This is a genomic window from Idiomarina sp. UBA3176 (assembly GCF_002364295.1).
Lineage (GTDB): Bacteria > Pseudomonadota > Gammaproteobacteria > Enterobacterales > Alteromonadaceae > Idiomarina > Idiomarina loihiensis.
Map to the genome: position 1 here is coordinate 124,963 of NZ_DEXU01000027.1, position 96,621 is coordinate 221,583.

Here is a 96,621-nt window from a genome sequence, read left to right on the forward strand (position 1 = left end):
ACCAACTGAACTACCACTCCGCATTAGTACTTTGCTTTGAAGTCTCCCTCAACGCGGCGTGCATATTACGAGTGAGGGGCAAATGAGTCAACACTTTTTTTAAAGATTTTAACCGACTGTCTGATTTATATTCAGATCTGCGCTTTTTTAACCACAAAGGTCACTTTTTACTACTTTTCTCTGTTTTTTCAACTACCGCTTCATCGCTCTCAACTGCAACTTTTTTCCGATGAAACTTAAACCACCAGAGCCCGACTAAAGCTAACGCAATGAGAATAATATTAACAACAACGATAATGATCAGGTTCGTCATCGCTTGCTTTTGCTTAGCTTCACGCTCCTGCCTTGCTTGTTCGCGCTGACGCTCCAGTTCTATTTGCTGCCGCTCCGCCAACTCTGCCGCTGTCGGTTCAGGTGGCGGCGGTTCTTTTGCAATAAAACTAAAATCATCAATTCTGGCTTCAAATTCACGGCCACCTTCACTGGTGGCAAAAATATCTAAATCTATAAGATGCTTACCAAAAGCCAGGTTAGCAATATCGACACGGTGTGGAAAACTCTCTATCTGGCTGACCGTAAATTTCCGAACTTCACCGTTCGGAAAGCTGGTTTCACCATTAATCACAAGACTCTGCGGATCTATCCGGTCTTCATCAACACGAATAACAAACTGGTGATTATCGTCCACAGACTCTGACTGAATAACGTCAAATTCAACCGGTAACGGCTCAACCACAACAGGACCGGACTCAAACACTCGTTGGTACAAAGGCGTGGTCATTTCATAAGTGGCCATCCACTCACCCGGTACCACATCTAAATTAAAGAAACCGGTAAATATGCCATCACCCGCTCTCTCATCATGACCACGACCGTCATCTTCAAATTGCGCTACACGTGACGGATTCGAACCAAAGTTATCAAAGTCCGAGTTATTAGTACTGATAAACAGGACATCCAGTAGCACAGTCTGACGAAAACGTGAGGTTTTAACGACTTCGTCACCATTATAGAGCTTCCCTTCCACTTTCAGCTCTTCGTACTGAAATAATGGACTGGGTAAAGGTTCGGCTTCAAAGCGAATATCAGAAATAACTAAAGCTTTATTTTCCTCATCAATACGCCCAGCGGCCTGCCAGGGCCCCGGCTGAGGCTCTTTTATCCGGATGATGTCAAAATTAGGGTCTGTGTACCAGGTTACTTTTTCTGCCGGATAACGGGCGTCGTACCATTTACTCCCGTCAGGCTTGATGAGAACCAAAGGCTTGCTGCCCGGTTCGCGAAAAAACAACAGAGTAATTTCTTCGACGTTCTCATCTATACGGAAGCTTTGCCCTTTAATTGGCAATTTATTGGTAAGATCGCCTTCAATAAGGCTCATAGCACGCTTTTCAACTTCCTCTTTTGAGTCAGAGTCAACCGTGCTAAAACTCTGTACAGCGTAGGCTGATGAGCTACTAATTAAAACCAATAATACTGCTAAGAGTCTTGCCACAGACAATGTCCACCTTCTTCTTTGACTCGCGCCAAACGCTCCTGATGTAATGCTTCTTCATCGGCCGTTGCCCGTAAAACCTTTAATGTAGGACGATTAGTGACTCGCTGATGTTCCACTTTTTGTGAGCCACCCTGATTGTCTTTTCCGTGGCTGGCCAGGTTTAATGCCGTTTGCCCGCCGGTCATCATCAAATAAACATCAGCAAGAATCTCGGCATCCAGTAAGGCGCCGTGTAGTTCACGTGCTGAGTTATCAACGTCGTAGGCGCGGCATAGTGCATCCAGACTGTTTCTTTGCCCTGGCCGCATTTCTCGGGCAAGTTGCAAGGTATCGAGTACAGAGCAAAAATCATTGGTCAGGCCAACAGCCGGGCGAATACGACTAAATTCAGCATCCATAAAGCCCACGTCAAATGGCGCATTATGAATAACTAACTGAGATCCTTTAATAAACTCAATGAAATCGTGAACCACCTGAGCGAATACGGGCTTGTCGGTTAAAAAGTCATTGGTTATACCGTGAACTTCAATCGCTTCCTGCTCGACCACCCGCTCCGGATTAATGTAAACATGGAAATGATTACCGGTTAATTTGCGATTAATAAGCTCCACACAGCCTATTTCAATAATTCTGTGCCCCTTTGCGGGATCAATTCCGGTAGTTTCTGTATCTAATACGACCTGACGCATGGTGAAATCCTGATATACTCGCTGGAAACAAAGGATATAGTAGCAAGTAACATGTCGAACTCAAAAACTGTTCATTTATATACTGATGGTTCTTGTCTGGGAAATCCGGGACCGGGTGGCTATGGCGCTGTACTGGAATACGGCAAACATCACAAAGAATTAAGCCAGGGTTATCGTCTGACCACCAATAATCGCATGGAGATGCTGGCTACTATCGCTGGCCTGCGCGAGTTGAAGCGCCCCTGTCATGTCATTCTGACTACCGACAGCCAGTATGTGAAGCAAGGTGTCGAGCAGTGGATGCATCGCTGGAAGCAAAACGGCTGGCGTACTTCCGCTCGTAAAGCGGTAAAAAATAAAGATTTATGGCAACAATTGGACGAAGAAGTTAATCGCCATAAAGTTGAATGGAAATGGATAAAAGGCCATTCCGGGCATAAACAGAATGAGCGCTGTGATGAACTGGCTCGCGACGCCGCAACGCGCGAGCCTATGCTTGAAGATAAAGGGTTTGGGGGCGAGTAAGTTTACTCGCCTGCAACTACCGGCAGTTTATTCTCCTGCCACGCGCTCATGCCGCCATCTACGCTATAGACATTCTCCAGCCCCATACGTTGCAGGCTCTCCGCGGCCAGGGCTGAACGACCACCGGTTCGGCAAATAAGATACAAAGGCTTTTCGGCGATGCGCTCCAGCGCGTTGTCATATCCGGCCACGTCAGGATGCTGGTTTAGCTGCATTTCCAAAACACCACGGGGCATGTTCACCGCTTGCCGAATGTGTCCCTGTCCATATTCAGCCGGCTCTCTTACATCAATAACGCGCGCGCCCTGCTCTATGGCTTTTTGCAGTTCTTCGGTGTTCACTTCTTTGACATTCGATTTCGCTTTTCCACATAACTCTTGTGCTGTAATCATAATTTACCTCTTATTTGTTTATTAAACTTTGAAAACTGTTTCGTCGTCATGGCTGTTGCTGCCTGCCTTCCGTTAACCGCAAGCTGCTTTCTTTGAGCTGACGGTTTTAATCTGTTAATCAGAGTTTGTTTTCGTGCCACTATGAAATAAGCGGCGCGCAGCCCTGGAATCAGATTGCTCAGCTTCGTTGACCAGTCGCTTCCCCGATGCTCGCTATGGTGCAGAAAATTCGAAACATAAAATTCAGACTCCAGAATTTCGAACCCCAACAACTCCAGCCAGTCTTTAACTCGTACTGGCGTAAAGTACCTTCCTGACCATGGGAAACTCTTTTTATGGCGAATAAAAAAGCCACTTGCCACCGCCGGACTGTAGGGGTTAAACCCCGTAAGTATTAATACGCCATCGTCGTCCAGGACTCGCGTAGCCTCTCTAAGTAACTGGTGCGGATGCCGACAAAATTCAAGGACAAAAGGAGCAATTAGGTTATCAACACTGTCTTCCTTTAGGGCCAGCTCAGTTAATTTGCTGCGAACCGCTACGTCACTGCCTGTACCGACAGTCAGCCACTGAGCCCCATTTTTAAGGCATTCATTAAGCCCCGGACTCAAGGAGCCTATAGCCACAGTTTTACCCGGCTTTAGTCGCCGCTGATGAGCGCGAATTAAATCAGCCGTCTGCTCCATCATATATTGTCCGCAGGCCATTTGCTGCCAGTTCCCGGGAGCCGCTAAATCAATTTTCGAATATGCTGGTTTAATTAACACGGCTAATTCCTGTATTATGAACTTATCTTCAACTTACTCGCTGGGTTTCTCATCCTAGCGTTATAGGGGTTAACATGCGAGTGCACGCAATTGAAGCTTTCGACGACAATTACATATGGGCAATTGAAACCAATAATAATGACAAAGTTATTATTGTAGACCCCGGCGAAGCCAAACCCGTTCAACAATGGCTGGAACAAAATAATAAAAGTATTGAGACTATTTTAGTCACTCACCACCATTACGACCACACTGGTGGCATAGCGGAATTGCTGGAACACACCGCGTGTCCGGTTATAGGCCCGGAAAACCCTGATATAAAAACGCTCACCCGCACAGTTACAGAAGGCGATGAGCTGACCGTTGGAAGTATTCAGTGGCAAGTATTAACCACTCCGGGACACACCCTGGATCACATCAGCTTTTATACTCCCGGCTTTTTATTTTGCGGTGACACGCTGTTTTCCTGTGGTTGTGGCCGTATGTTTGAAGGCACACCGGAACAATTTACGCAGTCCTTGCTAAAGCTGCGTAAGCTGCCGGGCGAAACTCGGGTCTTTTGTGCCCACGAATATACTCAGGCAAATGTAAATTTCGCATTAAAAGTTGAGCCAGAGAACGCTGTGCTGCAAAGTTACGCTGAAAAGGTCAGAATGTTACGTGAACAAGAGCAGATCACTCTGCCAAGCACGCTGCAACTGGAGTTAGCCATTAATCCCTTTCTCCGGTTTGACCAAAAAAGTGTTATTGAAGCAGCAAATAAGCATGCCGGAAGTGTAAAAAACAGCCCTGAGGATGTTTTTTATACAATTAGGCAGTGGAAAGATAATGCGTGATTCTTTAAACTCCTCAAGATTTTAATAATTATCGGAAGTAAATTACGCATGATAAACAGCAAGCGAAAGAACGCATGGTTAAAGTATTGTATGGTGGCCAGTGGCCTGGCATTGAGTGGCTGCCAGAGCACAACGCTGTTTAGTCATAATGATCCGGTAAAAACGAAAAACGAACCTACTGAACTTAAACTGACAGTCATTCCGGAAGAAGTGATCAGTCAGCACGCCGAAGAAGAAATCAAAGTCAGTGAGCCCGTAAAGCTTACCCCGCAAGAACAGGAAGATTTGTGGGTGCGTATTCGCCAGCAATTGAGCTTTCATGTGCCTGATGTACCCAGAGTACAAAGCCAGCGAAATTGGTATGCCAGCCATCCGGAGTATTTAGACCGTGTTGCTAAGCGTGCCGAACCTTATCTTCACCTTATTGTTGAAGAGCTGGAAAAGCGTAACATGCCAGTTGACCTGGCCTTATTGCCGATAGTGGAAAGTGCCTTTGACCCCTTTGCCTATTCGCACGGCAGTGCCTCCGGTGTCTGGCAGTTTATTCCGGGCACCGCGCGCCAATATGGTCTGGATATCAACTGGTGGTACGACGGTCGTCGTGATGTTTTTGCCGCAACGCACGCTGCACTTGACTATTTGCAGGCGCTTCATCGTTACTTTGACGGTAACTGGATGCACGCGCTGGCAGCCTATAATTCAGGTGAAGGCCGGGTTGCTGCCGCAATTCGCAAAAATGAACGTCTGAACAAGCCAACCGACTTCTGGAATCTGTCATTACCGCGCGAGACTCGTGCGTACGTGCCCAAATTGTTAGCCTTAGCGGAAATACTCGCCAATAGTGAAGAGTATGGTGTGGCCTGGTATCCAATCGAAAATCAGCCAAAGCTTGAGGTTGTTGAAACACCAGCACAAATTGACCTGGCATTAGCCGCCGACATGGCTGACATGCCACTGGATTTACTGCATCAGTACAACTCTGGTTATAACCGCTGGGCAACGGCACCGAACGGGCCTCACCGTTTACTTCTTCCGAATCAAAATGCGGAAAAGTTTAAACAGGCCTTAAACGAAACTGAGCCAAAAGACTGGCTGAGCTGGACCCGCCACGAAGTTAAATCGGGTGAGAGCCTGCTCGTTATTTCCAAAAAATACAATACGTCTGTTGACGTGATACAGCAGGTAAATGACATCAGCAGTGATATCATTCGCGCAGGCGACCATCTGTTAGTTCCGGTTGCGACACTCAATATCGATAATTACAAGTTATCGCAGGATCAGCGCCGTGAAAATCGTCAAGATCAAAAACGCTCCGGTAAGCGTATAGAGCACGTAGTACAATCTGGCGATACGCTCTGGGATCTAAGTCGCGCCTATCAGGTAAACTTGCGCGATTTAGCCCGCTGGAACTCGATGGCTCCGGGCGATTATTTAAGACCTGGGCAAGAGTTAGTGGTTTGGACGGAAGCCAAGCCATCGTCAACGGTACAAAGCAGTATTAACAGTATTATGCGTAATATCAGCTACCGTGTGCGTAGCGGTGACTCACTAGCCAGGATTGCTGATAAATTTAATGTCACCATTCGCCAAATTGAGCAATGGAATAACATTCAACGCAATCGTTATCTACAACCCGGACAAATGCTTAAGTTAAAAGTTGATGTCACCGAGGTCAGTAGTTGAGGCAACCTATGAACAACGTAAAGTACTTTTTTGTCTTTGCAGCGCTGCTATTTAGCGCTCAAACTTTAGCCGACTGGAAAGCCGAAGGTAATGGTAAAGTCATCTACCCGTCAGGCCGTACGGAACCTTTAACCTTTGGTTTTGAGTATAAAAAGGTTTATGACACCATTATTTTTACTGCCGGCAAATCGCAAATGCGTACGTCCGAAATGCCGCCAAATTACATTCTTAATCTGTTTGTAAATAAGCAAGGACAGGTTTACGTAGCAGAATTTGCTAACGGTTTTTTCAAAGGTTTCGAGCTCAATATTGGTGACCATAAAGTCAGCATTAATCATCGCCAAGAGTTTGACGAAGATGAGCCCTTAAAGCACTTGCGTGTGCAAATCGATGATCGCAGTTTTCTGTTGGAAACCACTCACCCGACTATCCGGTTCGAGTTTGACGAAGAAAAAGGCATTGTCGATATCAATGGCTCAGGCCTTCTGAAAGACCTGAGCGCAAAAGGACGTTAGTCGCGAAGCAGCTCAGCTAACCCATTCTCGTCTAGTATATCAAGCCCAAGGGATTGGGCTTTGGTCAGTTTTGAACCGGCATTTTCCCCGGCAACCAGTGCCGTTGTCTTTTTAGAGACACTGGAAGCTACTTTCGCCCCTAAAGCTTCTAAAGCAGACTTAGCCTCGTCACGAGTCATGGTCGACAAGGTACCGGTAATAACATAGGTATTTCCCGATAAACGGTCACTTTGCACGGAGCTTGCCTCTTCACCCTCAGGCCAGGAAATAAACTCACGCAATTCCTTAACCACCTGCTGGTTATGGGGTTCATGGAAAAAAGACACAATATGCTTAGCGACAACAGCACCAACATCAGGAACTTCCTGTAGCTGTTCACTTTCAGCGGCAATTAAAGCATCCAGGTTTTTGAAATGATTCGCCAGCGCGTTTGCCGTCGCTTCCCCTACTTCCCGAATACCTAACGCATAGATAAAGCGGGCTAAAGTTGTTTCCTGTGTCGCTTTAATAGCATTTCGTAGATTTTCAGCAGACTTAGCACCCATTCGTGGCAAAGTTGCTAATTCAGCTTTGGACAGACGATAAAGATCGGCCGGTGATTTTATCCAGTCCCGTTCCACCAGTTGCTCGACAATTTTATCGCCTAGCCCGTCAATATCCATGGCTTTACGGGAAGCAAAGTGTTTAATCGCTTCCTTTCGCTGAGCTGCACAGTACAAACCACCGGTACAGCGGGCAACGGCCTCTCCCTCAACGCGTTCAATTTCGGATTCACAAATTGGGCAGTGCTGAGGAAATTCAATTGCCTCAGTGTTATCAGGACGCTTATCTTTTATGACACTGACCACTTGCGGAATCACGTCAGAGTGTCACTTTCAACTTTCAACGAACTACGCCTTATCGCCCAGTAGCTATTGTAATTTTTCAAATTATTCCTAGGTTATCTCTAGTTGATACGTTCAAATAGGACTTTTAGTATGTCAAATTCCGAGAACTTGGATGGAATCTATGCGGATTTAAGCAAGGAATGTTTAGCTTTTATCGAGCATCATTCTAATAACCTTCCACCCAAGAGGCGTGCCGAACTTGCGATACCCCTTAATCACTACATCCGAGTGCTTTCGACTCCTTTAAATAACGATGACGGCCCAGCTCTTTCAAAAGCCCTGACATTTGTCCGAAACCACCTGTGTTCAAAATACAAACGTCTTGTAGCAGCGAAAAAATTATATGACATTAAAGTGCTGCTGGACGAACTTGTTAAGAACGAGATTATTTCAAGCAACTTCATCTTTCCATCCGCCCCTCGAAATGCCGAAGAATACAACGTCTATAAGTTACAAAAACTACCAAAGACGTACCTGAGTCAAATAAAAGCTGAACCACTGTCAGCGGACGAAGAGTTTGAACAAACCCTATCGGAGACCTGCACAACGGAGATTGCCAAACGCCTCAAAGAGCATGTCTATAATTTTAAGCACGCTAAACACCACAGAAGTCCTTTATCCAAATTCCTTAGACAACTCAGCAAAACCCATTTGTCCTGGAATCAACAACCAAGGGTTATTGAAGGTGAACTTCTTAAATTCAGGAATTCAGAACTGAGTAAATACAGCCGGGCTACAACCTACAGCAGATTTCAGAACGTCAAGAATGCATTCATTGTTTTAAAAGATCATGGACTCATACCAAATGAAACAGAGCTTCCAGGCAATCTTCGTCGAGACACCAACACCGAGAGAGTCAGAACGAACAACCCGTTGTTGAGTTCAACGTATATTTACGATGAACGTAAGATAGAGACTTTCCGCAATACCGATGATTTCATTAACAGACTAGCGGTTCAGCTCAGAAGTAATTTGGATATTCTGCTTCAAGAAGCTCGCAGAACAGTTTGGCAGGCGTATCAGAAATTCGCTAACAAAGATGTGCTTATCGCTAACAGCCAACGACCTGAGTTTTTAAAAACCAGAGATTTCAAAGTTCCTTCATTAACTAAAGTCGGAGTTCGTCTAAATCCATTTTACAAATTATCCCCTCTACGGCATGAAAATCTACTTGCCTACTTCGATCACTTTTTTGACCAGTTCACAGGGCAACAGCCAAGGCCAAAGATTTTCGATCTGCACCTTACAGACGAAGTTAGAGCTCATCTGGCACTAACTGTTGCAGTTGCCTCGGCGATGCAGGTCATTATCATCGAGGAACTGGGAATAAATCCTTACTCACTTTACAAAGTTAAAGTTTCTACAGATGGCCGTGGGCATGAGTTCGTTCAGGTAACCGATAATGGATCAGTAAGAATAAAGGCTTCAAAACCTCGGGCTCGCCGGTCGAGATCGGCTCACGCATCAGGGACTCTGAAGGAGCTCAGCTCGATCGAGGAACATAAGATTAATGCTGCCGTCTGCTTGCAAATGGCCCTCAACATGACAGAGCGATGCAGAGCGAGCACTCAGCAGAACGACCTCTGGCTCTGTAAAACCACACAATCGTTAGTAAGACCAAAGCCCGAAAGCTTTCAGAATGAATTTAATCAGATGAGAGATCATGTTGCTTTAAAGTACCCTGGTCTGAAGTTCGCTTCACTCAAGAAAATTAGAACAAGCAAAGGTGTGTGGATTTATCTGACCTCTAACGGTAACGCTTTAAAAACGGCAGCCTACCTTGGAAACACTGTTAAAACGACTCTCCATCGGTACATACCTCCCTACCTCTCGGAACTAGTTTATCGTTCAAAAATACGATCTTTTCAGAACATATTATTGTTCATGAGCGTTGCGAACGAACAGGTACCAGAAAAAGGCTTCAGGAAAGCCTCTTCTGACCGCGAATTAGATCTTAAAACAGCATTTTCCTACCCTCATATGGGAGGGAGACTCCATCAAGCACTAACCTCATTTGACGAAAGCGCAACGGAAGAGCCCCCAATATATTTCTGCGTTTCGCTCAGAAATATCAAGCTTGCACTTAAATATCTAAACCACGGAAACGACGAAGCACTTAAACATCATTGTCGAGCTGCAATCCAAAAAATCGCTGAAGGTCCAGTAATAATGAAACAGCTCTTGAGGCAGGCGGAAAAACAATTAAAAGAAGCAGGAGACATTTGAAATGGAAAGAACCGGAATCAACCCCTTAAAAGAAATTAATGACTCAAACGAAATCATTGAAAATCCGTCTGAGTTTCACTACGCCAAGCCATCCTGGATGATCAATAACGACGTATACGACACAATATGGAAGGTCGCAGTCGTCGGTATCGAAGTAGATTACAGTAGTGACCTAAATCTGGCTCGAACAATAACATTCTCAAAGCCCGTTTCAGAAAATTCGTTATTAACTGACCCAGCAAATAAGCACCTTTTAAAGGATATTCAGAATAGCTTGCTTTACCTGGATACGAAAGGAAAAATAACAAGACCGAAACGAATTGCAAGTGTCCTTAATTCTATATGTCATCTCATTAGGCATGCTAACGAAGTAAATTCAAAACTCAATAAGCCAAAGATAAAGCTGCTTTCCCAAATTCGCTTTGATCACCTAAAGGGTTACTTATTAGATTTTCAAGTCGGAGAACAAGTGTTTAGCCAAGCTCTTGAACATATATTGGGTCGATACAAATCTAGAAGCCAAATTGATTGGGATGAGGTTAAGTTTAAATTCAACCTCAGCTCAAGAGGTTTTCTATCTCTGAAAGGAAAATTAATCGGATTTTTAGAAGATAGTCACCAAGACTTTCAGGCAATGCAAAAATATAAAAAACAGCATCAAGACGCGCATAGAAATTCATTTGATGTAGAAGAGCACTTATTGCCAACTGAAAAAACGATTTCTAACGAAATCTCCAAACTAGAAGCGCTTTTTACAGCTCGGCCGGGCCAGGTGTATAAATTCCCCCACTCTTCAATGAACCTTTTTGCAGGAGGTGAATTAATTTTTGAAAACATGCTTAGAACTCAAAAAACTGCACTCATTCCAGCTCATGTTTGTTTCCACGCCATCTCTTCCTCACTAACCTTTTGTCGAAAATATGGAGAAGCACTGCGGGAGTATTTTGCAAATTTCACCAGAGCCGAAAAGACTCTCTTGGGTTTTATTGGGGTTAACGAATACCAGAAATCATTTTCAAGTATCCAAAAAGAACTTTTCGAAAAAACCGTCCTTCCTGATGCACTCAATGAATTGAAAGTCTCCTGTTTTCCTTTCATAGAGCCAGACGAGCATGGAGAGGTGGATAACAAGCTCTTTTTTTATAAGGCGACACGTTTATACACTGCTGCGGTTTTTACGCTCTTAGCCACGTTCACCAGCGCGAGGATAAGCTCACTTTTAGGTTTATCCAGAGACTGCTTTGTACAATCGCCAATGGACGGATTATTCGATATCGTGCTACGAATTCCAAAAAGCTCCGAACGATGGCAACTTGAGCAGGTTCACCGCCCGATTCCAGATCTCATCTATGATTATGGGCTTGAATTCGCTTCGTTTTCCAGTGAGATCGAAGACAGAAGAGGTCTCTTTGCAGAAGATTCTGAGTCATTTTTATTCAGCAGAAGCATTACCCCACGCTCACTCACTACTTCCCTATTATTTAAGGGAACTAATGACGCAAAAGTCCACTTACAACCCATTTCTGGCGACACAATATATGCCTACTTGTCAGAGTTCACGGACTGGAGTCAGTCGCCTCTAATCGGGCGAAGGAGATGGTATCCAAGACCTCACCAATTTCGCCGCTTCTTTGCTGTTTTATATTTCAAATTCACCCAGGACTCAGGTTTAGAAGAGCTATCTTGGTTTATGGGGCATGCTGGCTTAGACCAAACATTTCACTACGCTGAGGTTTCCCCCACCGACGAATGGATTGACGAAGCAGAATCGACAATTGCAAAGATTGCCTCTTCAGTCCATAAACCAATAAACGCAGATGAAGAAATCCAGAAAATTGTTAGGAAAGCGAGGCAATCTTCCAGCGTTACCACTGTTATCGAACCTTTGGTTCGCGAACTCATTGAAAAGCATAAAGCTAAGACCAAACAACAAGTGCGCTTCCACAAGATCGATGGTGATGACGTCTTCTTTTACTTTACTCAATCCGAGGAAAGCCATTAATGTCCAAGTTCAAACCTGGTCAAACGTCTGATCGAATTCGGAAAAGGAAAAGTGATATAACAAGGTCCATGCTCGCTAAGGCTGAGGCAATTAATTTGGTAAAAACCATTGATGAAGTTCCGTCAAGCCTCGAATTGAAGGGCAACTATATTTCTGAAGCTTCAGTGTACAAATGGAGCGACGATAAACTAAGCAATATCCTATCATTCTCTCGAAATACAGCCTTCGCAGAGCATAATGCGCAGGCACTCAAGGTTCTCCGAAAGTCGTTGAAGAGAGCAAATAACAACCTTGCCGTCAAACAAAACTCTAAGAGCTCTAAATACCTTCATAATCATGACGATGACGCTCTTTCCATGCTCCGCAAAGAGAATGAAGATTTAAAGATTGCCTTGGCCGAAGTCTACCGCGCATATCTTCAAGTCATCGATAATTACCAAGAGGATAAGCAAGCGGACGAATCATTCCGGTCATTAATTTTAGAACAGGCACGAGTGCTTGGAAAAAAACGACTCTGGCAAGTTAAATAATGTCAAAAGTCGCAATCGCTAAAGCACCAGATTTGAGCTTCCTTGTAACGAACAAGAGACTAGCAGATCGTGGTGCGTGCGAACTTCCCCTCATCTTGATGAAAGGAGGCCAGTTTAACTGGACTGCCAACGCTTTTTTAACCGAAATCGGGGGTGGTCCTAAGGTCTATAACATCAAACCTCTTGCTCCCACGGTCGTAAAAAAAGCTTATAGCTTAAACATATTCTGCTCATTTCTGGAGGATGAAAACCTTACTGTTCGAGAGGTGGATGATAGCGCCCTCTACGAATTCGTTGACTGCCTCAAAGATAGGGGCATAACAGACTCGACAATCATCTCTCATGTCAGACTTGCTCTTCAGTACATATCTTTCGTTTCTGACCTCCATCCAGAAGCTATTTTGGCGACACTTGAGAGCGACGCGACGTCTGATTACAAAGTACACATGGGAGAAAAGAAGTTTAAGAAAGGAAACCGCGAGATAACATATCTGACACATCATTGCCTTGAAGGGCTTATTCATAACGATGCAGGGATAGAATACATCCGAGATTATGAATTAGAAAAATGGCTAGATGCGATCAATTGTACGACTTTTCACCCTGAGATCGATGAGTTCTTGCTTAGTCGATGGCAGGCGTTCACAACACTGCTGGAGATTACTGGGTCTAGAATTACTGAAGTTCATAAAATAAGTCGGTCATCGATAAAAAAAGCCGCCGAATCCCTTTTGGATCCTAATAAGGCCCCTGTCATTAGAGATATCCCAATTATGAAGGGCAAATACCGAGGGAGAACACGCGAAGTCAGAGTGTCGCAGGATGATCTCCAAATTATACTTTGGCACATAAACCTCATAGAGCGAACTTTCCCGAATATTACTCACGATTCCATTTTCGTGGACTCAAGAAGCGGAGCAGAACTGAAAGCTTCCTACCTAAAAAACTACGCAAAAAAAGTTATCAACGGGAGTAAATACTGTCGGGACTTGAGACATATCACGAATCACTCTTTCCGCCACAGGTTCATAACATTGACTGTGGCCAAGGAGCTACGAAAACTGTCAGCTGCTGGCAGTTTCCAGAACATTTTAACAGTAGCTGCTACCGCTTGCCGTAAAATTACCATGCACGCGTCGAATGACACATTGTCGAGATATGTTCACTTGGCAAGTGAAATCAATTCCCCAGACTCATCTGAACAAAGCGATAACTGCAAGGAGTCAACACCAGTTAAAATTAGACTTCAGAAAATATTTAAAATAGCTGACTGCTATAAGTTGAAGGAAATGAATGACAAAGAAACGCTCGCTTCACTTCTGGAAACGATTTCGGAGCTTCAAAAGCTCCCCTCGCTTAAGTCGCGGGGACCCAAGGAGGAACATCACTAGTCCTGAGAATATATTTATAGCATTATGCGATTGAATAGAAGCCCTGATATCATTTGAAATTCGAATAAATAGAGCGATGCAATTCCAACAGAGACTCTAAAGATTGCCGCAAACCCCCGTAGAGCTATCCCCAAATTCGACTACCTACCACCACATGACGCTGGAGTTAAAATGCCTCAATATAGGATCCAAAGCTATACAACAGTGGCCTGTCCAGAGCTTCCACGTTAAGCGTACTCTTAAAATCTTCAATCTCTGTCTCGTCGCCCAGAGATTACGCTTAGAACATTAACAACGGCATTCGTGGCTTCCGCACACAACGCCGCTAACCTAAAATCGGCCGTACGCCGGTGCGTAAGATCGTTAGCTAGATCCAGTGAAGCTCTAGCATGACGCCGTATATTTTCATTCGACTTACCAGGGATTATTGCAGATACATAAGCATCGATCATTCGCTTTGCATCAGTTTTAGACGGAGAGATTTCTTCTTTGCTGGAATGTAGCTCTGGGTCGTAAACAGCTTGAGCAACAGAAATCAAAGTTTCACGGGCAAGTAACCCAACGCCTTGATACTGCTCTTCTGTTGAGGCCTGCGCCAATCGGATTTTTATCTCGCCCATACTACGATCTACTCGCACCCAACCTGTCGGATCATCGAAAACAGGATTAATTATTTGAGACTTCATCCCCTTAACCGTCTCGATTAGAGGATCGAACATTTTTCCTAAGTATTCTCTTCTAGACTGATATGTTGGAAGTGAGCCTTCGCTCCATTTCCCGTACCACTGCCACAAGTCAGGAAAAGAAATTGGGTTTGCTAAGTTTCTCTCTCGTAAACCTTCTGCTATTTCAGAATATCTTGACTGATACTCCATGTTTACACTCTGAATTCTGGCTCCACCGGTTGAAACGGAAACCATCAGATTTTTCTGAAGCTCAAGTTTACTCAGCAGCTCCTCGTGAATTACTTTGTAGGCTTTACCTTGAATATCCTCAGTCAGCTCTGGTGAAACAACCACTTCGTCAATCCGTGCTTGGCTGTAAGATCGAAACAAAATCTCTGCCTTGTTTCTTATACTTTGCTCGACCCCTTCTATCACTAGCTCAATATTGGAATATAAATCGATAGGAACGCGGCAATATAAGCCGTAGATGCTCGTTCCTCCATCCCAGTTGTCATAACCACTAATTTCAATAATACAGTTACCTTGGGACAAAACTTGGAATTCAGCGGCTAGCTTTTCCCGTCGAAAAAGATTCGCAAGGGTGGCAACTATGCGTCTAGTATCGTCAATGACCGGATCCATATTCCTCCTGATTTGAGCGCCTAAATAATCGACTCCGGCTTACTGTATTCGACACTGGAAACGCGAAGTTGGCTGACTTGCTGCCTGGTTTACCGCATGACTATCGCTGTAATAACTCAAGGCAACTTGCTCTCACAGTATGTCTGATAACCTTGACGATGTTTTCTTATCCTACTGACCTTACAAGCTTTAATTTATCCGAGCAACCATAAACGCGAACAATTCCCTAAGCCACTTTGCGAGGTGTTTTCTTCAGCAATATTTGGCCAGATTAGATAATCCATGAGAAAAAGCCTCTTGCGCTTACACATAGCTTTAAGTGTTTCACTACAAAGTAAAAATACCAGTTCTGATTACGTACACCGAAAAAACGCCCATACCTAAAGCTTTAAGCCCTTCATGCAAATCACTCAAAGTAATTCCAATGCTTTGAGCCACCAATTATTGTAGGAAGTACATAAGCCGAAAAAATTGATTGTCACTGCATTCAACCGATAACTTGTTGGTTGCTAATAAATATATCTTTCCAAGATGGAACGCTGTTCCTCATTAAGCTCGCTCAAATCATCAACAAAGATAATCCCGTTCTCGTCAATATGATGAACGTACTTGCTGATCCACTCTGTATCCTCTGGGTCAAAGCCATATTTTAACAGCCAAATTTCAACTTCATCGTTTGTACCGTAACGAATAAAGTTTTTAAATACCTTAGCTCGTTCATCTTGAGTTTTCTCGTAATAAATGGTCAAAGCCGCACATAGAGGATCTGCTAACGACAAACTAATAACTTTATCTAAATAATCGTATGTATCATAAACTAACAAGTCATAATCAAATTCTTTTACCGATGTACCACGCCCAAATAAAGGAAAAGCTCTGGCATCTATGTTTGGTAAACTCTCTGCTCTAGCTGAGTATTTTATTTTTATTTTATTAAACTCAACGTTATATTCTTCTTGTGTAATCAGTTTTTTTCTCAACTTCCGCTGTAGAGCCCGCCTTTCGTCCCGATTTGTTAAGTATGAATGCCTCAGCGATAAAGTTTCGCTAAACGATTTTCCCTGAACTCTCCAAAGCAAAAGGGGGATTGATGCGCTCAAAATTGTTTGTTCAGCTTGAGTTAAAGACGTTCGTCTAAGGTGGGTGATATAAACGTTTTTAAGTTTATCTTTTATTTTCTTACGATCGTAATCCTCAATTTCATAATATTGATGACCACCTATTGTCTTATCGCCATCTATTAACTTATCCAATATAAATTGTAAGTCAGCTTCTAAATTTGACTCTGTCAATCGCTGCACTTGGGAGTCAGTAAGGTGTAGCTCATCATCAAACGTATCAGTTTTTATAGCCGTTACTAGGTCAGAGAAATCCTCTGGTATATTTTTCGAGTCATCATCTAACTTCGATTCTTGCTTTAGTGTTGTGGGCGAATTAACTCTTTCAATGAAAGTTGCCACATTCTTACTATTAATTATTGTATAACCATAATCAAAGTAGCCTTTCCGTAAGGTGGTTCTTCCTGCTCGGCCAATTAAATTTTTAAGTGTTAAATCTCGCATATTGTGGAAATTGTCTATCCACACGCAGTCAAAAGGCATGTTTATACCTTGTACCAAGGTGGCCGTTGCAAAACAAATCTTTGCATGCCCGTCACGAACGAATTGTTCAATCAAAAGTCTTGCTTTGAGCGGCATAGACCCATGATGCACGACAACACCCCGCTCCATTAGGGTTAGGAAAGAGGATTGTTTTCCAAATTGCCCGTCTGACGCTCCAATGTATTTCTTTAATAGTTCGATTATTACCAGTGCATTATTGCTTTTTACGAATGGGCATAGCTCAATATATTCACCAAAGCCCTCAATGTGACCGCCATTGAAAATTTTGCTCTTTGAAATGTAAATAAGAGCAGTGCCTCCATTAATTAGTGTTTCTCGAACAACATCGGTTTCACATGCGACTATGTCTGATTCGAAGTTTGGGGAAAAGTAATCGAGGGTTCCATCTTCGTTCCTAGATAAATTGACTTTCCCAACATTACTTTGTTTAAAGTTTTTTGAATCCGAATCCTTGATAAAATTATGTTTTAACAATTGAGCTTCTGGATTGGCAATAAATGGATGCGCAAATACCTTCTTTGCTTCAGGAAAAGCTTTTTCTGTTCTTCTGACAAAAGCATCAAATGATATGCCTCTTATTGGCTCCTCAGAGATTTGGGCTTCATCAAATAAGAAAAGTCCAACATCAAATACATCAACGTATTTAAATAGCTCCACGCCTCGCTCCGGAGTTATAATAAAAATCCGCCTTTCGGTGTGGTGTTGGTTTATGTTTTCAACAAACTGTAGGACTAAAACTTCTTTGCTTACTAGGTCGGTCACTGAAGAGTAAAACTCGGCAATCAATGCACGAGACGGCACCACGATAACAATATCGAACTCTTCTTCTTGAATTAAATCTCGGAATAAGTGCGACTTACCCGTACTTGTAGGAGCTGAAAAAGAGTAAAATCGTTTCGAGGATATAGATTGAAAAGCGCTAGCCTGCATGGGTGTGTACTGCTTACCAAACTTGTCCTCAATCGTACCTCCCAAATTTTGGTAGATAGACTCAAGGAATGATTTAGGCTCATCCAGTTTATAAAACAACCCCATAACACTTAAAATTTTTGACTCGTATTCAGCGAAAATATCTGGATGAAAAATTTTTATTAAGCTCAGCTTTTCCAAAATGCCCAAATCAACTGGGCCATTTTCATGAAACTCTCCAATTGATCTTTCTAAGATTTTTCGTATACCAACTCCTTGAATGATATTGTTAAGCACTTACCTTAACTCCTATCAAATATATTGCCTCATATTGCAATAATGACTTTATATGTTGTGACTTAAGTGCATTGTCCATTATCTCAACTAAGTCGTCAGAAGTGATGGAAAACGCCGCGCTGTATGACTTATAGCCAGCAGCTGCATTTTGTATAGCGGCTTCCGTGACAAAATTTCTTAGGTCAGGGAGTTCCTGAATGTCTTTTTCTTCGGCAATAAAATCTCTGATCTGACTAAGAGCTCTGCCATGAGCGTTTTTCACCCCACTATATTTCGCTTCACCAAAAGCAATCAATGCCGCAGGGGATTCAGTATGGAAATCAAAGCCTGGATTACCTGAAATTTTCTCTTTAATGAATTCAGCTAGAGGCAGTCGAATGTGAGCTAAGTGCAGCTTTAGTGAGGTCTGTGCAACATCAGAAACCAGATACTCACCGAAATCTTCGGAAATTTCGGATTCTACATTGTTCAATATTTCATTAGTGATCTTATCTCTAGTTCTTCTAGAGCGTGCTTCATAACCCATTCGGTCAATTACATCGAGCTCATCAAGCCAGCTAGTATCAAGGGCTACAGCCATCATTTCTTTAACACGCTGTTCTAAGTTAGAAATTTCAATGGCTATTGAGAAAATTTTGCCTTTAGCGGATGGGTCAAAATCTGACATATCCGTCTCTGTAAGATGTAATAACTTCAAAATTACACCCCACCATAAGACGTAATCACCAAACCTTCCAATTCCCCGATAGGTTTTGATGTTACTTTCTTGCGCTGTAATACGCTGGAGGATTTTTCCGTTGTCGCAACTATGTCTTCACACAGCTTTTTCTGTTCGCGAACCTGATCTAACTCAAGCCCTAAATACTTTTTCTTCCAGGTACACAAAGTACCCTGAGCTACGCCCATTCTAAGGGCAAATCTGGCTATCGACAGTCCGACTTCACGCTGAATAATTACGGAAGCGGCCTGTTCGACAAAAAAATATTTTGATTTCATGGCATGTCCCTCTTAAGGGCTTTATCATGCCCAAAATCATCATCCTTGTGGATTTTTTATTGGAGAACCGTCACTTAGCATAACATTATCTAATTAAGTTAAGGTATTCTTGTTCAGTCAGCACGGTAACACCTTTGTCACGCGCTGCATTAATTTTTGTTTCACCAACTTTGTCACCTGCCACTAAGTATTTAGTATTTCCAGTGACTGATTTTGCAACTTTAGCCCCGAGTGATTTTGCGTGCTTTTCCATGTCATTACGAGAGCCTTGTTGCATGGAACCGGTAAAAACAACAACTGCCCCAGCAATAGGTGAATCTGAATTTTCTCTTTCAGACAGCTTTGGTGTAATGCTTAAGTTAAATCCAAGCTGATAGACCTTAAAAAATTCTTCTTTAACGTTTGCTAGGCCTTCGACAATAGCCTCAGCACTCAGTTGTGCGAAGCCATCAATTTTAACCATTTCCTCAACCGATACTTCGAAGAGCTCTACTATGGAATGATGCTGAAGCAATTTTTCGCAATTACCTTCAGCAAGACGACTTACTCCGAAAGCAGCAAGAAACCTCCAATCCTCAATTTCAATTTCTCTGCTTGCTTTAAGTTGATCTACGAGGTTCTGCGAGGTCTTATCCCCAAATCCGAACGCAACAAATTCATGTTTGGGTATCTGGTAAATTTCATGGATATGCTTAATACCGTAATTGGTGATTCTTTTAACTACCTTAGGCCCAAAACCATCTACATTACCTAGGGTCTTAAAAAAATGAATCAAAGTATTTTCTGTTTGAGCAGGGCAATCTGATTTATTTGGGCAAATTAGGTGGTCACCTTCCCAAATAAGACGGGCATTGCAACTTGGGCAACTCTTAGGCAATTCAGGCTCGGTAGGATGAATAACCGCTTCAATTTTTGGAATGACCAAACCACTTCTAACTAGCTTAATGACTGCGCCAGGCCCTACTCCGTTTGTCTTCACCATCATATAATGATGAACCGTCGCTCTACTTAAAGTAGCTCCACTAAGTTTAGTCGGGAGTAATTCGGCAACAGGTGTAACTCGTCCTGTTCTCGAAGTTTGAGGAACGACTTTTAATACTTCCACTTCTGCTGATTCAGTATTCACTTTAAATGCGATTTGCCACCTATGGAACTTTCTCGTAGCACCCATGTACTCTTTGAGCAGCGAATTCGTTGACTCCAAAATTAATCCATCGATATCAAAATCAACTGCATTCCAGATTTTTTCAAAAATACTCTCGAAGTCTGACAATAACTTATCAATACTACCTACCCACTTGGTTAATTCAGAAAATGGGTAGAAAACACAAGCACCATCATCAATTGCCTTTTGAACATCTTCATCGACTTTCTTTTCAGAAATAATCGCTGCCTGGATATTTCGAGAGTTCTCAAACTTGTCACTCAACACTTTGTCGAAATAACTCTTTTTGATTACGATTTCGCCAGGGCCTAAACCTCTTCCCGCATTATTTGCAACTTTTAATCCTCGCTTAAATGCACGAGTAATATCTTGACCTCTTGTTCCATCCCCACGGGTATAAAGTCTCGTGCCATCATCATATGCAGCATAACCATCCAGCTTTGGGGTAACCTTTATCTCTATTGACTCTTGGTCAAAATCGATTTCCGAAGCAGCCTTCTTAATTCTTTCAGTCCATTTTTTTATTTCTTCGAAAGAATAAGCCTTATCAGTCGACAGCATTTTCTTCGGTAAGCGAACTGTCTTGCTATCTATTAAAACTTCGGGTTCTACATTTGATAGGAATGGGTTGTCAGGATCTAAAGTTTTGAAATCATCCAAATAATCGTCGTAAACCTTGTCCTCAATAATAGGATGACCAGATCTGTAAAGAGCGTTAGCGACTTTAAGCAGTGTTTCCAACTGTTCAGCGCTAGGATGGTTTATAGAGAAGAGCTTCTCTATGTCAGATAAATCTGAATTAAGTTCCAGTTTCTCAATAATGGCGATTTGGTTATCGTTAAATTTATAATTAGACATTACTGCTACACCTATGCTGCCATTTGAAAGTCTGATTGAGCTCTATTTGAAACAGTTAAATTCAGGGTGACACTCACATCGCCCGCGCGGCGAATACTGACACAGTCGCCAATACGTACGCCCAGTCGTTCAATTTCATCGGCATTATGTAAAGTGGCATTAGATACTGTAACGCCGCCCACATTAACCGGCTCTAGACGCGCTACTGGCGTTATCGCGCCGGTACGGCCAACCTGAAAGTCAACTCCGGTAATGGTTGTCAGTTGCTCCTGCGCGGGAAACTTACGCGCAATAGCCCAGCGCGGCGCCCGTGCGACAAAGCCTAAGTCCTGTTGCAGACGAATAGAGTCCACTTTAAAAACTACGCCATCAATATCGTAGTTTAAGGTATCCCGACGGGCTAAAATAGCTTCATAGTAATCGTCACAACCCTGCACGGAGTCTACCGTCTTTATTTCAATATTCACCGGTAACCCCCAGTCTTTCAGTTGCAGCAAGCGCTGGTGGTGACTGTCGGGAAGTTGTGTGGTTTCTGATATTAACCCCAGACTGTAAGCATAAAAGTGCAAAGGACGTTTTGCGGTAATTCTGGAGTCTAACTGGCGTAAACTGCCTGCCGCCGCATTCCGCGGATTAGCAAAGACCTTTTCATCGCGCAGCCGGGCCTGCTCATTAAAGCGCTCAAATGCCCCCAATGGCATAACCACTTCACCCCGTACTTCCAGTCGCTCTGGGACGTTACCAGAGAGCTTTAACGGCACATTGCGTATGGTCTTAACGTTCTCGGTGATATCTTCACCGCTTTGTCCATCGCCACGGGTTGCGCCACGCACTAACAGGCCATTTTCATACAGTAAACTGACCGCAGCACCATCAAGCTTAGGCTCACAACAAAAAGTTACGGTTTGATTGGTATCCAGCCGCTGTTCAACGCGCTTGCTAAAAGCTTCAAACTCATCGACAGAAAAAGCGTTATCCAGTGACAACATGGGAACTTCGTGCTGAACACTTCTGAATTGACCTAAGGGCTTACCACCTACTTTCATAGTAGGAGACTGGGCGTTTTTTAAATCCGGATGCTCAGTTTCCAGAGTTTTCAGTTCCCGAAAAAGACGATCATATTCAGCGTCCGGCACTGACGGTTCGTCATTCTCATAATATTCCCGGTTGTAACGATTAAGTAATTGCTCCAGCTCTTGCATGCGCTGGTGAACAGACTGATTCATAAGGACCTGTAATTAAGCTGAGTGTTTACGTTCAAATTCTCGAATACGCTGGCGTGCTTCGTGAATCGACTGGCGGGTCAATAATTGACGCTGGCCGTCCAGAACCTGTCCCTGAGGAATTTCGGTAGCGAGTTTTTTAGCCGCATTCAACATCATATTAAAGGCCTGCTGACCGTCAAATTTCATGGGTAAGGCCATAAAAAACGCCACGCCGTCGGTTTCAAAGTTTTCCATGTTATCCAAATCAAACGTGCCTGGGTTGAACATGTTGGCGACACTAAAAATCATTGGTCCTGTGCCTGCGGTATTTTCATAGCGGTGGAAAATACCTAGTTCTCCAAATTTACAGCCCAGCTCGGTCATCATTTGCAGCAATACGGCGCCCTGTACAGGCCCTTTAACATGTAACGCAATAACTTCTTCCGGAGCTGACTCAAAATCATCATTCGTATCTGCACTGACTTCTGGTTCGGGTTCTGCCTCAAGCGCTGACTCATGCACAGAGCTCTGTTCGGCTGCACTTTTATAAGAGTCATCCGGCTCTGAGGCAACATCCCCATCAAACTTAAGCTCAGTTTGCTCTACTTCAACGGTTTCATCATTGCTGACTCGCATAGAGGGTAATGAATCGGACATATCGTCATCATTGCTAAGGTCCATCGACATTTGCTCGACAGCGTCGGCATCATTGTCCTGTGTTCTCACATTACTGTGCGACGATGTTTTTGCTTTTGGTTCAACGGCTTGGTCATGGATGTAGCCGTCATCTGAACTCTCTTTCTTTAAAATCCGAACTTCGCCAATGCCATCGTCATCAAAACCGGACGATTGCTGCTGACGATTCTCTGCAACCCGTTGTTCACGCTGCCGTTGTTGCTGGTTACCTTTACGTATCTTCCATACGCCATGCGCAACAATACCTGCGATTGCCAGGATCCCAAGAATACTGAGGGTTATTTGTAAACTGCCCATTTTTGCTCCATCAAGCTTATTTTGTTATCCGGCGTCTGTCATCGCCACAGCCTGTTCAACATCAACCGCTACCAATCTCGAAACGCCCGCTTCCTGCATTGTTACCCCTGCCAGATGGGTAGCCATTTCCATTGCCACTTTATTGTGGCTGATATAAATAAATTGCACCGATTCCGACATTTCACTCACCAAACGGCAGAAACGTCCTACGTTGGCATCATCTAATGGCGCATCAACCTCATCTAACAGGCAAAAAGGTGCCGGATTCAAGCGAAATATCGCGAATACCAATGATAATGCGGTCAGTGCCTTTTCTCCACCGCTAAGCAAATGAATTGTACTGTTTTTCTTGCCCGGTGGCCTTGCCATGATGGTAACCCCTGTTTCCAGTAAGTCATCATCGGTAAGTTCGAGCGTGGCACTGCCACCACCAAAAACTTTCGGAAACAGAATTTGTAAATCATGGTTTATCGCGTCAAAAGTGGTTTTAAACCGATGTCGCGTTTCCTTATCAATCTTACGAATCGCCGCTTCTAAAGTGTCTAACGCCGATGATAGATCATCCACTTGCTGGTCGAGGTACTGTTTACGTTCTCTTTGCGCTTCGGCTTCATCAATTGCCGCCAGGTTAATTGCCCCTAAGCGTTTTATTTTATTTTGTATTGACTCCAGCTCTTGCTGCCACTGCTTTTCGTCAGCGTCGGAGGAGAGTTCCTCCAGTATATGTTTCAATTTAAGGCCTGTTTCAGCCAGCGTTTCCAACACTGCCTGACTGCGTTCCTGCAATTTAACCTGCTCAATTTCAGTGCTCTGCATTGCCTCTTTGGCCTGCCCTATTTTGACCTGAATTGCAGATTGTCCCTGAGTTATTTGCTGTAAGTCGTGCTCTAACCGCGACAATTGCTGGCGTTGCTCCTGCAATTGTTCCGCAACTTCACCACGCTTATCCAGCAGCTCGGTTAACTGTTCATCGAGTGCACTTTCATTTTCATCCGTGTCTACAGTCTGCTGCTCATTTCGTTCCTGCAAAAGTTGCTGGTAGCGTTGTTCACTGCGTTGCAGTAATTTCTGCAACTGTGCGGCCTGAGCCTGCAAATTCTGCTGTTGCAGCGTCATCTGCTGCTGTTGACTGCGCAACTGCTGTAACTGCTCATCTTCGGCACGAACTTTAGACTCCAGTTGTTCACCGTAGTCTTCATCAACCTGCTCCGTTTGCTCCAATAACAGTTCAAACTCTTCCAACTGCATTTCAATTTGCTGTTGCTGCTCAGAGGCATTTTCTGCATGCAGTCGTTGCTCTTGCTGCTTATCTTGCAGGCTCGTTAACTGCTGCTTTATTTGCTCGGCCTGCTGTAAGTTCCACTGCAGCCGCTCTTCAACTTTACCCTGCTCGTTACGAACCTGCTGGACCTGCAGCTGAACCTGCTCCAACTGCTCTTGCGCCTGTTCAACCTGCGTCTGAGTTTGCTCCAGCTGCGCTTCACTCTCAGACAACCTGGAAGCCAGCACCTCCAGTTGTTCTAGTAAGTTTTGGCGCTGCGTCTGCAGATGAAGAACACTGTTATCCTCATCAACACGAGCCGCGATAAAACCGTCCTGCCAATACCAGTTGCCTGCTTTCGATACCGCAAAACTGGCGTTGCTTTTTTGCAATTGCTGCTCCGCATTAGCATCCTGTTCAATAGCCAGACACTGCTGCAACGGCGCCCAATAACGTAGCGGACCATTGACTTTACTGGCCAGAGACCAGCTTTCAGGTTCTTGCCCACTTACAGGCCACACCAGCTTCACCCCAGAAACCGCTTCTAATTCTTCCGGCGCTTGTTCCAGAACCACGGCATCCAGCCAGTCATAAGCTAGCTGTTCAACCGCCATTTCCCAGCCACTTTCAGCCTGAAGTAATTCCCTGACCTTCAGGCTGTCTGGATAGTTTTCCTGTAACCATTTTTCACTGCGGCTGTCGTTATTTTGCTTCCCTTCCAGCAGTTGCTCAATGGCGGTTAACTGAGCCTGAGCTTTATCTTGTTGCTGCTGATTCTGTCGGTGCTGTTGCTGCTGATCTTTAAATGCTTGTTGCAGAGTCTGCAGTTGCAGCTTACTCTGCTGATACCGAGTTTCTTCCTGCTCCAACTGACGTTTTAGTTCCACCAGAGCCTGTTCGTTCTCGTCAACAGATAATGCTTGCTCCTGTTGCTGCAACTCTTGTTGCTGGCTGTGAAATTGCTCCACTTGTTGCAAAGCATACTGTTGGCTCTGTTTCAGCTCCTGCAGCTTAAGTTGCGCCTGCTGTTGCTGTTTTTCGACATCGCGTTGCTGTTGTTGCTGCTGTCTTTGTTGCTGCTGCCACTGACGCCATTGCTCATTGGCTTGCTGAGACTGTTCTGAAACCCTTTCAAGCTGTTCTTCAACCTGCTCCAGCTGTGGCTCCAGCATCAATTGCTGTTCTTCCAGTTGTTCTCTTTGCAGGCGATCATCCGCCAACTGCTCATTAAGCTGCTCTATTTCTTCGTTTAACTGCTGCTGTCGCTGGCTGCGCTGCTCTTTTAGTTCCTGCTGATGTTTCAGAGTTTGCTCAATACGGGTAATTTCATTGCCCACTGAAAACATTTGTTCCTGCGACTGTTCGACCTTATCGCGCGCTTCTTCTGCCTGCTCTTTCAGCTCAATGGCGCCGCGCTCATCACCACTTTGCTGTGCCTGCCAGCGTTCAAGTTCGGTTTGCTGTTCGGCGTATTGCGCCTGCAACTGCTGTCGTTGATTATCCAGTTTCAGCCAACGCAGAGCTTGCAGTTCACCTTTAAATTTACGCTCACTAGCTTTTAATTCCTTGTAACGGATGGCAGCCGCGGCCTGACGCTCCAGCTTCTCCAACTGTTGACCCAGCTCTTCGCGAACGTCACTCAAGCGCTCAAGGTTCTCGCGCGTATGCAGCATCCGGTTTTCAGTTTCTTTGCGACGTTCTTTGTATTTTGAAATGCCTGCGGCTTCTTCAATAAAAACGCGCAGTTCCTGCGGACGTGATTCAATCAGGCGGGAAATCATGCCCTGCTCAATAATAGCGTAACTGCGCGGACCCAGACCGGTTCCCAGAAATAAATCGGTAATATCACGGCGACGACAACGACTGCCGTTCAAAAAGTAATTAGACTGGCCGTCACGGGTCACCAGGCGCTTAACAGAAATTTCATTGAATGCCGCGTACTCGCCCTGAATGCGCCCCGAACTGTTATCAAAGACCAGTTCAACACTGGCCTGAGAAACCGGTTTACGGGCGCTGGAGCCATTAAAAATCACGTCGCTCATGGCATCGCCACGCAGGTTTTTTGCTGAACTTTCACCCAGCACCCAGCGCACGGCATCAATCACATTGGATTTGCCACAGCCGTTCGGACCGACGACGCAGGTCATTTGGTCAGGAAAGGGAACTTTGGTTGGATCCACAAAGGATTTGAAGCCAACTAATTTGATGTGTTTTAGGCGCATTCAGTTGTTTTTATTATCAATTTAATACGACGGTTTATTATCACAAGACTCTAGCAGATCCGGTAGCCATTTGTAACAATTTAGCCCGCACATTGCCATTGTATTGCCTTATTATACTAAGCAAATTAAAAGCTCTGGAGTTTTCATGCAAAAAGCAGCCTACAGCAACTCGGGATTAGCTTACATAGGACGCGGTTTACAACTTATTCGAACCAAAGGTCTGCGGCGCTATGTTGTGGTGCCTATTCTGACCAACCTTATCCTGTTCTCGCTTGCTTTCAGTTGGCTATATGCCGAAGTCGACTATTGGCTGAACCGCTTTATGAGCTGGCTGCCCGACTTTTTCCAATGGCTGGAGTTTATTTTATGGCCATTGGCGGTTATTACCATTATTGCGCTCTTCTCGTTTATTTTTAGTACCATCATGCATTTAATTGCAGCCCCTTTTAACGGACTCTTGGCGGAAAAAGTGGAACGCTATGAAAGCGGCGAGAGCTTAGGCGACGAGGGTTTCCTGGGTCTGTTTAAAGATATTCCGCGTACGCTAAAACGCGAAATGCAAAAACTTATGTACTACATTCCGCGGGCGCTCGGTTTCTTTCTGTTGTCGCTGGTTATTCCGGTTATTGGACAGGTACTTTGGTATGTCTTTGTCTGCTGGATGATGTCGATACAATACTTAGATTACCCATTCGACAATCATAAGCTGTCGTTTCCGCGTATGCGTTCTGAATTACACCGACAACGCGGTAAAACGCTGGGCTTTGGATTCGGGGTAACCGTGCTGACTATGATACCGCTGATTAACCTGATTATTATGCCGCTGGCGGTTTGTGGAGCAACTTCGTTATGGGTCGACCATTATCGTCGCAGCGCATTAAGTTAATGAAAATAAACGACTGAGCGTTGGCTCAGTCGTCTTTCTTATCTGTACCACCAGCCTCAATGCCTTCTTGACTTGTTTCGTCGGAGTCGAGGTAATCCGGATTTAACCGCTTATTGGTTTGCACACCCATCTGACGGAACTTATCAACCCGACCAATTAAATTACCGCGCCCGGTACTCAGCTTCTTCATGGCTTCCTGATAACGGTTATCCAAAGTTTGTAAGCCGTTACCAATTTTCTCCAGGTCTTCCACAAAGCCGACGAACTTGTCGTACAAACGTGCTGCATCAGTCGCTATTTTTTCAGCGTTCTGATTCTGATACTCATACTGCCAGATGTTATGCACCGTACGCAGAGCAACGAGCAAATTAGTTGGGCTGACCAGCATAATCTGGTTGTCCAGCGCCAGCCGGATAAGCTCCGGGTCACGATCAACAGCCAGCAAAAATGCCGGCTCAATCGGAATAAACATCAATACATAATCCAGCGTACGCAACCCTTCCAGTTGATGGTAGCTCTTTTTACCCAACTGTTTTATGTGTTGCTTCAGCGACTGAACGTGCTCATTTAACGCCCGTTCACGTTCTGTATCGTCATCAGAGTTGAAGTACCGCTCGTAGGCCGACAAGCTGACTTTCGAGTCGATAATCACGTCTTTTTTATTCGGCAAATGCACAATCACATCCGGCTTGAACGACTTACCGTCTTCATCGCGGTGATGCTCCTGTGTCTGATACTCGTGCCCTTCACGTAACCCGGACTGCTCCAGAATACGCTCCAGTACCACTTCGCCCCAGTTGCCCTGTTGCTTGGTGTCGCCTTTTAATGCCCGGGTTAATGCCTCAGCTTCAGACGCCATTTGGCGGTTCAGGTCCTTAAGCGACATCACTTCATTTTTTAAGGCAGAACGCTCTTTGGTTTCATCCGTGTATTGCTGGGTGATTTGCTTTTTAAACGCATCAATTTGCTGTTTGAACGGCTCTAATGTTGCCTGCAAAGACTGCTGATGATGTTGCTGCAGCCCTTTAGACTTCTCATCAAAAATACGGTTGGCTAAATTTTCAAACTGCTGGGTCAGCCGTTCTTCGCTAACCTTCAGTAGGTTCAGCTTTTCTTCTGCGGTTTTCTGCTCATGCTCAGATCTAGCCAGAGTTTCACGCAGACGGCTGTCTTTTTCATAGACTTCGAGCTGAAGTTCATCGACGCGCTCACGAAGAATGTCCGCGTCTTGCTCCAGTGCCGCATTTTGTTGTTCTGCCTGTAAACGCAAACGGCGCTGCTGTTGCCAAAGCAACAACAACGCCGCAATTACAGTCACAACCGGCACTCCAATTATTGCCATCCATTGCCACAGTGCCAGCGACATAATTAAGCTCCTAATTTTTCATTGAGGTCGGCAATTTTCGCTTTCCAAATTGCAGGGCCTTGAGTATGTGCGTTTTGACCGTCGCTATCCACAGCAACGGTGACCGGCATGTCTTCCACTTCAAATTCGTAAATAGCTTCCATACCCAAGTCTTCAAAAGCCACCACACGGGACTTTTTAATGGCTTTAGCTACCAGATAGGCAGCGCCGCCAACAGCCATCAGGTAAACGGCTTTGTGCTTACGAATACTCTCCACAGCTTCGGGGCCACGCTCTGCTTTACCGACCATGCCAATAATACCGGCTTCCTCCAACATTTGGTCAGTGAATTTATCCATACGCGTAGAGGTTGTAGGACCTGCCGGGCCTACAACTTCATCACCCACCGGGTCGACAGGTCCCACGTAATAAATAAAGCGGTTATTAAAGTCGACCGGAAGCTCTTCGCCGTTATCCAGCATGCCTTTAATGCGCTTGTGAGCCGCGTCTCGACCGGTTAACAACTTACCGGACAACAACACAGTTTCGCCCATTTTCCAGTCTTGAATATCTTCTTTCGTCACTTCATCAAGGTTCACACGACGAGCGTCGTCACCCAGCTCAAAAGTGACATCGGGCCAATCTTCCAGCTTCGGTGGCGCTAAGTCTGCGGCACCACTGCCGTCTAACGTAAAGTGAACGTGACGAGTCGCCGCACAGTTTGGAATTAAGGTCACAGGCTTTGAGGCCGCGTGCGTCGGTAGTGACTTAATTTTCACATCCAGCACCGTTGTTAAACCACCTAAACCCTGTGCACCAATTCCTAAAGCGTTAACGCGGTTGAAAATTTCTAAACGCAGCTCTTCTTCTGCATTTTGCGGGCCACGCTCAATCAACTCATGGATATCGACAGACTCCATTAACGACTCTTTTGCCAATACCGCAGATTTTTCTGCTGTACCGCCAATACCAATACCCAGCATACCCGGCGGACACCAGCCAGCGCCCATTTTCGGGAGGGTTTCAACAATCCAGTCAGCAATCGAGTCACTAGGGTTTAACATAGCCATCTTCGATTTATTCTCAGAACCACCACCTTTTGCGGCAATCATTACTTCAATTTCATTGCCCGCCACCATATCAATATGCACCACAGCCGGGGTGTTATCGCCGGTGTTTTTACGGGCTCCCGCAGGGTCTGCCACTATAGAAGCACGCAGTGGGTTGTCCGGGTTGTTATAAGCACGACGAGTACCTTCATCCACCATTTGCTGAACGGTCAGGTCGGTTTTATCCCATTGCACGCCCATGCCCACTTTCACAAAGCAGGTGACAATACCGGTGTCCTGGCAAATTGGACGGTGCCCTTGCGCAGACATACGCGAGTTAGTCAGCACCTGAGCAATAGCGTTTTTCGCCGCTTCGCTCTCTTCACGCTGGTATGCCTCGTCCAGTGCTTTAATAAAGTCTAGTGGGTGATAATAAGAAATGTACTGCAACGCATCGGCAATACTATCAATAAAATCGGCCTGACGAATGGTGGTCATGGAACTGCCTCTTGGTTAACTTTTGCGTGGCGCTATAATAGCGTTTTCGCTAACAACTGACCAGTGCCACTGACCGGCGAATATTTGCTGTGGTAGTATATTGGTAATGAATAACCAGCCTGAATTGCGAGCATGATGTGAGTGTTTTTCCGGATCTCTGTGCGATAAAACTTGATTGCGAGGCCTCAGCTATTGAGTTGTTTCAGCGTTGTCAGCATGAAAGCTACGCACTGTTACTGGACTCTGCCGCACAAAGTCACCAGAACTGTGCCTACGATATTATCTTCCGACAGCCAGAGCTGGTTTTAAGCTGCAAAGCAGGCAAGTTAAATGTAGCAACAGATGCCACGTTAGAACTGCCGCCTGCCCCCGAAAATGCAGCCGAGCTTTGCCGTTATGCCGAGCAATTGAATCAATTATCAGGTCATTATTCAGGCCCTGCTGAACTACCTTTTCAGGGCGGTTTTGCCGGCGCGGTGGGTTATGATCATGGCCGTTCACTGGAAATCATCCCTGAGTTTAATGCAGACACCTATCAGTCTCCCGATGCGGTACTGGCCTATTACAGCCAGGCACTGATTATCGACCGGCAGACCAACACGGTCTGGCTAGTTGCGCCAGTAGATAAGTCAGAAGAGCTTCGCGACTTCTGGAGTCAGCCCATGGCAAGAAAAAAACCGCCAGCTTTTCAATTATTAAGCGACTGGCAAAGCAATATGAACGAGCGTCAGTACACCGACAAATTTAAGGCAGTGCAAAACTACCTGCTGGCCGGAGATGCCTACCAAATTAATTTAGCACAACGATATTCAGCCCGTTATCAAGGCAGTGAATGGTCGGCTTACCTTAAATTACGACAAGCTAATTCAGCACCCTTTTCTGCCTTTATGCGTCTTCCCGGTAGCGCTATTCTGAGCCTGTCACCGGAACGCTTTTTACTAACCGATGCAGAAGGTCAGGTAGAAACTAAACCCATTAAAGGTACACGTCCGCGGTTTGACGATACGCGCAAGGATCAGGCCAGTCAGCAGGCCCTGCTAACGTCAGAAAAAGACCGGGCGGAAAACCTGATGATTGTTGATTTGCTGCGTAATGACCTGAGTAAAAACTGTGAGCCGGGCAGCATCAAAACCCCAAGCCTGTTTGCCATAGAGAGCTTTCCGGCGGTCCATCACCTGGTTTCTACAGTAGTCGGTAAATTACAGCCCGGTCGCACCGCATTAAGTTTGTTTAACGGCGCTTTCCCGGGCGGTTCTATTACCGGCGCACCGAAAATTCGGGCCATGCAGATTATTGAAGAGCTGGAACCGCATCGCCGTAATATTTACTGCGGTAGTATTGGCTATTTTTCTCAGCACGGTCGTAGCGACACCAGTATTACCATTCGTACGCTGCTCGCCGAAAATGAGCACTTATATTGCTGGGCCGGTGGCGGTCTGGTCGCTGACTCAACAGCAGCGGATGAATACCAGGAAACCAAAGACAAAGTGTCACGCATACTGCCGGTGTTAACTTCATGACAATTAATACTCGCGCAGACTTTATTCGTCGCTTTAGTCTTTATCCTTCACCGCCGGTTGAGCGCAGAATTGATGAACCTCTGCGTAAACGATTGCGCCCGGCAGCGGTGTTACTCCCAATTATTGAGCGTCCGCATGGGTTGTCGCTCATACTCACCCGACGCTCCAGCAAATTGCGCAAGCACGCGGGTCAAATCAGTTTTCCCGGAGGTCGCTTTGATGAAACCGATAACGACTTACTGGACACGGCATTGCGGGAAACCGAAGAGGAAATTGGCCTGCCCCGCAGTCAGGTCGAAGTCATAGGACGTTTACACGACTACCCTGTCTTATCGTATTTTATGATTCGCCCTTATGTGGCTTTTGTCTCACCCCAACAGCCTCTGGTTGCCGAGGAAAGTGAAGTCGCTGAGATTTTTGAAGTACCGCTGGCTGATATTCTCGATCATGGGAACCACTACGTGTATCGTATTCGTAAGTTTATCTACGACCGCGTGTATTTCATCCCCTGGCAGCACCGGAATATCTGGGGCGCAACCGCCGGTATCTTGCGTGAATTATCAGAGCAGTTACAACCCGACGGCAAAAATCACTTCAGACCACTGAACTGACCACTTATTTTTGCTTAAAACTTGCTTCCCCCCACATGAATCATGCGACAATACTATAATAAACAGAATACGCATGCGCGACAGGTAAGGATAAATATGATCAGCGTTTTTGATATCTATAAAATTGGTATTGGTCCTTCCAGTTCTCATACTGTGGGGCCGATGAAAGCAGCCTATGAATTTTTGCATGCCGCAAAAAAATCAGAGCATTTAAATAACGCGGACGGAATAAAAGTCGAACTGTTCGGTTCACTTGGCCAAACGGGTAAAGGTCATGGCACCGGCAAAGCCGTTATTCTTGGACTGGTCGGTGAGACTCCCGAAACAGTAGATACTGACACCGTTGAAGATTTTCTGGAGCAAACTCGTAAGACTGAAAAGCTGAACTTGCTTGGTGAAAAAGAAGTCTCCTTTCCCAGCGAGGGCGCAATTACTTTTCACCGCCGCAAAACCATGCCCAAGCACGCCAACGCCATGGAACTGAAACTCTTGAAAGACGGTGAGATCATCTATAACGACTTGTATTACTCCATAGGCGGTGGCTTCATTGTCCGCGATGAGGATTTTGATGAGACGCTGGAAGAAGCGATAGAACAGTCGTCGAAACCTATTCCATACCCGTTTGACAGTGCTGCGGACCTTCTGGCGCATTGCAAAGAGCACGGCATGCGCATGAGTTCATTAATGATGGCTAACGAGAAAGTCTTCCGCAGTGAAGAGGATATTCGGGCCGGATTAATGAAGATTTGGCGCACCATGCAAGAAAGCATCAAAAACGGTATTACTACCGAAGGCATTCTGCCGGGTGGACTTAAAGTACGTCGCCGCGCATCGTCTTTATATCAGCGACTGAAGAAAGAAAAATCCAGCGACGCCATGCAGGTTATGGATTGGGTCGATTTATACGCTTTAGCCGTTAACGAAGAAAATGCCGCAGGCGGGCGCATAGTAACAGCCCCAACTAACGGAGCCGCGGGCATTATTCCTGCAGTAATGAGCTACGCTGACAGATTCATTGAAACTCTGGACGAAGATGCAGTCGTCCGCTTTTTACTGACCTCAGCTGCAATCGGTATTCTTTATAAGAAAAATGCTTCCATTTCAGGTGCTGAAGTCGGTTGTCAGGGTGAAGTGGGTGTTGCCTGTTCAATGGCCGCTGGTGCCCTGGCCGAATTTATGGGCGGTGACCCGTCAAGAGTCGAGAATGCGGCAGAGATCGGTATGGAACACAATCTGGGCTTAACCTGCGACCCTGTGGGCGGTTTAGTACAAGTGCCGTGTATTGAACGAAACGCCATGGGCTCGGTTAAAGCCATTAATGCCGCCCGCTTAGCCATGCGTGGTGAAGGCGATCATAAAGTGTCTCTGGATAAAGTGATTAAAACCATGTGGGACACCGGCAACGACATGAAAACCAAGTACAAAGAAACCGCACGCGGCGGTTTGGCAGTCAATATTATTGAATGTTAACCGGTTGGTACTACTGCCGGTGCTTAGCGCATCGGCAGTGAACAACTATCAAAAAGTTTATCAATCTCATCCTGACTTTTTAGCTGAGTAGCTTTTTGCACCCTATCGCGCGTTAAGTGCGGTGCAAAATTCTCAATAAAGTCGTACATATAAGTACGTAAAAATGTTCCGCGCCGGAAACCTATCTTAGTCGTACTATGAGCAAACATATGCTCCGCAGGTATCGCCACTAAATCGGTATCTTCTTTCGGATCGTAAGCCATACTCGCCAGAACCCCAATACCCAATCCCATTCTGACGTAGGTTTTTATCACATCAGCATCGGTTGCTGTAAAGACAATTTTTGGCTCATGTCCGGCATCGGCAAAAGCTTTATCCAACTCGGAACGTCCGGTAAAACCATGCACATAAGTGACCAAAGGAAACTGAGCAATATCATCAATAGTTAGCTTACTCAGTTGCGTCAGCGGGTGTGATTTAGGCACAACAATAGACCGGTTCCAGTGATAGCAGGGCAACATAATGAGGTCGTGATATAAATGCAGCGCCTCGGTCGCAATAGCAAAATCTGCCCGCCCTTTCGCAGCCGCTTCACTAATTTGCTCCGGAGAGCCCTGGTGCATATGCAATGAGACTTTTGGATATTGCTGAATAAACCGTTGAATAACGGACGGCAACGCATAACGAGCCTGAGTATGGGTCGTCGCAATGTTGAGTTTGCCCTGGTTTGGCAAGGTGTGTTCAGCAGCAACCGTCTTAATCGACTGGACGTTATCCAGAACCTGCTGAGCAACCGCTATGATGTCTTTACCCGCGGGCGTTATGTGAGTCAGATGTTTGCCTGTCCGGCCAAATATCTGCACGCCCAGCTCGTCTTCCAGCATTCTGACTTGTTTACTAATGCCCGGCTGCGAGGTGAATAAGCTTTCAGCCGTAGCAGAAACATTCAGGTTATGATTTGTTACTTCAACAATGTAACGTAACTGCTGTAATTTCATTGAGGAACGTGCCACTCTAGTTTGCTAAATGTGATATAAGAAAATACTATAATAATCTTGATAACTATGACAAATATAAAAGCTATCGCAACAGTATTTTGTCGAAGCTTGCATTTGGACTACAGGAACTGTCATCTATGACCCAATCCACATTTGATTTTTCAACTGTCCTGGCGTCTTCTGTGCACGACATGAAAAATTCACTGTGCTTACTCATTCAAATGATAGAAGAAGTATCAGAACAGGTCACTGACAGCAGTGCAACAGAAAAAATGGCGAAAGTCCATTATGAGGCTCAGCGTATCAACTCAAGTTTGATGCAAATGCTCACGCTTTACCGCAACGACAATAACGCTTTACCACTCAATAGCGACCAGCACCACGTCGACGAACTTGTAGAAGAGCTGTTGCTAAACAATGAGCTTTACCTTGAGCAACGGAACATTACTGTTAGCACCGACATTGATGAGACAGCAACAGGCTGGTTCGACAGAGATCTGATCTTTCATCTACTCAATGACATCATCATTAATGCAATGCGCTACACAGCCGATAAGCTCTTTATAAAAGTAGAGATAGCCGAAGATGGTGAATGTCGTATTATGGTTCACGATAATGGCGACGGTTTTCCTGCTAGTATGTTGGAAAACGCGGCTATGCCGATACAACAATTGAATATTCAGCAATCCCGGACAGGGTTAGGTCTATACTTTGCTCAGATGATTGCAAGCGCGCATGAGCGAAATAATAAAAAAGGTTTTATCGAACTACAAAATAATGGACACTTAGGTGGTGGTGTTTTCTCTTTAACATTACCCTGAAAAAATAATTATAACTTAACGAGCGTAATATGATTTACACCATTGTCATCGCATTGATTATATTACTAATAATAATGGCAATCATAGTTGGTGCGGTACAACAGAACAGACAGCGTTTAGAACTAGAGCGGCGCAAAAAGTTGGCGCGCTTTCGCAGTTCGCTTGAACAGATCGAAGATCTCATTCATATGTCGAGCTTCTTCCCTATTGGTAAATCCATGCTGGTGGTTCTTAATAGCCGTGCGTTGGAAATACTTAAAGGTATGAATGCAGCGTCGCCGTCAAAAGACTATAAATCACGAATACAGGATTACGAAGAACGCATACAAAGTGTAGACCGTAACGACACGTCGTTAATCAGTGAAGACTTTGAGATCCCGGAAAACAACAAACAAATCATAGCAATGATCAATGGGCTCAAGCGGTTACGTTCTACGTTACGAAATGAACATTCCCGCGGCCGGGTCGATAGCAATGTTTTTAGTGTAGAAGATCAGCGTTTGACCAAGTTGCAACTGAAAATTAGTATTGAAACCTTAATACGCCGGGGCCGTCATGCTTACGAAAGCCAGATGTTAGGTTCCGCCAGACAGTATTATGAAAAAGCATTACGCACTATAGAAGACCAGAGCTTTAGCGACGACTACACTACGTCGCGCCAGCAATCAATTAAGAAAGCGCTGGAACAAATTGCACAAGAGCTAAAAGATGCTCATGCGCGTGACAAAGCAAAAGATAAAAAAGAAGACGATTTAGAAGAGCTGTTCCAACCTAAGAGAAAATGGTAGATAGAATGCCGGACTGGAAAGATCAACTGAGCCAAATGGTATATTCAACAGACTCGGGACGTATTGATCCGGAGCCTGAACCGGAGGAAGTTCCTGAAGGCGATGGCATTGTTCGCCTGCGGCGGGAAACCAAAGGTCGGAGAGGCAAAGGAGTAACTATTGTTGCCGGGCTGGATAAACCGCAGACAGAGTTAAAGGCGATAGCCAAAAAACTCAAGCAGCTCTGTGGTGTTGGTGGATCAGTTAAAGAGTACGAAATAGAACTACAAGGCGACCAGCGCGACAGTATTGAAAGCTGGTTGAAAAAGGAAGGCTATAAAGTTAAGCGTGCGGGCGGCTAAGGTCGTATTCAATATATAAACGTCGGCCGTCGTCACGCCACTCAACGTGGCTTGAAAAGTTTCTTATCAGCTGTAATCCACGACCAAACGCTTGTTGTTCGTCATCTTCCGATACTTGCTGATATTCAGAAAAACCGTTTTCGCTATTGGATGAAATACTAAACGAAAGCAAACTATTATCCGGTTTGTATTCAATATCAATTTCTATTTCTACCCCTTCTAAAACAGCCAAACGCGCTTCCCTAGTCCGGTAGTATTCATCAAACCCCTGCCCGGTTTCTTTAATTCCCGAGTCCAGCTGCAAAACGCTGTGTTCCAGAGTATTGTTAAAAGCTTCAGCTAACAATAAATACAAGGTTGTTTTATGCGCGCGGATGCCTTCAAGATGACTTAAGGAATCCACCAGTTTAATAATGGGATCGCGCCCTTTAATCTCGTTTTCTTTTAAATAAACCACTAACCGAAAGGGTAAATGAGTGACGTTGGTATCGGCCTGACTAACAGGTAAATTGGTGGCTGCACAATCCAGGCACACCAACGAAATATCATCAAACTGCTCCTGTCCTTGCTGAAAAGTCTGGAATGAACCAACCAGTCCCTCAAAATCCCGCTCGCGGGCATAGCGTAACAACAAAGCCTCGAATCCCTGTTCAGACAATCGCTCGTCTGCCTTGTTAGTCATCTCAACCACACCGTCTGTATAAGTTATCAGGCGGGTGTTTTTCTCAACAAAACAGTGGCTAACCTGACTACTGAACTCTTCCGGCGACAAAATACCCAATGCCATATGCTCAGGCACCAGACGCTTCTCGACTGCTCCGGCTTCATTTATCAGCAGCGCATCGGGAATGCCGCCATTCCAGTACGTTAAACGTTCACCATTGGCAGACAACTCAGCAACAAAAGCGGCACAAAACATGTCGTCGGGTAACAGCTTAACCAGCTTCCGGTTAAACTCTTCAACCATGTTTGCTATTGAGAGCCCTTTTTCGGCTAAATCAAAAAAGGTTTGAGCAACCGGCAGAGCGCCTGTGGCGGGAGCTAGCCCGTGGCCGGTGAAGTCACCAACAAACAGGTAAAAATTTCCCAGAGGCCCGGCTTTAGAGAGAACTAAGTCACCGTTAAATTCACTGGCCGGCGCAAGATAAGTTTTTAAGAATGGATATTTCGTTTCGTTTTCCTGCAGCGCGTTAGCCAGCATGTGTCTGACAACGTTCTGCTCCCGCTCCATTCGGTTAGAATGATAAGCCAGAGTTTCATTTTTCCCTTTGAGGGAATAGCTCAATTCGCGAACCCGCGCGTGCGCGTTCAGTTTTGCCTGCAAGACAACTGGCTCAAAAGGCACACTAATAAAGTCGTCCCCTCCAGCCTCAAGGCATTTCAACAAGGTTTCCTGATCATCCAGTGCCGTAATAAATAAAATAGGCAAATGGACATCGCCGCTTAGAGCTTTTAGCCGGGGAGCAGTCTGAAAGCCATCCATAACCGGCATCATAACGTCCAGTAGCACCACGTCCGGCGCCAGACTGGCGAAAATATCTATAGCCTCAATGCCGTTATCAGCGCAGGTGACCTGATGACCAAAGCGTTTAATCAGGCCACTCAGCATCACCTGGTTAGCAGGCTGATCATCGACAATCAGTACCTTCATCAGGCAATAACAAACATCTTATCAAAGCGGGATATATCGAGAATACGACACACGTCTGGTTTGGCATTAATCAGTTGAATGCCCTTTACGCTGCTGCCTAAAGATTTACGCATATTGAGCAGCATACCGAGTGCCGAGCTGTCCAGATAATCGGTTTCCCTCAGGTCGATAATTACGGTTGGCTGTGAATCACCAATATGACTGTAGGCCTGACGGAACTCCTGTACCAGGCTAAAATCAAATTTTCCTTTAATAGCAATAACTAATTGCTTACCATCATTTGAAAAGTCGCGACTAACGTTCATACTCACCTCTTTTTTTAATGAGCATAACACAGATTTTCTGATTGAGTTTATCTGCTGAATACCCTACTCTTTCGGTCACAATAAATCCTAATTATGTGATTATGGCAATAGCCTTTGACGAACTCCGTATTTTGCTTATCGAACCTTCCGATGTGCAAAGAAAAGTAATTACTCAGCACCTGAACCAGGCGGGCATTCAACATACCCGTGGCGCTTCAACTATTGCTGAAGCGAAAGAAGAAATACTCCGCTGGCAACCCGATATTGTCACCAGCGCTATGTATTTTTCTGACGGCACTTCACATGAACTCATTGAATTCATTAATACTAACGACTTAAAAGATACCTTACATTTTATGCTGGTGTCATCCGAACATCGTGCCGATCAGCTGGAGCAGTTCAAACAAGCTGGTATTATTGCCATTTTACCAAAACCTTTTACGCCAGATCAGCTCCAGCGGGCCATTACCGCCACCATGGACATGATGGAACCCGAGCCACTTCATCTTGAGCTTTATGATGTCGAAGATTTACGGGTATTGATTGTTGATGACAGCATGACCTCGCGCCATGTCTTAAGACGTGTATTTGAGAATCTCGGTGTTGAAAGTTTTGTTGAAGCAGAGAACGGTCAGCAGGCCATTGATATTTTAGCAGAACATCAATTTGACTTGATCGTCACTGACTTTCATATGCCAGAGGTAAACGGTAGTGAACTCACCCAATACATTCGTAATAGCTCAGCACATGCTCACACTCCGGTACTGATGGTGACTGCACGCGCCAATGAGCCACAACTTGCTAACGTAAAACAAAGCGGTGTCGATGCCTTAACCGACAAGCCTTTTGAACCGGCAACGTTAAGAAAGCTTATCGCCCGTTTATTAAACAGCTGAGCCTGAATTTAAGAATTAATATTTGTTCGTTAAAATGAAAAGCCCCTGCCATGTGAAGTGACAGGGGCTTTTTTCGGTTTAAATTTAATCAAAGAGCGTCTATTCAGATGGCTTCTGGCGATACTTCTCGTAAAGCTCAGTATGTCGGCTGCTTAAGCTTACTTTGCGTCCATCGATATAAAGATGCGTCAACTTTTGTCCAATTGGATCAAGTAAGTCACCTTCAGACACACTCAGTGAAGCGCTTTTACCCACTTCCAGTGAGCCCAGCTTATCGGCAACTCCCATAATCTCAGCGGGCTTCAAAGTAATAGCCGCAAGAGCCTGCTGTTGATCCAGACCAAACGCAACCGCGTTTCCGGCAGCAAAAGGTAAGTTACGTACGTCCCAGTAACCCGGATAAGAGATAGCAAAGTTGACTCCGGCTTCAGCCAAGCGCGCTGGTGAGGCAAAGTCCTGATCATAGCCTTCATCATTGCGAGCCGGCAGACCGTAAGGAGAACCAAAAACAACAGGAACATTAAGCTCAGCTAGCTTATCGGCAATACGCCAGGCATCTCTGGCTCCCATAAGCACCAGTTCAAAACCATATTCCTGAGCAGTATCGATGGCCTGCTCCAGCTGACGTTTGTCATCGGCGTGTACGTAAAGCTTCTTACTGCCATCAAACAAACCCGCCATAGCTTCCCAGCGCTGGTCCAGATCAATTTTACGATCGGCCTGCTTCGCATCGTAGTAAGCCTTTGCATCGGCAAAAACTTTCATTAATTGCTGACGGGATTCCTCGTTCGCTTTACGCTGTTCCTCAGGTGAACGTCTCTCCCACCAGGTATTCACAACGTAAGTGCGCGGCCAGGAAACGTGTACACCTATTTCTCCGGCTACCAGAGCGTCCTGATAGTTCCAGCCATCTAAGTTCATTAAAGATGACTGACCTGCTACCAGCGAGCCCTCTGGGGCTACCTGAGCGTGAGTAATGCCGTGGTAACGTACCGTCGGGATAATTTCCGAATCAGCATTAAAGGCAATGTGACCAGCAACTTCCGGATGCACATCACCCACTTCACGCGCGTCGCGGGTTGCCCGTACTGCTTCAATTTCATTCAGGCCAATAGTGGTATCCATTGCGATAACTCCCGGATACACGTGCTGACCGGAAATATCGATGACTTCAGCGCCGTCCGGGATACTGACATCTTGCCCAATAGCGGTGATTTTACCGTTTTCAAATACTAAATCTGAGTCGGTAAGCACCCCATCAGAAACGGTATGCAAGGTACCACCCTGAAGTACAATAGGGTTGCTTTGCTTTTCGCCCGGAATTTCATCATGTGCCGCAGCACTATTAAGCGTCAGCGCACTGACTAATGCGGCACTAACGGTTGTAAATAATTTATTCATTAGTGTTGTCCTCCGTGCTGATGCCCTTTACCGGTAAAGTGATCTAACCAAAAGTCGTGTTCAGTATCACAGTGCCAGGTAGGCTGATCCGACTTATAACCGTCTTTAGCCCCTATTTTTGCATCATCACCTGCCGCTAAAACTTTTTGGATAAGTGCGTTCTTTTCTTGTTTAACCGCCTGCTGTCGTTGTTTATCCAGTTCGCGGTCGAAGAACTTACGGCCGTTAATCCAGGTTTGCTCTGCTCGCGCATAAGCACTTAACGGATAATGGCTCCAAAGTACGAAATCGGCGTGTTTGCCTTTTTCAACAGACCCTACATAACTGTCCACTTTCAACTGTTTAGCCGGGTTAATGGTCACCATTTTCAGCGCTTCGTGTGGATCCATACCACAATAACGAACAGACTTAGCGGCTTCAGTATTTAAACGACGTTGTAAATCATTACTGTCAGAATTGATACTGGTCAGCACGCCTCGTTCGCTCATCAGGCACGCGTTGTGTGGAATGGCATCATAAACCTCGAACTTATAAGCCCACCAGTCCGCAAAAGTTGAACCACTGGCGCCATGCTCTGCCATTTCGTCAGCTACCTTGTAGCCTTCCAGAATGTGAGTGAAGGTATCCAGAGTAAAACCAAAGTCCTCGGCAACTTCCATTAACATCAAAATTTCTGACGCAACGTAAGAGTGCGCATGAACAAAGCGTTCGCTGTTCAGAATTTCCAGTAGCGTTTCCAGACGATAATCCGGCCGTGGAGCTGCAGCTTTTTTACGTTCTGAACGGCTCATACGCTCATATGCCTGTTTCCGCTGCTGGTACTCAAGCGCCGCCTGGAAACCGTCACGTACAATAGTTTCAACGCCCAAACGAGTTTGAGGGTAACGAACGGTCATGTTGTCGCCCCAGTTACTCTGCTTAACGTTTTCACCCAATGCAAACTTGATAGACTCAGGGGCTGCATCGAACTTCATGACATTAGCGTCGGCGCCCCAGCGTAACTTAATTACCTGCGCCTGACCGCCGATGGGGTTAGCTGAACCATGAAGCAACTGTGCCATGGTCGTCCCGCCCGCCAGCGAACGATAAATGTGAATATCATCCGGATTAACCACATCACCAATGCGAACTTCAGATGTCACCGCTTCAGAACCTTCGTTAACACCACCTTCAATAGCAATGTGTGAATGCTCGTCGATAATGCCCGGAGTCAAATGCATTCCTGCACCATCAATTTCAGTCACACCAGAAGGTGCTGACAAGTCTTTGCCGATGGCTGCAAATTCGCCGTTTCGAACCAGCACATCCGTTTCTTCAAGAATACCGTCGTCAGTTGCAGTCCAGACCGTCGCGTTGCGGATAAGAACATCCTGACGCTCCGGCAAACCGTCCAGCCCGTAAGCCACATTCGGGAACGTCAGCTCGCTAACATATTCCACGGGTTCTGCTTCACCGTTTGTTTCTGTCTCGCTTTCGGCTGAATCCATTTGAGCCTGTAATCTGACTTCTTCACCTTCAGGAGAAACCGCCGTTACTGAAAAGGTTCCCTGAGCTTCAGGTTCCAGCTTAAAGCGCCAGCTTCCGGCGGGCTCTGCGTTCAGGTCGGCAACAAAAGACAAAGACTCATTGCCCGATTGCACATGACGTAAAGCGCTGGTCTTTTCATTTGCCTTAACTTCACCGCTTAGCGCGGCACCAGGCTTAATCGTAATCTCGATATCCTGGTTATTCAGTTTCATGCTGTAATTGCCGACAAAATCGACTTTATCCCGGGATATCAGCTCGTTTTCTTCGCCCTGCAACCAAACTGACTGAATGGTGCCATCTGCAAACAAATCGCCTTTGACCATAACAAAGTCAGCCTTGTAGCCCTGAGCCAGCTTCCCTGCTTTGTCGCCTATCCCGGCAATTTTCGCCGGAATAGTCGTCAACGCAGCAAGAGCCTTCTCTTCGCTCAAGCCATGCTTCACGGCTTTACGCAGGTTAGGCCAGAAGCTGTCCGCCTTTTCTAAGTCGTGCAAAGTCAGAGCGAAATTGACTCCGGCTTCGGCCAACATTGCCGGGTTAGACGGAGCGCGCTCCCAATGACGCAATTTTGCTAAATCGACATCGAGGTGCCCATCAACATCGCCAACATCTGGTGCAGCCGGAAAATTAAGCGGAAGAATTAAGTCACTTCCGGCATTTTTTACTGCATCTAAGCGCGCGTATTCATAGCCTGAGGCAACGTAAACCGACGGCACCTTAAACTGGTCGAAAAGATCATCGGCGCGTAACAATGATTTCTCATCGCTCACCTTAAAAACAATCCCGGTATTCTCAATATCCGTCAGTGAATCAAGCGCCGCATTAAACTCGACCGATTGATTATGCGACTGCTTTCCATAAGAGTTTTCGTACCAGTTAGCATCAGATAAGGTTTGTCTGACCAGCGCAATGCTGCCCATTAAAGATGACGGATACTGCTGCTGTGAAGAACCTTTATCAAACGAGCCGAACTGCTTTCCTTCACTTTGATAAATAACGTCGTTAGGTATTTTGTCCGCCAGCGAAACTGTTACCGCCTGTCCCTGAAAAATACCGTCTAAATTAGCTGACTGCACACTGGTGAAACCTTGTGACACCCATTTATTTGCATCTTCAGAGCTGGTCTTAAACTCACTGAACCAGTGTTTTTGCGAGTGAATCGCGTCATTTGCCGCGTTACCACCCTCACGTTCATTGTTATAAACTGGCGTATCTGAACGTTCCTGCTGATTGCTAACGTTAATTCCATAGCTGCTGTAGGGGTCAATGAATCCCGGGTAAATCGTGTATCCGGTCCCGTCAATCACCCGCGCTCCGGCAGGAGCCCGATTATTACGCTCAATTGACTGAACGGCGCCATTTTCAATAACCAAAGTGGCGTTAGTAATAGATTTTCCCGGCTCAGTAATAATTGTTGCATTCTGAATTGCCGTCAGACTTGGCGTGTTATCCCGCATCCCGTTTGTTCGGGAAGTCTGATCAGCCGCAACCGAGGCGGTCAGTACCGACGTTACCGCTAACGTCAAGGCACTGAGCTGATGCACTTTTTTCATGAATTGTCCCCATTTTGACTTATTTTTGTCATTTAGTTATCTCATTAGATAAGTTACTTTGTTATACATAGGGGTGACAAGCATTAACCGACAGATCGTGTATTATTAACGATCAGTGAATTTAACAAACGGAGTGTTTCAATGAAAAAACAACTAATAACAACAGCTATAGCTGGCCTGATGACTCTGTCATTCAATGCAACGGCTAACGAGAACGCTTTTAATGACGCCGATAAAGCCGTGGAATATCGCCAAAAAGCGTTATCAGTTATGCAGCAAAACTTTGCGGCTATGGCTGCAATGGTCAAAGGCGAAGTCGAATACAACGCTGACTTTTTTCAACGTCGTGCAAATGATTTTGAGAAAATGTCGGGTATTCCATGGGCTGGTTTTGCCGTTGAAGGCGCAATGCCAGGCAATAACTCTGATGCATTAACCGCCATATGGGATAACTGGGATGACTTTCAGCAGCGCGCTAATGACTTGCAAGAGTACGCTGCCAAACTGGCGGACGTTAGTCAAAAAGGTTCTATTGACTCAATAAAACCCGTTTTTATGGATGCCGCTAAAACCTGCAAAGGCTGCCACGACGAATATAAAGACTAGTTAAGCAGCAACATTAAGATTAACCAGACAGCAACCGCTAAAATGAGCCCCTGCCAACCGGGTTTCAGATTGGGCGCTTGCTGACTGGTGGTTCTGTAACCATGCACCATGGAAGCCACTAAAGGTGTTCCTTTAAGGCGATAAAAAAGCACTGCCAAAATATGTACGGCAATAACAATTAATATCACGTCGAACTGGGTTTTATGCCAGCTGGTTACCGCTTTTTGCCCATCCGAAGATAGCCAATTAGATAATGGCCCCGAAAATAAAATGCCGTCGGTTGAGAATAGCCCCGTAATAACCTGACTTAAGAGCAACCCAAGCATAATAATGACTGCCCAGCCACCAGCCGTACTGTGGGTATTCTCTGCCTCATAGCGCCCTTTAAAAACATTATGCAAATGCTTAAAGATAGCTTTAGGTGACTTTAAAAAAGTTTTAAAACGGGCATTTTCGCTACCAAATATTCCCCAGCAAATTCTGACTAAAAGTAACGCAAGTAAGGCAACTCCGATATCTTTGTGCAGCTCCATACGGCCATTTTCAACGGTCCACCAGAGCCCGCCTAAAAGAACAATAAGCAAGCCGTGAAACACACGAATAAAGCTATCCCAAACTTTTATAGAATTTCCTTTCTGTTTCATGTTGTTAGCTCCAAATTACTGGGAATATAAAAAGCTAAGTGCTAGGGTATAATTAATTCCATTAAATGGGTAGTGACTATGCGCAAAGTTCTTATTGCTGACGACGACTTTATCAGCCTTGAAGTGTTAAAAGCGATGCTTGCCAATTTTGAGGTAAGTATATTAACAGCAATGACAGGAGAAGAAGCCCTGACTTTGGCTGAAGAGGCTCCGGATCTCATTTTTCTGGATTACGAAATGCCGGACATGTCAGGAGCTGAAGTCTGCCAGGAGTTGCGACAAAGCGATATGCACAAGAACACACCGGTTATCGCTATTACCAGCCATCAAAGCGCTAGCGAGATGAGCGCTTGCCGTGAAGCAGGCATGAATGCGACATTGCATAAGCCGGTTTCACCAGAAGCGCTTAGTGAGTTAATGGCTGAATACCTATAAAACTTGTAGCCAGCAACAATTATTGATGCTTGAATCTTTGGTCGTCTGCCAACTGCACCAAAGATTCGCTCTCTTTCAGGAACTGACCGGAAAATTCACCGAAATACTGGCTAACCTCATCGAAAAGCGAGATAAAATCCGACTTTTTACCCTTTTCTACATCATCAATGATCGCTGAGAATTGCTGCAGATAGCGTCTAATAGACGCAAATTGTTCTTTGTTCGCAGCAATAATATCAGCATAAAGTTCCGCATTTTGCGCAAACAAACGACCTATCATCATCAATTCCATCCGATAAATAGGCGAGCTCAATTCCAACAGCTCTTTAATATCGACACCTTCATTAGCCAGGTGAACGCCGTAAGCAAAGGTGCTTAAATGGCGCATCGCCTGGATCCAGCCCATAGCATCGTCATGTTTATCGGCATTAACTTCGTGTAAGTGGGCGCCCCAGTTAACAAACTGATCCAGTAACCATTGATAACGCTCCGGTTGGCGACCATGAGTAACAACCACCAGTTGCTTCGCCAAATTCTGCACAGAAGGACCAAACATAGGATGCAAACCAACAACCGGCCCGCTATGCTGTTCCAGCATGGCATTTAAAGGAGCCGCTTTAATACTGGTTACATCAGCCAGAACACAGTCCTCCGCTAGAGGTGGCAACTGTTTTATCAATTCAACGGTCTTATTCACCGGCACACTCATCAAGACCAACTGCGCCTGGTTTAAATCGTCCTTATCTGGCCAGTCATCGTCTTTATCAATGGTTGTTACCGAATAGCCTGTCTGTCGTAGTTGACTGACCAAACGTGCACCCAAAGCCCCTTTACCGCCAAATACAAAAACCGGTCGTTCAAGTTGAGTCGAAGTTGCAGCAGCCTGCGCCGTCTGCGTCCGATACGATTCTCGAATAATACGACGAATAACATCTTCGATTAAGTCTTCCGACAAGCCCGCCTCTTTAGCTTTGCTTCTGCGCGCTTTTATTAAAGAGCGCTCTCTCTCTGGAACGTAAAGAGGCTGTTTCAACGCACGTTTGGTTTCTCCCACAGCGGCAGTTAACTTTGCTCGCCGGGCAATTATCTCAATTAATTCGTTATCAGTGGCATCAATTGCATTACGCAGTTCTGATAATTGTTGGTCCGGGTCATGGCTCATGAGCTGTTATCTTATTCCTCTTTTATGGCTTCTATAACACTATGGTAGGCTTTCTGAATTTTTTGCATTTTAGCCACACTCCCGCCTTTATCGGGGTGGTACTTGTGTACTAGTTTACGATATTGCTTTTTGATAAAGGCCTGACTTGCCGGCGGTTCAACTTCCATAATCTGCCAGGCATCGTTCACAGGCATGCTGGTTTCTACCTTAGAAGAAGAATGCCCCATGCGCCGCCAAAAATCATCCAGCATAGATTCAACATCAGCGCCGGATGTCGAGCCCAGTTGATTCAGATCTAAATAATATTCTGCTAACGCGTCCTTTTCTGTCAATGCAGAAACGCCACGTTGCCATGGCTGACATTCAATATTCAGGGTATGAATAAAAAGCTCGTACTTTTTTTCTTTCCGCCAGCGTTCACGCAATTTATAAAGACAGTGAAACAATAAAAAGTGAGTCTGAAACAAGGTCAAGGGATCACGCAGAGCTTCTTTATCAAAGAACTCATAAGGCGGCCCCTGCAAAGACGCAATCAGTTCATGCTCAGTCCAGTGGTGCTGAGCATCCAAATTTTCAGCTAAAATCTGGGTTAATATTTCGATATCTTCGTTCATTCTAAAACACTATCAAAAAACCCAGCACAAGGCTGGGTTTTTCTTTGCTATTTCGTTTGTTTGCTAAAAGCTTAAGACAGCTTCTCGCGGATACGTGCAGACTTACCAGAACGCTCACGCAAGTAGTACAGTTTCGCGCGACGAACCGCACCACGACGTTTGACTTTAATGCTGTCAACTAATGGGCTGTGCGTTTGGAAAGTACGCTCTACGCCTTCACCGTTCGATACTTTACGTACTGTGAACGCTGAATGCAGACCGCGGTTACGAACACGGATAACAACACCTTCAAACGCCTGAAGACGTTCGCGGTTACCCTCTTTTACTTTTACATTTACAACAACAGTGTCACCTGGTGCAAACTCAGGTAAATCTTGTTTCATCTGCTCTTCTTCAAGAGCCTTAATGATGCTTTGGCTAACTTTTGCCATTTTCGTATCTCCTATCCTAGGTAAACTGTACTTTATTCGCCGGATGATTGTTGTGCGATAAACTCGTTCAACAATGTTTCCTGCTCGTCAGTCAGAGCTAGGCTATGAATTAACTCTGGTCGTTGCAGCCAGGTTTTACCCAAAGACTGCTGTAAACGCCAGCGACGTATCTTTTCATGATCACCGCTTAATAAAACCGGCGGTACTTGCTGTTCATTATAAGTTTCTGGTCGAGTATAGTGAGGGCAGTCCAGTAACCCGCTGGCAAAAGAATCTTCTGCTGCTGAATCCTGGTGTCCCAACACCCCGGGAATTAACCGTGATACCGCGTCAATAAGCACCATTGCTGGCAACTCACCACCGCTTAATACGTAATCCCCTATCGACCATTCTGCATCAACGTATTGTTTAATAACGCGTTCATCAATGCCTTCATAACGGCCAGCAATCAAAATCATTCGATCATTGCCGGAGAGATGTTGCACTCCGCTGTGATCAAGTTTTTGCCCTTGCGGTGACAAATAAATAACAGGAGTATCCTCACCCAGGCTTTGTTTTGCTGCGTTGATAGCATCCACAAGTGGCTGCACCATCATCAACATACCCGGACCACCGCCATAAGGCCTGTCATCAACAGTCCTGTGGCGATCATGAGTGAAATCACGAGGATTCCAGACACTCACTGTCAGCAAACCTTCCTTTATTGCTCTGCCGGTAACACCGTAATCGGTGACGGCCGAAAACATTTCAGGAAACAAACTGATGACGCCAACCTGCAAAGGCTTGCCCATCAAAAGTCCGATGGCCACTCAACCTGAATCTGTTTGGCTTCCTTATCAACCGCAGTGACATATTCACTTTGGATAAAAGGAATTAAACGTTCAGATTTTCCGAACCCATCGTTGCTGTTTGCTTTTACGACCAACACATCGTTCGATGCGGTGGGCATAATTTGTTCAACCACACCCATATCATAGCCGTTGGTGTTCACTACACGCATACCAATAAGGTCGCGCCAGTAAAACTCATCGTCAGCTAATGCCGGTAACTCATCTGCCGTAATGCAAATATCCGCACCAGTAAGGCGCGCAGCCTCATCGCGATCGGATATGCCTTCTAACCTGGCGATAAGTCCGTTGTTGTGGCGACGCCACTCGACAACTTTCATTTCGCGCTCAGTTTTCTGGCTGAGTAACCAAGGGCTGTATTCAAATATCGATTCTGGATCATCGGTAAATGACTGCACTTTCAACCAGCCTTTTACGCCATACACCGCACCGATGCGACCAACGACGATTTGCTCTGATTGCTGCATTAATTTACCTACCTGAATCTGTTAATGCTTACGCCGCAGCGCTTGCATCTTTAACTAATTTAGCAACACGATCAGATAACTGAGCGCCTTTGCTTACCCAATGCTCGATGCGGTCAACATCAACACGAAGTTTTTCTTCCTGACCACGAGCTACAGGGTTAAAAAATCCTACTTTCTCAATGAAACGACCGTCGCGAGCATTGCGACTGTCAGCAACTACCATTTGGTAGAAGGGGCGTTTTTTCGCGCCACCACGTTGTAAACGAATGGTTACCATTGCGTTCCTCAATATAACTGTTTTGTAAATGTAAAAAATAGCAAAGCCCTCCGACAGAGTCGGAAGGCTCGGCAATTCTACTGATTTTTACTGCAAATGCAAGCTTGACGTGCTTTTTCCTAGCGTCCGGGGAACATTCCTGGTGGCATCTTTCCGCCCATGCCGCGCATCATTTTCTGCATGCCGCCACCTTTCATTTTTTTCATCATTTTTTGCATTTGAGTAAACTGTTTAAGCAACTTGTTCACGTCCTGCACCTGAGTACCTGAACCGGTTGCTATACGGCGCTTACGCGAGCCCTTTATTACGTCGGGTCGTAGCCGTTCTTTAGGAGTCATGGAGTTGATAATGGCTTCCATGCGCAAGGTCATTTTGTCATCCATCTGACCTTTCATTTGTTCTGTCATTTTACCCATGCCCGGCATTTTGGTCATTAATCCCATCATGCCGCCCATTTCACGCATCTGTACGAGCTGATCACGAAAATCCTCCAGTGAGAACTGGCCTTTTTTCATGACTTTTTTCGCCACTCGCTCCGCTTTTTCTTTATCGACTTTTTGTTCGACTTCCTCAATCAGAGAAAGCATATCGCCCATGCCAAGAATTCTGGAGGCTACGCGGTCAGGATGAAACGGCTCCAGCGCATCGTTTTTCTCACCAACACCCAGGAATTTAATAGGCTTACCGGTAATATGGCGAATAGACAGAGCCGCACCACCACGAGCATCACCATCGGTCTTCGTCAGAATAACACCCGTTAAAGGCAAAGCCTCGCTAAATGCTTTGGCGGTATTTGCCGCGTCCTGACCCGTCATCGCGTCAACGACAAACAGGGTTTCAACCGGATTGATGGCTGAGTGCAGTTGCTGAATTTCCTGCATCATGTCTTCGTCAATAGCGAGACGACCGGCGGTATCCACTAATACCACATCAATAAACTGCTTACGTGCCTGGGCAATAGCAGCATTAGCAATATCAACTGGTTTTTGATCAGTTGAAGACGGGAAGAACTCAACGCCTACCTGCTCGGCAAGAGTTTCCAGCTGTTTAATAGCGGCCGGACGATAAACGTCGGCACTGACCACCATGACTTTTTTCTTCTGGCGCTCAGTTAAATATTTAGCCAGTTTGCCCACACTGGTGGTTTTACCCGCACCCTGCAAACCTGCCATCAAAATAACAGCTGGCGGCTGGGTATTTAATTGCAGAGGTGCATTCGCCTCACCCATTGCCGCTTCCAGCTCAGACTGGACAATTTTGACAAAAACCTGACCCGGCGTCAGGCTTTTGTTGACCTCTGTACCTACGGCCCGTTCTTTAACTTTAGCAATAAAGTCTTTTACCACAGGCAAGGCAACATCGGCTTCAAGCAGCGCCATGCGAACTTCGCGCAAGGTTTCTTTAATATTGTCTTCGGTCAGTCGCCCCCGGCCACCAATAGAATGCAGCGTTTGCGACAAGCGTTCCGATAAATTCTCAAACATGTCGATCGTCTCTTATATTGCGATTTCTGACGTTAATAGTAATGGGGGCAGTATATCTGATTTGCAAGAAAGTTTCGCCCCGTAAGTATTGGGTTTAACCGACTGACGTCGTATACTCAGGGCACGAACAACAGGAATCAGGGAAGTCGGGCGCGTGATGCTCTCTTTATTGTTGCTAATCAGCTTATTGGGTTACAGTGCCAGCGCTTTTGTTATTCTACAAAATATCTTAAAAAACAAAGTGCTTCACCCAGCTTATCAGATTGTACCAGCCGCTTTGGCGGTTGCTGCGCATGGCTGGCTCATTTTAATACAACTTTCCAACGATGATTTCGATCACATTAATATCTCATCCAGTCTGGCTATTGTGGCTTTTCTGATAGCCGCTTTAACCGTAGTGAAAAATAACCAGGCCAGTAACTTATTCCTGAAGCCGGTTATTTATCTGTTTTCTGCGCTTACCACACTGTTACTTGTGTTCACTCCGGTTAACTGGGGTGCTGACATCAGCATCGGACATGGGTTAGTTTTTCACATTACCTTGTCACTGGTCGCCTATGGAATATTGGCCTTAGCCACACTTTACGCGTTACAAACCAGTTATTTAAACCGTGTATTAAAAAACCGCAAAGGTCATAGTCTGCTGAGCAAACTGCCACCATTAATGACCGTCGAAAAATACTTTTTTAATCTTCTGGCGCTGGGGACTTTTGTACTGTTTCTCGCTCTGGGCTCAGGGTTTCTTTTCCTCGATGACATGCTTGCTCAGCAGCAAGCACACAAAACCATTTTAACCAGCGTCGCAGCTTTGCTTTATCTCTTGGCCGTTGTCCTGCACCGGACGTCAGGCTTACGAGGCCGCATTATTGTGGTCATTACCGTACTTGCCAGCACCCTATTAACCTTAGGATATTTTGGCAGTCGGTTCGTGAAAGACTTTCTCTTATCCTGAATGACACTTGACTTCATAGCTGAGAACTCTACATTGTCACATTCACAGTATAATTAAGGAATAAACCGTTGGACGAGATATCAACGAGCATGTTGCTCGTGATTTTAGCCGTACTGTTACTTTTATCCGCATACTTCTCTGGCTCCGAAACTGGCATGATGTCTATCAACCGGTACCGTCTGCGCCATCTGGTACAAAACAATCACCCCGGAGCTAAGCGTGTCCAGTACCTGCTTGATCGTCCCGATCGGTTAATTGGCCTTATCCTTATTGGCAATAATCTGGTCAACATTGGTGCATCGGCTATCGCAACTATCCTTTGTCTGCGCTGGTTCGGTGACGCTGGAATAGTAATAGCTACTTTTGGTTTAACCTTAATTATTCTGATTTTTTCTGAAGTTACGCCGAAAACCATTGCAGCACTGCATCCGGAGCGCATTTCTTTTCCCAGCTCCTTAATTTTGATGCCTTTGCTAAAGGTCATGTACCCTATCGTTATTGGTATGAACTTCATCACCAATTCTTTCATGCGCCTGCTGGGAGTTAACCCCAAGCAGTCACAAATGGCTGACGCGTTAAGCTCCGACGAGCTGCGTACAGTAGTAAATGAAGCAGGGAATTTAATTCCGACTTCGCACCAGGAAATGCTGGTCAGTATTTTAGATCTCGAGAAAGTTACTGTAGAAGACGTCATGGTGCCCCGTAACGAAATCGTGGGTATCGATATTAGTGACGACTGGAAATCTATCGTTAAACAACTGTCAAATGGTCAGCACACCCGTGTACTGCTTTATCGCAATGAAATAGATGATGCTATCGGCTTTTTGCATGCCCGCGATATTATGCGCCTGATGAGCAAGAACCAGTTTACTGCAGATAAATCCATATTAGTTCGCGCGGCAAGAGACAGCTACTTTATTCCCGAGGGCACACCGCTGAATGTTCAGTTGCTGAAATTTCAGCGTCGTAAAGAACGCATCGGACTGGTTGTCGACGAATACGGTGACATTCAGGGGCTTGTTACTCTGGAAGATATTCTGGAAGAAATTGTTGGTGACTTCACCACTTCTATGGCGCCTGCTCCCAGCGAATCTGTCACACTGGAAACTGACGGCAGCTTTTTAGTCGACGGCTCAGCTAACTTGCGCGAATTGAACAAAGAAATGAATTGGGATTTTCCGACTGATGGCCCAAAAACCTTAAGCGGCCTTATTATTGAACAGTTCGGAGATATTCCTGATGCCCGGTTGTCGCTGCGTTTAGGCGGTTATCCGGTAGAGCTTGTTGAAATTGGTGACACTATGATAAAACAAATTAGAGTGTTTCCTGAGCTCTACCAAAAACCCGACAATCAGGCCAATGACTAACCGAAGAATAAACGCCATAGCCAGCCGTGCTTTAAATCTTCCTCACACTTATTCAATTGTGCGGCATATGTCATAGAGCGACTTTTTACGACCCTGGATACTTTTACCAGCCAGGGTTTCTTTAAATAAGACTTACGCTGATAGCCACCCCAGCCTTCATGATAGTTAAGGTATTGTCCGTAAGCATCCCATTTAGATACCCCATTAATTTTATAGGTTTTTGCTATAAACCAACCCATAAAATCAATCGCATCTTCAAAATCATCGCGGCTCGCCCAACCGTTCCCCGTTTCACGCTGGTAATCTTCCCAGGTCATCGTTTTCGCTTGCGAGTAACCGTAAGCTGAGCTTACCCGCCCCCATGGAATAAAACCTAAAAGGTAGTCTCTGGGAGGCAAAGCATTATGCTTGAAGGAACTCTCCTGATACATCATCGCCATTGGTACATGAATAGGTACGCCCCAGCGTTCACGGACATCAGCGGCCGCATGATACCAGTCACGGTGCTCTTCAAAAATATGACAGACATTTTCAGGGTTCGCCGGAGGGGGTGTTGCGCAACCACTGAGAGTCGCGACAAACAAAGCACTTATCAGTACTTTCGATTGAATAGGGAAAAAAAGTTTTATCGCCATTGAACTTTATTCACTCGTTAAACTCTCAGTAATTGAACACATGTTGTAGCTGATAAATGCATTCATGTTCATCCCCTGAACGTTTTATTGAACGCAGTCCAAATTTGGGCTGCGTTTTTTTATGTTTATCAATCAGCTAGCTGACCAGAGCGTGCTGCCTGTTTGAAATAATTTGCCAGAAACGTATCAAAGTCAACGTTATTGTCTTGCTGATAACGTTCTTCAAACGCTTGCTCTGATTCGGCCGCCCATTTAGCAAAGTCGTCTTGTTGATAGTAACTGAGCGGCTCATTTTTCAGTTGCTCGCGGTATTGCTTAGCTAACTGCATACCTAAATTGCTGTTATCGCGGTCTTCTTCTTTGAGCAATCGTAAAATTTGACCCGATAACGTACTTTCCGGATTTAATACCCACTCGTACAAATCCGCTAAATGATTCTGATACACTTTATTGCCTGAACTGTTATCCAGTGCTTTAGCAATTGAAGAGAAATCTGCAAACAGTTCTTCCAGCCAGTCGGCCATTAGGCGATCAATGCCGTTTTGCTGCAAGCTTAAGCGCGGATCACGTCCCTGCATAACCACTTTAGTAAAATTCTTGTCGGCTTGCTGCTGCTGTTCCCAGCTCATTTCTTCGCTTGGTTGTAATAAACAATGCAGAAGCATTAAGTCCAGAAAATGCATTTGCTGCGCCGTGATACCCACATCACTAAACGGGTTCACGTCCAGTGCACGAATCTCTACATACTCTACCCCACCACGCTCTAGGGCCTGGCTTGGCGTTTCGCCATCGCGGGCTGTCTGTTTAGGACGAATTGGCGAATAAAACTCATTTTCTATCTGCAGAATATTATCGTTAAGCTGACGATAATCGTCGCCTACTTTTACACCGATTTTCGAAAACTGCTGAGATGGCGTTGTAATTGCGCGACGCAGGCCTGTCACATACTCATCCAATGAATTATAAGTAATTTTCAGAGTTGCCTGTTCTTTATTGGTATAACCTAAGTCGCTCATTCGCAACGACGTACCATAAGGCAAGAATACCGTGCCTTTACCTACCGTATCAAAATCCCATTTTTTCAGAATCTCTTCATTTTTAGTCTGACTGAAAAACGATTTACACAAAGCAGGCGAAGCGCCAAACAAGTACGGAATAACCCAGGCCACGCGCTTAAAGTTACGGATGAGAGCGAAATAGCGTTCGGTACGGAAGCTCTGATTATTACTAACGCCTTCAATCTCCGCTAATTCTTCCCACATTGCATCGGATACAGAAAAATTATAATGCACTCCGGCAATAACCTGCATAGTGGCGCCGTAGCGATATGTCAGACCGCGACGGTAAAGGCTTTTCATGCGTCCCGAGTGCGAGTCACCATATTTAGCGATACGAATATCGTCATCTGAGCCAATGTAGCAAGGCATGCTCATTGGCCACAACAATTCGTCATCAATGGCGTTATAAGCCACCCGATGAATATCACGGAGCTGTGACAGCGTTGTGTCAATATCGGAGGCAACCGGAGTAATAAACTCAAGTAGGTTCTCTGAGTAATCGGTTGTAATGGTCGGATGCGTCAGAGTTTTCCCCAGTTCCTGGGGATGGTCACCCGGCGCCAGCGTCCCATTTTCTTTTATTCGCAAAGCTTCACGTTCAATACCACGCTTAATGCCCTGCCAAACTGCTGTTTTACCCGATTGCTTAAGCTTTTCGATAACTGCTTGAAATGTTTCTTGCAAAAGACAACTCCATTCACTGAGACGGAAGGTTTTCTGCCGCTAAGCTTACTGGTAATTCGCTAAAAGGTCTATGGTTGTCACCCTTAATTTGACCACATAACTTGGCGATTACGGCTCAACGTGGCAGACTAGCTACTGTTTATCTAACCTTTCGGTTACGGATCAACCATGAATTCATTCTGGACTTTTTTACAGCTCATTTTTGTCATTCTTCAGGTAACCAGTCTTGCGTTATATGCCCTGTTACCTGCCCCCTGGAGTGACACTGTATTAGTCGCGATGATTCTGTTCAGTTTAATTATTGGCATTGTCATTTGGTGGTGGTCCCGACGTAACGCACTGACTGCGCCTTTTCGGCAACCCTTTTTATCGTCAGACTCGTTACAACTGTTTGAACAAGTTTTTAATGACCTGCCAACCCGGGTTTACTGGCGCGATCCTGAGTTAAAACTTTTAGGGGGAAACCGCGCTTTTGCCAATGACTTTGGTATTGATCCTGAGTCTCTGGCCGGTAAAACGGATGCTGAAATCGATTCCCTTGCCAGTAATGACGTATTACTGGAGCGCGACAGAAAAACCTTTAGTCAGCAGGCACCTTCCGTTAATGCAGAAATCGAACTAAAAGTGAGCGGTAAGAGTCAATGGGTCGAGCACTCCAGTGTTCCACTTTACGATGACGACCACAATATTATCGGCATCCTCGGTAGCTACTACGATATATCCGGTATTAAATCGGTCGCTGAAGAAATGGAAAAAGCCAAAGAAACCGCCGAACGTGCTAATCAGTCAAAAGGTGAGTTTCTGGCGAATATGAGCCATGAAATTCGCACACCAATTAACGCTATCGTCGGTATGGCAAACCTTTGCCTGAAAACCGAACTTACGCAAAAACAAAAACGCTACATCAAAGTCATCGACTCCTCTTCACAGGCTTTACTGGGGGTTATTAATGACATTCTCGATTTTTCGAAAATTGACGCGGGTAAGTTAACTGTCGAGCGCATTCCTTTCGACTTGCAGGACGTATTGACCTCACTGGCGGATATGTTTGCGTACCGGGCTTACGATAAAGACCTCGAGTTTATTATTAACTTACCGGCCAATATACCAACGCGTTTAATTGGTGACCCACTGCGCTTAAATCAGGTGCTGGTTAACCTAATTAGTAATGCCATTAAGTTTACCGAAGACGGTGAAATCAATGTTGCCGTTAACCTGCTGGACAGTTCCCGGGATAATGTTTTACTACGGATATCGGTTACCGATACCGGTATTGGTATGGACGAAGAACAGCGCGCCAACCTCTTTAAAGCCTTTACTCAGGCAGATACTTCTACAACCCGTAAGTATGGAGGTACCGGCCTTGGCTTAGCCATTTCCCGACGTCTTATTTTATTAATGGGCGGTGATATCGGCGTAACCAGCGCCGCCGGTCAGGGCTCAACGTTTTACATCGAAGTAGAGCTGCCGTTACAGACCGAGCAGGACAACAGTCATCATCAGTATCTTTTGCAGAAACTTAAAGGTGTTCGAATTCTCGCCATTGATGACAACTTAAGTACCCGCGAAATGCTGTATGAAATGCTGCGCAGCTATCAGGTTGACGTAAAAGTTTGTCGCACAGCTGAACAAGCTCTGCAAGTGTTTCAGCTGTCTGTCGAGGACAAAAATCCTTATCAACTGGTTTTGGTTGACTGGCGTTTGCCGGGTATGGATGGTCTGGAATTTTGCCAAAAAATAACAGAACGTTATGCAGAAGACATTCGTCCTAAAATGACTCTGGCAACGGGGTATTATGCTGAAGAATTATCAGAAAAGGCGAAACAAGCAGGCGTCAATGACATCATTTCAAAACCCTTTACCGCGTCAACATTAGGTAGAAGCCTGACCTCAACATTATTTCAGCGAGAGCTCCCCGATGCGGACGATGCTGACAGTGGTGACGGCATCCCGGAAAGTATTTTGCGAGCGCCTATTTTGGTGGTAGAGGACAATGAGATTAACCAGCAAGTCGCCAGAGAAATTCTCTCAAGCCACAAGTTTAAAGTGGATATAGTGGAAAATGGGCAGCTAGCAGTAGAAGCCGTTCATAACAAAAATTATTCGCTGGTATTAATGGACATTCAAATGCCGGTCATGGACGGACTGAAAGCGGCGCAAACAATCCGCGCCGACTTCAATTATCAGCAGCTTCCTATTCTGGCAATGACGGCCAATGCAATGAGTGGCGACGAGGAGCGTTCACTTGCCGCGGGTATGCAAGGACATATTGCTAAGCCAATTGATGAACAACAGCTGATTAAAGCCATTATTAAATGGGCGGTCCCGGGTGACTACACCAATAACCAACAACCAGAAGTACCACCAGAATCTAAACAGGATGAGGTTAATAAACCGCCAGTTCGTATTCCACAAGTGAAGGGCATTGAGTTTGAAACGGCATTAAAACGCTTACAGTACAATGTTGAGCTTTATCTAAAATTAGTAGAGCAGTTGTATGAAACCTACCAGGGTAGCGCCACTAAAGTTTCCGACTTTATTACCCGGGGTCAGCATGAAAGTGCACGCCGCTACTTCCATTCATTAAAAGGAGCCGCCGCGAATTTAGGCTTTACTCAGTTACAAAGCAAGGCCGCCGACTTAGAGCAATTTATGGCAGAGGGTAATATCGATAAAGTCGCTGACCAGATCACTGAGCTGGAAAAACGTTTACGCTATGCGCATCAGGCGGCTGTCGACTTAGAAGCCATTCAACAACATCAGTCTTGAGGAATTACTATGATCCGCTATTTTTTTATTATTCCGCTGCTGCTCAGTCTGATTTGGTTGCTGTATTTACGCGCTAATGGCTGGAGTATCAAACAAGGTTACAAAGGCTTTGTGTATATTGCGGTTATAAGCGCTGTCATCGCCGCTTTTTACACGGCGATGATGTTTCTGACCGGACGTTAAACCAATGCCAGTAAAACCCCCGCTGCAACTGCTGAGCCTAATACTCCGGCTACGTTAGGCCCCATCGCATGCATTAGCAGGAAGTTATGCTGATTAGCCTGTAAGCCAACCTTATTAACCACCCTTGCAGCCATAGGTACAGCGGATACTCCAGCAGCACCAATCAGCGGGTTAATCGGATCTTTACTGAATTTACCCATTAATTTCGCCATTAAAATACCACTGGCGGTTCCTATAGCAAATGCAACGGCACCTAATACCAGAATGCCCAGCGTCTGGAAACTGAGGAACTGATCCGCCTGCAGTTTAGAGCCCACAGCCAAACCGAGAAAGATGGTCACGATATTAATCAGCTCGTTCTGAGTGGTTTTCGTTAAGCGCTCCACTACGCCAGATTCACGCATTAAGTTACCCAGACAGAACATGCCTACCAGAGGCGTTGCTGAAGGCAAAAACAGCAGCGTTAACCCCATAGCTATTAACGGGAAGAAAAGCTTCTCACGACGAGCTACCGGCCGTAACTGCTCCATTTTAATCTCACGCTCGGCCTGAGTTGTCAGCAGTTTCATTATTGGCGGCTGGATAATAGGCACCAGCGCCATATATGAGTACGCTGCAACAGCAATAGCGCCCAATAAATCCGGTGCCAGCTTCGACGCCAGGAAAATAGCAGTGGGGCCATCAGCGCCGCCTATAATTGAAATAGCCGCCGCATCGGACATCGAAAACTCAATGCCCGGTATGCCATTCAAAGCAATAGCTCCAAACAAGGTAGCAAAGATACCAAACTGAGCCGCCCCACCCAAAAACAGCATTTTAGGGTTTGCCAGCAAGGGACCAAAATCGGTTAACGCCCCAACTCCCATAAAAATAAGCAAAGGGAACACACCGGTGTCGATACCAACGCTATACACGTAATAAAGAACTCCACCTGGCTCCGTGAAGCCACCTAAGGGGATATTTGCCAGTATTGCGCCAAAGCCAATAGGTAATAGTAATAGAGGTTCAAATTTCTTTGAGATTGCCAAATACAACAACAACCCACCCACCAGAATCATGCTGAACTGGCCGAATGTCATTGCAGCAATGCCGGTGGTTTCCCATAAAATCTGCAGCTTTTCCATATTAGCCTACCGTCACCAGAGCATCACCCACGGTCACTGCGTCACCTTCTTTTACATGAAGAGACTGAACAGTACCGTCTTTTGGTGCTTTAATATCGGTTTCCATTTTCATCGCTTCCATTACTAAGACAACGTCGCCGGCTTTAATCGCAGCGCCCTCTTTGGCTACAACTTTAAAAATATTACCGGCTAATGGCGCTTTTATGGTTTCACCCTCGCCTGATCCACCTGATGATTGCTGCGATGACTCAGGTGATGATTGTGAATACTCTGCTGAGGACGATGACTTCACAGAATCGAGCTGACCCGCTGGGCCGACTTTTACATTATAACGCTTACCTTCAACCTCAACTTCGTATTGCTCAACATCTCCGGTTGCCTTTGGAGCTTGTTGCTCTTTAGATTCCGTTTGCTCTTCAGGTTCTTCTCCGGGCGCCGGCTCAAAAGCATCCGGGTTATCACGGTTCTTCAGGAATTTAAGCCCAATTTGCGGAAACAGTGCATAAGTTAAGACATCATCAACAACATCATCCGCTAAACGAATATCTTCATCTGTCGCTTTATCTTTTAGCTCTTTGGTCAGCGCATCCAGTTCGTTATCCAGTAAATCCGCCGGGCGACAGGTAATAGGTTCTTCACCGTCCAGAACGCGCTTCTGCAAGTCTTTATTAACTTCTGCAGCGGTTGCTCCATATTCACCTTTAAGAACCGCAGCAGTTTCTTTAGAGATATTCTCGTAACGTTCACCGCTCAACACGTTCAGAACCGCCTGGGTTCCTACAATTTGTGAGGTTGGCGTAACCAAAGGGATAAATCCAAGGTCTTCACGTACCTTCGGAATCTCTTTTAAAACTTCATCAAATTTATCCAGCGCACCCTGCTCTTTTAACTGTCCTTCCATATTGGTCAGCATACCTCCCGGTACCTGAGCCAGAAGAATGCGCGCATCAACCCCTTTGAGAGAACCTTCGAACTTAGCGTATTTCTTGCGCACGTCGCGGAAATAGCTGGCTACTTCAGCTAAGTCAGGTAATGACAAGCCTGTGTCCCGGTCGGTATTCTCTGTCATTGCAACCAGGGTTTCTGTTGGCGAATGGCCGTAAGTCATGCTCATTGACGAAATCGCGGTATCCAGCATATCGATACCAGCATCAATGGCTTTTTGGTAGGTTGCCACACTTAAGCCCGTTGTTGCGTGACACTGCATAGCAATTGGCAAGTCCGTCTTTTCCTTCAACGCGCTAACCAGTTCATAGGCGTCGTTAGGCCTTAACAAGCCAGCCATATCTTTAATGAATAACGAATCACAGCCTAAATCTTCCAATTCCTGTGCCATTGCTACCCATTTATCCAGGGTATGAACCGGGCTGACAGTATAAGCGAGAGTGCCCTGCGCATGGCCATCAACGTCTTTTGCCGCTTTTATTGCTGTTTTTAAATTTCGAACATCGTTCATCGCATCAAAAATACGGAAAACATCAACACCATTTTCCTTTGCGCGTTCGACAAAACGTTTCACCACGTCATCGGCGTAATGCCTGTATCCCAGCAGGTTTTGCCCTCGAAGCAGCATTTGCTGGCGAGTATTCGGCATAGCCTTTTTCAGTTCACGAATGCGTTCCCAGGGATCTTCACCAAGGTAGCGAATACAAGAATCAAAAGTCGCACCACCCCAGGACTCCATTGACCAGTAGCCGATGCTGTCGAGCTTTTCAGCAATGGGAAGCATGTCGTCCAGACGCATACGCGTTGCGAGTAGTGACTGATGTGCGTCACGAAGCACCAACTCTGTTAGTAACAGGGGTTTACTCATTGTGATTTCTCCTTGTTATTCGCTGCTTTTTTGCCTTGACGATAACGGTGTACCGCAGCAGAAATTGCAGCCAGTACCGCAGGACTTGCTGCATCAGAGCTATTACTTTCGACTGAAGGCTGAGTACTGGCAACAGGCTCTGGTGTTGGGATCAGGCGTTTCATAACGCTCATGGCAACGACCAGTAAGCAAAGAAAGATGATGACTGCGCCCATGCCTACCAGCATGAGTTGCGCAGCTTGACTGAGCAATTCTGACACGAAGCACTCCTGATTGGTTGCTAAGGTATTGTTATAAAATTATTAAATACCATGGTAGCAAGTCACGCAAGGAGATACAGCAGTAAATAGTGGGTATTCAGGATTTAAATGAGATTAAAAAATATTCAAAGGGACTAATGAGCAAAGAAGATAATTTAAGGGGATATAAAAAAGAATGGCGCGCTCGGGAGGACTCGAACCTCCAACCGCCTGGTTCGTAGCCAGGTACTCTATCCAGTTGAGCTACGAGCGCGTATTCAGGTTAGTAACAATATGGCGCGCTCGGGAGGATTCGAACCTCCGACCGCCTGGTTCGTAGCCAGGTACTCTATCCAGCTGAGCTACGAGCGCGTAATTGTTACTGTAAACGACTGGCGGAGAGGGAGGGATTCGAACCCTCGATAGGGCTACAAACCCTATACTCCCTTAGCAGGGGAGCGCCTTCAGCCACTCGGCCACCTCTCCAAATCGTTGTGGCGTGAATTCTAGCGATGTTGGCAATAATGTCAATCGCTTTTTTAAAAACTAGGGTTTAAGTGTGGGATAATTGACCATCTCGCGTGATTTTTCTTCAGAATGCTCAAAAACATAAAAAAAGACCGGCTTTCGCCGGTCTTGTCTAATCACTTATTCTTTGTCTTGCTCATCGTCTTTTTCAGACTGAATGCGCATGTATATTTCTTCGCGATGAACGGAAACGTCTTTCGGGGCATTAACACCAATACGTACTTGGTTTCCCTTAACGCCGAGAACGGTGACCGAAACATCATCACCTATCATTAATGTTTCACCTACACGGCGAGTTAAAATTAGCATAGATTGCTCCTTCAATACTGTTCCGATTCTTACCGCGAATATCGAACTTTTCCCTGAACTGGCGTAAGCAAGTCTACCAACACTGAGAGTGATTACACTATAACGAAGCGCATACTTTTTCGTTGTGTTTTAATCGCTTACAGCGACAGCTAAAGCTGTTGCTGTAACCAAGTCGTCGCAGTAGCCAAAGCTTCATTTAACTGTTCCGGGAGTGAACCACCTGCCTGCGCCATGTCAGGACGACCTCCGCCCTTGCCACCAACAACATTTGCAGCCTGATTCACGATATCTCCTGCTTTAACTTTAGACGTTAAATCGGTAGTAACGCCAGCAATTAAACTGACTTTATCACCGTTTGCAGTGCCTAATAATACGATACCTGAGCCCATTTGGTTCTTCAGATCATCAACTAATCCACGCAAAGATTTCGGATCGGCCTGGTCTAGCTCTGCAATAATTGCTTTAACCCCATTAATATCAACAGCCTGAGCGATTAACCCACCACCGGCCTGCTGTGCCAGTTTTTGTTGCAGTTGCTCGTTCTTACGCTCTAATTCACGGAACTTATGCTGCAGTTGCTGAACTTTATCGGCCACAGAGCTTGGTTCTGTTTTCAGTTCTCCAGCAATTTGCTGCAATACGTTTTGCTGCTGTTGAGTATATCGTACGGCGGCTTCTCCGGTTACCACTTCAATGCGACGCACACCCGAAGCGATACCGCCCTCTGAGGTTATTCTGAATAAACCGATATCGCCTGTCGCTTTGACATGAGTACCGCCACAAAGCTCCATGGAGAAATCTCCCATACGCACAACTCGTACCTGCTCATCATACTTTTCGCCGAACAAGGCCATTGCGCCCGCTTCTTTTGCTTCGTCAATAGCCATGAGCTCGGTTTGCAGTGGCAGGTTAGCGCGAACTTGTGCATTTACCTCACGCTCTAATTGAGCCAACTGCTCAGTCGTCACTGGTTCAAAGTGCGAGAAGTCAAAACGCATTTTGTCCGCTTCGACCAAAGAACCTTTTTGCGTAACGTGCTCACCCAGCAAGTTTCTAAGCGCTGCATGCAGCAAATGCGTTGCCGAGTGGTTGCGTTTAATATTCTCACGACGCTCAGAATCAATTTCGGCTTTTACGCTGTCGTTGAGCTTAACCGCAGCTTTCGCTACGCCGTGGTGCGCTATCGCTTTGCCAATATACTGGGTGTCTGTCACTTCAAATGCCGGTCCGTTGACAACCAAAACACCTTTGTCACCGATCTGACCACCACTTTCTGCATAAAATGGAGTTTCTGATAAAACCACAATGCCGTTTTCGCCCGCCTGCAACTGCTCTACCGGCTTACCATCTTTAAATAACTCGACCACTTTTGCCTGCCCGGCAACGTCATCGTAACCGGTAAATGCGGTTTTATTGTCAGATTTAAGCTGTTGATTATAATCCATTCCAAACTGAGAAGCCTGCTGAGCCCGCTGACGCTGCTCTGACATAGCCTTTTCAAAACCTTGTTCATCAACTGTCAATTCCTGCTCACGGGCAATGTCCGCAGTTAAATCAACAGGGAAGCCATAAGTGTCATAGAGTTTGAATACCACGTCGCCCGGTATGACATGACCTTTAAGCTCGGCAATTTCGTCTGATAAAATCGCCAGGCCACGCTCCAGCGTGCGCGCAAACTGCTGCTCTTCCCGTTCCAGGGCGTCTTTAATAATTTGCTTTTTCTGCTCCAGCTCAGGATACGCTTCACCCATCTGGCGAGCCAATTCGTCTACCAAACGGAAAAAGAAGGTGTCTTTAGCGCCAAGTAAGTGCCCGTGCCGCACGGCTCTACGTATTATACGGCGCAGAACATAACCACGGCCTTCATTTGATGGCATAACTCCATCGGTAATCAAGAAGGAGCATGAACGAATATGATCAGCAATAACCCGCAATGATTTATTATCCAGATCATTGGTGCCAATAATTTCAGCCGCCGCTTTAATCAGCGCCTGGAATAAATCGATTTCATAGTTACTGTGAACGTTCTGCATAATGGCAGAAATACGCTCCAGCCCCATGCCCGTATCAATAGAAGGATCAGGCAAAGGTTCTAAGGTACCGTCAGCCTGACGGTTATACTGCATAAAGACCAGGTTCCAAATTTCGATGTAACGATCACCGTCTTCTTCAGGAGTTCCCGGAGGGCCTCCCCATACTTCTTCACCGTGGTCGTAAAACACTTCAGAGCATGGACCACAAGGCCCGGTATCACCCATAGACCAGAAGTTGTCTTTTTCACCAATACGCGAAATACGGTCTTCCGGTACGCCAATGTCTTTCACCCAGATATCGTAGGCTTCATCATCTTCGGTAAACACCGTAACCCAGAGCTTTTCAGCCGGCAGCTTCAACTCTTTGGTTAAAAAGTCCCAGGCGTACTGAATAGCTTGCTTTTTAAAGTAGTCGCCGAAACTGAAGTTACCCATCATTTCAAAGAAAGTGTGATGACGGGCCGTGTACCCAACATTTTCTAAATCGTTATGTTTACCGCCGGCACGCAGACAGCGCTGCGCCGAAGTGGCTTTATCATAACGACGTTTATCAGTACCCAGGAAAACGTCTTTGAATGGAACCATACCTGCATTGGTAAATAACAAGGTGGGATCGTTGCCGGGAATCATTGATGCTGAAGGAACTTTTTCGTGTCCTCGTTCAGCAAAGTAATTTAAAAATGCATCACGAATTTGGGCACTGTTCATGCTCATATTGAGTCCTACTTTTCTTAACTGAGTGACTTTGGGTCAATGTTTTAATCTTCTAAGACTATCACGAAGTAGCCGTCTAGCCTAGCGTCGTGGTCGATTGACGCAAGCGAAAATTTGCTCCGGAGTAAAACCTCGCTGCTGCAAAAATCGAACCTGCCGACTCCACTCTTTTTCATCAGACGGGTCATCATCGCCAAACTTTTTCTGCTTCAGCTCTGCACACAGTTCAAACCAGTCGACTTCCATGGATTCGAGCACGTCCTCAACAATTTCCGTAGCAACACCTTTTTGTTGGGTGACCTGCGCCAGGATTTTTAACCGCCCCTGCTTCTGCCCTACTTTTTCACGAATAAAACTACTGGCGAAGCGTTCGTCACTCTGCCAGCCTTCCTTATTCAGCTCGTCGACAACGCGATTGACCATTTCTGCAGGCCATTGTTTCTGGATTAATTTACGTTTTAATTCAGTTCTGCTCTGCTCGCGCATTGCCAGCAACCGAAAAGCACTGTCGCGCAGTGCTTTCTCGTCATACTCTGAACTTTCGTCCATGGTCTATACTCCAACACCTAACTATGCAATTTGGTCTAAGGATGCTTAATATGACTCAGAGTAATTCAAAATCAAGGTTTCTCTTCATTTGTCTTGCCTTTCTTACCGCAGGATTTACCACTTTCGCTCAAGCAGACGAGCGTACCTTATCAATATCCGGTAGCGGCAGTGTTTCTGCTATTCCGGATCAGATGTCACTGACTTTTTGGATAGAAGAACGCGGGAATAAACTCAGCTCACAAAAGACATTAGTCGATAACACCACTAGCCGCTTAATTAACGATCTGAATAATAAAGGTATAGAAGACAAAGATATTCGTTCTTACCAACTACAAATTTACCCTCGGTATGAACAAAACGATGACGGGAAAACAGAGCAAGATGGTTTTGTCGTTCAACGCGAAGTTCAGGTCACTTTGTTAGAGCCCGAAAACTACGACGATATTATCGACTTAGCGCTAGCGCGCGGCGTCACTCGCGTTGGTCAGGTTCGGTTTGAAATTAGTGACCAGCAAGGTTTATATCAACAAGCACTGATCAACGCTTATAAACAAGCAAAAAATAAGGCCGAGCGTTTGGCTACTGCTGCGGGTCTAGAGCTGACGGGAACATTAAGTATCGCTGAACGCTCTATGTCACGACCGGTGGTTATGCAAATGGCAGAAATGAGTAGCCGCTCAGATAAAGTGTCATTACCTGGACAACAAACCATTGAGGCACAGGTAGAGGTTATATTCTCAACCCAAACTCAGCCGGACTCTGACAATTAAATCGTTGCTATGTTGAGCACTCGGAGTAAAATGGCTTGATATTCAACAATTTTGCAACAGAAAGAGCCATTTTGTTCCTAAAAATTCAGAGCCTTTTATTTATCACTTTACTCGCTGTCACTTCATTAGTTTCAGCTCAGGAGTGGCAGCAGCAACGTGTTGATGCCAGCAGTAATCCAGATGCCTGGATAAAAAAGACTTCTGAATTAATAGAACAGTACGATAACCAGCGCCAGTTTGAAGAACTGGCAATGGCTTACGCACTGCAAGTTGAAGCCTACCGATATTCCGGTCATGAAAGTAAAGCACATGCAGCTATAGATGAAGGCTTACGCTTTGCTGAATTGGCCAACTCAAAAATTGCAAAAACTCTGTTGAGAATTAACCAAACATGGTATTTCTTACAAAGAGGTCAGCTTCGCCAGGCCAACACCAGCATTACCTATGCAATAGAAAACGCTAAGGCTTCAGGTAATAAAGATTTACAGATAGAAGCAGACATACTTCATGCGCAAGTGATGCAGAATACAGGGGATATAGCCCATGCACTGCAGACTCTGGAAAAGCTCAATCGTAATGCCTACACGGCACACCCCAGGTTGCAGGTAGAGTTTCACGCTTTAATTGGTTCTATTTATCTCGATGTTGGCGCAAACGATATTGGCTTAGAACACATTCAGGATGCACTCGACATCAGCAGAGAACATTTAGGTCAATGGGATGTTTCTGTACTCGAGTACAATTTAGCCACTGGTTATCAAGCCGCCGGAAATGATGAAAAAGCCAGACAGCATTTCGAGACGGCTTTAGAAATCAGTAAAGAAATTAAAGATGACCTTGGCGTCGCTTACGCCCTCTTCCAAATGGCCTCAATTGATATCGAAAACGAAAGTTATCAACAGGGTTTAGAACGCCTAAATCAAGCTATGCCGCAATTTAAGTCAGCCGGAGCTCATCCTATGGAAGCACAAAGCCGGCTGGCCATGGTTTCAGCCTATTTAGGTACCAACCAACTTGAAAATGCACTTGCTCAGCTAGAGGCCTCCAGTTCGGTTATTAACACATTGACCGATAACCAGTTATATCAAACCCTGAATGAACGCTGGTCTGAGTATTATCAGAGTAAAGAAAACTATAAAGCAGCTCTGGAAAGTTACAAAACTTCCGTCAATTATATGCAGAAAGTAAACGAGCAAACTCAGGATAAGCAAGTACAGGAAATTATGGTGCGTTTGGAAATTAAAGAGCAGGAGACCACCAATGAATTACTTAAAAAAGAAAATCAGTTGCAGCAGTTAGAACTACAGGAGCAGCAAACCTCATATTACCTGCTGGTGTGGATTATTATTTCAGGTCTTTTAGTCGTTATTATTGTCTCAGCTTTTCTCTATCAACAATGGCGGGCTAGTAAGAACTTTGCCGAGCTGGCATTAAAAGACGATTTAACTAACGCGCCGAATCGACGTGCTATTGTCCGTATTTGCAAAAAAGGTCTGGAGCAAGCTCGCGAACAACAACGTCAGTTAGCCCTGGCTGTTGTCGACTTCGATTACTTTAAGGCAATAAATGATCAGTTCGGTCACGACGTTGGTGACCGCGTATTACAACGTTTTGCAGAAGTTGCCAAACTCAGCCTGCGTGATCAGGACAACTTCGGTCGCCTGGGAGGCGAAGAATGGCTGTTGGTCTTTTTCGATGTCAGTAAAGAGGACGCGAAAAACATCTTCGAGCGCATTACCAAGGAAATGAACAGCAAGCCCATTAGCGGTTTGCCGGAAGATTACCGCATTACCTTCAGTATGGGCTTTACTAACGCTCACCCGGAAGATAGTTTTGACTCTCTTTATAAACGTGCGGATGACGTTTTGTTCGAAGCTAAGGATAAAGGCCGGGAACGCCTAATCATCACTGATTAAAGCTTACCTGTCTTAAATTTAGGCAAGTTATGACTGATACAATGCAAACCACCGCCCCCTAAAACAAATTCGCGAGCATCAATGGCAATAACCTTTCGCTCCGGAAGAGCTTCGCGAACAGTCCGCACGGCTTGAGCGTCTGTGGTTAACCCAAATTGAGGTACCACAACCAGTTTACTCGTTTGCAAAACATTCACATAACTGCACAGTAAAGGCAGTTCAACGGTACGTTTTAAGCTTGACGATGTAAGCTCCACCCCCGCTCTTTCTTCACGAGCTGGCAGTTGTGGAGGCGGCAAAGGTAAAGGAATGGTTTGAATGTAAGCAGGCAGTTTATCCAGTAGTTTTTTAAGCGCCTGGCAGGTTTTATAATCCGGATGCGCTGTATTATCAGTGGCAGCATACAACACAGTATTTGCGTCAACGAATAACGCCATATTATCAATATGCCCGCCCGTTTCATCAGCAACCAATCCACCATCAAAAAAGTGCAAACGTTGCCCGGGCAACAACTGACCTAATAACGACTTTATCTGCGGCTCTGTCATTGCCGGGTTTCGCTGCTTAATACAGGCCAGACCAATTAGCCAGTCACCCTGGCCGTTGTGCGTAAAAGCACCGCCTTCAGCAATAAGCAGGCTATTTGTTACTGGACACATCAAGCGAGAGCACAGGCTTTGACTAAAGGCTTTATCAGCAGCAATAACATTCTGGACACCACCCCAGCCATCAAAATCAAAAGACAATGCCGCCAACTGACCGTCGCTATTTAACTGCCACAGTGGTGTAGTATCGCGTAGCCAGATATCGTCATAATCCAGCTCTATGCGCTGAACGGATTTAAGTGCCTCGGGTACACTGTCGCTTATGCTCGCAGGAACAACGAGCGAAACCGGCGTGTTATCAGGCAATTGTTTTATTAGCTTTATGAGAGCGTCTCGAGCTGGATCCGCATGCTTACGCCAGACATCACTCCGGTATGGCCAGGCCAGCAACAAGCGCTGGTTTTCCATAAAATCAGGTAACCAGCGGGCAGTAGTGGTCACTTACTTACCCCGTCGTTTACTCTGTTTTTTATCCAGTCTGTGGCGGGCGGTGGCTTTACGAATTTTCGCAAAACGACGCTGTTTAGACTCTTCATGACGAGGGTCGAGAAACGACTCTTTTTCCGCCGGTAAGTTAACCTGAGCTCTTAACGCATTGACCTGAGGCAATGACATTTCCGCCCAGCCACCTTGCGGTAAACCGGGTTCCAGAGGAATATCGCCATAGCGAACACGGATAAGACGACTGACCTGCACTTCCTGCGACTCCCACAAGCGGCGAACTTCACGATTACGCCCTTCACTGATGGTCACGTGGAACCAGCGGTTCATGCCATCACCACCGGCAGGCTTTATGCTATTGAAATGCGCAGGGCCATCTTCCAGTTGCACACCTTTTCTCAGGCGTTGCATCATGGCTTCATCCACGTCACCAAACACCCGTACCGCGTATTCACGTTCAACCTGCTGGCTGGGGTGCATCAGGCGATTAGCAAGCTCACCGTCGGTAGTAAATAACAACAGACCCGAGGTATTCACGTCAAGCCGCCCCACAGCGACCCAACGCGCACCACTCATTCTTGGCAAGCGGTCATAAACGGTCGGCCGTCCCTCCGGATCCTTGCGCGTACACAATTCACCCTCGGGCTTGTGGTAAATCAGAACTCGGCAAATGACCTCTTCTTCAGGTTTAATCTGAACTTCGTGGCCATCAATGCGTACTTTTGCGTCGGCATCAATACGCTCACCCAATTGTGCTACTTTGCCGTTCACACGAATTCGGCCGGCTGAAATTTTTGTTTCAATTTCGCGGCGCGAACCATGTCCAGATCGGGCTAAAACCTTTTGTAATTTCTCGGTCATTACGAATCATCTCTCTCGTTAGTCGCTGTCTCAGCGGTACGTTCATCATCTTCATTAAGTGTGTCGATATCAGGTAATTCTGATAAGTCACTTAAATTAAAATCATCTAAAAAATCGTTAGTGCTGGCATAAAGCTGAGGTCTTCCCGGCACTTCTTTGTGCCCTACAACCTTAACCCAGCCTCGTTCCTGCAGTGTCTTCATTATTTGGCTACTGACACTTACACCGCGTATTTGTTCAATTTCACCACGCGTAATGGGCTGCCGGTAAACAATTAATGCCAAAGTTTCCAGCAAAGCGTTTGAGTAACGAGGCGGGTTTTCCTGCCAAAGCCCGGCTAACCTCTGACCCAGCTCGGCCCGGGTTTGAAAACGGTAGCCGGAAGCCACTTTTACCAACTCAATACCACGTTCCTGATAGTCTGACTGCAACTCTTTAAGTTGCTGCCTTATGGCCGCCAGCGAGGCCTCGCCTTCATTCAGCAACAGCTGATACAGCTGCTCAGCCGATAACGGCTGCGGATGCGCAAACAAGGCCGCTTCAATAAGTTGTTTAAGCTGTAACGGATTCATCTTGATTGTGCTGTCTCAAACTCAGGCGAATATCACTCATAGGCTCTACTTGTGACAATTCTACCATTGATTCTTTCACAAGTTCCAAAATTGCTAAAAAACTGACCACAGCTCCGGCGCGACCTTCTTTTCGGGTAAAGAGCTGGCTAAAAGAAACGTACTTTTTATGGCTCAACAACTCCAGTACCTGACTCATCCGCGCTCGTGTCGATAGTTGCTCGCGCTTTATCTGGTGGTGAGCTTTTAACTCCACTTGCTGTAACACTCGACTAAAAGCAAGAGTTAAGTCTTCAAGAGTCACTTCCGGAGGTGCAGCCGTTAACCACTCGCGTGCATTACTGCCAACCTCACTCAATAAAATGTCCCGCCCCACCTGCGGTTGCTGATCAATATATTCAGCACCCTGGCGTATCGCCTCATATTCCTGTAGGCGTCTTATAAGTTCCGCTCTAGGGTCTTCTTCCTCATCCTCTTCCTGAGGCGGTTTCGGCAACAGCAAACGGCTTTTTATTTCGGCCAGAATGGCCGCCATCACTAAATAATCGGCGGCAAGCTCCAGCTTCAACTCTTGCATCATGTCCACATACTCAACATATTGCCGGGTAATAGCCAGAATAGGCATGTCCACAATATCGAGCTTTTGTTTGCGAATTAAATACAACAAGAGATCCATCGGACCACTGAAAGTGTCGAGTATAACTTCCAGCGCATCCGGTGGTATATAGAGGTCTTCAGGCTTTTCTATAACCGGTTCGCCGCGAACAAAGCCTAAAGGCAGTGACTGTTGTTCCGCCATAATTAAACCGAGTGCCTGTCTAACTGACTAAAAATCAAAAGGCTCTACGTCTCCGGAACCTTCGCGGCGAATGGTCGGTGCTCCCTCAGATAAATCCACAACCGTCGTTGGCTCTTCACCTTTATGACCACCATCAATAATTAAATCCACCAGCTTTTCCAGCTTATCCCGAATCTCTTCCGGATCAGATTCAGCCAGCATTCCTTCGCCAAGGATCAAGCTGGTCGACATTAATGGTTCATTTAACTCTTCCAGCAGAGCCATTGCGATACGATTGGTCGGAACCCGTATACCAATAGTTTTACGTTTGGGGTTCAACAGCCGCTTGGGAACCTCTTTCGTTCCTTTCAGAATAAAAGTGTAAGGTCCGGGAGTGTTATTTTTCAGTAACCGGAAGGCATCGTTGTCAACCCGGGCATAAGTCGCAAGCTCAGATAAATCCCGGCACATTAGAGTAAAGTTATGCTCTTTGTCTATTTCACGAATCTGGCAAATACGATCAGCTGCTGCTTTATTGCCAATTTGACAACCAATGGCATAACCCGAGTCAGTAGGGTAAACCACCACCCCGCTTTTACGAATAATTTGAACCGATTGCTGAATTAAACGTGCTTGAGGATTTTCCGGATGAATTTCAAAATATTGACTCATAATCTCACCTCAATCCTTCTACTGTGACCAATGCTCCCATATTGGCACACAGTCCGCTGGCAGACAAAGATTTTTACCCAGTTCGCGCCAATTCCCCGGATAGTGAAAATCCGACCCCTGCGAGGCTAGCAGTCCATATTCCTGACTCATTTTCGCTAATGCATCACGATGACCGGGAGACTGCTGACACAAACTGACTTCCATGGCATCGAGCCCCCACTCTTTACCCTGTATTAAAAGCTTGCGCAGCCATTTATTCGACATTTTGTAACCGTGGGGATGCGCCAGTACCGCCTTCCCCCCGGCGCCGTGGATGGCTTCTATCGCAGTGGGAATATCGCACCATTCGGGATTGACATAGGCGCTGTTACCTTTGCCAATATAGCGATCGAAAGCTTTTTGTGGGTTACTGACAATACCTTTTCGTACCATAGCGTCAGCAATGTGCTTACGTGTTGGCAACCCCTCCGTTTCGCATTCTTCTGCCGATAAACTGACACCGCGCTGGTATAACTTTTCAAGCATCGCATCAAAGCGATCATAGCGACGTTGCTGTTGTTCGCTCAATAAAACCTTTAGGGGTTCCGCATCTGGGTCAATATTAAGTCCAACAATATGAATTTCAAAACTGTGCCAACGACAACTAATTTCAACTCCGTTCACCAACTCGATTGGCAAATTCTCGTGTTCAATAAGACGACTCGCTTCTGCCAGCCCGTCAACGCAGTCATGATCGGTTATCGCCAGTACATCGACGTTCTGTTCGCAAGCGCGCAGCACAAGCTCGGACACTGACAAAGAGCCATCAGAACAGGTGCTGTGACAATGCAAATCGTAAACTGACATTAAATCTCCGCCGCCAGTTCTGTACCCTGACGAATCGCGCGTTTGGCATCGAGTTCGGCAGCAACATCGGCCCCACCAATTAGGTGTACAGTCTGGCCAGCCGACTGCAACGCGTCGTGTAATGATCGCTGTGGTACCTGCCCCGCACAAATAATCACATTATCAACTTGCAGCAATTGTTTTTCACCTTCACGTTCTATTTCAATACCTTCTGGCACAATGCGGTGATAAGTGACCCCATTCCACATATTCACAGACTTACTTTTTAGTTCGTTACGATGAACCCAGCCAGAGGTTTTACCTAACCCCTTACCGACTTTGCTCTCTTTACGCTGAAGCAACCAAACCTGACGCGTACTCTGCTCTGGCTGCTGCGGTTTCAGACCGCCGCGATCACTGTAGCTTTTATCAATACCCCAACGCTCTGACCATTCTGGTTCATCCAGTGTCAGTGACTTTTCGGTGGTCAGGTATTCAGAGACATCAAAACCAATACCACCGGCACCAATCACAGCCACTTTTTTACCCACAGCTTTGTGGTCACGTAAAACATCTAAGTAACCCAGCACATGCGGCAAATCAACACCCGGAATATCGACCTGGCGAGGGCTGACTCCGGTTGCCAGAACCACATCATCGTATTTTTCTGCCAGCAACCCTTCGCAAGTTTGCTCTTTTCCAAGCTTCAAATTAACACCGGTGTCTTCAATGCGGTACTTAAAGTAGCGCAGGGTTTCATAAAACTCTTCTTTACCCGGAATCTGTTTAGCGTAGTTAAACTGACCGCCAATTTCTTCGGACTTATCGTACAAATCGACCTGATGACCGCGCTCTGCAGCATTACAGGCAAAGGCCAACCCTGCAGGGCCAGAACCAATGACCGCAATGCGCTTTTTCTGTTCAGCCGGCTTCATTACCAACTCCTGCTCAAAGCAGGCTCGGGGGTTAACTAAACAGGACGCCCTTTTATTCTCAAACACATGATCCAGACAGGCCTGATTACAGGCAATACAGGTATTAATACGTTCAGACTGGCCTTGTTCCGCTTTTTTCACAAACTCTGGGTCAGCCAGTAGCGGTCGTGCCATAGAAACCATGTCAGCCTGGTTGCTTTCTAAAATATGCTCGGCAATTTCCGGCGTGTTAATACGATTAACGGCAACCACAGGAACCGACAATTCTCTGCGTACGCGCTCGGTTATCCAGCTAAAGGCGCCACGTGGTACCGAGGTAACAATGGTTGGTACCCGGGCCTCATGCCAACCAATACCCGTATTAATAATGGTAACGCCCGCCTGCTCCAGCAGTTTTCCCAGTTGCAGAACTTCATCCAGCTGATGACCGTCTTCAACTAAGTCCAGCATCGACAACCGGAAAATAATAATCGATTTTTCGCCCACAGCCGCGCGCACAGCTTTTACAATTTCCAGTGGAAAACGCATACGGTTTTCGAAGCTGCCGCCCCAGTTATCATCGCGTTTATTCGTTCTTGGACACAAAAACTGGTTAATTAAATAACCTTCCGAACCCATGATCTCAACACCATCATAGCCAGCCTTTTGCGCCAGCTTAGCGCCACGGGCATAGTGTTTAATGGTTTTGAGAATTTGTCGTTCAGACATAGCTTTTGGCTTAAACGGGTTTATCGGCGCTTTTATCGCGCTGGGCGCTAACGAAAACGGATGGTAGCTGTAACGGCCAGCGTGCAGAAGTTGCAGACAAATTTTACTGCCATACTTGTGGACGGCATCGGTTACCTGACGGTGTTTACCCACGTGCCAGGGCTTAGACATTTCACTGCCAAAAGGCGCCAGACGCCCACGAAAGTTAGGGCTGATACCGCCGGTGACAATAAGGCCAACACCACCTTTGGCGCGCTCTTCATAAAAGCTGGCTAATTTACTAAAGCCATTTTTTTCTTCTTCCAGGCCTGTATGCATTGAGCCCATTAAGACCCGGTTCTTCAATGTCGTAAAACCAAGGTCCAGGGGTTTCAGTAAATTTGGGTATGATTTTTCCACGCCAACCTCTTATTTTAAACGGGTGTTTAATTTTTTCTAACTTTACTGCTTAAACCCGTTTAACTCAAGCTCAGAACGCCATCGCTTCACGCAATAAGAACCTTGAAAGCGCCATGCTATCGACTTGTACGTTAGGGTTTCCGTTACGCACTTGTTTCGAAACCTGCTCAAAAATCGGCCACAACAGCTCCTGCACCTGATCATTCGCATCTTGCATTGACTGCAGGTCTTTCAATTTAAGCTGGTCAACATGCACACTTAAAATTGGCTCACCTTTATCAAATAAGTTAATGGTAACGTCTTCCATCAACCACTCATCAACCCGCCAGTTTAAAGGCACCGAATTCACCTTTTGAACTTTAACACCACTCATTTGCTTTAGAAATTCATGCAAGTTTGAGCGTCCGGTATCGTAATATGCGACGGTTAACTGAGCGCCGGACATCTCAATTTTAGAAATATCCACACGGCTGCTGCCAAGTGCCTGCCAGTCACCGGTTAGCATTAATTGCTTAGCCAGTAGAAGTTGATTTTCAGGCTCCGACAAGGCTTTGACCCGGGTCGCAAAACGAACATTATTTGCGGTCAGGCCATTGGTTAATGAGTTAACCTCAAGTTCGCCTACTTCCAGATCCGCATTTAATTGCTCCGAAGCCATTGTCTGTAACCCCTCTTTCATCGCATCAGACAAATTCTGAGCCGCAACGGAGAAGCTCAGCAGGGGTAAGAACAACCAAAAAGCCGCCCGCGTTATAGTTGTAAATTTCATTGATGACCTCATTCAAATAGGTTCCAGTCGCAGGAATAAACCCAATAATCGCATAACCTTTGACTCTTTAAAGTAATTATTTGTTAATCTGAGGCAAGATTATAAAAACGGAGAACAATCTTATGCACAAGAGTCTCGCTTTAGTTGCCTCTTTAACTTTAATGGGCTGCTCAATCGTTTCTGCGCCCGTTACTGCAGAAGAAGCCCCGAATAACCACAAGCGTATGCTGCCGGTCGACACCGAAGTCGTTACCGAACACAGCGTAGAAATTAAGGGCGAAACTGTCGACTACACAGCCACCGCAGGAACTCAACCCGTGTGGGACGACGAAGGCAATCCGACCGCATCGCTATTCTACACCTATTATGAACGTCAGGACGTTGATAACCGCGAATCTCGTCCGATTGTATACTCCTTTAACGGTGGCCCGGGTTCGGCATCTGTCTGGATGCACATTGCTTACACCGGTCCAAAAGTGCTAAACCTGAGCGATGAAGGTTACCCGGTTCAGCCTTATGGCGTGCAGGACAACCCGCACTCCATTCTCGATGTTGCCGACATTGTTTTCATTAACCCGGTTAACACCGGCTATTCGCGCGTACTGCCGAATGAAGAAGGTGAAATGCCGTCTCGCGAGAAGCAAAAAGACATGTTCTTTGGCGTTAATGCCGACGTGAAATACCTGGCCGAATGGATGAATACTTTTACTTCACGCATGAACCGCTGGCAGTCGCCTAAGTACTTAATTGGTGAAAGCTATGGCACAACCCGTGTATCTGGCCTTGCACTAGAGCTTCAGAATAGCCAGTGGATGTATTTGAACGGTGTTGTTTTAGTTTCACCAACTGATATCGGCATTGACCGTGACGGACCGGTAAAACAAGCGAACCAATTACCTTACTTTGCAGCCGCCGCCTGGTATCACGACGCACTGCCAGAGGCTTTACAGAGTAAAGATTTAGACGAATTATTGCCTGAAGTAGAAAGCTTCACTCTGAACGAGTATTTACCTGCATTAGCCAAAGGCGCCATGCTACCAGATGACGCACGTGAACAAATGGCAGAACAAGTCGCTAAATATTCAGGCCTTTCGAAGCAGGCTGTACTGGATAACAACTTAGCGCCAAGCACCTGGTACTTCTGGAAGGAGTTACTGCGTGACCGTGACCGTACCATTGGCCGTTTAGACTCGCGCTACCTTGGACTTGATGAAAAGCGCGCTGGTGACCGTCCGGACTTTAACGCCGAACTGACTTCATGGTTACACTCGTTCACGCCAGCCATTAACTACTACCTGCGTGAAGAATTAAACTTTGTGACCGACATTAAATACAACATGTTTGGCCCAGTTCACCCGTGGGATCGCACGAACAACAACACCGGTAAGCAACTGCGCCAGGCCATGGCACAAAACCCTTATCTGAACGTGTTAGTACAGTCAGGTTACTTTGACGGTGCAACCAACTATTTCGACGCGAAGTACACAACCTGGCATTTGGATCCAAGTACTCAGATGACTGATCGCATTGACTTTAAAGGTTACCGTAGTGGTCATATGATGTATCTGCGTCGTGCTGACCTGGAGAAGGCGAATGATGATTTACGCGAGTTTATTCGTAAGTCTGATTCAAAAGGCAAACCGGCAGAATATAAATAGAAAGTATAAACTGAAAGAAAAACAACTATTGACAGACTTTCGCGCAAGCGTTAGTTTGTCAGCATTAAATTGAATTAATAGAGCTATACAACTTATGTTTTTACGCACAACAACACAACATTGGTGGTGGCACTTCCCAAACGAGCGGGTGGTGTAGTTGTGCGTGTAACGTAAATAGCTTCACTTTGAGAAACCCGCTCCTTTGAGCGGGTTTTTTGTTGCCGTTTCACTGGAGCAGGTTTGAACAACAACAAAAGAATACGAGGTCTGAGGTGAAAAACCTGACAACTGAACAAAACGGCAATTTAGAAACACTACGAGTGTCGCTGCCCTATCAGGCGGAGCCACTAAAAGTATTTCAGAATACTTGCAGCACACAAGGTGAACATTTACTGCTGGACTCAGCTGATATCGGCACCAAGCAACAAGTAAAGAGCTTGCTACTGATTGATGCGGCGTTACGAATTACCTGTAACGACCAGCAAGTCACTATTATTGCCCTGACCGATAATGGTGCTGTTCTGCTCAGCTGGATTGAAGAGCAGCTCAAAGATAGTGCCGCCATTGAAAGAACGCCTGAACAACTGAGGTTAACTTTCAGTGCAGCAAATACACCGATTGACGAAGACTCCCGCTTACGTCAAATCAGTAACATGGAGCCGCTGCGAGTACTCCAACAAAAGCTCAATAAAGCCAACAAAACAGCAAAACAGCATCCGTTTTCGGTTTTCCTCGGTGGTGCTTTTGCCTATGACTTCGTCGCCAGCTACGAGCAACTACCGCAAGTTGATGAAGGCGAGAACAACTGCCCTGACTATGTCTTTTACCTGGCGGAGACCTTGCTAATTATTGATCACCAACAGCAAACCACTGAGCTGCTTGGCAGTGTATTCAGCGGTAAAGGCCACGACCAACGTTATCAAGCTATGAGCCAGCGTATAGGAGAACTGGCCGCACGTTGTCAGCTACCGGCAATAGAACCTCAGCCTCAACCGGTTGATGTACAAGTAACGGCCACGCCCTCAGCGGAAGAATTTGCACGCATTGTGACCCGGCTAAAAGAAAACATTGTCGCGGGTGACATTTTTCAGGTTGTGCCGTCCCGGCGTTTTAAAATGCCCTGCCCTGACCCGTTAGCCGCTTATCAGCAATTGAAAAAGAACAACCCCTCGCCCTATATGTTTTTTATGAGTCATCCGGACTTTTGTCTGTTCGGTGCTTCGCCTGAATCTGCATTGAAATACCAGCAGGACATCAATCAGGTAGAGCTTTACCCTATTGCAGGTACCCGCCCCCGCGGTAAGAGCGCCGACGGCAGCATTAGCCCTGATCTCGACAGCCGCATGGAACTGGAACTGCGGCTTGACCAAAAAGAACTGGCAGAGCATTTAATGCTGGTTGATTTAGCCCGCAACGATTTAGCCCGTATTAGCGAAACCGGCACCCGGTACGTTGCCGATCTACTTCAGGTTGACCGTTATTCTCATGTGATGCATTTGGTATCACGCGTAGTAGCAAAACTACGAAACGATTGCGATGCCCTTCACGCTTACCGTGCCTGCATGAACATGGGGACTCTGGTTGGTGCGCCGAAGGTAAGCGCTGCAACGCTTATTCGTCAGGTTGAAAAGCAACGCCGCGGCAGCTACGGCGGCGCTGTTGGGTATCTGGCCGGGAATGGCGACATGGATACCTGTATTGTTATTCGCTCCGCTTTCGTTAAAAACAACCAAGCCATAGTGCAAGCAGGTGCTGGCGTAGTACATGACTCAGACCCGACCAGCGAAGTAACCGAAACCGAAAACAAAGCTAAGGCCGTTATTCTGGCAATTCAGCAGGCTCACACTTTACCTGACCAGGAGGCGGTATAATGACTCAGTCAGCTCGTATCGTACTGATAGATAACGTCGACTCGTTCTCGTACAACCTGGTGGATGAGTTGCGTCAGTTAGGCTTTCCGCTGGTCGTTTATCGTAACCAGCTGGCCGCAGCCGATGTGATTGAACAGCTGGAAAGTTACAGTGGCCCTCAATTGGTCTGCCTCTCACCCGGCCCCGGGCACCCAGCAAACGCAGGCAACTTAATGGAAGTGATCCGATACTGCAGTGGTCGCATACCCATGCTGGGTATTTGCCTCGGCTTTCAGGCGCTCATTGAACACGCCGGTGGCCGCGTGGATACCTGTGGTGAGATTGTTCATGGTAAAACCGCAAAAATAGACACCGCGCCACACCCGGTGTTTGTCAGCGCGACAGACAACAACCAATGCGTTGTGGCTCGTTACCACTCGCTTAGCGGTTATGACCTGCCCTCCACAGTGAGCATAATTGCCAGTTTGGATGGCCCTGACGGTAGTATTCCTATGGCTGCTGAATTCTTCGGTAAAGAAGAAAACAACACCAATGCCATTGGTTTTCAGTTTCACCCTGAATCGCTTCTAACGCCAAAGGGAAAACAATTACTTAGCAACAGTATTCAGTATTTACTAACAGGAGCAAAGCCATGAAAGCCCTACAAACTCTGATGTCTGGTGAGTCTCTGACACAAGATCAAACCCGTGAGTTTTTCCAGCGCTTAATTAAAGGCGAGCTCAACGACATTCAGGTATCCGCCGCACTTATCGCCATGAAAATGCGGGGCGAGACCCCAGCCGAGTTAGCCGGTGCCGCTGAAGCCATATTATCCGCAGCGAAGCCATTCTTACGCCCCGACACCACGGTTATTGACAGTTGCGGTACCGGCGGCGATGGCAGTAATACCATCAATATTTCTACGACGGCGGCTTTAGTTGCCGCCAGTATGGGTCTGGCTGTGGCCAAACATGGTAATCGCAGTGTGTCTTCACGTTCAGGCTCAGCTGATGTACTCGAAGCACTCAAACTTCGCGTTAATCTGGATCCGTCGGATGCCTCGACTCAGTTAGCCGATAATGGTTTTTGCTTTCTATTTGCTCCGCATTATCACCCCGGCATTAAGCATGCGATGCCGGTAAGGCAAACGCTGAAAACACGCACCTTATTCAACCTGATTGGTCCTTTAGTTAACCCTGCGCGTCCTGATGCTCAACTGCTCGGTGTTTATAGCGAGGAATGGGTAAGGCCAATGGCTGAAACCCTGCAACGACTGGGGGTTAAACGTGCTATGGTCGTACACGGAAGCGGGCTGGATGAACTGGCTCTGCATGGGCCAACGCGAGTTATTGAACTGCGCAACGGCGAGCTCAATGACTACCATGTAACACCTAATGACTTTGGGGTTCCCAGCGCCCCGCTTGATGAACTGAAAGGCGGTGACGCTGACTTTAACGCTCGTATTCTGGAAGACATTCTTGCCGGAGGCGGCAGCCCCGCTCAGCGCCACTCGGTTGCAATAAACGTTGCCGCTTTGCTGTATTTAAGTGGACAATACAACGATATGAAAGCCGCAACCGCAGCAACAATGGAGCATTTAGACACCGGCCAGCCACTCTTGCATTTACGTCGGGTGCAGGATGCTCAGGAGACCTATCATGTCTGACACCATTCGTTTAGAAAAGAACGTGCTGAAAACGATCGTTGAGCGCAAGGTTGAGCAGAACAAAACTCAGGCCGAGCTCATGCCCCTGAGTGAAATAAAGTCTCAGCTCAGACCCAGTGACCGTAGCTTATATGAAGCATTAAGCGGTGAGCAGGCAGGTTTTATTCTGGAGTGTAAAAAAGCCTCTCCTTCAAAAGGTTTAATTCGTGCTGACTTTGACGCACCACAGTTGGCAAAAAGCTACCAGCCGCATGCCGCAGCTATTTCCGTATTAACCGAGCCTGAGTTTTTTCAGGGGCGACTGGACTATCTGACAGCCGTGCGCCGGCAGGTTACCCAGCCGGTTTTATGCAAAGACTTTTTTATTGATGAAGAGCAAATTTACCGCGCCCGCTACTTTGGTGCGGATGCCATTTTGCTTATGTTATCAGTCCTCGATGATGCGCAATATATCGCCCTGCGCGATATAGCTGAGTCACTTGCGATGGATGTACTCACCGAAGTTGCCAACGAAGAAGAAATGAAACGTGCCGCAAAACTGGATGCGAACATCATTGGCATTAACCACCGCGATTTAACAGACTTGAGCATTGAGCCGAACCGCAGTGCGCAGTTAGCTCCGCTGGCTCCCCAAAATGCCTTACTCATTGCAGAGTCGGGTTTTGCTGAGCACGCCGACATTCGCCGGGTTGCCCCTTTTGTTAACGGCTTTCTTATCGGCAGCGCATTGAGCGCCCAGCCGGACGTTGATTTAGCCTGCCGCAAACTGCTTTATGGACAAAATAAAGTTTGCGGTCTGACTCGCGCTGAAGATGCCATAAACGCACGTTCTCAGGGTGCGGTATTCGGGGGACTGATATTTGTTGAGCGTTCACCTCGTTGTGTGACACTGAAGCAGGCAAAGCAAATAACAACTGAAGCAAACGGACTTGAGTATGTGGGTGTTTTTGCTGATCAACCGTTAGAGAGCCTTATCGACACGGCAAAATACGTCGGGCTCTCTGCTATTCAACTGCACGGCCATGAAGATATCGACTATGTTGTTCAATTACGTCAGCAATTGCGTCAGGCAGGTCTGGAAACAGTCAAAATATGGAAAGCTTTAGCTATTGAAAGCCCGGCACAGTTGCCGGATCTTGCGGTTGATGCCTTTGTTGTGGATAACCGCGGTGGTGGCAGCGGCAAGGCTTTTAACTGGAAGTTGCTGGAACCATTAGGTACAGAGGAGCGTCAACGTTGTCTGTTAGCCGGAGGCATTGGCCCTGAAAGCATCAGCAGTGCAATAGAGTTAGGCTTTGCCGGAGTGGACATTAACTCTCAAGCCGAATGGAAACCTGGCATTAAAAATAGCCAAAAAGTAGCTCAAACATTCACGAAAATCCGCCATTATGGTCGTTTTTCAGAAAAACATCTTTCAAATAAGAATACCCAACAGGAGGCTGTATGAGTCAGTCATTACCCGCTTATTTTGGCGATTTCGGCGGCCAGTTCGTTCCTGAGATCTTACTACCCGCACTAGAGCAGTTGGAACAGGCCTTTATAGAGGCACAACAGGACGATGACTTTCAGGCTGAATTTCGCGGATTGTTGAAAAACTACTTAGGCAGACCGACACCACTGAGTTTGTGCCGTAACCTGCCGCTGAACAGCCCGAATAAAACCAAAATTTACCTTAAACGTGAAGACTTACTTCATGGCGGCGCCCACAAAACCAATCAGGTGCTGGGACAAGCCTTGTTGGCTAAACGCATGGGCAAAACGCGCATTATTGCCGAAACCGGCGCAGGTCAGCACGGCACCGCAACAGCCCTTGCCTGCGCGCTGCTGGACCTGGAATGCATTATCTATATGGGTAAAAAAGACGTTGAGCGCCAGCAACCCAATGTCTTCCGCATGGAATTAATGGGCGCGAAAGTGGTACCTGTAGATACCGGCAGCGGTACGTTAAAAGATGCGGTCAACGAAGCTCTGCGTGACTGGACAGCAAGTTACCCCAACACCCATTACTTATTAGGCACAGCTGCAGGCGCACACCCTTTCCCGACTATAGTGCGTGAATTTCACCGTATGATTGGTGAAGAAGCTAAAGCCCAGATTATTGAGCAGGCGGGTCGCTTACCGGACGAAGTTATTGCCTGTGTCGGCGGCGGCTCCAACGCCATTGGCATGTTCGCCGACTTTATCGACGAGGAAGGTGTTGATTTAGTAGGTGTTGAGCCTGCGGGTAAGGGCGTGGAAACCAAGCAGCACGGCGCTACACTGGCTGCGGGTAAACCCGGAATTTTGCATGGTTGCCTGTCGTTTCTAATGCAGAACGACGAAGGACAAATTGAGGAGTCCTATTCAGTATCAGCCGGTCTGGACTACCCTGGCGTGGGCCCTCAACATGCGCATTTAAAAGCCATTGGTCGGGCGCGATACGAATCAGTAACCGATGAAGAAGCACTGGAAGCCTTTAAACTGCTCTCCCGTCATGAAGGTATTATTCCTGCGCTGGAACCTGCCCATGCGCTGGCTTACGCGCTAAAACGAGCCGCAGAACCGGATGCTCCGGAAATATTATTACTTAACTTATCCGGCCGCGGCGATAAAGACATTGACCACGTACGTCGTATTTTTAGTGCTCAGGAAAATGCTGAAGTTAGCGCGAAAGGAGAACAAAAATGAGCCGGTATGAAAGCTGTTTCGCACAATTAAAAGCTAATAACCAGGGTGCCTTCGTTCCTTTTGTCACGCTTGGAGATCCAACTCCGGGGCAAAGTGTGGAAGTTATCAAGGCTCTTATTGCTGGTGGCGCCGATGCGCTGGAACTCGGTCTGCCATTTTCAGACCCGGTTGCCGATGGCCCCATGATCCAGCGGGCAAATTTACGAGCCCTGGAGTCGGGAACAACCTTTAAGCATATTTTAGAGATTTTAAAAGAAGTTAGAGACTATTCACCACAGATACCCATAGGGTTATTGGTTTACGCCAACTTAATCTACGCGAAAGGTGTTCGCAACTTTTACCAACAAATGAAAGATGCAGGCGTAGATTCAGTGCTTATTGCCGACGTTCCTACAAAAGAAGCTAAACGCTTCGCCGACATAGCCAAAGAAATTGGAATTGAAGCGGTGTTTATTGCGCCGCCAGATGCTAGTGATGCGCTGTTAGTTGATATCGCTAAACAATGTGCCGGCTATGTCTACCTACTGAGTCGATCCGGGGTTACCGGTGCTGATACACAAATGCAGGCCCCCGCTTCGGAACTGATTAACAAACTGAAAGAAGCCGGTGCACCGCCGACTTTACTTGGGTTTGGTATATCGCAGCCTGAACATGTTCAGCGGGCGCTTGCGGCAGGTGCCGACGGCGCTATTAGTGGCTCGGCTGTGGTTGCGCTTATAGAGAAAAACCTCGACAATAACGCGCAGCAAGTAGCGGACTTAAAGGCTTTTGTAAAAGCCATGAAAGCCGCAACCCAATTGTCGTAGAGTTGCCTCCGGAGTAGTTAATGGCCCTGTTGTTAGAATATTTACCCATAATCGCCTTTTTTGTGTTTTACAAACTAGCGGATATTTACGTTGCGACTGGCGTATTAATGGCCGGTACCGTATTACAGCTACTGGGTCTTAAACTCCTCAAGCAACCTATAACCACTCGCCACTGGGTCATCCTGGCGGTTGTTATGGTCTTTGGTGCCGTCACGCTGTTACTGCGCGACGACTGGTTCATTAAAATGAAAGTATCCGTCGTTTACGTGGCCATAGCGCTCATGCTTTTAGGCGGCTTAATATGGAAAAAGCGCAGCCCGATTCAGGCCATGATGGGTAAAGATATAAAGCTGCCAGATACCGCCTGGTTGCGCTTAACCTATGCCTGGATCATATTCTGCCTGGCACTGGCAGCAGTAAACCTCTACATTGCGGAATTCTGGAGCCAGGAGGCATGGGTTAATTTTAAAGTCTTTGGCATACTGGGTATTTCACTCGTATTCACAATTGGTACCGGATTCTATATGTACCATCACGCCATTGATGAGGAGACCTAGGACTAATGTGGTTTGTTATTTTCGCAGAAGACCATGAGAACTCTCTGGAAGGTCGTAAGCAGGCACGCCCTGCTCATCTTGAACGCTTAAAAGCGTTGCAAAATGACGGTCGCCTGCTCGTCGCAGGCCCCTGTCCGGCCATCGCGGAACTAGACCCAGGTGTGCTTGGTTTTACCGGCTCTGTGGTCATCGCTGAATTTGAGACTCTGGAAGAAGCAGAGCTATGGGCTAACGACGACCCCTACTGGCAAGCCGGTGTCTATAAAAAAGCAACGGTTAAGCCATTTAACGCCGTTTTACCGAACTAATCAGGTTAATTAGTGACTATGCAGAGCGTCGAACTTACCGCCAATAATCGCTACCTGCATTGTGTCCGCTTTGAGCCTGAATCGAGCGCTAAGGCCACTGTTGTTATAGCTGCTGCGTTAGGTGTGAAACAACGTTTTTATCAACCCATAGCCCTCTGGTTAAGCAAACAGGGTTACCGCGTCATTACCTTTGACTATTATGGTATTGGCCAGTCCATTGATAAGCCTTTGAAACAAATCAAGTCTGATATTATCGAATGGGCCGAGCTCGATATGACCGCCGTGATTGACTATGCTCAGTCCTGCCAAAGGGGTGAGCCCTTAATTTGGCTAGCACATAGCCTGGGCGGCCAAATTGTCGCCATGGCGCAGAATGCCAACAAGATAGATAAGATGGTGACCATAGCCAGTGGCACCGGTTATTGGTTAAAAGCCAGCAAACAGGTCCGTTGGACATCATGGTTACTCTGGTATTTTGCAGCTCCTATTAGCACACCTATTGCCGGTTACTTTCCCGGTAAACGCTTAAACATGGTTGGCGATATGCCCGCAGCAGCGATGAAACAATGGAGCCGCTGGTGCCGCAGTAAAGACTATTTGTTTGATAACATCAGTACTGATCAAAAAGTCCGTTACGATGAATTTTCTGCACCCATCAGCGCCTTTCATATTACTGACGACGAATTGTTGCAACGCTCCAACATCGAAAACCTGCTGTCGCACTACCCTAACGCAGAGAAGGTATTAAAAGACTTGCAACCGGAAATAACCGAAAGCAAAGGTATCGGGCATTTCAACTTCTTTCGCAGTCAATTCAAAGAGTCTCTCTGGCGTAAAAGCTTGCTAGACGCACTGCAGGTCAATTAAAGTCGTTATAGAATCAGTCTAATTAATAAAGGCGCTTCGCAATGCACTACCAAATCGAACTGGCGTTATCTTTACTGGCAGCTCTGGCGTTAGGCTTGATGATAGGCATTGAACGCGGCTGGAGCGGCAGGGACAGTGATGAGGACACTCGTGTTGCCGGCGTACGAACCTTCAGCCTAATAGGTCTTAGCGGCGGTGTTTTTGCTATTTTAGCTCAACAATGGGGCGTATGGCTTATCGTTACCGGTTTCATTGTTGTTGCCATACTCATTGCATCGTCTTATATAAGTTATAGCAAGCTCTCCGATGACGCAGGTATTACCACCGAATTCTCAATGCTGCTGACTTTTGCACTGGCAATTTGGGCTGCCTCTGGTGATCCTCTACCTGCTCTCAGTTGCGGTGCGGTAGTTGTTGCTCTTCTCGGCCATAAAAAAAGTCTGCACAAATTGCTTAAATGCATTTCACCTAAGGCCTTTTACTCAGGTATCACACTACTATTGATATCTGTGGTGGTTCTGCCTTTGCTGCCAAATGAAGGCTACGGCCCCTGGCAGGCGTTGAACCCCTACTGGCTTTGGTGGATGGTCGTTTTAATTTCGGGTCTGTCTTTTATTGGCTATCTGTTTACCCAACTGCTGGGAGAGAGGCGCGGCACTTTGATTACCGCAATCGCCGGAGGCTTAGCATCATCCACAGCCGTTACCCTAACTATGGCTCGTTTTGCGAAAAAAAACTCTCAGAGCGTAATTTACGCCAGCGGCATGCTGCTCGCCTGTAGCATTATGTTCCCGCGAGTTCTTATTGAGGTCTTTGTGGTTAACCGTGAACTTTTACCATTATTGTGGCCGCCTATTCTTCTCATGTTCGCCGGGTTATTAACTGTCATAACACTCATGTACAGACAACATAAACGTAATCCTCCCTCCGAAACCGGAGAGATTACCATCAATAACCCACTGCAACTGACCACTGCTATCCAGTTTGGTATTTTATTAGCAGTTATTTTGTTATTGGCAGAGGCAATGAAAAACTGGTTTGGTGATGCCGGGATATACGGCCTTTCCATAATATCCGGTCTGATGGATGTTGACGCTATTACCTTGTCACTATCACGCTCAGCTCAGAGCGAACTCTCGCGCCAGGTAGCCGCTACGGGAATTATCTTAGCCTGTGTCAGTAATACTCTGCTTAAAGGCATTATGTTCGCTTCTGTCGCCGGTATTAAATTGCACTATCGTTACGCTGTCTACATGATTTTAAGCGTTATTCCCGGCTTGCTTTACGCCTTTTGGCAGTTTTAATTATCACAAACGCAGGACAACAATTATGAAATCAGCTCCTGACTGGATTGCACATCCGGATACACCTTATTTGCTCATCGATGAAGCTAAATTGAAGAGTAACATTAACTATCTTAAGCAGCGGGTTGAGTCCCTTGGCAGTCATTTACGCCCGCACTTAAAAACCCTGCGTACTCTGGAGGCGGCTGAGTATCTACTCGATAGTAAGAGTGCTCCGGCCACAGTATCAACGTTAGCTGAGGCCGAGGCCTACGCGAAGGCAGGTTATACCGATTTACTTTATGCTGTTGGCATAGCGCCGGCAAAGCTCAAGCGGGTAGCCGCACTAAGACAGCAAGGTATTAACCTGCATATTCTGTTAGACAACATGACGCAGGCACAAGCGGTTATCAATTTTGCTGCTGAGTTTGGGCAAGACTTTTCCGTTTTTATTGAAATAGACAGTGACGATCACCGTGGTGGTATTAAGCCAAGCGATTCGAAATTGTTAACCATTGCAAAAATACTTGGCGTGCATTTCACCGGTTTAATGACCCATGCCGGTGGCTCATACGCCTGCAATACGGAACAAGAGTTAAAAAACTTCGCCAAACAAGAATGCGATGCTGTTCGAATTGCACGAGACAACCTGAAAACCGCCGGTATTCACTGCGCTATAAGCAGCGTTGGTTCAACGCCGACAGCTCATTTTGGCGAAGACTTTAGTGACATTAGTGAAGTCAGAGCCGGCGTTTACACCACCTTTGACTTAGTCATGAAAAACATCGGTGTATGCGACTTCTCGCATATAGCCATGTCCGTCGTCACCACAGTAATCGGCCACAACAAAGAGAAGAATTGGCTGCTGATCGATAGCGGCTGGATGGCATTGTCGCGTGATCGTGGAACAGCGGGTCAGAACCGTGATTTTGGCTATGGACAAGTATGTAAAATAGACGGTTCTGTGCTTGATGGCCTTTGTGTTAATAGTACCTCGCAAGAGCACGGCGTTATAGAGTTAAGCGACGCTTACCAATTAGAAGACTTTCCCGTTGGTCATCAACTACGCATTATGCCCAACCATGCCTGTGCCACTGCCGCCATGCATCCCGTTTACCATGTGCTAATGAGTGACGGTTCGCATAACACCTGGCAACGCATTACTGGATGGTAACTGCTTGTTCTTGAAATCATTACTTGCAATACTTCAATATCCAAGAACAGCGAAAAGGAGTTCACTATGTTAGTAAGAATCACGACGTTAGTTTGCGCACTATTTATAGCAGTAACACTGCAGGCTAAAGAGTTTAGCGAGAACAAACACTACGAGGTTCTAGATAACCCGGCTTCGACAACGCCTGAAATTATTGAGTACTTCTCTTTCTATTGCATGGCCTGTTACCGTTTTGAGCCTATCGCAAAAGAACTTGCCGCTGCCTTTCCCGACGCATTTAAGAAGTCACACACCTCAGGGTTGAGCCCTAAACCGGGCATGGGCAGCAAAATGACTCAAGCTTACTCATTGGCCTTAATGCTGAACAAAGAACAAGTTATTAGCGAAAAGATTTTTAAGCAGCAATTCGGGCAACGTCAGTCGATTGATACACAGGAAAAAATTAAAGACATTTTTGTTCAGGCAGGCGTTTCGGAAAGCGAGTTCAAACGGGGATTCAATAACTTCTCAGTCAAAGCCCGCGCCAAACAAATGGAAAAAGACGTCCGCGATAAAGACATCACCGGTACGCCAACACTAATAGTTAACGGCAAATACAAAATTCTGATGAATGGATTTCGCGACAGCGACGATCTTATCGGTGACTTAAAGCAGGTTATTGAGCAGCTTATGAGTAAGTCCTAATAAAAAATAAATAAGGGGAAAGCTACAAGCTTTCCCCTTCGTTTAAAATCACGATTTCAGCTGATGTGCCAAATTTCTCTGCCATATTCAGAAAACGAGTTAGTGCCGAGTGAGAGGATAGATCTCCCATCCCCCAGCTGGCGTTGCCGTAACCCCAGGGGATAAATACTTTGCAATTAAGTTCAGCGGCTGCCGTCAGAGCATCTTCCGGAGTCAAGTGAACGTAGCGGTACCATTCAGGTGACTCCTCACTGTAATAAGACGCTATCGGCAACAGACACACATCAATATCACCGTAGCGCTTGTTTATTACTTTAAAGTGTTCTGAATAACCGGTATCTCCGGCGAAAAGCAACGTCTTCCCCTTGTTTTCGATTAACCAGGCATTCCAGGAGTCTTTATTGTTATCTTCGTAAATAAAGGGAACCAATGTACGGCTACTAAAGTGGTGAGCAGGCACCGCAGTCACCAGAGAGTCACCTATTTTCTTCGAAGAAAACCAACCGAGTTCAGTTATATTTGCTCCAATGGATGGAAAGTGATCGGCCAGATTCAATGGCACTAAGTATCCGGGCTTGCGCCCTATGGTTTCGATATCGCTCTTATTAAAATGATCGTAATGAATATGGGAGTATAATACCGCATCGGTGGCATCAATCAGCTCTGGATCTGGCTCCACATTCACCTTTCGCTGTTCACCTCCAACAAGTGAAAACAGCCAGTTAACTGGCCAGTCAAAGTCATTGAAGACTGGATCCGTTAAAAACGTCTCTCCGCTTGAGGTTTTAATGACAAAAGCTGCGTGACCCAGCCATTTAACAGAGAAATCCGTTCCCCCGAGGAAAGCCTTCTTATTTCCAGTGTACTGACACAACCCATCGCTACCACACTGAATATCGCTACGAGGCTTATAGCAATCTTGTTTACAGGTTAACGGATAGCTCTTCTTACCCGCGTCCAGGTTTTGAAAGCGCTCGGTTTTCTCATTAGTTGGCTGAGATTCCTCTTCTATTGTTGTTACAGAATTTGCGCTACAACCTGTTAATACCAGTGTTAGCAATGCCAAAGTATTTACTGATACTAAAGTTCTAAACATTGACACCGGCATCCCACCTCTAAAGTTTAACTAAAACAAGAAAGCTAATATCAATACGTTAAGAGGTCACGCGCTAAATTGTTAGTTTTTGTAACACTAAGGCACGAGCTCTGATATTACCTGATAACCTCAGTAGTCACTTTGATAACACCTAAATCAAGATCAGCTATTTTATCAAAAGCGGAGCGTGACAAATCAATCACTCTGCCATCAATAAACGGCCCACGATCATTAATTTTCACCACAACACTTTTGTTGTTAGCAATATTGGTGACTCGAACTTTGGTTCCAAACGGCAAGGTTCGGTGAGCCGCGGTGCTGGAAAAGTGATTATAAGTCTCACCGCTTGCGGTAGTTCTGAATTGATACTTCATGGCGTAGTAAGAAGCCTTTCCGGACTCGCTAGTACCAACTAAGTTTTGAGGGCTTTCAGCGGGAATAGAAGTACACCCGGTAAGCGCCAGCATAAAAATGCCAACGCCAAGGGTTAATTGTTTAAGTGGATACTGGTTTTTTGTTTTCATTTCTCAATTTTACTGAGTTCCGAAAACACTGTCCGTTAAGAAACCCAAAAGACGTGTAAAGAATTATACACTCGCCTTAAAAGCTTCACGCACTGTCGGATACTCAAACTGAAAGCCATGATTGCGCAGTTTATCCGGCACCACAGCTTGCCCTTCAAGTAGCATCGACGACATTTCACCCAAGCCTAACTTAAGGACAAACGCCGGTACTCTCATGAAGTGCGGTTTATTCATAACCGATGCCAGGGTACGACTAAAGGCTTCGTTAGTCACTGGTCCGGGAGCCGTCATATTAACGGGCCCCGACAGATTATCGTGCTCCAACAGATACTCAATGGCTCGAATCATATCGTCCAGCTGGATCCAGGACATCATCTGATTGCCCTCACCCAACGGACCACCTAAACCAAACTTATAAGGCGGCAGCATTTTTGCTAATGCTCCCTCTCCTTTTGCCAAAACGACACCGGTACGCAGCAAAACTACACGAGTTGCATCTTTTGCTGCCAAAGCCCGTCGCTCCCACTCCTGACACAAAGTAACAGCAAAGTCCTTATGCTCAGCGACATGGTCTTCATTAACCGGCTCGGCATCACGCGGGCCATAATAGCCAATAGCCGAGCCACTCAAAAAGGCTTTAGGTGGCTTTTCTGCTTTATTAATCATGGCGGCGAGCTTTTCTGTCACCTGCCAACGACTGTCTTTCAGGGCTTGCTTACGGGAATCAGACCAACGTTTATCCGCAATACCCTCGCCCTGTAAGTTTATAATCACATCAAACTGACCAATATCCGCAATTTCATCGACCGAAGACAGCAAGGTTACTTTATCGCCCAGTTTTTTACTCGCACGCTCCTTGTTGCGAGTGGTGACCGTAAACTGATGTGTGTCCTGGTACTTATGAATAAATGCTGAGCCAATAAGCCCGGTACCACCTGTCATTAGAATGTTCATCGGTCACCTCTTTTATGTTTCATCAGGCCAGCTTACGTATTAGCTGTGCCGTATTTCTCTGAATGAGCCGGTGGCAGGATAAACGGCCTAAAACAGCCACCACTACAGCACCAAATAGCGGTCCTAATAGCCAAAGTTTCCAATGAATAACGGGCGTCATATTAAACACTTGGTTTTGCAATATAAAGAGCGAAACTTCCATTGCTAAGGTCGCTATTAACCCGCTAATTGCCCCCAGCACCAAGAATTCATAAGTAATACTGCGACTCAATAATTTACCCGGCGCTCCGAGCGTGCGCAGAATCACCAGTTCCTTCTGCCGTTCTTCCATACTGGCCTGCACCTGCGCCACCAACACTAAAGCTCCGGCAATAATGACCAGCACTAATACAAAAACAATGGCTAAACTGACCTGTCCAATCACTTCCCGAATTTGATTGATCATAGCGTCCAGATCAATCAACGACGTCTGCGGAAAAGGTTTAAACAATTGGTACAATTCATCTTTTCGATCTTCACCTAGTCTAAAACTGGTGATGTAAGTTGCCGGAAAATCTTCCAGTGTTGAGGTATTAAAGATCATGTAAAAGTTTGGCTGCAGGGTATTCCAGTCGGCTTTACGTAAACTGGTTACCGGCACAGTGAACTCTTCGCCACCTAAATTAAAGCGTAGTTCATCACCCACGTTTATATCCAGTCGCTCGGAGACATTTAACTCGACCGAAACCTGGGATTCTGCACTTTCACCCCACCATTCGCCAGCGGTAAGTTCGTTGTTAGGTGGTAAGATGTCTCGCCAGGTCAGTGAAAGCTCTCTTCCTATACCTTCTCGGCCTTCGGCTTCATCGTCATCACGATCTTCCTTGGTGACTTCGTCTAGCAGCTTCTCGCCATTAATATGGGTTAAGCGCCCCGGTACAATCGGGTACAGATCAGTCGACGGAATATTCTCCCGCTCAAACATCGTCTGCATGTCATCAACTTTGTCTTCGGCTATATTGATGGCGAAATAGTTTGGCGCATCCGCTGGTAACTGACTTTTCCAGTCTTCCAGTAAGTCGTTACGCAAAACAATAACGAGCAACAACAGCATAATGGCGGTTGAAAAACTCAGCATTTGAACACTGTTGGCGGCCGCTCTTCTTTGTAAGCCCGCCATAGCCAGGCGCCAGCTACTGCCGGCCTGCATACCCGCCTTACGACTGGCAGAAATAAACAGCCGGCCTAATCCAAGCAGCAGCACAGCGGCGACTGCACCGCCTGCAAATAAGGCGGTCGACAACCACCATTGCTGGCTGTAAATAACCAACAGAGCATAAATGGTTCCGCCACTTAGTACCCATTGTAGCCAGCGTACTGCATTACCCGCCGTTAACTGGCGGTGCAGCACGCGTAGCGGCGGAATAGAAACCAGCCGAAATAACGGATACAAAGTAAACATCACGGCACTGATAACACCGGTGGCTCCGGCTAAAACATAAGGCTGCCAACCCGCCTGAGGCAAGGTCGCCCCCAGTTTCTGAGCGACCCACTCAATAACCAGATACTGAAGAGCCCAGCCAAGTGCCATACCTATGGCCACACTCACAGCGGTTAATAGCAACAGGTGCAGCATAAAAATACGACGAATTTTCTTACGACTGGCACCTAAGGTCTTGAATATGGCAACCACATCGTAATTTCGCTGACAGTAACGCTGTGCCGCAACCGCAACAGCCGTTGCGGCCAAGACCACACCTAGCAGGCTCGCCAACATCATGAAGCGCTCAGCACGGTTCAAAGAGCGGGACAACGGACTATTCCCGTCTTCGATGCTACGCCAGCTGTGCGTATCGTCATTCAAACGTGGTAAGAGCCAGTCTTCATACGCGTCTATGGCGTCACTTTCACCGGCCATCAGCACATTAAAACGAACCCGGCTGCCGGGCTGAATCAGACCCGTCTCTTCCAGCTGGGAATGACGAATAAGCACATTAGGACTGTCGGTAAAAACTGAAAAGCCAACGTCGGGTTCGTAAGTAACAACTTTGGTCACTTTGAAGCTACTGTTACCCACTTCAATATCGTCACCAATATCTAACTGCAACGCCTGAAACAATTGTGATGCAACCCAAGCTTCTCCTTCGGCAGGCAAGCCATCGGCAACATAACCCTGCCCAAAAGGCTGATCCGCTATTTCCAGTTCACCACGCAGCGGATAACCGTCACTCACTGCTTTAACATCCACCAGGGTCATGTTGTCGCCAGCAAAAGCCATGGAATTGAAAACCACTTTCCAGGCTGTTTTCAAGTTCATTTGCCCGGCTTGCTCAAGCCATTCCTGAGGTATATCCCGTCTGGAACTTAATACTCTGTCAGCCGCCAAAAATTCACTGCTGCGCTCAGTCAATCCGGCCTGCAGCCGATCACTGAAAATAGATAACGAAAGCACGGCGGTCACCGACAAGATAATAGCCAGTGCCATAATGGTCAGTTCACCGCGCCTCAGCTCCTGCTTTAACAGACGAAATGAAATCTTATGCCACATCCTGAGCTGCCTCCGATAGCTGGCCCGCATCCATTTGCAACACGCGCTGGCAACGCTCTGCCAGCCGTTGATCATGGGTTACTACGACAAGCGTCGTGCCATAGTCCTTGTTTAAGTCGAAGAGCAACTCTTCAACCTTACCGCCGGTTTTCGCATCAAGGTTACCGGTAGGTTCATCAGCAAACAGAATTTTGGGTTGTCCAACAAAGGCTCTGGCTATAGCGACCCGTTGTTGTTCGCCGCCAGACAACTGGTTCGGGTAATGGTGCCAGCGATCTTCCAGCCCCACTTTCGCCAACAGTTCCCGGGCTTCTTTTTCTGCACCTTTATGACCGGCCAGTTCAGCCGGTAACATGACGTTTTCTAAGGCACTTAAGCTAGGTACCAGCAGGAACGACTGAAAAATGAAGCCGACTTTGTCAGCACGAACTTTTGCCCGCTGCTCCTCATCCAATTCGCTTAATTTTTCGTTCTCTATAAGAACCTCTCCGGAGGATGCGAGGTCTAAACCCGCCAGTAGTGACAATAACGTCGACTTACCTGAGCCGGAAGCGCCGACAATGGCTACGGTGTCACCGGCATTGATACTGACGTTAATTGGCTGCAGAATCTGTAATGGACCCTCAGAGGTGTCTACGGTTTTTTCCAGTTGTTGAGCTTGAATGAGCATAAAATGAAAAACTTCCTTTTGAAAACGTGTTTATTTTTAGCGCTGTTGTTGGTTATACGCAGCGTTTCCGCAAATGTCTCACTTGTCGTTTTAGGTGACAGCTTAAGCGCCGGTTATGGGCTTTCTCAGGAACAAACCTGGGTTGCCGAGTTAGATCGCCGCTGGGAGAGCTCTCATCCCGATATTAACATCATTAACGCCAGCATTAGTGGCGAGACCACTCGTGGTGGTTTGCGCCGCTTAGAAGGCGTTTTAGAGCGTCATAAACCCGATGCGTTATTTATTGAGCTGGGTGGTAATGACGGACTTCGTGGGTTCGACCTAAACACAGTTCGTTCAAATTTGAAACAAATCATCGACCAGGCGCAGCAACAAGGCGTTAAAGTCGGTTTGAGTCAGGTTATGGTGCCACCAAACTATGGCCAGCGTTTTGCTGAACAGTTCCAGAAAATGTTTGAGGAAGTTGCAGAAGAAAAAAATGTGACACTCATACCTTTCTTTATGGAAGAAATAGCAACAAATGCCGATTACGTGCAGGATGATGGCATTCACCCCACCGCGGAAGCCCAGCCAAAGATAGCTGATTTTCTGGAACCTTATTTACTGAAGTTGGCGCAGTAGCGAAAGCCAGAAACAAAAAAACCGCCTGCGGGCGGTTGATTTAAGTGGCGTCCCCTAGGGGATTTGAACCCCTGTTACCGCCGTGAAAGGGCGGTGTCCT

The 96,621-nt window shown here is 46.2% G+C and carries 85 protein-coding genes, 3 tRNA genes, 2 pseudogenes and 1 other annotated feature; of the genes and pseudogenes, 38 read left to right on the forward strand and 52 right to left on the reverse strand.

Annotation, left to right across the window (positions count from 1 at the left end):
• Positions 1 to 160: 160 nt before the first annotated feature.
• Together B2U97_RS13660 and dnaQ are read right to left on the reverse strand one after the other, a co-directional pair.
• The gene (locus B2U97_RS13660; RefSeq protein ID WP_286822879.1) at positions 161 to 1,495 is read right to left on the reverse strand and encodes a TIGR03503 family protein; all 1,335 of its coding nucleotides are present in this window, start codon (positions 1,493 to 1,495) and stop codon (positions 161 to 163) included.
• A complete protein-coding gene (dnaQ, locus tag B2U97_RS13665) occupies positions 1,480 to 2,187 on the reverse strand; it encodes a DNA polymerase III subunit epsilon (RefSeq protein ID WP_286822880.1) in 708 nt (235 codons plus the stop codon). The genes B2U97_RS13660 and dnaQ overlap by 16 nt, the downstream gene beginning before the upstream one ends.
• A gap of 51 nt (positions 2,188 to 2,238) precedes the next feature.
• Between dnaQ and rnhA the strand changes: the two genes are divergently transcribed.
• The gene (gene rnhA / locus B2U97_RS13670) at positions 2,239 to 2,712 is read left to right on the forward strand and encodes a ribonuclease HI (RefSeq protein ID WP_286822881.1); all 474 of its coding nucleotides are present in this window, start codon (positions 2,239 to 2,241) and stop codon (positions 2,710 to 2,712) included.
• Positions 2,713 to 2,714: 2 nt separating this feature from the next.
• On the opposite strand, the gene B2U97_RS13675 is transcribed toward rnhA, so the two are convergent.
• Together B2U97_RS13675 and B2U97_RS13680 are read right to left on the reverse strand one after the other, a co-directional pair.
• A complete protein-coding gene (locus B2U97_RS13675) occupies positions 2,715 to 3,104 on the reverse strand; it encodes a rhodanese-like domain-containing protein (protein WP_286822882.1) in 390 nt (129 codons plus the stop codon).
• Positions 3,101 to 3,871, reverse strand: a complete 771-nt coding sequence (locus B2U97_RS13680) for a class I SAM-dependent methyltransferase (protein ID WP_286822883.1) — start codon at positions 3,869 to 3,871, stop codon at positions 3,101 to 3,103. Before B2U97_RS13680 ends, B2U97_RS13675 begins: the two co-directional genes overlap by 4 nt.
• Before the next feature lie 74 nt (positions 3,872 to 3,945).
• Between B2U97_RS13680 and gloB the strand changes: the two genes are divergently transcribed.
• Genes gloB through B2U97_RS13695 form a run of 3 tightly spaced genes read left to right on the forward strand, consistent with a single transcriptional unit; the run spans position 3,946 to position 6,905 of the window.
• Positions 3,946 to 4,707: a hydroxyacylglutathione hydrolase gene (gene gloB / locus B2U97_RS13685; protein ID WP_286822884.1), complete on the forward strand. Its 762-nt coding sequence runs from the start codon at positions 3,946 to 3,948 to the stop codon at positions 4,705 to 4,707.
• 48 nt (positions 4,708 to 4,755) lie between these two features.
• Positions 4,756 to 6,390, forward strand: a complete 1,635-nt coding sequence (locus B2U97_RS13690) for a LysM peptidoglycan-binding domain-containing protein (protein ID WP_286822885.1) — start codon at positions 4,756 to 4,758, stop codon at positions 6,388 to 6,390.
• 8 nt (positions 6,391 to 6,398) lie between these two features.
• Positions 6,399 to 6,905 carry a hypothetical protein gene (locus B2U97_RS13695; RefSeq protein WP_286822886.1) on the forward strand — a complete coding sequence of 169 codons (507 nt, stop codon included), beginning with the start codon at positions 6,399 to 6,401 and terminating at the stop codon, positions 6,903 to 6,905.
• Here the strand turns inward: B2U97_RS13695 and ligA (B2U97_RS13700) are convergent.
• Positions 6,902 to 7,768, reverse strand: a pseudogene (gene ligA, locus B2U97_RS13700) (NAD-dependent DNA ligase LigA); the annotation flags it as partial. The gene B2U97_RS13695 and the pseudogene ligA (B2U97_RS13700) overlap by 4 nt on opposite strands.
• A 114-nt stretch (positions 7,769 to 7,882) precedes the next feature.
• Between ligA (B2U97_RS13700) and B2U97_RS13705 the strand changes: the two are divergent.
• Genes B2U97_RS13705 through B2U97_RS13720 form a run of 4 tightly spaced genes read left to right on the forward strand, consistent with a single transcriptional unit; the run spans position 7,883 to position 13,941 of the window.
• Positions 7,883 to 10,018: a hypothetical protein gene (locus B2U97_RS13705; protein WP_286822887.1), complete on the forward strand. Its 2,136-nt coding sequence runs from the start codon at positions 7,883 to 7,885 to the stop codon at positions 10,016 to 10,018.
• 1 nt (position 10,019) lies between these two features.
• The gene (locus tag B2U97_RS13710) at positions 10,020 to 12,020 is read left to right on the forward strand and encodes a hypothetical protein (protein WP_286822889.1); all 2,001 of its coding nucleotides are present in this window, start codon (positions 10,020 to 10,022) and stop codon (positions 12,018 to 12,020) included.
• Complete coding sequence (locus B2U97_RS13715) at positions 12,020 to 12,550, forward strand: hypothetical protein (protein WP_286822890.1); 531 nt, start codon at positions 12,020 to 12,022, stop codon at positions 12,548 to 12,550. Before B2U97_RS13710 ends, B2U97_RS13715 begins: the two co-directional genes overlap by 1 nt.
• On the forward strand, positions 12,550 to 13,941 hold the full coding sequence (locus B2U97_RS13720; RefSeq protein ID WP_286822891.1) for a site-specific integrase: 1,392 nt from the start codon (positions 12,550 to 12,552) through the stop codon (positions 13,939 to 13,941). The genes B2U97_RS13715 and B2U97_RS13720 overlap by 1 nt, the downstream gene beginning before the upstream one ends.
• Before the next feature lie 248 nt (positions 13,942 to 14,189).
• Here B2U97_RS13720 and B2U97_RS13725 read toward each other — a convergent pair whose 3' ends face one another.
• The 8 genes and pseudogenes from B2U97_RS13725 to smc all read right to left on the reverse strand — a co-directional run bounded on the left by B2U97_RS13725 (position 14,190) and on the right by smc (position 26,776).
• Positions 14,190 to 15,248, reverse strand: coding sequence for a hypothetical protein (locus B2U97_RS13725; protein ID WP_286822892.1), 1,059 nt, complete (start codon positions 15,246 to 15,248; stop codon positions 14,190 to 14,192).
• A 509-nt stretch (positions 15,249 to 15,757) separates the two neighbouring features.
• Entirely contained in the window at positions 15,758 to 18,076 is a 2,319-nt protein-coding gene (locus B2U97_RS13730) for a DEAD/DEAH box helicase (RefSeq protein WP_286822893.1), read from the reverse strand.
• Positions 18,069 to 18,743 carry a hypothetical protein gene (locus tag B2U97_RS13735; protein ID WP_286822894.1) on the reverse strand — a complete coding sequence of 225 codons (675 nt, stop codon included), beginning with the start codon at positions 18,741 to 18,743 and terminating at the stop codon, positions 18,069 to 18,071. The genes B2U97_RS13730 and B2U97_RS13735 overlap by 8 nt, the downstream gene beginning before the upstream one ends.
• A 32-nt stretch (positions 18,744 to 18,775) precedes the next feature.
• Positions 18,776 to 19,072, reverse strand: coding sequence for a transposase (locus B2U97_RS13740; protein WP_286822895.1), 297 nt, complete (start codon positions 19,070 to 19,072; stop codon positions 18,776 to 18,778).
• A gap of 85 nt (positions 19,073 to 19,157) precedes the next feature.
• Positions 19,158 to 21,095: a BRCT domain-containing protein gene (locus tag B2U97_RS13745; RefSeq protein ID WP_286822896.1), complete on the reverse strand. Its 1,938-nt coding sequence runs from the start codon at positions 21,093 to 21,095 to the stop codon at positions 19,158 to 19,160.
• Between the two features lie 74 nt (positions 21,096 to 21,169).
• Positions 21,170 to 22,321 (reverse strand): annotated as a pseudogene (gene ligA, locus B2U97_RS13750) (NAD-dependent DNA ligase LigA); the annotation flags it as partial.
• Positions 22,322 to 22,333: 12 nt separating this feature from the next.
• Positions 22,334 to 23,293, reverse strand: a complete 960-nt coding sequence (gene zipA / locus B2U97_RS13755; protein ID WP_286822897.1) for a cell division protein ZipA — start codon at positions 23,291 to 23,293, stop codon at positions 22,334 to 22,336.
• A 24-nt stretch (positions 23,294 to 23,317) separates the two neighbouring features.
• Positions 23,318 to 26,776 carry a chromosome segregation protein SMC gene (gene smc / locus B2U97_RS13760; RefSeq protein WP_286822898.1) on the reverse strand — a complete coding sequence of 1,153 codons (3,459 nt, stop codon included), beginning with the start codon at positions 26,774 to 26,776 and terminating at the stop codon, positions 23,318 to 23,320.
• A 145-nt stretch (positions 26,777 to 26,921) separates the two neighbouring features.
• On the opposite strand from smc, the gene cysZ reads away from it, so the two are divergent.
• Positions 26,922 to 27,662, forward strand: a complete 741-nt coding sequence (cysZ, locus tag B2U97_RS13765; RefSeq protein ID WP_286822899.1) for a sulfate transporter CysZ — start codon at positions 26,922 to 26,924, stop codon at positions 27,660 to 27,662.
• Between the two features lie 25 nt (positions 27,663 to 27,687).
• On the opposite strand, the gene rmuC is transcribed toward cysZ, so the two are convergent.
• Both rmuC and B2U97_RS13775 read right to left on the reverse strand, forming a co-directional pair.
• A complete protein-coding gene (gene rmuC, locus B2U97_RS13770; protein WP_286822938.1) occupies positions 27,688 to 29,031 on the reverse strand; it encodes a DNA recombination protein RmuC in 1,344 nt (447 codons plus the stop codon).
• Positions 29,031 to 30,554, reverse strand: a complete 1,524-nt coding sequence (locus B2U97_RS13775) for a fumarate hydratase (protein ID WP_286822900.1) — start codon at positions 30,552 to 30,554, stop codon at positions 29,031 to 29,033. Before B2U97_RS13775 ends, rmuC begins: the two co-directional genes overlap by 1 nt.
• Positions 30,555 to 30,691: 137 nt before the next feature.
• On the opposite strand from B2U97_RS13775, the gene pabB reads away from it, so the two are divergent.
• From pabB to B2U97_RS13790, 3 genes are all read left to right on the forward strand, one after another.
• Positions 30,692 to 32,074, forward strand: coding sequence for an aminodeoxychorismate synthase component I (gene pabB / locus B2U97_RS13780; protein WP_272989947.1), 1,383 nt, complete (start codon positions 30,692 to 30,694; stop codon positions 32,072 to 32,074).
• Positions 32,071 to 32,685: a CoA pyrophosphatase gene (locus B2U97_RS13785; protein WP_272989950.1), complete on the forward strand. Its 615-nt coding sequence runs from the start codon at positions 32,071 to 32,073 to the stop codon at positions 32,683 to 32,685. The genes pabB and B2U97_RS13785 overlap by 4 nt, the downstream gene beginning before the upstream one ends.
• Before the next feature lie 96 nt (positions 32,686 to 32,781).
• Positions 32,782 to 34,155, forward strand: a complete 1,374-nt coding sequence (locus B2U97_RS13790; protein ID WP_272989953.1) for an L-serine ammonia-lyase — start codon at positions 32,782 to 32,784, stop codon at positions 34,153 to 34,155.
• A 23-nt stretch (positions 34,156 to 34,178) separates the two neighbouring features.
• Here the strand turns inward: B2U97_RS13790 and cysB are convergent, their stop codons facing one another.
• On the reverse strand, positions 34,179 to 35,153 hold the full coding sequence (gene cysB / locus B2U97_RS13795; RefSeq protein ID WP_011234945.1) for an HTH-type transcriptional regulator CysB: 975 nt from the start codon (positions 35,151 to 35,153) through the stop codon (positions 34,179 to 34,181).
• A gap of 137 nt (positions 35,154 to 35,290) precedes the next feature.
• Here cysB and B2U97_RS13800 point away from each other — a divergent pair, with 137 nt between their 5' ends.
• From B2U97_RS13800 to yciH, 3 genes are read left to right on the forward strand one after another with little or no spacing between them, the layout of a single operon-like run.
• Positions 35,291 to 35,974 carry a sensor histidine kinase gene (locus B2U97_RS13800; RefSeq protein WP_272989956.1) on the forward strand — a complete coding sequence of 228 codons (684 nt, stop codon included), beginning with the start codon at positions 35,291 to 35,293 and terminating at the stop codon, positions 35,972 to 35,974.
• A 29-nt stretch (positions 35,975 to 36,003) separates the two neighbouring features.
• Positions 36,004 to 36,762 carry a hypothetical protein gene (locus tag B2U97_RS13805; protein WP_286830585.1) on the forward strand — a complete coding sequence of 253 codons (759 nt, stop codon included), beginning with the start codon at positions 36,004 to 36,006 and terminating at the stop codon, positions 36,760 to 36,762.
• A gap of 5 nt (positions 36,763 to 36,767) precedes the next feature.
• Positions 36,768 to 37,103: a stress response translation initiation inhibitor YciH gene (yciH, locus tag B2U97_RS13810; protein WP_272989961.1), complete on the forward strand. Its 336-nt coding sequence runs from the start codon at positions 36,768 to 36,770 to the stop codon at positions 37,101 to 37,103.
• On the opposite strand, the gene B2U97_RS13815 is transcribed toward yciH, so the two are convergent.
• Together B2U97_RS13815 and B2U97_RS13820 are read right to left on the reverse strand one after the other, a co-directional pair.
• The gene (locus B2U97_RS13815) at positions 37,084 to 38,754 is read right to left on the reverse strand and encodes a SpoIIE family protein phosphatase (RefSeq protein WP_272989962.1); all 1,671 of its coding nucleotides are present in this window, start codon (positions 38,752 to 38,754) and stop codon (positions 37,084 to 37,086) included. The genes yciH and B2U97_RS13815 overlap by 20 nt on opposite strands.
• Positions 38,754 to 39,059, reverse strand: coding sequence for an STAS domain-containing protein (locus tag B2U97_RS13820; protein WP_272989965.1), 306 nt, complete (start codon positions 39,057 to 39,059; stop codon positions 38,754 to 38,756). Before B2U97_RS13820 ends, B2U97_RS13815 begins: the two co-directional genes overlap by 1 nt.
• Positions 39,060 to 39,160: 101 nt before the next feature.
• Between B2U97_RS13820 and B2U97_RS13825 the strand changes: the two genes are divergently transcribed.
• Positions 39,161 to 39,955 (forward strand): response regulator, encoded by a 795-nt coding sequence (locus tag B2U97_RS13825; protein ID WP_253620286.1) that lies wholly within the window; start codon positions 39,161 to 39,163, stop codon positions 39,953 to 39,955.
• 99 nt (positions 39,956 to 40,054) lie between these two features.
• On the opposite strand, the gene B2U97_RS13830 is transcribed toward B2U97_RS13825, so the two are convergent.
• Positions 40,055 to 41,356 (reverse strand): amidohydrolase family protein, encoded by a 1,302-nt coding sequence (locus B2U97_RS13830; protein ID WP_272989967.1) that lies wholly within the window; start codon positions 41,354 to 41,356, stop codon positions 40,055 to 40,057.
• The gene (locus B2U97_RS13835) at positions 41,356 to 44,436 is read right to left on the reverse strand and encodes an amidohydrolase family protein (RefSeq protein ID WP_286822901.1); all 3,081 of its coding nucleotides are present in this window, start codon (positions 44,434 to 44,436) and stop codon (positions 41,356 to 41,358) included. The genes B2U97_RS13830 and B2U97_RS13835 overlap by 1 nt, the downstream gene beginning before the upstream one ends.
• Before the next feature lie 141 nt (positions 44,437 to 44,577).
• On the opposite strand from B2U97_RS13835, the gene B2U97_RS13840 reads away from it, so the two are divergent.
• Positions 44,578 to 45,042: a c-type cytochrome gene (locus B2U97_RS13840; RefSeq protein ID WP_286822902.1), complete on the forward strand. Its 465-nt coding sequence runs from the start codon at positions 44,578 to 44,580 to the stop codon at positions 45,040 to 45,042.
• On the opposite strand, the gene B2U97_RS13845 is transcribed toward B2U97_RS13840, so the two are convergent.
• Positions 45,039 to 45,686 (reverse strand): cytochrome b/b6 domain-containing protein, encoded by a 648-nt coding sequence (locus tag B2U97_RS13845; protein ID WP_286822903.1) that lies wholly within the window; start codon positions 45,684 to 45,686, stop codon positions 45,039 to 45,041. The two genes, B2U97_RS13840 and B2U97_RS13845, sit on opposite strands and share 4 nt — an antisense overlap.
• Positions 45,687 to 45,764: 78 nt before the next feature.
• On the opposite strand from B2U97_RS13845, the gene B2U97_RS13850 reads away from it, so the two are divergent.
• Positions 45,765 to 46,121 (forward strand): response regulator, encoded by a 357-nt coding sequence (locus tag B2U97_RS13850; protein ID WP_286822904.1) that lies wholly within the window; start codon positions 45,765 to 45,767, stop codon positions 46,119 to 46,121.
• A gap of 19 nt (positions 46,122 to 46,140) precedes the next feature.
• Here the strand turns inward: B2U97_RS13850 and tyrA are convergent, their stop codons facing one another.
• The 7 genes from tyrA to ffh form a co-directional block, all read right to left on the reverse strand.
• Positions 46,141 to 47,283 (reverse strand): bifunctional chorismate mutase/prephenate dehydrogenase, encoded by a 1,143-nt coding sequence (gene tyrA / locus B2U97_RS13855; protein ID WP_286822905.1) that lies wholly within the window; start codon positions 47,281 to 47,283, stop codon positions 46,141 to 46,143.
• A gap of 11 nt (positions 47,284 to 47,294) precedes the next feature.
• The gene (locus tag B2U97_RS13860) at positions 47,295 to 47,897 is read right to left on the reverse strand and encodes a DNA-J related domain-containing protein (RefSeq protein WP_272989976.1); all 603 of its coding nucleotides are present in this window, start codon (positions 47,895 to 47,897) and stop codon (positions 47,295 to 47,297) included.
• Positions 47,898 to 47,968: 71 nt separating this feature from the next.
• Positions 47,969 to 48,328, reverse strand: a complete 360-nt coding sequence (gene rplS, locus B2U97_RS13865) for a 50S ribosomal protein L19 (RefSeq protein WP_011234959.1) — start codon at positions 48,326 to 48,328, stop codon at positions 47,969 to 47,971.
• Between the two features lie 32 nt (positions 48,329 to 48,360).
• Positions 48,361 to 49,119, reverse strand: coding sequence for a tRNA (guanosine(37)-N1)-methyltransferase TrmD (gene trmD / locus B2U97_RS13870; protein WP_011234960.1), 759 nt, complete (start codon positions 49,117 to 49,119; stop codon positions 48,361 to 48,363).
• Positions 49,119 to 49,643, reverse strand: coding sequence for a ribosome maturation factor RimM (gene rimM, locus B2U97_RS13875; protein WP_011234961.1), 525 nt, complete (start codon positions 49,641 to 49,643; stop codon positions 49,119 to 49,121). The genes trmD and rimM overlap by 1 nt, the downstream gene beginning before the upstream one ends.
• Before the next feature lie 28 nt (positions 49,644 to 49,671).
• Positions 49,672 to 49,920, reverse strand: coding sequence for a 30S ribosomal protein S16 (gene rpsP / locus B2U97_RS13880; RefSeq protein WP_011234962.1), 249 nt, complete (start codon positions 49,918 to 49,920; stop codon positions 49,672 to 49,674).
• Positions 49,921 to 50,039: 119 nt separating this feature from the next.
• Positions 50,040 to 51,404, reverse strand: a complete 1,365-nt coding sequence (gene ffh, locus B2U97_RS13885; protein ID WP_011234963.1) for a signal recognition particle protein — start codon at positions 51,402 to 51,404, stop codon at positions 50,040 to 50,042.
• 157 nt (positions 51,405 to 51,561) lie between these two features.
• On the opposite strand from ffh, the gene B2U97_RS13890 reads away from it, so the two are divergent.
• Entirely contained in the window at positions 51,562 to 52,356 is a 795-nt protein-coding gene (locus tag B2U97_RS13890; protein WP_011234964.1) for a cytochrome C assembly family protein, read from the forward strand.
• Positions 52,357 to 52,424: 68 nt separating this feature from the next.
• Positions 52,425 to 53,723 carry an HlyC/CorC family transporter gene (locus B2U97_RS13895; RefSeq protein WP_286822906.1) on the forward strand — a complete coding sequence of 433 codons (1,299 nt, stop codon included), beginning with the start codon at positions 52,425 to 52,427 and terminating at the stop codon, positions 53,721 to 53,723.
• Here the strand turns inward: B2U97_RS13895 and B2U97_RS13900 are convergent.
• Together B2U97_RS13900 and gshA are read right to left on the reverse strand one after the other, a co-directional pair.
• Positions 53,720 to 54,358: a hypothetical protein gene (locus tag B2U97_RS13900; RefSeq protein ID WP_110013842.1), complete on the reverse strand. Its 639-nt coding sequence runs from the start codon at positions 54,356 to 54,358 to the stop codon at positions 53,720 to 53,722. The two genes, B2U97_RS13895 and B2U97_RS13900, sit on opposite strands and share 4 nt — an antisense overlap.
• 128 nt (positions 54,359 to 54,486) lie before the next feature.
• Positions 54,487 to 56,100, reverse strand: coding sequence for a glutamate--cysteine ligase (gene gshA / locus B2U97_RS13905; protein WP_286830587.1), 1,614 nt, complete (start codon positions 56,098 to 56,100; stop codon positions 54,487 to 54,489).
• A 168-nt stretch (positions 56,101 to 56,268) separates the two neighbouring features.
• On the opposite strand from gshA, the gene B2U97_RS13910 reads away from it, so the two are divergent.
• Positions 56,269 to 58,869, forward strand: a complete 2,601-nt coding sequence (locus B2U97_RS13910; protein WP_286830589.1) for a response regulator — start codon at positions 56,269 to 56,271, stop codon at positions 58,867 to 58,869.
• A gap of 9 nt (positions 58,870 to 58,878) precedes the next feature.
• Positions 58,879 to 59,052, forward strand: a complete 174-nt coding sequence (locus B2U97_RS13915) for a hypothetical protein (protein WP_011234969.1) — start codon at positions 58,879 to 58,881, stop codon at positions 59,050 to 59,052.
• On the opposite strand, the gene B2U97_RS13920 is transcribed toward B2U97_RS13915, so the two are convergent.
• The 9 genes from B2U97_RS13920 to B2U97_RS13960 form a co-directional block, all read right to left on the reverse strand.
• Positions 59,049 to 60,176 (reverse strand): sodium ion-translocating decarboxylase subunit beta, encoded by a 1,128-nt coding sequence (locus B2U97_RS13920; RefSeq protein WP_273025283.1) that lies wholly within the window; start codon positions 60,174 to 60,176, stop codon positions 59,049 to 59,051. The genes B2U97_RS13915 and B2U97_RS13920 overlap by 4 nt on opposite strands.
• Position 60,177: 1 nt before the next feature.
• Positions 60,178 to 61,989: a sodium-extruding oxaloacetate decarboxylase subunit alpha gene (gene oadA / locus B2U97_RS13925; RefSeq protein ID WP_273025282.1), complete on the reverse strand. Its 1,812-nt coding sequence runs from the start codon at positions 61,987 to 61,989 to the stop codon at positions 60,178 to 60,180.
• The gene (locus B2U97_RS13930) at positions 61,986 to 62,249 is read right to left on the reverse strand and encodes an oxaloacetate decarboxylase subunit gamma (RefSeq protein WP_034821770.1); all 264 of its coding nucleotides are present in this window, start codon (positions 62,247 to 62,249) and stop codon (positions 61,986 to 61,988) included. Before B2U97_RS13930 ends, oadA begins: the two co-directional genes overlap by 4 nt.
• Before the next feature lie 176 nt (positions 62,250 to 62,425).
• Positions 62,426 to 62,502, reverse strand: a tRNA-Arg gene (locus B2U97_RS13935).
• 21 nt (positions 62,503 to 62,523) lie between these two features.
• Positions 62,524 to 62,600 (reverse strand) — tRNA-Arg (locus tag B2U97_RS13940).
• Positions 62,601 to 62,621: 21 nt separating this feature from the next.
• A tRNA-Ser gene (locus B2U97_RS13945) sits at positions 62,622 to 62,714 on the reverse strand.
• A 162-nt stretch (positions 62,715 to 62,876) separates the two neighbouring features.
• Positions 62,877 to 63,065: a carbon storage regulator CsrA gene (gene csrA, locus B2U97_RS13950; RefSeq protein WP_011234973.1), complete on the reverse strand. Its 189-nt coding sequence runs from the start codon at positions 63,063 to 63,065 to the stop codon at positions 62,877 to 62,879.
• A gap of 149 nt (positions 63,066 to 63,214) precedes the next feature.
• Positions 63,215 to 65,812 carry an alanine--tRNA ligase gene (gene alaS, locus B2U97_RS13955; protein WP_273025281.1) on the reverse strand — a complete coding sequence of 866 codons (2,598 nt, stop codon included), beginning with the start codon at positions 65,810 to 65,812 and terminating at the stop codon, positions 63,215 to 63,217.
• Positions 65,813 to 65,893: 81 nt separating this feature from the next.
• The gene (locus B2U97_RS13960) at positions 65,894 to 66,361 is read right to left on the reverse strand and encodes a regulatory protein RecX (RefSeq protein ID WP_272988603.1); all 468 of its coding nucleotides are present in this window, start codon (positions 66,359 to 66,361) and stop codon (positions 65,894 to 65,896) included.
• 50 nt (positions 66,362 to 66,411) lie between these two features.
• On the opposite strand from B2U97_RS13960, the gene B2U97_RS13965 reads away from it, so the two are divergent.
• Positions 66,412 to 67,131, forward strand: a complete 720-nt coding sequence (locus B2U97_RS13965) for an SIMPL domain-containing protein (RefSeq protein WP_272988605.1) — start codon at positions 66,412 to 66,414, stop codon at positions 67,129 to 67,131.
• A gap of 71 nt (positions 67,132 to 67,202) precedes the next feature.
• Positions 67,203 to 69,047, forward strand: a complete 1,845-nt coding sequence (locus B2U97_RS13970; RefSeq protein ID WP_272988607.1) for a tetratricopeptide repeat-containing diguanylate cyclase — start codon at positions 67,203 to 67,205, stop codon at positions 69,045 to 69,047.
• Here the strand turns inward: B2U97_RS13970 and B2U97_RS13975 are convergent.
• The 8 genes from B2U97_RS13975 to B2U97_RS14010 all read right to left on the reverse strand — a co-directional run bounded on the left by B2U97_RS13975 (position 69,044) and on the right by B2U97_RS14010 (position 76,609).
• Complete coding sequence (locus B2U97_RS13975; RefSeq protein ID WP_272988609.1) at positions 69,044 to 70,093, reverse strand: agmatine deiminase family protein; 1,050 nt, start codon at positions 70,091 to 70,093, stop codon at positions 69,044 to 69,046. The genes B2U97_RS13970 and B2U97_RS13975 overlap by 4 nt on opposite strands.
• Positions 70,094 to 70,954 carry a 23S rRNA pseudouridine(2605) synthase RluB gene (rluB, locus tag B2U97_RS13980; protein WP_011234979.1) on the reverse strand — a complete coding sequence of 287 codons (861 nt, stop codon included), beginning with the start codon at positions 70,952 to 70,954 and terminating at the stop codon, positions 70,094 to 70,096.
• Positions 70,954 to 71,526 carry an SMC-Scp complex subunit ScpB gene (scpB, locus tag B2U97_RS13985; protein ID WP_272988611.1) on the reverse strand — a complete coding sequence of 191 codons (573 nt, stop codon included), beginning with the start codon at positions 71,524 to 71,526 and terminating at the stop codon, positions 70,954 to 70,956. Before scpB ends, rluB begins: the two co-directional genes overlap by 1 nt.
• Complete coding sequence (locus B2U97_RS13990; RefSeq protein ID WP_011234981.1) at positions 71,507 to 72,322, reverse strand: segregation and condensation protein A; 816 nt, start codon at positions 72,320 to 72,322, stop codon at positions 71,507 to 71,509. Before B2U97_RS13990 ends, scpB begins: the two co-directional genes overlap by 20 nt.
• 27 nt (positions 72,323 to 72,349) lie before the next feature.
• Positions 72,350 to 72,973 carry an L-threonylcarbamoyladenylate synthase gene (locus B2U97_RS13995; RefSeq protein ID WP_034821792.1) on the reverse strand — a complete coding sequence of 208 codons (624 nt, stop codon included), beginning with the start codon at positions 72,971 to 72,973 and terminating at the stop codon, positions 72,350 to 72,352.
• An 18-nt stretch (positions 72,974 to 72,991) separates the two neighbouring features.
• Positions 72,992 to 73,819, reverse strand: coding sequence for a PHP domain-containing protein (locus tag B2U97_RS14000; RefSeq protein ID WP_011234983.1), 828 nt, complete (start codon positions 73,817 to 73,819; stop codon positions 72,992 to 72,994).
• The gene (locus B2U97_RS14005; RefSeq protein WP_286822909.1) at positions 73,819 to 75,840 is read right to left on the reverse strand and encodes an NADPH-dependent 2,4-dienoyl-CoA reductase; all 2,022 of its coding nucleotides are present in this window, start codon (positions 75,838 to 75,840) and stop codon (positions 73,819 to 73,821) included. The genes B2U97_RS14000 and B2U97_RS14005 overlap by 1 nt, the downstream gene beginning before the upstream one ends.
• Before the next feature lie 70 nt (positions 75,841 to 75,910).
• Positions 75,911 to 76,609: a hypothetical protein gene (locus tag B2U97_RS14010; protein WP_153849990.1), complete on the reverse strand. Its 699-nt coding sequence runs from the start codon at positions 76,607 to 76,609 to the stop codon at positions 75,911 to 75,913.
• Between the two features lie 122 nt (positions 76,610 to 76,731).
• Between B2U97_RS14010 and B2U97_RS14015 the strand changes: the two genes are divergently transcribed.
• The 13 genes from B2U97_RS14015 (at position 76,732) to B2U97_RS14075 (ending at position 90,129) form a co-directional block, all read left to right on the forward strand.
• Complete coding sequence (locus tag B2U97_RS14015; protein ID WP_011234986.1) at positions 76,732 to 78,267, forward strand: S10 family peptidase; 1,536 nt, start codon at positions 76,732 to 76,734, stop codon at positions 78,265 to 78,267.
• A 115-nt stretch (positions 78,268 to 78,382) separates the two neighbouring features.
• Positions 78,383 to 78,487: a sequence feature (Trp leader region), on the forward strand.
• Positions 78,488 to 78,539: 52 nt separating this feature from the next.
• Positions 78,540 to 80,138, forward strand: coding sequence for an anthranilate synthase component 1 (locus B2U97_RS14020; RefSeq protein ID WP_286822910.1), 1,599 nt, complete (start codon positions 78,540 to 78,542; stop codon positions 80,136 to 80,138).
• Positions 80,138 to 80,773 (forward strand): anthranilate synthase component II, encoded by a 636-nt coding sequence (locus tag B2U97_RS14025; RefSeq protein ID WP_110013856.1) that lies wholly within the window; start codon positions 80,138 to 80,140, stop codon positions 80,771 to 80,773. Before B2U97_RS14020 ends, B2U97_RS14025 begins: the two co-directional genes overlap by 1 nt.
• Positions 80,770 to 81,783 carry an anthranilate phosphoribosyltransferase gene (gene trpD / locus B2U97_RS14030; RefSeq protein WP_286822911.1) on the forward strand — a complete coding sequence of 338 codons (1,014 nt, stop codon included), beginning with the start codon at positions 80,770 to 80,772 and terminating at the stop codon, positions 81,781 to 81,783. The genes B2U97_RS14025 and trpD overlap by 4 nt, the downstream gene beginning before the upstream one ends.
• A complete protein-coding gene (trpCF, locus tag B2U97_RS14035; protein ID WP_286822912.1) occupies positions 81,776 to 83,230 on the forward strand; it encodes a bifunctional indole-3-glycerol-phosphate synthase TrpC/phosphoribosylanthranilate isomerase TrpF in 1,455 nt (484 codons plus the stop codon). The genes trpD and trpCF overlap by 8 nt, the downstream gene beginning before the upstream one ends.
• Positions 83,227 to 84,450, forward strand: coding sequence for a tryptophan synthase subunit beta (gene trpB / locus B2U97_RS14040; protein WP_011234991.1), 1,224 nt, complete (start codon positions 83,227 to 83,229; stop codon positions 84,448 to 84,450). The genes trpCF and trpB overlap by 4 nt, the downstream gene beginning before the upstream one ends.
• The gene (gene trpA / locus B2U97_RS14045) at positions 84,447 to 85,256 is read left to right on the forward strand and encodes a tryptophan synthase subunit alpha (RefSeq protein ID WP_286822913.1); all 810 of its coding nucleotides are present in this window, start codon (positions 84,447 to 84,449) and stop codon (positions 85,254 to 85,256) included. The genes trpB and trpA overlap by 4 nt, the downstream gene beginning before the upstream one ends.
• 20 nt (positions 85,257 to 85,276) lie before the next feature.
• Entirely contained in the window at positions 85,277 to 85,813 is a 537-nt protein-coding gene (locus B2U97_RS14050; RefSeq protein ID WP_286822914.1) for an inner membrane-spanning protein YciB, read from the forward strand.
• 5 nt (positions 85,814 to 85,818) lie between these two features.
• Positions 85,819 to 86,121, forward strand: a complete 303-nt coding sequence (locus tag B2U97_RS14055; protein WP_110013861.1) for a YciI family protein — start codon at positions 85,819 to 85,821, stop codon at positions 86,119 to 86,121.
• An 18-nt stretch (positions 86,122 to 86,139) separates the two neighbouring features.
• A complete protein-coding gene (locus B2U97_RS14060; RefSeq protein WP_272988635.1) occupies positions 86,140 to 86,988 on the forward strand; it encodes an alpha/beta fold hydrolase in 849 nt (282 codons plus the stop codon).
• A gap of 41 nt (positions 86,989 to 87,029) precedes the next feature.
• Complete coding sequence (locus B2U97_RS14065) at positions 87,030 to 88,292, forward strand: MgtC/SapB family protein (protein ID WP_272988637.1); 1,263 nt, start codon at positions 87,030 to 87,032, stop codon at positions 88,290 to 88,292.
• A 25-nt stretch (positions 88,293 to 88,317) separates the two neighbouring features.
• The gene (locus B2U97_RS14070) at positions 88,318 to 89,445 is read left to right on the forward strand and encodes a DSD1 family PLP-dependent enzyme (protein WP_286830592.1); all 1,128 of its coding nucleotides are present in this window, start codon (positions 88,318 to 88,320) and stop codon (positions 89,443 to 89,445) included.
• Between the two features lie 66 nt (positions 89,446 to 89,511).
• A complete protein-coding gene (locus tag B2U97_RS14075; protein ID WP_272988641.1) occupies positions 89,512 to 90,129 on the forward strand; it encodes a thiol:disulfide interchange protein DsbA/DsbL in 618 nt (205 codons plus the stop codon).
• Positions 90,130 to 90,151: 22 nt separating this feature from the next.
• Here B2U97_RS14075 and B2U97_RS14080 read toward each other — a convergent pair whose 3' ends face one another.
• The 5 genes from B2U97_RS14080 to B2U97_RS14100 form a co-directional block, all read right to left on the reverse strand.
• On the reverse strand, positions 90,152 to 91,225 hold the full coding sequence (locus tag B2U97_RS14080; protein ID WP_034821909.1) for an MBL fold metallo-hydrolase: 1,074 nt from the start codon (positions 91,223 to 91,225) through the stop codon (positions 90,152 to 90,154).
• Between the two features lie 116 nt (positions 91,226 to 91,341).
• Entirely contained in the window at positions 91,342 to 91,749 is a 408-nt protein-coding gene (locus B2U97_RS14085; RefSeq protein ID WP_034821812.1) for a septal ring lytic transglycosylase RlpA family protein, read from the reverse strand.
• 63 nt (positions 91,750 to 91,812) lie between these two features.
• On the reverse strand, positions 91,813 to 92,703 hold the full coding sequence (locus B2U97_RS14090; RefSeq protein ID WP_034821815.1) for a TIGR01777 family oxidoreductase: 891 nt from the start codon (positions 92,701 to 92,703) through the stop codon (positions 91,813 to 91,815).
• Positions 92,704 to 92,725: 22 nt separating this feature from the next.
• Complete coding sequence (locus B2U97_RS14095; protein ID WP_286830594.1) at positions 92,726 to 95,230, reverse strand: ABC transporter permease; 2,505 nt, start codon at positions 95,228 to 95,230, stop codon at positions 92,726 to 92,728.
• Complete coding sequence (locus tag B2U97_RS14100) at positions 95,220 to 95,900, reverse strand: ABC transporter ATP-binding protein (protein ID WP_034821820.1); 681 nt, start codon at positions 95,898 to 95,900, stop codon at positions 95,220 to 95,222. The genes B2U97_RS14095 and B2U97_RS14100 overlap by 11 nt, the downstream gene beginning before the upstream one ends.
• 3 nt (positions 95,901 to 95,903) lie before the next feature.
• On the opposite strand from B2U97_RS14100, the gene B2U97_RS14105 reads away from it, so the two are divergent.
• Positions 95,904 to 96,521: an arylesterase gene (locus tag B2U97_RS14105; RefSeq protein ID WP_011235004.1), complete on the forward strand. Its 618-nt coding sequence runs from the start codon at positions 95,904 to 95,906 to the stop codon at positions 96,519 to 96,521.
• Positions 96,522 to 96,621 lie beyond the last annotated feature (100 nt).

Coding starts and splice junctions, on each gene's coding strand:
- dnaQ (WP_286822880.1), bottom strand. CDS start 2,187: ATGCGTCAGGTCGTATTAGATACAGAAACTACCGGAATTGATCCCGCA.
- rnhA (WP_286822881.1), top strand. CDS start 2,239: ATGTCGAACTCAAAAACTGTTCATTTATATACTGATGGTTCTTGTCTG.
- B2U97_RS13675 (WP_286822882.1), bottom strand. CDS start 3,104: ATGATTACAGCACAAGAGTTATGTGGAAAAGCGAAATCGAATGTCAAA.
- gloB (WP_286822884.1), top strand. CDS start 3,946: ATGCGAGTGCACGCAATTGAAGCTTTCGACGACAATTACATATGGGCA.
- B2U97_RS13690 (WP_286822885.1), top strand. CDS start 4,756: ATGATAAACAGCAAGCGAAAGAACGCATGGTTAAAGTATTGTATGGTG.
- B2U97_RS13695 (WP_286822886.1), top strand. CDS start 6,399: ATGAACAACGTAAAGTACTTTTTTGTCTTTGCAGCGCTGCTATTTAGC.
- B2U97_RS13705 (WP_286822887.1), top strand. CDS start 7,883: ATGTCAAATTCCGAGAACTTGGATGGAATCTATGCGGATTTAAGCAAG.
- B2U97_RS13710 (WP_286822889.1), top strand. CDS start 10,020: ATGGAAAGAACCGGAATCAACCCCTTAAAAGAAATTAATGACTCAAAC.
- B2U97_RS13715 (WP_286822890.1), top strand. CDS start 12,020: ATGTCCAAGTTCAAACCTGGTCAAACGTCTGATCGAATTCGGAAAAGG.
- B2U97_RS13720 (WP_286822891.1), top strand. CDS start 12,550: ATGTCAAAAGTCGCAATCGCTAAAGCACCAGATTTGAGCTTCCTTGTA.
- B2U97_RS13725 (WP_286822892.1), bottom strand. CDS start 15,248: ATGGATCCGGTCATTGACGATACTAGACGCATAGTTGCCACCCTTGCG.
- B2U97_RS13735 (WP_286822894.1), bottom strand. CDS start 18,743: ATGTCAGATTTTGACCCATCCGCTAAAGGCAAAATTTTCTCAATAGCC.
- B2U97_RS13740 (WP_286822895.1), bottom strand. CDS start 19,072: ATGAAATCAAAATATTTTTTTGTCGAACAGGCCGCTTCCGTAATTATT.
- B2U97_RS13745 (WP_286822896.1), bottom strand. CDS start 21,095: ATGTCTAATTATAAATTTAACGATAACCAAATCGCCATTATTGAGAAA.
- zipA (WP_286822897.1), bottom strand. CDS start 23,293: ATGGGCAGTTTACAAATAACCCTCAGTATTCTTGGGATCCTGGCAATC.
- smc (WP_286822898.1), bottom strand. CDS start 26,776: ATGCGCCTAAAACACATCAAATTAGTTGGCTTCAAATCCTTTGTGGAT.
- cysZ (WP_286822899.1), top strand. CDS start 26,922: ATGCAAAAAGCAGCCTACAGCAACTCGGGATTAGCTTACATAGGACGC.
- B2U97_RS13775 (WP_286822900.1), bottom strand. CDS start 30,554: ATGACCACCATTCGTCAGGCCGATTTTATTGATAGTATTGCCGATGCG.
- B2U97_RS13785 (WP_272989950.1), top strand. CDS start 32,071: ATGACAATTAATACTCGCGCAGACTTTATTCGTCGCTTTAGTCTTTAT.
- B2U97_RS13790 (WP_272989953.1), top strand. CDS start 32,782: ATGATCAGCGTTTTTGATATCTATAAAATTGGTATTGGTCCTTCCAGT.
- cysB (WP_011234945.1), bottom strand. CDS start 35,153: ATGAAATTACAGCAGTTACGTTACATTGTTGAAGTAACAAATCATAAC.
- B2U97_RS13800 (WP_272989956.1), top strand. CDS start 35,291: ATGACCCAATCCACATTTGATTTTTCAACTGTCCTGGCGTCTTCTGTG.
- B2U97_RS13805 (WP_286830585.1), top strand. CDS start 36,004: ATGATTTACACCATTGTCATCGCATTGATTATATTACTAATAATAATG.
- yciH (WP_272989961.1), top strand. CDS start 36,768: ATGCCGGACTGGAAAGATCAACTGAGCCAAATGGTATATTCAACAGAC.
- B2U97_RS13815 (WP_272989962.1), bottom strand. CDS start 38,754: ATGAAGGTACTGATTGTCGATGATCAGCCTGCTAACCAGGTGATGCTG.
- B2U97_RS13820 (WP_272989965.1), bottom strand. CDS start 39,059: ATGAACGTTAGTCGCGACTTTTCAAATGATGGTAAGCAATTAGTTATT.
- B2U97_RS13825 (WP_253620286.1), top strand. CDS start 39,161: ATGGCAATAGCCTTTGACGAACTCCGTATTTTGCTTATCGAACCTTCC.
- B2U97_RS13830 (WP_272989967.1), bottom strand. CDS start 41,356: ATGAATAAATTATTTACAACCGTTAGTGCCGCATTAGTCAGTGCGCTG.
- B2U97_RS13835 (WP_286822901.1), bottom strand. CDS start 44,436: ATGAAAAAAGTGCATCAGCTCAGTGCCTTGACGTTAGCGGTAACGTCG.
- B2U97_RS13840 (WP_286822902.1), top strand. CDS start 44,578: ATGAAAAAACAACTAATAACAACAGCTATAGCTGGCCTGATGACTCTG.
- B2U97_RS13845 (WP_286822903.1), bottom strand. CDS start 45,686: ATGAAACAGAAAGGAAATTCTATAAAAGTTTGGGATAGCTTTATTCGT.
- B2U97_RS13850 (WP_286822904.1), top strand. CDS start 45,765: ATGCGCAAAGTTCTTATTGCTGACGACGACTTTATCAGCCTTGAAGTG.
- tyrA (WP_286822905.1), bottom strand. CDS start 47,283: ATGAGCCATGACCCGGACCAACAATTATCAGAACTGCGTAATGCAATT.
- B2U97_RS13860 (WP_272989976.1), bottom strand. CDS start 47,897: ATGAACGAAGATATCGAAATATTAACCCAGATTTTAGCTGAAAATTTG.
- rplS (WP_011234959.1), bottom strand. CDS start 48,328: ATGGCAAAAGTTAGCCAAAGCATCATTAAGGCTCTTGAAGAAGAGCAG.
- trmD (WP_011234960.1), bottom strand. CDS start 49,119: ATGGGCAAGCCTTTGCAGGTTGGCGTCATCAGTTTGTTTCCTGAAATG.
- rimM (WP_011234961.1), bottom strand. CDS start 49,643: ATGCAGCAATCAGAGCAAATCGTCGTTGGTCGCATCGGTGCGGTGTAT.
- rpsP (WP_011234962.1), bottom strand. CDS start 49,920: ATGGTAACCATTCGTTTACAACGTGGTGGCGCGAAAAAACGCCCCTTC.
- ffh (WP_011234963.1), bottom strand. CDS start 51,404: ATGTTTGAGAATTTATCGGAACGCTTGTCGCAAACGCTGCATTCTATT.
- B2U97_RS13890 (WP_011234964.1), top strand. CDS start 51,562: ATGCTCTCTTTATTGTTGCTAATCAGCTTATTGGGTTACAGTGCCAGC.
- B2U97_RS13900 (WP_110013842.1), bottom strand. CDS start 54,358: ATGGCGATAAAACTTTTTTTCCCTATTCAATCGAAAGTACTGATAAGT.
- B2U97_RS13910 (WP_286830589.1), top strand. CDS start 56,269: ATGAATTCATTCTGGACTTTTTTACAGCTCATTTTTGTCATTCTTCAG.
- B2U97_RS13915 (WP_011234969.1), top strand. CDS start 58,879: ATGATCCGCTATTTTTTTATTATTCCGCTGCTGCTCAGTCTGATTTGG.
- B2U97_RS13920 (WP_273025283.1), bottom strand. CDS start 60,176: ATGGAAAAGCTGCAGATTTTATGGGAAACCACCGGCATTGCTGCAATG.
- oadA (WP_273025282.1), bottom strand. CDS start 61,989: ATGAGTAAACCCCTGTTACTAACAGAGTTGGTGCTTCGTGACGCACAT.
- csrA (WP_011234973.1), bottom strand. CDS start 63,065: ATGCTAATTTTAACTCGCCGTGTAGGTGAAACATTAATGATAGGTGAT.
- alaS (WP_273025281.1), bottom strand. CDS start 65,812: ATGAGCATGAACAGTGCCCAAATTCGTGATGCATTTTTAAATTACTTT.
- B2U97_RS13960 (WP_272988603.1), bottom strand. CDS start 66,361: ATGGACGAAAGTTCAGAGTATGACGAGAAAGCACTGCGCGACAGTGCT.
- B2U97_RS13965 (WP_272988605.1), top strand. CDS start 66,412: ATGACTCAGAGTAATTCAAAATCAAGGTTTCTCTTCATTTGTCTTGCC.
- rluB (WP_011234979.1), bottom strand. CDS start 70,954: ATGACCGAGAAATTACAAAAGGTTTTAGCCCGATCTGGACATGGTTCG.
- scpB (WP_272988611.1), bottom strand. CDS start 71,526: ATGAATCCGTTACAGCTTAAACAACTTATTGAAGCGGCCTTGTTTGCG.
- B2U97_RS13990 (WP_011234981.1), bottom strand. CDS start 72,322: ATGGCGGAACAACAGTCACTGCCTTTAGGCTTTGTTCGCGGCGAACCG.
- B2U97_RS13995 (WP_034821792.1), bottom strand. CDS start 72,973: ATGAGTCAATATTTTGAAATTCATCCGGAAAATCCTCAAGCACGTTTA.
- B2U97_RS14000 (WP_011234983.1), bottom strand. CDS start 73,819: ATGTCAGTTTACGATTTGCATTGTCACAGCACCTGTTCTGATGGCTCT.
- B2U97_RS14010 (WP_153849990.1), bottom strand. CDS start 76,609: ATGAAATTTACAACTATAACGCGGGCGGCTTTTTGGTTGTTCTTACCC.
- B2U97_RS14015 (WP_011234986.1), top strand. CDS start 76,732: ATGCACAAGAGTCTCGCTTTAGTTGCCTCTTTAACTTTAATGGGCTGC.
- B2U97_RS14025 (WP_110013856.1), top strand. CDS start 80,138: ATGACTCAGTCAGCTCGTATCGTACTGATAGATAACGTCGACTCGTTC.
- trpD (WP_286822911.1), top strand. CDS start 80,770: ATGAAAGCCCTACAAACTCTGATGTCTGGTGAGTCTCTGACACAAGAT.
- trpCF (WP_286822912.1), top strand. CDS start 81,776: ATGTCTGACACCATTCGTTTAGAAAAGAACGTGCTGAAAACGATCGTT.
- trpB (WP_011234991.1), top strand. CDS start 83,227: ATGAGTCAGTCATTACCCGCTTATTTTGGCGATTTCGGCGGCCAGTTC.
- trpA (WP_286822913.1), top strand. CDS start 84,447: ATGAGCCGGTATGAAAGCTGTTTCGCACAATTAAAAGCTAATAACCAG.
- B2U97_RS14050 (WP_286822914.1), top strand. CDS start 85,277: ATGGCCCTGTTGTTAGAATATTTACCCATAATCGCCTTTTTTGTGTTT.
- B2U97_RS14055 (WP_110013861.1), top strand. CDS start 85,819: ATGTGGTTTGTTATTTTCGCAGAAGACCATGAGAACTCTCTGGAAGGT.
- B2U97_RS14060 (WP_272988635.1), top strand. CDS start 86,140: ATGCAGAGCGTCGAACTTACCGCCAATAATCGCTACCTGCATTGTGTC.
- B2U97_RS14065 (WP_272988637.1), top strand. CDS start 87,030: ATGCACTACCAAATCGAACTGGCGTTATCTTTACTGGCAGCTCTGGCG.
- B2U97_RS14070 (WP_286830592.1), top strand. CDS start 88,318: ATGAAATCAGCTCCTGACTGGATTGCACATCCGGATACACCTTATTTG.
- B2U97_RS14075 (WP_272988641.1), top strand. CDS start 89,512: ATGTTAGTAAGAATCACGACGTTAGTTTGCGCACTATTTATAGCAGTA.
- B2U97_RS14080 (WP_034821909.1), bottom strand. CDS start 91,225: ATGTTTAGAACTTTAGTATCAGTAAATACTTTGGCATTGCTAACACTG.
- B2U97_RS14085 (WP_034821812.1), bottom strand. CDS start 91,749: ATGAAAACAAAAAACCAGTATCCACTTAAACAATTAACCCTTGGCGTT.
- B2U97_RS14090 (WP_034821815.1), bottom strand. CDS start 92,703: ATGAACATTCTAATGACAGGTGGTACCGGGCTTATTGGCTCAGCATTT.
- B2U97_RS14095 (WP_286830594.1), bottom strand. CDS start 95,230: ATGTGGCATAAGATTTCATTTCGTCTGTTAAAGCAGGAGCTGAGGCGC.
- B2U97_RS14100 (WP_034821820.1), bottom strand. CDS start 95,900: ATGCTCATTCAAGCTCAACAACTGGAAAAAACCGTAGACACCTCTGAG.
- B2U97_RS14105 (WP_011235004.1), top strand. CDS start 95,904: ATGAAAAACTTCCTTTTGAAAACGTGTTTATTTTTAGCGCTGTTGTTG.